This is a genomic window from Mycobacterium botniense (genome assembly GCF_010723305.1).
Classification (GTDB): Bacteria; Actinomycetota; Actinomycetes; order Mycobacteriales; family Mycobacteriaceae; genus Mycobacterium; species Mycobacterium botniense.
Genome location: NZ_BLKW01000004.1, coordinates 573,060 through 688,402, shown reverse-complemented (window position 1 = coordinate 688,402; position 115,343 = coordinate 573,060). Strand labels below are relative to the sequence as shown.

General features: G+C 65.3%; 88 protein-coding genes, 5 tRNA genes and 2 pseudogenes (1 of these 95 only partly in view). 29 read left to right on the top strand and 66 right to left on the bottom strand.

The genetic code is table 11. The features are described 5' to 3' along the window. Positions 1-254: 254 nt before the first annotated feature. Positions 255-1,076, top strand: a complete 822-nt coding sequence (locus G6N08_RS13250) for an enoyl-CoA hydratase/isomerase family protein (RefSeq protein WP_163757981.1) — start codon at positions 255-257, stop codon at positions 1,074-1,076. 95 nt (positions 1,077-1,171) lie between these two features. Here the strand turns inward: G6N08_RS13250 and G6N08_RS13245 are convergent, their stop codons facing one another. Beyond that, positions 1,172-3,214, bottom strand: coding sequence for an NAD(+) synthase (locus G6N08_RS13245; protein WP_163757979.1), 2,043 nt, complete (start codon positions 3,212-3,214; stop codon positions 1,172-1,174). Between the two features lie 189 nt (positions 3,215-3,403). Between G6N08_RS13245 and G6N08_RS13240 the strand changes: the two genes are divergently transcribed. Continuing rightward, entirely contained in the window at positions 3,404-4,252 is an 849-nt protein-coding gene (locus G6N08_RS13240; RefSeq protein ID WP_163757977.1) for an NAD-dependent protein deacetylase, read from the top strand. Positions 4,253-4,273: 21 nt separating this feature from the next. Here G6N08_RS13240 and proB read toward each other — a convergent pair whose 3' ends face one another. The 16 genes from proB to clpX form a co-directional block, all read right to left on the bottom strand. Next, the gene (proB, locus tag G6N08_RS13235) at positions 4,274-5,383 is read right to left on the bottom strand and encodes a glutamate 5-kinase (RefSeq protein ID WP_163760576.1); all 1,110 of its coding nucleotides are present in this window, start codon (positions 5,381-5,383) and stop codon (positions 4,274-4,276) included. 50 nt (positions 5,384-5,433) lie between these two features. After that, complete coding sequence (gene obgE, locus G6N08_RS13230) at positions 5,434-6,882, bottom strand: GTPase ObgE (RefSeq protein ID WP_163757975.1); 1,449 nt, start codon at positions 6,880-6,882, stop codon at positions 5,434-5,436. Positions 6,883-6,984: 102 nt separating this feature from the next. Further along, positions 6,985-7,251 (bottom strand): 50S ribosomal protein L27, encoded by a 267-nt coding sequence (gene rpmA, locus G6N08_RS13225; protein WP_163757973.1) that lies wholly within the window; start codon positions 7,249-7,251, stop codon positions 6,985-6,987. A 15-nt stretch (positions 7,252-7,266) separates the two neighbouring features. After that, positions 7,267-7,578, bottom strand: a complete 312-nt coding sequence (rplU, locus tag G6N08_RS13220; RefSeq protein ID WP_163757970.1) for a 50S ribosomal protein L21 — start codon at positions 7,576-7,578, stop codon at positions 7,267-7,269. Between the two features lie 155 nt (positions 7,579-7,733). Next, the gene (gene rne, locus G6N08_RS13215; protein WP_163757968.1) at positions 7,734-10,526 is read right to left on the bottom strand and encodes a ribonuclease E; all 2,793 of its coding nucleotides are present in this window, start codon (positions 10,524-10,526) and stop codon (positions 7,734-7,736) included. Between the two features lie 478 nt (positions 10,527-11,004). Then, positions 11,005-11,415 (bottom strand): nucleoside-diphosphate kinase, encoded by a 411-nt coding sequence (ndk, locus tag G6N08_RS13210; RefSeq protein WP_163757966.1) that lies wholly within the window; start codon positions 11,413-11,415, stop codon positions 11,005-11,007. A gap of 44 nt (positions 11,416-11,459) precedes the next feature. Then, positions 11,460-11,849: a DUF4233 domain-containing protein gene (locus G6N08_RS13205; RefSeq protein ID WP_163757965.1), complete on the bottom strand. Its 390-nt coding sequence runs from the start codon at positions 11,847-11,849 to the stop codon at positions 11,460-11,462. After that, entirely contained in the window at positions 11,846-13,267 is a 1,422-nt protein-coding gene (folC, locus tag G6N08_RS13200) for a bifunctional tetrahydrofolate synthase/dihydrofolate synthase (protein WP_163757962.1), read from the bottom strand. The genes G6N08_RS13205 and folC overlap by 4 nt, the downstream gene beginning before the upstream one ends. Continuing rightward, complete coding sequence (locus G6N08_RS13195) at positions 13,264-15,969, bottom strand: valine--tRNA ligase (RefSeq protein WP_163757960.1); 2,706 nt, start codon at positions 15,967-15,969, stop codon at positions 13,264-13,266. Before G6N08_RS13195 ends, folC begins: the two co-directional genes overlap by 4 nt. A gap of 132 nt (positions 15,970-16,101) precedes the next feature. Further along, positions 16,102-16,683 (bottom strand): DUF937 domain-containing protein, encoded by a 582-nt coding sequence (locus G6N08_RS13190; RefSeq protein WP_163757958.1) that lies wholly within the window; start codon positions 16,681-16,683, stop codon positions 16,102-16,104. Between the two features lie 145 nt (positions 16,684-16,828). Next, on the bottom strand, positions 16,829-18,082 hold the full coding sequence (locus G6N08_RS13185; protein ID WP_163757957.1) for a saccharopine dehydrogenase family protein: 1,254 nt from the start codon (positions 18,080-18,082) through the stop codon (positions 16,829-16,831). A 96-nt stretch (positions 18,083-18,178) separates the two neighbouring features. After that, entirely contained in the window at positions 18,179-18,721 is a 543-nt protein-coding gene (locus tag G6N08_RS13180; RefSeq protein ID WP_218033378.1) for a transglycosylase family protein, read from the bottom strand. A 1,111-nt stretch (positions 18,722-19,832) separates the two neighbouring features. After that, on the bottom strand, positions 19,833-20,453 hold the full coding sequence (gene mobA / locus G6N08_RS13175; protein WP_281352750.1) for a molybdenum cofactor guanylyltransferase: 621 nt from the start codon (positions 20,451-20,453) through the stop codon (positions 19,833-19,835). Position 20,454: 1 nt separating this feature from the next. Further along, positions 20,455-21,546: a 2-oxoacid:ferredoxin oxidoreductase subunit beta gene (locus G6N08_RS13170; protein ID WP_163757951.1), complete on the bottom strand. Its 1,092-nt coding sequence runs from the start codon at positions 21,544-21,546 to the stop codon at positions 20,455-20,457. Beyond that, positions 21,543-23,495 carry a 2-oxoacid:acceptor oxidoreductase subunit alpha gene (locus G6N08_RS13165; protein ID WP_163757949.1) on the bottom strand — a complete coding sequence of 651 codons (1,953 nt, stop codon included), beginning with the start codon at positions 23,493-23,495 and terminating at the stop codon, positions 21,543-21,545. The genes G6N08_RS13170 and G6N08_RS13165 overlap by 4 nt, the downstream gene beginning before the upstream one ends. Before the next feature lie 471 nt (positions 23,496-23,966). Then, positions 23,967-25,244, bottom strand: coding sequence for an ATP-dependent Clp protease ATP-binding subunit ClpX (gene clpX / locus G6N08_RS13160; protein WP_163757947.1), 1,278 nt, complete (start codon positions 25,242-25,244; stop codon positions 23,967-23,969). 295 nt (positions 25,245-25,539) lie between these two features. Here clpX and mmuM point away from each other — a divergent pair, with 295 nt between their 5' ends. Beyond that, the gene (gene mmuM, locus G6N08_RS13155; protein ID WP_163760574.1) at positions 25,540-26,415 is read left to right on the top strand and encodes a homocysteine S-methyltransferase; all 876 of its coding nucleotides are present in this window, start codon (positions 25,540-25,542) and stop codon (positions 26,413-26,415) included. Here mmuM and G6N08_RS13150 read toward each other — a convergent pair. The 4 genes and pseudogenes from G6N08_RS13150 to G6N08_RS13135 all read right to left on the bottom strand — a co-directional run bounded on the left by G6N08_RS13150 (position 26,412) and on the right by G6N08_RS13135 (position 29,323). Then, positions 26,412-27,053: an ATP-dependent Clp protease proteolytic subunit gene (locus G6N08_RS13150; RefSeq protein WP_163757945.1), complete on the bottom strand. Its 642-nt coding sequence runs from the start codon at positions 27,051-27,053 to the stop codon at positions 26,412-26,414. The genes mmuM and G6N08_RS13150 overlap by 4 nt on opposite strands. Beyond that, positions 27,050-27,634: an ATP-dependent Clp protease proteolytic subunit gene (locus G6N08_RS13145; protein WP_163757943.1), complete on the bottom strand. Its 585-nt coding sequence runs from the start codon at positions 27,632-27,634 to the stop codon at positions 27,050-27,052. Before G6N08_RS13145 ends, G6N08_RS13150 begins: the two co-directional genes overlap by 4 nt. A 200-nt stretch (positions 27,635-27,834) precedes the next feature. Then, a pseudogene (tig, locus tag G6N08_RS13140) lies at positions 27,835-29,190 on the bottom strand (trigger factor); the annotation flags it as partial. A 56-nt stretch (positions 29,191-29,246) separates the two neighbouring features. Beyond that, positions 29,247-29,323, bottom strand: a tRNA-Pro gene (locus tag G6N08_RS13135). Positions 29,324-29,449: 126 nt separating this feature from the next. On the opposite strand from G6N08_RS13135, the gene G6N08_RS13130 reads away from it, so the two are divergent. Continuing rightward, a tRNA-Gly gene (locus tag G6N08_RS13130) sits at positions 29,450-29,520 on the top strand. A gap of 78 nt (positions 29,521-29,598) precedes the next feature. Continuing rightward, positions 29,599-30,783, top strand: coding sequence for a serine hydrolase domain-containing protein (locus tag G6N08_RS13125; RefSeq protein ID WP_163757939.1), 1,185 nt, complete (start codon positions 29,599-29,601; stop codon positions 30,781-30,783). A 57-nt stretch (positions 30,784-30,840) separates the two neighbouring features. Here the strand turns inward: G6N08_RS13125 and G6N08_RS13120 are convergent, their stop codons facing one another. From G6N08_RS13120 to G6N08_RS13110, 3 genes are all read right to left on the bottom strand, one after another. Further along, a complete protein-coding gene (locus tag G6N08_RS13120; protein WP_163757937.1) occupies positions 30,841-31,647 on the bottom strand; it encodes an Fpg/Nei family DNA glycosylase in 807 nt (268 codons plus the stop codon). A gap of 5 nt (positions 31,648-31,652) precedes the next feature. Further along, positions 31,653-32,132: a ribose-5-phosphate isomerase gene (locus G6N08_RS13115; RefSeq protein ID WP_218033377.1), complete on the bottom strand. Its 480-nt coding sequence runs from the start codon at positions 32,130-32,132 to the stop codon at positions 31,653-31,655. A 92-nt stretch (positions 32,133-32,224) separates the two neighbouring features. Beyond that, positions 32,225-32,833 carry a mycothiol-dependent nitroreductase Rv2466c family protein gene (locus G6N08_RS13110; protein ID WP_163757933.1) on the bottom strand — a complete coding sequence of 203 codons (609 nt, stop codon included), beginning with the start codon at positions 32,831-32,833 and terminating at the stop codon, positions 32,225-32,227. A 252-nt stretch (positions 32,834-33,085) separates the two neighbouring features. On the opposite strand from G6N08_RS13110, the gene pepN reads away from it, so the two are divergent. After that, positions 33,086-35,659, top strand: a complete 2,574-nt coding sequence (gene pepN, locus G6N08_RS13105; protein WP_163757931.1) for an aminopeptidase N — start codon at positions 33,086-33,088, stop codon at positions 35,657-35,659. An 89-nt stretch (positions 35,660-35,748) separates the two neighbouring features. Here the strand turns inward: pepN and G6N08_RS13100 are convergent, their stop codons facing one another. The 3 genes from G6N08_RS13100 to G6N08_RS13090 are packed head-to-tail and all read right to left on the bottom strand — an operon-like array spanning position 35,749 to position 37,123. Beyond that, entirely contained in the window at positions 35,749-36,225 is a 477-nt protein-coding gene (locus G6N08_RS13100) for a DUF5130 domain-containing protein (protein WP_163757929.1), read from the bottom strand. Beyond that, positions 36,212-36,439 carry an aa3-type cytochrome oxidase subunit CtaJ gene (ctaJ, locus tag G6N08_RS13095; RefSeq protein ID WP_163760572.1) on the bottom strand — a complete coding sequence of 76 codons (228 nt, stop codon included), beginning with the start codon at positions 36,437-36,439 and terminating at the stop codon, positions 36,212-36,214. Before ctaJ ends, G6N08_RS13100 begins: the two co-directional genes overlap by 14 nt. Positions 36,440-36,475: 36 nt before the next feature. Further along, positions 36,476-37,123, bottom strand: a complete 648-nt coding sequence (locus G6N08_RS13090; RefSeq protein WP_163757927.1) for an HNH endonuclease — start codon at positions 37,121-37,123, stop codon at positions 36,476-36,478. A 425-nt stretch (positions 37,124-37,548) separates the two neighbouring features. On the opposite strand from G6N08_RS13090, the gene G6N08_RS13085 reads away from it, so the two are divergent. The 3 genes from G6N08_RS13085 to G6N08_RS13075 all read left to right on the top strand — a co-directional run bounded on the left by G6N08_RS13085 (position 37,549) and on the right by G6N08_RS13075 (position 39,927). Continuing rightward, positions 37,549-37,956, top strand: a complete 408-nt coding sequence (locus G6N08_RS13085; protein WP_163757926.1) for a globin — start codon at positions 37,549-37,551, stop codon at positions 37,954-37,956. Continuing rightward, entirely contained in the window at positions 37,956-39,524 is a 1,569-nt protein-coding gene (locus G6N08_RS13080) for a glycoside hydrolase family 13 protein (RefSeq protein WP_163757924.1), read from the top strand. The genes G6N08_RS13085 and G6N08_RS13080 overlap by 1 nt, the downstream gene beginning before the upstream one ends. Before the next feature lie 85 nt (positions 39,525-39,609). After that, a complete protein-coding gene (locus G6N08_RS13075) occupies positions 39,610-39,927 on the top strand; it encodes a DUF2563 family protein (protein WP_163757922.1) in 318 nt (105 codons plus the stop codon). Positions 39,928-40,118: 191 nt separating this feature from the next. Here G6N08_RS13075 and G6N08_RS13070 read toward each other — a convergent pair whose 3' ends face one another. From G6N08_RS13070 to lipQ, 10 genes are all read right to left on the bottom strand, one after another. Continuing rightward, positions 40,119-40,781 carry a DUF8010 domain-containing protein gene (locus G6N08_RS13070; RefSeq protein ID WP_163757920.1) on the bottom strand — a complete coding sequence of 221 codons (663 nt, stop codon included), beginning with the start codon at positions 40,779-40,781 and terminating at the stop codon, positions 40,119-40,121. Next, positions 40,769-41,182, bottom strand: coding sequence for an acyl-CoA thioesterase (locus tag G6N08_RS13065; RefSeq protein WP_163757918.1), 414 nt, complete (start codon positions 41,180-41,182; stop codon positions 40,769-40,771). The genes G6N08_RS13070 and G6N08_RS13065 overlap by 13 nt, the downstream gene beginning before the upstream one ends. Further along, positions 41,179-46,011 carry an NAD-glutamate dehydrogenase gene (locus G6N08_RS13060; RefSeq protein WP_163757916.1) on the bottom strand — a complete coding sequence of 1,611 codons (4,833 nt, stop codon included), beginning with the start codon at positions 46,009-46,011 and terminating at the stop codon, positions 41,179-41,181. Before G6N08_RS13060 ends, G6N08_RS13065 begins: the two co-directional genes overlap by 4 nt. A 49-nt stretch (positions 46,012-46,060) precedes the next feature. Next, the gene (gene ettA / locus G6N08_RS13055) at positions 46,061-47,737 is read right to left on the bottom strand and encodes an energy-dependent translational throttle protein EttA (protein WP_163757914.1); all 1,677 of its coding nucleotides are present in this window, start codon (positions 47,735-47,737) and stop codon (positions 46,061-46,063) included. A 161-nt stretch (positions 47,738-47,898) separates the two neighbouring features. Further along, positions 47,899-48,396, bottom strand: a complete 498-nt coding sequence (locus tag G6N08_RS13050; protein ID WP_163757912.1) for a single-stranded DNA-binding protein — start codon at positions 48,394-48,396, stop codon at positions 47,899-47,901. Between the two features lie 189 nt (positions 48,397-48,585). Continuing rightward, on the bottom strand, positions 48,586-50,598 hold the full coding sequence (locus G6N08_RS13045) for a bifunctional copper resistance protein CopD/cytochrome c oxidase assembly protein (protein ID WP_163757910.1): 2,013 nt from the start codon (positions 50,596-50,598) through the stop codon (positions 48,586-48,588). A gap of 271 nt (positions 50,599-50,869) precedes the next feature. Next, on the bottom strand, positions 50,870-53,215 hold the full coding sequence (locus tag G6N08_RS13040) for a glycerol-3-phosphate 1-O-acyltransferase (RefSeq protein WP_163757908.1): 2,346 nt from the start codon (positions 53,213-53,215) through the stop codon (positions 50,870-50,872). Beyond that, a complete protein-coding gene (locus G6N08_RS13035; RefSeq protein WP_163757906.1) occupies positions 53,212-54,825 on the bottom strand; it encodes an HAD-IB family hydrolase/lysophospholipid acyltransferase family protein in 1,614 nt (537 codons plus the stop codon). The genes G6N08_RS13040 and G6N08_RS13035 overlap by 4 nt, the downstream gene beginning before the upstream one ends. Then, positions 54,822-56,291, bottom strand: coding sequence for a wax ester/triacylglycerol synthase family O-acyltransferase (locus G6N08_RS13030; protein ID WP_163757904.1), 1,470 nt, complete (start codon positions 56,289-56,291; stop codon positions 54,822-54,824). Before G6N08_RS13030 ends, G6N08_RS13035 begins: the two co-directional genes overlap by 4 nt. A 239-nt stretch (positions 56,292-56,530) precedes the next feature. Beyond that, entirely contained in the window at positions 56,531-57,787 is a 1,257-nt protein-coding gene (lipQ, locus tag G6N08_RS13025) for an esterase LipQ (protein WP_163757902.1), read from the bottom strand. 200 nt (positions 57,788-57,987) lie between these two features. Here lipQ and G6N08_RS13020 point away from each other — a divergent pair. Next, positions 57,988-58,061: transfer RNA gene (locus G6N08_RS13020), tRNA-Arg, on the top strand. 39 nt (positions 58,062-58,100) lie between these two features. Next, entirely contained in the window at positions 58,101-58,910 is an 810-nt protein-coding gene (locus tag G6N08_RS13015) for an enoyl-CoA hydratase (protein ID WP_163757900.1), read from the top strand. A gap of 65 nt (positions 58,911-58,975) precedes the next feature. Here G6N08_RS13015 and G6N08_RS13010 read toward each other — a convergent pair whose 3' ends face one another. The 8 genes from G6N08_RS13010 to G6N08_RS12975 all read right to left on the bottom strand — a co-directional run bounded on the left by G6N08_RS13010 (position 58,976) and on the right by G6N08_RS12975 (position 68,561). After that, complete coding sequence (locus G6N08_RS13010) at positions 58,976-60,235, bottom strand: dihydrolipoamide acetyltransferase family protein (protein WP_163757898.1); 1,260 nt, start codon at positions 60,233-60,235, stop codon at positions 58,976-58,978. Beyond that, positions 60,232-61,284: a 3-methyl-2-oxobutanoate dehydrogenase subunit beta gene (bkdB, locus tag G6N08_RS13005; protein ID WP_163757896.1), complete on the bottom strand. Its 1,053-nt coding sequence runs from the start codon at positions 61,282-61,284 to the stop codon at positions 60,232-60,234. Before bkdB ends, G6N08_RS13010 begins: the two co-directional genes overlap by 4 nt. Beyond that, entirely contained in the window at positions 61,285-62,376 is a 1,092-nt protein-coding gene (gene pdhA, locus G6N08_RS13000; RefSeq protein WP_163757894.1) for a pyruvate dehydrogenase (acetyl-transferring) E1 component subunit alpha, read from the bottom strand. Positions 62,377-62,508: 132 nt separating this feature from the next. Continuing rightward, positions 62,509-63,330, bottom strand: a complete 822-nt coding sequence (locus G6N08_RS12995) for an HpcH/HpaI aldolase/citrate lyase family protein (protein WP_163757892.1) — start codon at positions 63,328-63,330, stop codon at positions 62,509-62,511. Then, positions 63,330-63,833, bottom strand: coding sequence for a MaoC family dehydratase (locus tag G6N08_RS12990; protein ID WP_163757890.1), 504 nt, complete (start codon positions 63,831-63,833; stop codon positions 63,330-63,332). Before G6N08_RS12990 ends, G6N08_RS12995 begins: the two co-directional genes overlap by 1 nt. Further along, on the bottom strand, positions 63,830-64,990 hold the full coding sequence (locus tag G6N08_RS12985; RefSeq protein WP_163757888.1) for an acyl-CoA dehydrogenase family protein: 1,161 nt from the start codon (positions 64,988-64,990) through the stop codon (positions 63,830-63,832). The genes G6N08_RS12990 and G6N08_RS12985 overlap by 4 nt, the downstream gene beginning before the upstream one ends. After that, on the bottom strand, positions 64,987-66,981 hold the full coding sequence (locus tag G6N08_RS12980; RefSeq protein WP_163757886.1) for an acetyl/propionyl/methylcrotonyl-CoA carboxylase subunit alpha: 1,995 nt from the start codon (positions 66,979-66,981) through the stop codon (positions 64,987-64,989). Before G6N08_RS12980 ends, G6N08_RS12985 begins: the two co-directional genes overlap by 4 nt. 5 nt (positions 66,982-66,986) lie before the next feature. Next, positions 66,987-68,561 carry a carboxyl transferase domain-containing protein gene (locus G6N08_RS12975; protein WP_163757884.1) on the bottom strand — a complete coding sequence of 525 codons (1,575 nt, stop codon included), beginning with the start codon at positions 68,559-68,561 and terminating at the stop codon, positions 66,987-66,989. An 88-nt stretch (positions 68,562-68,649) separates the two neighbouring features. Here G6N08_RS12975 and G6N08_RS12970 point away from each other — a divergent pair, with 88 nt between their 5' ends. Then, positions 68,650-69,288: an SACE_7040 family transcriptional regulator gene (locus G6N08_RS12970; protein WP_163757882.1), complete on the top strand. Its 639-nt coding sequence runs from the start codon at positions 68,650-68,652 to the stop codon at positions 69,286-69,288. A 129-nt stretch (positions 69,289-69,417) separates the two neighbouring features. Beyond that, a complete protein-coding gene (locus tag G6N08_RS12965) occupies positions 69,418-70,158 on the top strand; it encodes an MmpS family transport accessory protein (RefSeq protein WP_163757881.1) in 741 nt (246 codons plus the stop codon). Here G6N08_RS12965 and G6N08_RS12960 read toward each other — a convergent pair. Together G6N08_RS12960 and G6N08_RS12955 are read right to left on the bottom strand one after the other, a co-directional pair. Then, entirely contained in the window at positions 70,155-71,489 is a 1,335-nt protein-coding gene (locus G6N08_RS12960) for an MFS transporter (RefSeq protein ID WP_163757879.1), read from the bottom strand. The two genes, G6N08_RS12965 and G6N08_RS12960, sit on opposite strands and share 4 nt — an antisense overlap. Positions 71,490-71,503: 14 nt before the next feature. Further along, positions 71,504-72,574 (bottom strand): IS110 family RNA-guided transposase, encoded by a 1,071-nt coding sequence (locus tag G6N08_RS12955; protein WP_218033376.1) that lies wholly within the window; start codon positions 72,572-72,574, stop codon positions 71,504-71,506. A gap of 293 nt (positions 72,575-72,867) precedes the next feature. Here G6N08_RS12955 and cmrA point away from each other — a divergent pair, with 293 nt between their 5' ends. Beyond that, complete coding sequence (gene cmrA / locus G6N08_RS12950) at positions 72,868-73,671, top strand: mycolate reductase (protein WP_163757875.1); 804 nt, start codon at positions 72,868-72,870, stop codon at positions 73,669-73,671. A gap of 5 nt (positions 73,672-73,676) precedes the next feature. Here cmrA and G6N08_RS12945 read toward each other — a convergent pair whose 3' ends face one another. Then, a complete protein-coding gene (locus G6N08_RS12945) occupies positions 73,677-75,218 on the bottom strand; it encodes a helicase HerA-like domain-containing protein (protein ID WP_163757873.1) in 1,542 nt (513 codons plus the stop codon). Between the two features lie 103 nt (positions 75,219-75,321). Here G6N08_RS12945 and orn point away from each other — a divergent pair, with 103 nt between their 5' ends. Together orn and G6N08_RS12935 are read left to right on the top strand one after the other, a co-directional pair. Continuing rightward, the gene (gene orn / locus G6N08_RS12940) at positions 75,322-75,969 is read left to right on the top strand and encodes an oligoribonuclease (RefSeq protein WP_163760570.1); all 648 of its coding nucleotides are present in this window, start codon (positions 75,322-75,324) and stop codon (positions 75,967-75,969) included. Between the two features lie 52 nt (positions 75,970-76,021). After that, positions 76,022-76,094 (top strand) — tRNA-His (locus G6N08_RS12935). 539 nt (positions 76,095-76,633) lie between these two features. Here G6N08_RS12935 and G6N08_RS12930 read toward each other — a convergent pair. After that, complete coding sequence (locus G6N08_RS12930; RefSeq protein ID WP_163757871.1) at positions 76,634-77,863, bottom strand: L,D-transpeptidase; 1,230 nt, start codon at positions 77,861-77,863, stop codon at positions 76,634-76,636. A gap of 165 nt (positions 77,864-78,028) precedes the next feature. Between G6N08_RS12930 and G6N08_RS12925 the strand changes: the two genes are divergently transcribed. Beyond that, positions 78,029-78,104 (top strand) — tRNA-Lys (locus G6N08_RS12925). An 18-nt stretch (positions 78,105-78,122) separates the two neighbouring features. Here the strand turns inward: G6N08_RS12925 and G6N08_RS12920 are convergent. After that, positions 78,123-78,350 (bottom strand): DUF3618 domain-containing protein, encoded by a 228-nt coding sequence (locus G6N08_RS12920; RefSeq protein ID WP_163757869.1) that lies wholly within the window; start codon positions 78,348-78,350, stop codon positions 78,123-78,125. A 125-nt stretch (positions 78,351-78,475) separates the two neighbouring features. Here G6N08_RS12920 and bcp point away from each other — a divergent pair, with 125 nt between their 5' ends. Then, a complete protein-coding gene (bcp, locus tag G6N08_RS12915) occupies positions 78,476-78,949 on the top strand; it encodes a thioredoxin-dependent thiol peroxidase (protein ID WP_163757867.1) in 474 nt (157 codons plus the stop codon). A 22-nt stretch (positions 78,950-78,971) separates the two neighbouring features. On the opposite strand, the gene G6N08_RS12910 is transcribed toward bcp, so the two are convergent. From G6N08_RS12910 to G6N08_RS12895, 4 genes are all read right to left on the bottom strand, one after another. Next, positions 78,972-80,309 (bottom strand): dipeptidase, encoded by a 1,338-nt coding sequence (locus tag G6N08_RS12910; protein ID WP_163757866.1) that lies wholly within the window; start codon positions 80,307-80,309, stop codon positions 78,972-78,974. 144 nt (positions 80,310-80,453) lie between these two features. After that, the gene (acpS, locus tag G6N08_RS12905) at positions 80,454-80,846 is read right to left on the bottom strand and encodes a holo-ACP synthase AcpS (RefSeq protein WP_163757864.1); all 393 of its coding nucleotides are present in this window, start codon (positions 80,844-80,846) and stop codon (positions 80,454-80,456) included. 22 nt (positions 80,847-80,868) lie between these two features. After that, positions 80,869-90,093 carry a type I polyketide synthase gene (locus G6N08_RS12900; RefSeq protein ID WP_163757862.1) on the bottom strand — a complete coding sequence of 3,075 codons (9,225 nt, stop codon included), beginning with the start codon at positions 90,091-90,093 and terminating at the stop codon, positions 80,869-80,871. 696 nt (positions 90,094-90,789) lie between these two features. Next, on the bottom strand, positions 90,790-91,512 hold the full coding sequence (locus G6N08_RS12895; protein WP_163757860.1) for a DUF1906 domain-containing protein: 723 nt from the start codon (positions 91,510-91,512) through the stop codon (positions 90,790-90,792). A gap of 219 nt (positions 91,513-91,731) precedes the next feature. Here G6N08_RS12895 and G6N08_RS21450 point away from each other — a divergent pair. Continuing rightward, positions 91,732-93,324, top strand: a pseudogene (locus G6N08_RS21450) (serine/threonine-protein kinase); the annotation flags it as partial. Positions 93,325-93,458: 134 nt separating this feature from the next. Here G6N08_RS21450 and G6N08_RS12885 read toward each other — a convergent pair. After that, positions 93,459-94,343: a MerR family transcriptional regulator gene (locus tag G6N08_RS12885; RefSeq protein WP_163757856.1), complete on the bottom strand. Its 885-nt coding sequence runs from the start codon at positions 94,341-94,343 to the stop codon at positions 93,459-93,461. 63 nt (positions 94,344-94,406) lie between these two features. Here G6N08_RS12885 and G6N08_RS12880 point away from each other — a divergent pair, with 63 nt between their 5' ends. Beyond that, positions 94,407-95,573 (top strand): aromatic ring-hydroxylating oxygenase subunit alpha, encoded by a 1,167-nt coding sequence (locus G6N08_RS12880; protein WP_163757854.1) that lies wholly within the window; start codon positions 94,407-94,409, stop codon positions 95,571-95,573. 1 nt (position 95,574) lies between these two features. Here the strand turns inward: G6N08_RS12880 and G6N08_RS12875 are convergent, their stop codons facing one another. Continuing rightward, positions 95,575-96,927 carry a lipocalin-like domain-containing protein gene (locus tag G6N08_RS12875; RefSeq protein WP_163760569.1) on the bottom strand — a complete coding sequence of 451 codons (1,353 nt, stop codon included), beginning with the start codon at positions 96,925-96,927 and terminating at the stop codon, positions 95,575-95,577. 114 nt (positions 96,928-97,041) lie between these two features. Here G6N08_RS12875 and G6N08_RS12870 point away from each other — a divergent pair, with 114 nt between their 5' ends. Beyond that, entirely contained in the window at positions 97,042-98,514 is a 1,473-nt protein-coding gene (locus G6N08_RS12870) for an aldehyde dehydrogenase (protein WP_163757852.1), read from the top strand. Positions 98,515-98,521: 7 nt separating this feature from the next. Here the strand turns inward: G6N08_RS12870 and G6N08_RS12865 are convergent, their stop codons facing one another. The 8 genes from G6N08_RS12865 to G6N08_RS12830 all read right to left on the bottom strand — a co-directional run bounded on the left by G6N08_RS12865 (position 98,522) and on the right by G6N08_RS12830 (position 104,567). Then, positions 98,522-98,953, bottom strand: coding sequence for a MaoC family dehydratase (locus G6N08_RS12865; protein ID WP_163757849.1), 432 nt, complete (start codon positions 98,951-98,953; stop codon positions 98,522-98,524). Then, the gene (locus G6N08_RS12860; protein ID WP_163757848.1) at positions 98,950-99,474 is read right to left on the bottom strand and encodes an FAS1-like dehydratase domain-containing protein; all 525 of its coding nucleotides are present in this window, start codon (positions 99,472-99,474) and stop codon (positions 98,950-98,952) included. The genes G6N08_RS12865 and G6N08_RS12860 overlap by 4 nt, the downstream gene beginning before the upstream one ends. Then, positions 99,474-99,902 (bottom strand): nuclear transport factor 2 family protein, encoded by a 429-nt coding sequence (locus tag G6N08_RS12855; RefSeq protein ID WP_163757846.1) that lies wholly within the window; start codon positions 99,900-99,902, stop codon positions 99,474-99,476. The genes G6N08_RS12860 and G6N08_RS12855 overlap by 1 nt, the downstream gene beginning before the upstream one ends. 39 nt (positions 99,903-99,941) lie before the next feature. Continuing rightward, positions 99,942-101,531: an AMP-binding protein gene (locus tag G6N08_RS12850; protein ID WP_163757844.1), complete on the bottom strand. Its 1,590-nt coding sequence runs from the start codon at positions 101,529-101,531 to the stop codon at positions 99,942-99,944. Further along, positions 101,531-102,646: an aromatic ring-hydroxylating oxygenase subunit alpha gene (locus tag G6N08_RS12845; RefSeq protein WP_174813295.1), complete on the bottom strand. Its 1,116-nt coding sequence runs from the start codon at positions 102,644-102,646 to the stop codon at positions 101,531-101,533. Before G6N08_RS12845 ends, G6N08_RS12850 begins: the two co-directional genes overlap by 1 nt. Before the next feature lie 149 nt (positions 102,647-102,795). Continuing rightward, positions 102,796-103,599: an SDR family NAD(P)-dependent oxidoreductase gene (locus G6N08_RS12840; RefSeq protein WP_163757842.1), complete on the bottom strand. Its 804-nt coding sequence runs from the start codon at positions 103,597-103,599 to the stop codon at positions 102,796-102,798. 31 nt (positions 103,600-103,630) lie between these two features. After that, the gene (locus tag G6N08_RS12835) at positions 103,631-104,296 is read right to left on the bottom strand and encodes a TetR/AcrR family transcriptional regulator (RefSeq protein ID WP_308494711.1); all 666 of its coding nucleotides are present in this window, start codon (positions 104,294-104,296) and stop codon (positions 103,631-103,633) included. A 1-nt stretch (position 104,297) separates the two neighbouring features. Beyond that, positions 104,298-104,567, bottom strand: coding sequence for a sulfotransferase family protein (locus G6N08_RS12830; protein WP_308494710.1), 270 nt, complete (start codon positions 104,565-104,567; stop codon positions 104,298-104,300). 98 nt (positions 104,568-104,665) lie between these two features. Here G6N08_RS12830 and G6N08_RS12825 point away from each other — a divergent pair, with 98 nt between their 5' ends. After that, positions 104,666-105,904: a cytochrome P450 gene (locus tag G6N08_RS12825; protein WP_163757838.1), complete on the top strand. Its 1,239-nt coding sequence runs from the start codon at positions 104,666-104,668 to the stop codon at positions 105,902-105,904. A 78-nt stretch (positions 105,905-105,982) separates the two neighbouring features. Here the strand turns inward: G6N08_RS12825 and G6N08_RS12820 are convergent, their stop codons facing one another. Next, a complete protein-coding gene (locus tag G6N08_RS12820; RefSeq protein WP_163757836.1) occupies positions 105,983-106,174 on the bottom strand; it encodes a ferredoxin in 192 nt (63 codons plus the stop codon). A 56-nt stretch (positions 106,175-106,230) separates the two neighbouring features. Continuing rightward, complete coding sequence (locus G6N08_RS12815) at positions 106,231-108,621, bottom strand: CaiB/BaiF CoA-transferase family protein (RefSeq protein WP_163757834.1); 2,391 nt, start codon at positions 108,619-108,621, stop codon at positions 106,231-106,233. 203 nt (positions 108,622-108,824) lie between these two features. Between G6N08_RS12815 and G6N08_RS12810 the strand changes: the two genes are divergently transcribed. The 7 genes in view from G6N08_RS12810 to G6N08_RS12780 are tightly spaced (at most 44 nt apart) and all read left to right on the top strand, a layout consistent with a single transcriptional unit that may run on beyond the window. Further along, positions 108,825-109,646, top strand: a complete 822-nt coding sequence (locus G6N08_RS12810) for a FadR/GntR family transcriptional regulator (RefSeq protein ID WP_163757832.1) — start codon at positions 108,825-108,827, stop codon at positions 109,644-109,646. A 22-nt stretch (positions 109,647-109,668) separates the two neighbouring features. Further along, complete coding sequence (locus G6N08_RS12805) at positions 109,669-110,406, top strand: SDR family oxidoreductase (RefSeq protein ID WP_163757830.1); 738 nt, start codon at positions 109,669-109,671, stop codon at positions 110,404-110,406. Positions 110,407-110,450: 44 nt separating this feature from the next. Continuing rightward, a complete protein-coding gene (locus G6N08_RS12800; RefSeq protein WP_163757829.1) occupies positions 110,451-111,518 on the top strand; it encodes an acyl-CoA dehydrogenase family protein in 1,068 nt (355 codons plus the stop codon). Positions 111,519-111,541: 23 nt separating this feature from the next. Further along, the gene (locus G6N08_RS12795) at positions 111,542-112,714 is read left to right on the top strand and encodes an acyl-CoA dehydrogenase family protein (protein ID WP_163760565.1); all 1,173 of its coding nucleotides are present in this window, start codon (positions 111,542-111,544) and stop codon (positions 112,712-112,714) included. Positions 112,715-112,719: 5 nt separating this feature from the next. Then, entirely contained in the window at positions 112,720-113,868 is a 1,149-nt protein-coding gene (locus G6N08_RS12790) for an acyl-CoA dehydrogenase family protein (protein ID WP_163757827.1), read from the top strand. Then, positions 113,865-114,806 (top strand): acyl-CoA dehydrogenase family protein, encoded by a 942-nt coding sequence (locus G6N08_RS12785; protein WP_163757826.1) that lies wholly within the window; start codon positions 113,865-113,867, stop codon positions 114,804-114,806. The genes G6N08_RS12790 and G6N08_RS12785 overlap by 4 nt, the downstream gene beginning before the upstream one ends. Beyond that, positions 114,803-115,343, top strand: the start of a protein-coding gene (locus tag G6N08_RS12780; RefSeq protein ID WP_163757824.1) for a class I adenylate-forming enzyme family protein. Its footprint extends 962 nt past the window's final position; the window shows 541 of its 1,503 coding nt (coding positions 1-541); its start codon is at positions 114,803-114,805; its stop codon lies beyond the right edge, outside the window. The genes G6N08_RS12785 and G6N08_RS12780 overlap by 4 nt, the downstream gene beginning before the upstream one ends.

Here is a 115,343-nt window from a genome sequence, read left to right as displayed (position 1 = left end):
GCCGCTCGGAGCGATCTGCATCGGCAGCAGCCGTTTCCGGCGACTTCAGCGCGATCTACATTTCTTCGGCGACGTTGGGTGTGAAGCTGGCGACCACAGCGGGGTGTCCTACACAGCGGTCGAATCGCATCGCTCAATTAGCGGACACAGACGACAAACGTATGAAAACCACGCCGTCCCCGGCAGTTTGAACCCTATCGTCGGCAAGGACCATCCTGCAAAACGACCACCCTGCGAGAAAGGTCACAATGCGCATGGCGACATCGAAAACCCCGCGTCCTCCGGACGGCGACTGGCTGGGAACGCCCTACCTGAGATTCACCCGCGAGGGCCCTTTCGCGGTCGTCACGATCGATCGTCCGCAGGCGCGTAACGCGCTGACACCGGCGATGTATTTCGGAATCCGGTACGCAGTCAGCCGGGTCAACGGCGATGCAGATCTGGCCGGACTGCTCATCACCGGCACCGGCGACGTGTTCGCGCCGGGAGGCGATCTCGGCGGGGGCGGTGATGACGACTGGATGCACTTCGGGTCGGCGCTGTCGATGGATGTGACACCGTTCGACACGCTGCGCACGTCGGCCAAGCCGGTGGTCGCCGCGGTCAACGGCCTGTGTCAGGGCGGTGGGCTACAGATCGCGATGTGCAGTGACGTTGCGGTGGTCAGTGACCGCGCAACCTTTCGGGTTCCCGAGTTGTACCGCGGCATCGCCGACACCTACTACAGCCAGATGCTGGCTCGCATCGTCGGGCCGATCCGCGCCCGTGATCTCATGTTCACCGGCCGGACCCTGTCTGCGGCGGAAGCCGTCGAGTGGGGCGTCGCGGCGCGGATGGTGCCCCACGACCAGCTGATGGACAGCGCGCGGGAAGTCCTCGCGCAATGTTGTCGCACCGCGCCGCAAGCGCGACGGATCGTCAAGGCGAGCCTGGACAATTACCTGGGTTTGTATGACCGGATCGGAATGCAGGCCAGCATCGAAAGCGGTGAGGCCGTCGAGGGCTTCCGCGCATTTGCCGAAAGACGGTCACCGAACTGGGTGCACCCCAAACTTCGCGTCGATGGCCGCTTGTAGCCGCGGTCGGCCATATCGCAACCAGAAGTTTGCCTTACTGAAACGCCCGGATCACCGCGGCACCCAACGGTCAGACGCACACCAGCCACACAGTCTTAGCATTTGGGGACCTCGCGCTCGATCTCATCGAGCCACGTGCGTGCCGACATGTCTGAGGGCGCGCGCCAGTCGCCGCGCGGAGACAATGCGCCACCATGAGAGACTTTGGGGCCGTTGGGCAATGCTGAGCGCTTGAACTGGCTGAACGAATAGAACCGCTGGACAAAGACCTGCAGCCAATGCCGAATTTCTTTGAGCGAGTAGCACGGCCGCTTATCCTCGGGGAACCCGGGCGGCCAGGCGCCGTGCTCAGGGTCACTCCATGCGTGCCACGCCAGAAACGCGATCTTCGACGGCCGGAACCCGTAACGGAGCACCTGAAACAAAGAGAAGTCCTGCAGCGCATAAGGCCCGACTACGGCTTGGCTGCTCTGTAGTTCTTCTTCCTCACCAGTCGGGACGAGTTCGGGCGTGATTTCGGTGTCAAGCACCGACTGCAGGGTCTCGCAGACTTCCCGGTCGAACTGTCCGGATGAAATCACCCACCGAATGAGATGCTGGATCAAGGTTTTAGGCACGCCGGCGTTGACGTCATAGTGCGACATCTGATCGCCCACACCGTATGTCGACCAACCCAGCGCCAGCTCGGACAGGTCCCCGGTGCCGAGCACGATACCTCCCCGCTGGTTGGCCAGCCGGAACAGATAGTCCGTGCGCAGACCGGCCTGGACGTTTTCGAAGGTGACGTCGAAAACCTGCTCACCACGAGCGAATGGGTGGCCGATCTCACTGAGCATCAGCTGCGCGGTCGGCCTGATGTCGAGTTCTTCGAAGGTCGCGCCCAGCGCCCGTGCCAGCCGCACCGCGTTGCCCCTGGTGCGCTCGCCGGTGGCGAATCCGGGTAGTGTGAACGCGAGAATATCGCGGCGCGGACGGTTTTCGCGATCCATTGCGCGGGCGGCGACTATCAGCGCATGGGTTGAGTCCAGCCCCCCGGACACCCCGATGACCACCTTGGGGTAGTTCAGCGCACGCAGCCGCTGCTCAAGCCCGGCGACCTGGATGTTATAGGCTTCGTAGCAGTCCTGTTGCAGTCGTAGCGGATCGGACGGCACAAACGGGAACCGCTCTACCTGCCGCAGCAGCCCGATATCGCCGACGGGCGGATCGAGCCGGAACTCGATCCGCCGAAACGCCTCCACCAGCCCCCGGTGGTGACGCCGGTTGTCGTCGAAAGTACCCATCCGCAGACGTTCCGCACGCAGCAGCTCAGTGTCGACATCAGCGATGCAGCGGCGTTCACCTTTGGGGAAACGCTCGGATTCGGCGAGCAGGACCCCGTTTTCCCAGATCATGGTCTGGCCGTCCCAAGCCAAGTCGGTCGTCGACTCGCCCTCCCCCGCGGCCGCATACACGTAGGCGGCTAGACAGCGCGCCGACGCAGACCGGGCCAGCAGACGGCGATCCTCGGCGCGACCGATCGTGATCGGGCTGCCGGACAGGTTGGCCAGCACCGTGGCACCCGCCAGGGCCGCCTGTGCACTGGGCGGGATGGGCACGAACATGTCCTCGCAGATCTCGACGTGCAACACAAAACCGGGCAGATCTGCGGCGGCGAACAGCAGATCGGGGCCGAACGGCGCCTCGGTGTCGCCCACGCGGATCGTGCCGCGTTGATCGTCGCCGGCCGCAAGCTGGCGGCGCTCGTAGAACTCCCGGTACGTCGGCAGGTAGGACTTGGGGGCCACCCCCAGCAGAGCGCCGCGGTGGATGACGGCGGCCGTGTTGTAGATGCGGTGCCCATACCGCAGCGGCGCCCCGACCACCAGCACAGGCAGCACGGTGGTAGAAGCCGCGATGATCTCGAGCAGAGCGTCTTCAACGGTGTCGAGCAGGGCGTCCTGCAACAAGATGTCGTCGATGGAATAGCCCGACAGTGTCAGCTCCGGGAAGACCACCAGCGCAGCATTATCGTCGTGGCATTCTCGCGCCATCCGCAGAATCGACTCGGCATTGGCCACCGGGTCGCCGATCGCGCTGCGGTGCGTGCACGCGGCCACGCGCACGAACCCCTGGCGATATGCGCTGTAGAAGTCCATCAGGTTCATTCTCGCCTGGCCGGTGTCACCATGAGCGCACGGGTCGCCGGCTTGGTGAACCCTATCGGCATGCTGACACCGAACTGACCCCACACTGCCGACTTCACGGCCCACGCGTGCCCGCGCAAGCCGGCGCGGCGTGTGGGCCGTACCGCCACGCCCGCCGGCGCCGCGTCTAGGCTCGAGCGGGTGGACGCTGCTGAACTCGTTGCCCTGTTGGCGGGCCGCCGTTTTGCGGTGCTCACGGGCGCAGGGATCTCCACCGACTCGGGCATTCCCGACTATCGCGGCCCCGATTCACCGCCGAGCAATCCGGTAACGCTTCGGCAGTTCACGTCGGATCCGTCGTTTCGTCGACGATATTGGGCGCGCAACCACATCGGCTGGCGATACATGGACGAGGCCCGGCCCAACGCCGGGCATCACGCGCTGGCCCAGCTTGAACGCGGCGGAGTGGTGACGGGGGTGATCACCCAGAACGTCGATCGTCTACACACCAAAGCGGGCAGCCGGACCGTGGTCAATCTGCACGGAACCTATGCGCAGGTGGTATGCCTGAGCTGCGGCTCCGGCATGAGCCGAGCGGCGCTGGCCCAAAAGCTCGAGGAGCTCAATCCCGGTTTCGCCGAGCGCATCCGGGCGCTCGGTGACCGGACGCTCGCGCCGGACGCCGATGCCGCCGTCGCCGACACCGGCTCGTTTCGCTACCTCGACTGTCCTTCCTGCGGTGGCATGCTGAAACCCGATATCGTGTACTTCGGCGAGAATGTTCCCAAAAATCGTGTTGAGCAAGCCTATTCATTAGTCGATCACGCTGAAGCACTGCTGGTCGCCGGCTCGTCACTGATGGTGTTCTCCGGCTACCGCTTCGTACGCCACGCCGCAGCACGCGGCATCCCTATCGCGATCGTGAACCGGGGCCGCACCCGCGGCGACAGCCTGGCCGCTGTGAAGATCGACAGTGGCTGCTCGGAAACACTGACGCTCCTGGCCAACGAATTTTCGTCGCCGGACGCCGCCGCAGTGGCGTGCTCGTGATCGTTTCCCGGCGAGCATTCCTCACCGCACGACTGCCACCAAATCATCAGCGTGCACCGCGGGCCGGCGCAGATCGGCGGGCAGCTCCGAGGTCGATCGTCCCAGCATAGTGAGCAGTTCGGCCGCGTCGTAGGCGACCACACCGCGGGCCACCACCGTGGTATCGGGACCGCGGAGTTCGACGACATCGCCACCGTGAAAACGGCCCGAGACCGCGGTAATACCAGCCGGCAATAGCGAACGGCGTTGGCGCACGACGGCATGCACCGCCCCCTCGTCAAGGATCAGCGAGCCGGCACACTCCGCTGCGTAGCGCACCCAGAATCGGCGCGCGGACATCCGGACCGGCCGGGCGGCAAAAACCGTGCCCACCGACGCATCAGCCAGCGCGGTGGCGGCGTCGGCGGCGGCGGCCAACAGCACCGGTACCCCGGCATCGGCCGCCAAAAGCGCCGACGACACCTTGGAGGCCATCCCCCCGGTGCCCAAGTGGCCGCCGCGACCGGCGACCACACCAGCCAAATCGGCGGGCCCGGATACCTCGGCGATGAACCGTGCAGCCCCCTTGCGCGGATCTGAGTCGTAGAGACCGTCGATGTCGGAGAGCAACACCAGGGCGTCAGCACCGACCAAGTGCGCCACCAACGCGGAAAGGCGATCATTGTCGCCGAACCGAATCTCATTGGTGGCCACCGTGTCGTTCTCGTTGACGATCGCCACCGCTTGTAAGGCCCGGAGCCGGTCCAACGTGCGCTGAGCGTTGGTGTGGGACACTCGCATCGAAATGTCATGAGAAGTCAGCAACACCTGCCCCACGGTCCGCCCGTAGCGGGCGAACGCCGCGCTCCACGCGTTCACCAGCGCGACCTGCCCGACGCTCGCCGCTGCCTGTTTGGTTGCCAGATCCGTTGGGCGACGTGATAAACCGAGCGGCTCGATGCCGGCGGCGATGGCTCCCGAAGACACGATCACCACATCGGAACCGGCTTTCATCCGGGCCTCGATCGCGTCCGCGAGCCCGGCCAGTCGGGCGGTGTCGAACACCCCGCTTCGCGTGGTCAGCGCGGAGGTGCCGACCTTGACCACGACCCGGCGCGCGCTGCGGATGGCTTCCCGCGCGACGTGGGTCATCGAGCGCCGCTCCTCGGCATCGCTTCGCTCCGTATCGTCGCCGGCGCGGGTCATGGTCGGTCACCGCGCTCCCGGCGTCGCCGGCGGGCAGCCTTGCGCTCGGCGGCACCCACCCGCGTGGTGCGCTCCAGGCGTGTGTCGGTGCCCCGAGCCGACATCACGACGTCGCCACCCGCAGGGGTCTGCGGTTCCCAATCGAACGTCACATCGGCGATGGTCACCGCGCAACCGGGCTGCGCACCCAGCCGCAACAGCTCATCTTCGACACCCAGGCGCGCCAACCGGTCGGCGAGGTAGCCGACAGCCTCGTCGTTGTCGAAGTCGGTCTGGTCGATCCAGCGCTCGGGCCGTGCACCGCGCACCACGAAACCACCCGGCTGCTGCGGGTCAGGTTCGACGGTGAAGCCGGTGTCATCGACGGGTATCGGCCGGATGACCGGTCGGCGCAGCACCGGCTTCGGCTGGGCTTCACGGTAGGCGGTAACCATGTCCCTCAGTGCAAAAACCAAGGGCTGCAATCCTTCTCGAGTGACCGTTGAAACAGCGAAAACTGGCCACCCGCGTTCAGCGATGCTGTCGCGGACGAAGTCGGCGAGTTCGCGCGCCTCTGGCACGTCGATCTTGTTGAGCACCACCGCCCGGCGCCGCTCAGCAAGATCACCCAGGCCCGCATCCCCGCGCAGGGTGGGCGTATACGCTGCGAGTTCGGCTTCCAGTGCCTCGATGTCGGAGACCGGATCACGGCCTGGCTCGGCGGTGGCACAGTCAACAACGTGCACCAGCACTGCGCACCTCTCGATGTGCCGCAGGAAGTCCAGACCCAGGCCGCGGCCCCGGGATGCGCCGGGGATCAGACCGGGCACATCGGCGACGGTGAAAGTATCCTCCCCCGCTGACACCACTCCGAGATTGGGCACCAGGGTGGTGAACGGATAGTCGGCGATCTTGGGCTTGGCCGCCGAAATCGCAGATACCAGCGAAGATTTCCCGGCCGACGGAAATCCGATCAGGCCGACGTCGGCAACCGTCTTGAGCTCCAGCGTAAGCTCGCGCGCCTGCCCCTTTTCGCCCCGCAGCGCGAACCCCGGTGCCTTGCGGGTGCGTGATGCCAGCGCAGCATTACCGAGCCCGCCGCGGCCACCGGCGGCGGCCTCGAACCGGGTCCCGGCGCCGACCAGGTCGGCGAGCACCCGACCGTCTGCGTCGAGCACCACGGTGCCGTCGGGCACCTTGACCTCCAGGTCGGCGGCGGCAGCGCCGTCGCGGTTGCCGCCCATACCGTGCTTGCCCGACGGCGCGACGACATGCGGGCGAAAGTGGAAATCGAGCAGGGTGTGCACTTGCGGATCGACGACCAACACCACGCTGCCGCCGCGGCCGCCGTTACCACCGTCGGGCCCGCCGAGCGGCTTGTATTTCTCGCGACGGACCGAGGCGCAGCCGTTACCGCCGGAACCTGCCCGCACGTGGATGACCACGCGATCAACAAATTGAGGCATCGGGTCTTCTCACCTTCAACCCGTGAACGGAAATCGACGTTGTGCGCAAGAAACGGGGGCGTCGGCAAAACGTCGATGTCGCTTCGAGCCCGTGTGGAAAAGCTAGGCTCCGCCCGGCCCGACCGGCACGACACTGACGGTTTTGCGGCCACGCCTGACACCGAACTCCACAGCCCCGGCGGCCTTGGCGAACAGAGTGTCATCGCCGCCGCGGCCGACGTTCACGCCGGGATGGAATTTGGTGCCGCGCTGGCGCACCAAGATCTCACCAGCCTTGACGATCTGGCCACCGAAACGCTTGACGCCGAGGCGCTGTGCGGCGGAATCACGGCCGTTGCGTGAGCTGGAAGCGCCCTTTTTGTGTGCCATGTCTCGTCGCCTCCGCTACTTGATACCGGTGACCTTCAGGACCGTCAGCTGCTGGCGGTGTCCCTGACGCTTGTGGTAGCCGGTCTTGTTCTTGAACTTATGAATACGGATCTTGGGGCCCTTGATGTGCTCGAGCACCTCGCCGGTCACCGAGACTTTGGCTAGCGCCTTGGCATCTGTGGTGACGCTGGAGCCGTCTACCACCAGGGCCGCCGGCAGCGACACCGTCGCGCCCGGCTCTACGTCGAGTTTCTCGACCTTGAGCACATCTCCCGCCGCCACCTTGTACTGTTTACCGCCGGTTTTGACGATTGCGTAGGTCGCCATCGCTGGGTCTGCCTTTTCCTTCGTGGTCGTCGTTTCGCGCGCGTGCTACCGGACGGGGCGAGGGTGGATCTGGGGATGTACCGGCCGAGCGGCAACTGCTCTAGGGTACGTGACCAGCAGCTAAGCGGTCAAACCGGCTCAGGCCCGCCCCCTCCTCAGTCGCGGTGGCTCGGTGGGCCTGCGGGCCGGGCCGCGGCGCGGCGTCGGCGCGGCCCGGGCACAACGACCGGGACAGGGTTTTGGGCTGTCACCGTCTCCTCCTCCCCGGCGTCGGCGATGTCCTCGTCAGCCGGGTCCTCATCGGCATCGTCGTCGACGTCAAGGTCGTCGTCCAATTCGAGGTCGTCATCGAGGTCCTCGTCGTCAAGCTCGACCTCATCGTCCTCATCGCTGTCCTCGAAATCCTCGTCGTCGGTGTCGTCCAGGTCTTCTTCGGCGACCTCCCGCACAACCTCCCGCTCAGTCCGCACGTCCACAGCCTGGCCGCCCGCGGACGCCACGATCTCTTCGCCGAGCTCCTCCTCGGCCTGGTCGGGTTCGCCGTCGCGGCGGCCATTGGCTGCGGCCATCGCTTTAAAGAGCGGATGTTCACCCGGAGTGTGCGCGGGCACCTTCGCCACCACCGGCTCGTCCGGGCGGGCCCGCTTCGACCGCCGGCTGCGCCGGCCGGAGTCGCCCTTGCGCCCAGCCACCTGCGCTGAGTCGACCGGGTCGGCGTGCAACACGATCCCGCGCCCGCCGCAGTGCGGGCAGGGTGTGGAGAACGCCTCGATCAGCCCGGTTCCCAGCCGCTTGCGGGTCAGCTGGACCAGACCCAGCGACGTGACCTCGGAAACCTGGTGGCGGGTGCGGTCACGGGCCAGCGCCTCGGTTAACCGGCGCAGCACCAAGTCGCGGTTGGATTCCAGCACCATGTCGATGAAGTCGATGACCACAATGCCGCCGATATCGCGCAACCGCAGCTGCCGCACGATTTCTTCGGCGGCCTCAAGGTTGTTCTTAGTGACCGTTTGCTCCAGGTTGCCGCCCGAGCCGGTGAACTTACCGGTGTTGACGTCGATCACTGTCATCGCCTCAGTCCGGTCGATGACCAGCGTGCCGCCCGAGGGCAACCACACCTTGCGTTCCATCGCCTTGGCGAGCTGCTCGTCGATGCGATGAACCGCGAAAACGTCCGGCCCGCCCTCCGTGGCAGGTTGGTATTTGGTGAGTTTCGAAACCAGATCGGGGGCAACCGAATTCACATACTCGTTGATGGTGCGCCAGGCCTCGTCACCGGAGACGATGAGCTCGGCGAAGTCCTCGTTGAACAGGTCGCGAATGACCCTGACCAGCACGTCAGGCTCTTCGTAGAGCGCCACCGCAGCGCCCGCGGCTTTCTCTTTGGCCTCGGCGGCCTGGGCCTGGATCTGGTTCCAGCGCTCCTGCAGCCGTGTGATGTCGGCGCGAATGTCCTCTTCTTTGACACCCTCGGACGCGGTGCGGATGATCACTCCGGCATCGTCCGGCACCACCTCTCGCAGAATCTCCTTGAGCCGCTGACGTTCGGTGTCGGGGAGTTTGCGGCTGATCCCGGTCGACGACGCGCCCGGCACATACACCAGGTAACGGCCAGCCAACGACACTTGAGTGGTAAGCCGGGCACCCTTGTGCCCGACCGGGTCTTTGCTGACCTGCACCATCACGTAGTCGCCCGGTTTGAGTGCCTGTTCGATCTTGCGGTTGTCGCCACCCAATCCGGCGGCTTCCCAATTCACTTCACCGGCGTAGAGGACGCCGTTGCGGCCACGACCGATGTCGACGAATGCCGCCTCCATCGAAGGCAGCACATTCTGCACGATTCCCAAATAGATGTTGCCCACCAGGGAAGCAGAGGCTGCCGACGTCACAAAATGCTCGACGACGATACCGTCTTCCAGCACCGCGATCTGGGTGTACCGCTCTCCCTGGTGCGGCGGCTCGGTGCGGACTTTGTCGCGCACCACCATCACCCGTTCCACAGCCTCCCTGCGGGCCAGGAATTCGGCTTCGCTCAACACCGGAGGCCGCCGCCGGCTGGCGTCGCGGCCGTCGCGACGGCGCTGTCGTTTGGCCTCCAGCCGGGTCGAGCCGTCGATGCCCTGGATCTCGACGCCGTCTGCGCCGTTATCCTGCACGTCCGGCTTGTCGGCTGTGCGCGGTACCCGCTCGTGCACCACTGTGTTGGGTGGATCGTCGGGCAGCGGACCGGATGGGCCAGCGTCGTTGTCGTCACCGGAACCGGATTTACGGCGGCGACGCCGACGGCGGCGCCGAGTGCTCACCTCCGGCGCACCGTTGTCATCCTCATCGATCTCATCGGACTCACCACTGTCGGCGTCCTCAGATCCACTCGCCTCGGCATCCCGCGGGTAGGCGTCTTCCTCGCCGATGTCCTCGTCGCCGTCCCGGCTCCGCTCATCGGATCCGCCTTGCTCGCCGCGCCCACGACCACGCCCGCGACGGCCGCGCCGCCGCCGGCGGCTAGCCGGCCGCTGCGCCTGTTCTTCTTCGCCGATTTCGATGTCGTCACTGTCGTCGAAGTCATCGGGCTCGTCGGCCTCGATCGGTTTCGGTGCGACGAACAAAGGCATGTACTCGGGCCGCGGACCCGTGTTCTCCGGCACCGGCCGCGATTCGGGTGCACCGGTCTCGCTGACCTCGTCAGGCCTGGCATCACCGGGAAGATCTGCGCGTTCGGCCACATCGCCAGTGCTGACGAGCAAATCGCGCACCCGGGCCGCTTCGGCGCGATCCAGGCTGGAATGCGCGCTTCGCATCCGCCCGCCGAGCTTGGTCAGCGCGTCGAGCACCCGCTGGCTGGTGGTTCCCAGCTCCCGTGCCAGCGAATGGACCCTCAGGCGATCCGGCAGGTCCTCCTGCTGAGTAGGCTCTTTGGATAGGTCTGAAGATTGAACACCGTCTACCACGTAATCTCCTCAAGCCCTCGGGCGCGTCATGTCGACGCGGCCACGCGAGGGCTTCGCTATGTGTCCGGGTTGTTGCGCCCGGGCTTGTGATCGTCTCGCTCCGAGTAGCTCGGGTAAAAGCCGCCCCCGGCGCCCGTTGAATGATGGCCGGACAGTCCGCGCCGCATCGCAAATCGCGACCGTCGCGCTTGTCTGAGTCTTCATTCGGGTGTCGGACACCAGTCCGGCGACGTTCACCCTCCGCCATTATCCCATATGTGCCCGGCCGGCCTGTGCCTAATGCCCGGCTCTTCGCTGCCGCTGCGCGCGGCTGGGGCTTCACCCCGGCCGTTCCCGGCCCACACCGGCACCGGGGTTACCGGATTGTCAGGTGCGCCAGGCGCGGCTGTCGACGCTGGTCATCACCCCGGGAGCCCGCACCAACGCGCTCGGAGCACCTCTGACGTCCGAAACGCCGCGTCGAACCTCGGCCACTCGGCTAACGACCGGGGAACCAGAGCGCGATCTCACGTTGCGCCGAATCGGTCGAATCCGAGCCGTGCACCAGGTTGAACTGGGTTTCCAAGCCTAAATCGCCTCGGATCGTGCCGGGGGCAGCTTGCTCCACCGGATCGGTCGCGCCGGCGAGCTGGCGAACGGCCGCCACAGCGCGAGGGCCTTCCACGATTGCCGCGATCACCGGTCCGGACGTGATGAACTTCAGTAACGAGTCGAAAAAGACCTTGCCTTCGTGCTCGGCATAATGCTGGCGGGCCAGCTGCTCGTCGATGTGCCGCAGTTCCAGCGCCGTGATGATCAGACCTTTTCGCTCGATACGGCCGACGATCTCACCAACCAGTCGCCGCTGGACGGCGTCCGGCTTGATCAACAGCAAGGTCCGCTCGGTCACGGCGCACAGCGTAACCGAACCGGCCGCTCCCGGCCCGGCGCTGATCAGTCCGGGGGCCGCTGCCCGGGCAGCAGTCCGCGCCGCTGGCGTCGCCGGACTTCCGCACGGAAATAGGCGATCAGAACCCAAACCACGGTGAAGAGCACCCCGACGAAAGCCACACCCGGATAGATCGCCAACCCAGCGAGTAATGGCACCTGCGCCCCGAGGTTCACCCAAATTGCCCAGCTTCTGCGCTGCAGCACGGCCAGCACGATCAATAGCACCGCGAACCCGAGCAGATACCCCAAAGCAGCCGGGGTCAGTCCGCCGCCGACCGCGCTGACCACCGGTATTGCCAGCAGGACCACAATCGCTTCCAGGACCAGGGTGGCTGCCATCACCGCGCGGAAACTGCGCCAGGGGTCGGCCGGCGGCCCGGGCGGCGGGGTCATTCCGGATCACGACCGAACAAGCTGCGCGCGGCTCCTGCGGTGACCATCGAGCCCGTGATCACGATCCCCATCCCGGAAAATGTCTCCCCTCCGGCGGCAGCCTCCTCGAGCAACCCCGTCGCGACATCGATCGCCTCGCGCAGGTTGCCGGCGGTGAGCACGCGGTCAGGCCCGAACCGTTCCTCGGCCGCCAACGCCAGGGTGCTGACGTCTAACGCCCGCGGCGATCCGTTGTGCGTGACCACGACCCTGTCGAACACCGGCTCGAGGGCGGCGAGGATGCCGCCCACATCCTTATCGGCCAGCACACTGATCACTCCGACCAGGAGGCGGAACTCGAACTCGTCAGACAACGCTTGCGCCAGCGCGCCCGCACCGGCCGGGTTGTGCGCAGCGTCGATAAACACCGTCGGCGAACTGCGCATACGCTCCAGCCGGCCCGGGCTGGTGACCGCGGCGAACCCGGCGCACACGGCAGCGGGGTCGAGCTGACGCTCCGCGCCCGCGCCGAAGAAGGCCTCCACCGCCGCCAGCGCCACGGCTGCGTTATGCGCCTGGTGTTCACCGTGCAGCGGTAGATAGATGTCGGGGTAAACCCCACCCAGACCCCGCAGCGTCAGCAGCTGACCGCCGACGGCGACATGCCGGTTCAGGATGGCAAAGTCCACATCCTCGCGGGCAACCGCGGCGTCGGCGCGCCGGGATTGCTCCACCAGCACCTCCAGCGCCTGCGGCGGCTGACGCGAGATCACCGCTACGGTGTTCACCGAAGCGCTGTCGGCCTGGGTAATGATGCCGGCTTTCTCTGCGGCGATGGCCGCGATGTCGTCGCCCAGGTATTCGACGTGGTCGACGCTAATCGGGGTGATGACCGCCACCGGCGCGTTGATCACGTTGGTAGCGTCCCATCGCCCCCCGAGACCCACCTCCACGACGGCGACGTCGACCGGCGCATCCGCGAATGCGGCAAATGCCATCGCGGTGAGGACCTCGAACTTGCTCATCACGGGCCCACCGGCGGACCGGGATTGCTCGTCGACCATCTGCACGTAGGGCTCAATCTCCCGATAGACCTCGACATAGCGCCCGGGGCTGATCGGCCTGCCGTCGATCGCGATGCGTTCGACCGCCGACTGCAGGTGCGGGCTGGTAGTGCGGCCGGTACGCCGGTGCAGCGCGGTCAGCAGCGCATCCACCATCCGCGCCACCGAGGTCTTGCCGTTAGTGCCCGCGATATGAATCGAGGGATAGCTGCGTTGCGGTGACCCCAGCAGGTCCATCAAGGCGCTGATGCGGCTAAGACTCGGGTCGATGCGGGTTTCCGGCCATCGCTTATCCAGCAAGTACTCAACCTGCAGCAGCGACGCGATCTCATCGGCTGTGGGAGTGGCCGGGGTCGGCTCCGGCTCAGAGGTCATTGCAATCCAGCCAACCTGGTTGTTATCCGGTCGGTTTCTTGTTGGGCGAGGCGATGGCGGTCGCGGATTTTGTCGACGACGGACGCCGGTGCCTTGGCGAGGAAGTCTGCATTCGCCAACTTTGCTGCAGTAGAAGCTAATTCCTTTTGGACGTTCGCAAGGTCCTTCTCCAGGCGACGGCGTTCGGCGGCGACATCGATCGTGCCCGACGTGTCCAGTTCGACGACGACGGCGTTCTTAAGATCAGAGCCCAGTCGAACTTCCAGTGACACCGACGGACTGAACTTCGGTCCTGGCGGTGTGAGCCACGCAAGCGAGGTGACGGCGCCGGCCAGTTCACTCAGACCGGCGTCGTCGATACCGGACAGTCGGGCGGGCACTTTCTGGCGGTCGTTGATTCCCTGATCGCTTCGGAACCTCCTGACCTCGGTCACCAGTTTCTGCAAGTCTGTGATCCGTTGTGCCGCGACAGGATCCACAGAAATCCCTGACGGCCCCGGCCAATCTGCGATCACGAGTGACTCTGGTTGAGCTGGCTGTCCGGCTTGGTCCCCGCCCGATCCAGCCGACGGCTGCACGAGCACTTTCCACAACGCTTCGGTGATGAATGGGATCACCGGATGCAGCAGCCGCAACAGCGTGTCCAGGACTGCGGCCAGTACGGTGGTGGTGTGCGTCTGGCCGGCGCCAAGCTGTACTTTGGCCAGTTCCACGTACCAGTCACAGAATTCGTCCCACGTGAAGTGGTAGAGAGCCTCGCAGGCTCTGCTGAACTCGTAGTTATCGAGCGCCGAATCAACTTCAGCACGAACCTCTTCCAGGCGACCCAGGATCCATCGGTCGGCGTCCGTTAACGTAACGATATCCGGCAGCGGCGCTAGTCGAGCGCCGTTGAGCAGTGCGAACCGGGTGGCGTTGAACAGCTTGGTATTGAAGTTGCGTGACGCTCTGACGTGGTCCTCACCGATACTCAGGTCTCCGCCAGGGCTGGCACCGCGGGCAAGCGTGAACCGCAGCGCGTCGGCGCCGAATTTCTCTACCCAGTCCAGCGGATCGACGCCATTGCCGGCGGACTTGCTCATCTTGCGGCCGAACTCGTCGCGGATGAGCCCGTGCAGGAACACGTCCGTGAACGGCACCTGCGGCCCCCGGCGCCCCCCCAGGGTGATGGTATCGTCGCCGCCGACGAAAGTGCCGAACATCATCATCCGTGCGACCCAGAAGAACAAGATGTCGTAGCCGGTAACAAGAACACTTGTCGGGTAAAACTTTTCCAGCTCAGGCGTCCGCTCCGGCCAGCCAAGCGTCGAGAACGGCCACAACGCCGAGGAAAACCAGGTATCAAGCACATCGGGGTCTTGCTCCCACCCTTCAGGAGGGGTTTCATCGGGGCCGACGCATACCTGTTCCCCGTTGGGACCATGCCAGATCGGAATACGATGACCCCACCACAGCTGGCGCGATATGCACCAGTCATGCATATTGTCGACCCAGCCAAACCAGCGTGGCTCAAGACTCTTCGGATGAATCGTGGTGTCGCCATTGCGAACAGCGTCCCCAGCCGCCTTGGCCAGGGGATCCACTTTGACCCACCACTGCATCGACAACCGCGGTTCGATGACTTCCCCGCTGCGCTCGGAGTGGCCCACGCTGTGCACGTACGGACGCTTTTCCTCCACGATGCGGCCCTGTTCGGCCAATGCCTCACGGACCTTGACACGCGCCTCGAAACGGTCCATGCCGTCGAATTCGGTTCCCGTGTTGACGATGACGGCCTTGGTATCCATGATGTTCGGCATCGGCAGGTTGTGCCGCAACCCTATCTCGAAGTCATTCGGGTCGTGAGCGGGAGTGACTTTCACTGCGCCTGTCCCGAATTCAGGGTCGACATGGTCGTCGGCGACGATGATTAACTCGCGATCGATGAACGGATGCGGCAGCCTCGTCCCAACCAGATGCTTGTATCGGTCGTCCTCGGGGTGAACGGCGATCGCCGTATCGCCGAGCATCGTTTCAACGCGTGTGGTGGCCACCACGATATGCGGCTCGTCGTCGTTGAGCGACCCGTAACGGAACGACACCAGCTCGCCTTCGACGTCTTCGTAGCGCACCTCAAGGTCAGAAATCGCGGTCTGCAGCACCGGCGACCAGTTGACCAGCCGTTCAGCCTGATAGATCAGCCCGGCGTCGTAGAGCCGCTTAAAGATCGTCCTGACAGCCCTCGACAGGCCCTCATCCATGGTGAACCGGTCGCGGCTCCAGTCCACGCCGGCGCCGAGCCGACGCATCTGCTCACCGATGGCGCCACCCGAGTCACGTTTCCATTGCCAGACGATTTCAATGAACCGCTCACGGCCTAAATCCTCTTTGGTCTTGCCCTCGGCGGCGAGCTGTTTTTCCACCACGCTTTGGGTGGCGATACCGGCGTGGTCCATACCCGGAAGCCACAGCACCTCGTAGCCCTGCATCCGCTTGCGCCGTGTCAGTGCATCCATCAACGTGTGGTCCAGCGCATGGCCCATGTGCAGATTACCGGTCACATTCGGTGGTGGCAGCACGATCGAATAGCCGGGTTTGGTGCTGGTGGGGTCGGCGGTGAAGTAACCGGCGTCCACCCAACCCTGGTAAATCGTGCTCTCAACTGCGCCCGGATCCCACGACTTGGGCAGCGTATCGACGGCGCGGCTCGGGCTGACAGTCATCACTCGATTCTAAAAACCGCGCTCAGTCGTTGCGAAAGCGCCCGAATTCACGCATGAATGCCGGGATTTTCACACTCGAACACCGGGCGCACCCGGCCCCCTGCTGCCGGGCAGCATCATCGCCGAATGCACTCACCTCCTGCGGCCCAGCAACCCGCTGAGGATGTCTCCGAGTGCCCGGCCCACCCTGCTGCCCAGCGCATCCCCCACGATGCCGCCCACCGATCGGTTTCGGCCGCCGCTTGCGCCACCGAGGATATCGTCCAGCACGTCATTCAGCGCGCCTTTGGCGGGTTTCTGCCCTGTCGATGCGCTTTTCTCAGAGAGCTGCTCGCCGAGGTACTCCAGAACGATCGGCATCAAGATCGGCAGCAACTTCTGGGACAGGTCGCTGTTGTCGGCACCGACACCCCAGAGGGCTGCAGCGACCTGGCCGGTGTCGTTGCCGCCAAAGATTCTGGCGAACGCCGTGTGCGGTGCGGGCTGCTCGGCGTGGTCGATGCTGATGGCGCCATCCGGCAGGACGGCCCGACCAGTGACCGCCGACTCGATCTCCGCAGCGTGGTTGGGATCCTGGACTTTCTGGTGAATCCCGCCGACCAGCATCGGCACCAAGGTGCGGACCGCGCTGTCCACCTCGCCCTCGCCGACGTCGAGTTTCCTGGCGATATCCGCCGTCGGAATCCGGACGAAAAGCTCGTCAAGACCGGCCATGAGTCCGTCCACCTTTATTTATTGTCGGTTTTATTGTCGGTCTGGCTCGGATGTCGGAACGTGTTGACAACACTAGTGCAACACCGTGCCACTGACAGCAGTTCGGCTCGGCCAGTCAATCGGCCCGTCAATAATTTAAGCCCAGCTAATTAAGCCGCGCGGTGTGCAACGACACGCCGGCCACCGGCAGCCGCGCCAGCAACACCTCGCCCATCGCGGCGGCTGATGTGAGCACGCCACGTAGGTGTGAGAGTTTGTCGCGGTCCAGCGCCAATGCCAGACCGCACTCCCCGAGCAACACCGACGTCGCTTGATACCCGGGGTCGCCGCGCTGCGCGATGGTTGTCACATATCGAACGCCGCTGGTCGTGGTGGTATAAGTCTCGGCCCGGTAGTAGCCGCGCTCCCGAACTGCCGCACTCGGACCGGTGCCGGGTTTGGGTGCCAAACGCTCCACTAGCCGACGCGGCAGCAGCCGAAAGTAACGGCTGCCCAGGGCGAATAGCGCGCCGCCAACACCGGTGACGACGGCTGACGCCACGGGAGCGGCCCACGACGGGCCCAGGCTCATGCTCTCGCTGTAACGAAACCGGCGCCCATAAGCCCAGTCTAGTAATGCGTTGCTGCGCCGTACGATTCGTGTGTTGTAAGGCGCCATGACGAATCCCGCCGTCCACGTGCCGGCGAGTTCCGGCGCAATGTCACGACCACGGCGCCACACCAGATCCGGTTGGGGGCCGAGTTCGGGTTCAGCGTCTCGATCGGTGCTCAGCGTGTAGGGGTCAGCCAGCTGACGCCGCGCATCGGGGTTGGTCGAAGCGGTGTGCAACACTTCGACCATCGATGCGATCGTGCCCCCCGATAATCCGCCGGAGAAGCCTCGCAATACGAAATTGGTGTCGACAAGCTCGCCGGTATTGTCCTCAAGCGCCTTGCGGTACAGCGCGTAAACGGTCAGATCTGAAGGGACAGAATCGAATCCACAAGAATGCACGATCCGCGCACCAGTGTCCACGGCCTGCTTGTGATACAGATCGATGCTGTTCCGCACGAACATCGCCTCACCGGTAAGGTCGGCGTAGTCGGTGCCGGCCGCGGCACACGCGGCCACCAGTGGCAGTCCGTAGCGGGTGTAGGGCCCGACCGTGGTGACAACCACTTGGGTGCGGGCAGCCATCTCATCCAATGTCGAGAGCGACCGGGCGTCGGCGTGCACGAGCGGCCATGACTGGGCCGATTCGCCGAGGGTTTCGCGAATCGCCAGCAGGCGCTCGATTGACCGTCCGGCCAGCGCAACTCGCGCACCGGCGCCAGCGCGGGCGAGATATTGGGCTGTCAGCTTGCCCACGAAGCCCGTCGCTCCGTACAAGACGATGTCGAAATCACGCGTCGTCGTCACCGGTGTGACGCTACCCCGCGTGCCTCAGGCAGCTCTGTGGCCCATCGCCGGTGGCGGTACCGGGCCGTTGGCCCGGTACCGCCCCGCGCGCTGGGCTCAGCCGCGCGAGCCACAAACCGGCCATGCGCCGATGCCCTGGGTGCGCAGGACATTTTCGGCCACGCGGATCTGCTCCTCACGACTCGCGTTCGCAGGAGAGCCTGTGCCACCGTTGGCCGACCAAGTGCCCGGGGTGAACTGTAGGCCCCCGGAGTAGCCGTTGCCGGTGTTGATCGACCAGTTGCCGCCGGATTCACACTGCGCGATGGCGTCCCAGTTGACGCTGTAGACCTTCCGCGGAGCAGGAGGCGTCTCAGGAGGCGGGGCGGGAGCTTCCGGAGCCGGACCGGGCTCCTCCACGGCGGGAGCCTCCGGGGCGGGGGCCTCCGGAGCCGGACCGGGCTCCTCCACGGCGGGAGCCTCCGGGGCAGGGGCCTCCGGCGCCTCAGGACCTGCCGCCTCCGGGGCAGTCCCAAGCGCCGCATTCGCGTCCCACGCCTCGCCCTCTGCATACGCGGTCGCGATGAACGGCGCAGTCGGCGCGGCGGCGAGTGCCCCTGCGATCCCGGCTGTGATCAGCGCCTTGCGGACGTTATTCAACATCGCTCCTTTCGCACTGCGCGCGCCGAAGCACCTCCCACTCATCGGAGCTCGCGGCTCCGGTTCAGGCGGCATGGGCGCTTCGAGACGTACCGGCGCTTCCGGCACGACAGCGGGGCATGGTCTGCCCAACGGGGCCCACCCGTGGGCTGCCGAGCGGCTGGTGACCGTCCGCAGCCCCGCTCACACGCGGGTCAGTGGATTCGATTTTGGGTTTGGCCATTTCGGCCGAAAGGCACCGTACGAGACTGGATTGCATTAGTCACACCGGCAGATGTCATATCTCGATCTGATAACGGTCTGATCACACCGGGCCCGGGATAATCGTCATTCCAGGTCAGATACAACTTTTTCGCAAGCGTCAGCAACAAAAAACCACAGCATTTATGTGAGATAAATCACACCACTATTGTGATCTGTGCCACTGGTTTCACTGACGTCGCGCGGGCGCTTTCCGGCTGTGTCGGCTTGCCGCAAATTCACGACGATTGACGACGTTCGCTGAGCTTGCACGCAACAACGCCGTGCAGCACTGACCGCGGGTAACTGCCCACACCTGGATGCGGCAGGTCATCTTAATCCTCGATCTGACAACGTATTTCACCGAGATGGATGGACTTCCCGGTGAGTCCCCGAGCGACGAGGGCTGCGCCGAGCACGTTACCACCGGACCTTGAATATTCTTGCCCCCCAATATATTTCAATCTGAAAGGTTGAGCAGACGCTATGTCCTGGTGTATTCGTCTAAGGGATCAACGGCAGCACCGCAAGACGTAATCCTACTGACCTCCTCAACAGAATTTGCCATGACGACACCGAGCGGCTGGCCGATACACGGCAGTCCGCCGTTCTCCGGTCAAGAATCGCCGGACCGTCCGATGCCCAGATCCGCCCGGCTGCAAGGCCATAGGGCAGTGCTAAAAGTGGTGGTTGGTCAATCCTTTAAGTGATAAGTCAGATCTAATGAAGTGCAAGAAATGAGTTAATAACGTAACTATAACAGATCAGCACTGATTTACTTCGGATGTCACCCTGCATGAATTTTCTTAAGAAGCCATACGCGAGCTGGGACGCGCGCGGTCATAGAAATTCACGCCGGTGAGGTCCAGCATTAGCGGCTCGGCTGGAGTAGCGACCACAGCTCGGTAGGTGAGTTGACATTGGTTAACGGTCGTGAATCGCTTACCACGACCCGCTGGGCATCGACCGAGTTGACCAGTGCGTGCATCGCCCGCTCGCCCGCGGCGAGCACCGTGTCGACCGTGTCGGCCAAACCGGTGCGGTACACCGCGGCCAGGTAGTGGTCGTGACCATCCCACGGCACAACCACATCGGCGCCCAGCGAAACTGCTCTCCTGGCCAGATCGTCAATCAACTCGGGAGTTAAAAAAGGCATGTCCACTGCGCACACAAACGCCCACTCGGCGCCGGCCGCCTCAGCCACCCGCAACCCGCGCCCCAAGGCCACCAGCGGTCCTAGTCCGCGGACCTCGTCGCGCACGATCTGCGCCTGCAGTGCTGGTAACGGTTGCCCCGGTGCGGCCATCACGACAACAGGGCGGCAGCGTTGCCCGACAATACCAACGACGTGCTCGACCATTGTCGCGCCGCGACGGCACGTGATGCCCTCAGGAAGCGGCAAGGTAGCTTTATCCCGGCCCATGCGTCGCGATGCACCGCCTGCCAGCACCACCCCAGCCAGCGAAGCTGGCTCGGCCGCAGGTGAATGCACGTCAGTTGACAGTCCAGGTGTCGCGTCCGCGCAGTAACGATTGCAGCGCGGCAGTATCGTTGGGTGCCACTTCCTGAGCAGCGCTGACCTGGGAACGCGCTGCGTCGTCATAGGTCACACGACTAATTTGGCGTAAAACGCCCAGCACCGTGTGCTCGAGATTTTGATCGGACAGTCGCGACAGGGCGAACGCGTAGGCGGTGTCCTCCACGTGCGCGTCGTGCACCACGATCTCTTGAGCGGCTACGTCGGCGGTTTTAGCTACTTCAAGTCCGAACCCAGAACGCACCACACAGTATTCGCCGTTCGCGCCGAAGACGATCGGCTCGCCGTGGCGGAGGTTGATGACCCGCTCTTCCGCTCCTTCCTTGCGCAGCGCATCGAACGATCCGTCATTGAAAATCGGGCAGTCTTGCAGGATTTCGACCAGGGCGGACCCACGATGCTGTGCGGCAGCGCGCAGCACCTCGGATAGTCCTTGGCGGTCGGAGTCGAGCGCGCGAGCAACGAAAGTCGCCTCGGCGCCCAATGCCAGCGAGGCTGGGTTGAACGGGTGATCCAGCGAACCCATCGGCGTCGATTTGGTCACCTTGCCGATCTCAGACGTCGGCGAATACTGCCCCTTTGTCAGGCCGTAGATCCGGTTGTTGAACAGCAGGATGGTGATGTTAACGTTGCGGCGCAGCGCGTGGATCAGATGATTGCCGCCGATCGACAAGCCATCACCGTCGCCGGTGACCACCCACACCGACAGATCGGGGCGGGCCAACGCCAGCCCGGTCGCGATGGCCGGTGCACGACCGTGGATGGAATGCAGACCGTAGGTCTCCAGGTAGTACGGGAAGCGGCTGGAGCAGCCGATGCCGCTTACGAAAACAATGTTCTCGCGGCGTAACCCGAGTTCCGGCAGGAAATTGCGGATGGTGTTGAGGATGACGTAGTCACCGCATCCGGGGCACCACCGGACTTCCTGGTCACTGGTGTAGTCCTTGGCTTTCTGCGGATGGTCTGTCGTCGGCACGCAGGAGTTCTTAGACGAGGCCGAGGCTATGTCGCGGTCCACGCCCGCCAGGTTGCCGATCAGATCTGTCATGCGTCAGCTCCCGCTCCGACCGTGGCCGCCGCCAATCTGGCGACCATCGTCTTATCTTGCTCGATTTCCGCCAGTGTCCCGCCCAGCGCCGCGCGAATCACGCGTCCCACCTCATCGGCCAAGAACGAGACGCCTTGAACCTTGGTCACCGATTGCACGTCAACCAAATACTTTCCACGCAGCAGCAGCGCCAGCTGACCCAGGTTCATCTCCGGTGCCACCACCTGGGGGTAGCGGCGCAGCACCTCTCCCAGATTGGCTGGGAACGGATTGAGATAGCGCAGGTGGGCGTGCGCGACCTTGATGCCTTTGCGGCGGGCACGGCGACACGCCTCCCCGATCGGACCGTAGGTGCTGCCCCATCCAATCAGCAGTAGCTCGGCGTCACCAGTCGGGTCGTCAACCTCTAGGTCGGGGACCCGAATCCCGTCGATCTTGGCCCGGCGCAATCGGACCATCAGATCGTGGTTGGCCGGTTCGTAGGAGATGTCGCCGGAACCGTTGGCCGCCTCCAGCCCGCCGATACGGTGCTCCAGGCCCGGGGTGCCCGGCACGGCAAATTGGCGAGCCAGGGTGTCCGGGTCGCGAGCGTAGGGCTGGAAGGGTTCGCCGGCCTTAGCGAAGTTGTGCTCGATGGGTGACAAAGCAGCGATGTCCGGGATTCGCCACGGCTCAGAGCCGTTGGCGATGGCACCATCCGACAGCAGCAGCACCGGGGTGCGATACGACACCGCGATCCGCGCCGCCTCCAGTGCGGTGTCGAAGCAATCGCCCGGGGAGCGGGGGGCTAGCACCGCGACCGGTGACTCGCCGTTGCGGCCGAACATCGCCTGCAGCAGGTCGGCCTGCTCGGTCTTGGTGGGCATGCCGGTCGACGGACCCGCACGCTGGACATCAATGACCAGTAATGGCAATTCAGCCATCACCGCGAGGCCGATCGCTTCAGACTTTAGCGACAAACCCGGACCCGAAGTACTGGTAACCCCTAGTGCGCCACCGTATGCGGCGCCCAAAGCAGAGCAGATACCGGCGATCTCGTCTTCGGCCTGGAAGGTGATCACATTGAACTGCTTGTGCTTAGACAGCTCATGCAGAATGTCGGATGCCGGCGTAATTGGGTAACTGCCGAGCACGACCGGAATCCTGGCCAGCTGTCCAGCGACAACGATGCCGTAAGCCAACGCGGTGTTACCCGAGATCTGCCGGTACTCGCCGGGCGGAAGCTTCGCCGGTGAGACGCTGTACGTGGTGGCGAATGCCTCGGTGGTCTCCCCGTAGTTCCAGCCTGCCTTGAGAGCGAGCACATTAGCTTCCGCGACATCGGGCTTGCGTGCGAATTTCTCCCTGAGAAAGGCTTCGCTGGTCTCGACGGGCCGACCGTACATCCATGACAGCAGTCCCAGCGCAAACATGTTTTTGGCCCGCTGGCCGTCTTTTTTCGATGCGCCGATCGCTTCCACCGCGCTCAGCGTCAACGTCGTCATCGGCACGGCGTGGACCACGTACTCAGACAGCTCGCCCGTCTCCAAAGGGTTGGCCTCGTAGCCGACTTTGGCCAGATTGCGCTTGGTGAACTCATCGGAGTTGACGATCAGCATCCCACCGCGCGGCAGATCAGCGATGTTGGCCTTGAGCGCTGCCGGGTTCATCGCCACAAGCACGTCGGGCCGGTCACCGGCGGTCAAGATGTCATAGTCGGCGATCTGGATCTGGAAAGATGACACTCCAGGCAGGGTGCCCGCCGGGGCCCGAATCTCCGCCGGAAAGCTCGGTTGAGTAGCCAGGTCGTTACCGAATAGCGCTGCCTCCGAAGTAAACCGGTCACCGGTGAGCTGCATCCCGTCACCGGAGTCCCCGGCAAAGCGGATGACGACATTCTCCAGCTGCTGCAGCGCCGCTCTATTGGCGATATGAGATTCTGACCCGGCCCCGTTTCCGTTCGGATCCACGTCTCCGCCTTCCATCGCTGCTCTCCGCACAGATGTGGCCACTACCGATGCGCCGTCGGGGTAGCCTCCGCCCGCCTGTTCATGTCACCAGCAGTACCGATTATTGCACTCTTCTTAGAGAAAGCCTGACGCTGCCACACAGGGCAACCGGCTTTGCCCAGCATTAAACGTCAAGGTCACGAACGTGCCGAGTCCGAAACCGCCCAAAGTGTGGCATTCGTCACGTTTTAGGACAGGGCAAGTTTAAGAAAATCCGCGGCCGGGATGACGCCACATCCGCGGCACGACGCGGCCCGCCCGGGTGACGCGAGGGTTGTCCCAGGTCGCACCAGTTGACGAGCGGGCCCACCGCCAGAGCCGCAGCCACACAATCAGACACTGTGCGGATCGGGGAGCCGGTGCGAAATACGCCCGGCAAGCGTGCCGCCAGAGTTGCTCCCCATTGCCGCTACCCGTAACGAGGGGGAACAGCTAGGCGCTTTTGTCGCGGCGCTCGGCGCGCGCCGGCTTGCGCGGCACAATCGTCGGCAGCACGTTGTCCTGCACGGTTTCTTTGGTCACCACCACCTTGGCGACGTCGTCGCGGCTGGGGATGTCATACATCACGGGAAGCAAGACTTCTTCCATGATCGCGCGCAGGCCGCGGGCGCCGGTACCGCGGTGGATCGCTTGCTCAGCGATCGCCTCCAGCGCATCCTGGGTGAACTCGAGCTCCACACCGTCCATCTCGAAAAGCCGGGTGTATTGCTTCACCAGGGCGTTCTTCGGCTCAGAGAGGATTCGCACCAGCGCATCCATGTCGAGATTCGTCACCGACGCAATCACCGGCAGCCGACCAATGAACTCCGGGATCAGCCCGTACTTGATCAGGTCTTCGGGCATTACCTCGGCAAAGTGGTCTGTAGTGTCGATCTCGGCTTTGGAGCGGACCTCGGCGCCGAAGCCCAGCCCGCGCTTGCCGATCCGGTCGTAGATGATCTTCTCTAAGCCGGCGAATGCACCTGCAACGATGAAAAGCACGTTAGTGGTGTCGATTTGAATGAACTCTTGATGCGGATGCTTGCGCCCGCCCTGGGGAGGCACCGACGCCTGGGTGCCTTCCAGGATTTTCAGCAGCGCCTGCTGCACGCCTTCACCGGACACGTCGCGGGTGATTGACGGGTTTTCGCTTTTGCGGGCGATCTTGTCGACCTCGTCGATGTAGATGATGCCGGTTTCGGCGCGCTTGACATCGTAATCGGCGGCTTGGATCAGTTTGAGCAGGATGTTTTCGACATCCTCGCCGACGTAGCCGGCCTCGGTGAGCGCGGTGGCGTCGGCGATAGCGAAGGGCACGTTGAGCATTTTTGCCAGCGTCTGGGCCAGATACGTCTTGCCGCAGCCGGTGGGCCCGAGCATCAATATGTTGGACTTGGTCAGCTCAACCGGTTCGCCTGAGCGCGAGCCCTTGTCTCCGCACTGGATGCGCTTGTAATGGTTGTAGACCGCCACAGCCAGTGTTCGCTTGGCATTTTCCTGCCCGATCACGTAGCCCTCCAGGAATTCCCGGATCTCGGCAGGCTTGGGCAGTTCGTCGAGTTTGACGTCGTCGGCGTCGGCGAGCTCCTCTTCGATGATCTCGTTGCATAGGTCGATGCACTCATCGCAGATGTACACGCCAGGGCCCGCGATGAGCTTCTTGACCTGTTTTTGACTCTTCCCGCAGAAGGAGCACTTCAGCAGGTCACCGCCGTCTCCGATGCGCGCCATGATGCTCAGGGCCTACTTCCTGTTCGCCGTTCGTGGTGGTGTGCCGCCGTGTCGTTCCCGACGCTACCCGCTTGCTCCAGCGCTATGCGACCGATACCGGCGAATCGCGTCGTTGGTATTCACTATTTGTGCGTCTGAACATATCGCCCAAGGCGGCCCACCGCTCGTTGAGTCGCTCCAACTGTGTCCCTGGCGTGTCGCGCCCGTTATGTGAGAGCGCAGCTCAGCCGCAGCCGATGTGGGCCACGCCGCGGGGGTGAGCAGGTCACCGTACAGTGACCCTGTGGCGTTCGCTGTGCCCGACGACGCGATTTTGATCGGTGATGGCGGCCTGGCCACCGAGCTGGAAGCGCGCGGCAACGATCTATGCGACCCGTTGTGGTCGGCGCGGCTGCTGGTGGACGCCCCGGATGAGATCGCGGCCGTGCATATGGCGTTCTTTCGCGCCGGCGCCCTGATCGCCACGACCGCCAGTTACCAGGCGTCCTTCGAGGGGTTTGCCGCCCGAGGGATCGGTCGAGATGATGCTGTGCGGTTGTTGCGCCGCAGCGTGGAGCTCGCCGCGGCCGCGCGCGACGAGGTGGGCGCGACCGGCCGATGGGTGGCCGCCTCGGTCGGGCCGTACGGCGCCGCGCGCGCCGACGGATCGGAATACCGAGGGCGTTACGGGCTTTCCGTCGCCGAGTTGACCAACTGGCATCAACCACGAGCGGAGGTGCTGGCCGAGGCCGGCGCCGACGTGCTCGCCCTGGAAACGGTACCCGATGTCGACGAGGCCGAAGCGCTAGTGAACGTGGTGCGGTCGCTGGGTATGCCCGCCTGGCTCAGCTACACCATCGACGGAACCCGCACCCGCGCCGGTCAACCGTTGGTGGAGGCGTTCGCGGTGGCCGCCGGCGTGCCGGAAATTGTCGCGGTGGGTGTCAATTGCTGTGCACCCGATGACGTACTGCCCGCGATCGAGGTGGCTCGCGCGACCACCGGCAAGCCGGTGGTCGCGTACCCGAACAGCGGCGAGCGCTGGGACGAACGCCGCCATGCCTGGGTCGGCCGGCCCCGGTTTTCGGCACAGCTGGCGCCCCAGTGGGTGACATCCGGCGCACGTATCGTCGGCGGCTGCTGCCGGGTGCGGCCCGACGATATCGCCGAACTTGCAGCCCTGGTGCGCTAGACGGCCCGCGCTTGCGCGGAAAGCTTGCGGTACTCCAGCACCGTGTCGATGATCCCGTAGTCTTTTGCCTCTTCGGCGGTGAGGATCTTGTTGCGGTCGGTGTCTCTGCGGATCACGCCGGGATCCTTGCCGGTGTGGCGCGCCAGCGTGTTTTCCATCAGCTCACGCATCCGCGCGATCTCGGCAGCCTCGATCTCCAGGTCGGAGAACTGGCCCTGGATGACCCCCGCCAGCGACGGCTGGTGAATCAGCACCCGGGCGTTGGGTAACGCCATCCGCTTGCCCGCGGTGCCGGCAGCCAGCAGCACCGCCGCCGCCGACGCGGCCTGACCCAGAACACAGGTGGCGATGTCGGCCCGCACGTATTGCATGGTGTCGTAGATCGCCATCAGCGAGGTGAACGAGCCGCCCGGTGAGTTGATGTACATGGTGATGTCCCGATCGGGGTCCTGCGACTCCAACACCAACAACTGGGCCATGATGTCGTTGGCCGAGGCGTCGTCGACCTGGACGCCCAGGAAGATGATGCGTTCCTCGAACAGTTTGTTGTAGGGGTTGGACTCTTTGACGCCCCAGCTGGAGTGCTCAATGAACGACGGCAAAATATAGCGTGCCTGTGGCGCGACATGTGGGTTCATCGCACTTCTCCATTGACAGGGGCATTGGTGATGATGTGGTCGACGAAGCCGTACTCCAAAGCTTCTTGGGCGGTGAACCAGCGGTCGCGGTCGGAGTCGGCCATGATCCGCTCGATCGGCTGACCGGTGAATTCGGCATTGAGCCGGAACATCTCTTTTTTGATGACGGCGAACTGCTCAGCCTGGATCGCGATATCGGCTGCGCTGCCGGTCACCCCGCCCATCGGCTGGTGCATCAGGATGCGGGCGTGCGGCAGGGAGTAACGCTTACCTTTGGTGCCCGCCGCCAGCAGAAACTGGCCCATCGACGCGGCGAGGCCCATCGCATAAGTAGCGATATCGCAGGGCGCCAACACCATGGTGTCGTAGATCGCCATACCGGCGCTGATCGACCCGCCCGGGGAGTTGATGTACAGGGAGATGTCCTTGGTCGGGTCTTCCGCGGCCAGCAGCAAAATCTGCGCGCAGAGCCGGTTGGCGATCTCATCGTTCACCTCCGAGCCCAGGAAGATGATGCGCTCGGCAAGCAACCGCTCATAGACCGAATCGGTGAGGTTGAGGCCCTGCGTGTTCGAACGCATGTCTGTCACGGCGGGATACCTGCTTTCTCGAGTTCCTTATCCACCGACACTAACCAACCAGCGGCGTCGCGTACCTCTGGAAGTACGCACGTTCGCTGACAGCTTCACTCCGTGTCCTCGGGCGCCTTCGGCGGCGGGCTGGGGGCAGCGTCGGCGTCGACCCGGCCGGCCTCCGAACCCGGCCCGCCGGCCTGCTCCACCTCATCCGCCGGCTCGGCCTGGTCGGCTTTCGGAGTGCGGTTGCCGAAGAACTCGCTGGTGTCGATTGTGTTTCCGTCGGTGTCAGTGACCGTGGCCGCGTCGACTACCGCCGCGATGGCCAATCCACGCCGCACATCGACGAACACGGCGGGCAACTGGTTCTGCTCCTGCAGATAAGACAGCAACCGTTGCGGTTCGATGCCGGATTGCTGTGACATCAACACCAGCCGTTCCGTCAAGTCGTCTTGACCCACCTGAATCTGGAGCTCATCGGCCAGTGCATCCAGCAGCAGCTGCGTCTTGACGGTCTTCTCCGCGGCAGCGCGGGTGTCGGCATCGAACTGCTCGCGAGACGAGCCCTGCCTGGCGAGGAGCTCGGCGAATCTGGCTTCGTCGTGGTCGACGCGGTGCAGCGCGCTGCGCAGGGTGTTATCGACATGCGCTTGCACGATCGCCTCCGGCAGCGGGATGTCGACCTGCTCCAGCAGAGCATCCAGTGCGGCATTGCGGATCTTTTCCGCTTGCCGGATGCGCTTGACGCGGCGGACCTGCTCAGCCAGATTGGTCCGCAGTTCGTCGATAGTGTCGAACTCGCTGGCCAACTGGGCGAATTCGTCATCAGGCTCGGGCAGTTCGCGCTGCTTGACGGAATTGACGGTGACGGTGACTTCAGCCTCCTGCCCCGCATGCGGGCCGGCGACAAACGTGCTGGTGAAACTTCGGGACTCGCCCGCCGACAAGCCGACCAGTGCGTCGTCAAGCCCCGCAATGAGCCGGCCCGAACCCACCTCGTGTGACAGTCCTTCGGCACTGGCATCGGGCACCTCGTCGCCGTCGATCGTGGCCGAGAGGTCGATCGACACGACGTCGCCGGAGGCTGCGGGCCGCTCGACTGTGGTCAGCGTGCCGAAGCGGGCGCGCAGCGACTGCAATTCGGCATCGACATCCTCATCGCTGACTTCGACTGGATCCACCGTGATCTTCAGGGTGTTCAGGTCTGGCAGCGTTATCTTCGGACGGACGTCGACTTCTGCGGTGAAGACCAGGTCTTGGCCGTACTCCTTCCTGGTCACCTCGATCTCGGGTTGACCCAGCGGTCGCACGTCTGACTCGGTCACCGCTTGGCCATAGCGACTCGGTAACGCGTCGTTGACGACTTGGTCGAGCATCGCCTCCCGGCCGATACGCGCCTCGATGAGCCGCGGCGGTGCCTTGCCCGGACGAAAGCCCGGCAGCCGCACCTGCTTGGCCAACTCCTTGTAGACCCGCTCGAAGTCGGGCTCGAGCTCACTGAAGGGCACCTCCACATTGATGCGAACCCGGGTGGGGCTCAACTGTTCGACGGTGCTCTTCACGGGTGTTCTCCTCGGTGTCGTGGTGCCGTTGCTGACATGGGGTGCGCCATGCTGGCTGGTCGGGGTGACAGGATTTGAACCTGCGACCTTCCGCTCCCAAAGCGGATGCGCTACCAAGCTGCGCTACACCCCGCGCTGACCTCGCGATACTACGGTCCGATCCCGCCGTCCCCGCAGCGACCTCACGAACAAGTCACAAATCGACGTCATTTGGATTTGATGTCTGTCGCGACGTACTCTCGCGCACGAGAAAATGTCTGCGGGCGTAGCTCAATGGTAGAGCCCTAGTCTTCCAAACTAGCGACGCGGGTTCGATTCCCGTCGCCCGCTCAAAGTCAGGTCCCCCGGACCAGAGGCCGAGCCGGCTGGCGGAGCTGAGGAGGTCGACACATCCAACAGCGAGGCGCCATGGGCGACGTCGATATTCAGGGCTCGTATGCGCCGGGCTTCGAAAGGGTGCGCGACGAGTTCGAGCAGAACTTTGCGGTCCGCGGCGAGGTCGGCGCCGCCGTCGCAGCCTGGGTCGACGGGGAACTCGTGGTCAATTTGTGGGGTGGTTTTGCTGACGCCGCCCGGACCCGACCGTGGCGGGAGGACACGCTGGCCACCGTGCTCTCCGGCACCAAGGGATTGACGGCGACGTGTGTGCACCAGCTCGCCGACCGCGGTGAGATCGACCTGTTCGCGCCGGTGGCGCGTTATTGGCCCGAGTTCGGGCAGGCAGGCAAAGAGGCGGTCACGATCGCCATGGTGATGAGCCACCGCTCCGGGGTGATCGGGCCGCGCCGCCCAATACCCTGGCAGCAAGTCGCTGATTGGGAACTGGTCTGCGAACGATTGGCCGCCGCTGAGCCCTGGTGGGAGCCGGGCACCGCCCAGGGCTATCACATGTTCACATTCGGTTTCATCCTCGGCGAGGTGGTCCGCAGGGTCACCGGCCGTACGGTCGGTCAATATCTGCGCAGCGAGATCGCCGAACCGCTGGGTATCGATGTTCACATCGGCCTGCCCACCAGTGAACATCATCGATGCGCCGAGCCGGTGAATAAACCCCACGTCCGCGAGGTGCTGGCCTCGGTGCAGGCGCCCGCGTGTCCCGCCACACTCGCTGAACACCCGAAAGCGGGCCTGGCCGTCGCCATGGGATTTGTTCCCGACGACGAACTCGGCTCCTACAACCGCACGTTGTGGCTGGAGCTTGAATTCCCCGCCAACAACGGACAAGTGTCGGCTCTGGGCATGGCGACCTTCTACAATGCTCTCGCCCAGGAGAAGCTACTGACGCGCCGCCACATGGAACTGGTACGGGTATCACAGGGCGGCTTGGACACCGATCTCGTGTTAGGCCCCCGGGTGGCCGACCACGCGTGGGGGCTCGGATACATGCTCAATCAGCGGTGCCTCAACGGCCCCAACCCACGGATCTTCGGCCACGGCGGCTTGGGCGGTTCGTTTGCGTTCGTCGACCTGGAGCACCGGATCGGCTACGCGTACGTCATGAACCGCTTCGATGCCACCAAAGCCAACGCAGACCCGCGCAGTATGGCACTGAGCAACGAAATCTACGCCGCGCTGGGCGTGACCACACCTTGACGGCCCGCTGGCGAGCACTCCGACGGTAATCGAGCGCTCGGCCAGCCCAGACAGCCCTTACGCCTGACAGCCCGGACACCAGAACACGTGCCGGCCCTCCAGGTCTGCGGTGCGAATCGATGTCGTGCAGACCCGGCATGGTTCACCGGCGCGGCGGTACACGTAGGTGCGCGGCCGCCCCGGTGCATAGGAGGGCAGGCCATGGTCGTGTTCGGGGCGGACCACGATGATCATGCCGCGGCGCAGACCGACCCTCATCAGTCCCACCAGATCAGACCACGTCGCGGCGAATTCTGCTTCGCTGATCGCACGGCCGGCGCGATACGGGTCGATCCCCTGGCGAAACAGCACCTCACTGCGGTACACATTGCCCACCCCGGCGATGACCGCCTGGTCCATCAAGAGCGCGCCGATAGGTCTGCGCGATCTGGTGATCCGCGCCCACACCGCCGCGGGGTCAGCACCGCGGCGCAGCGGGTCAGGGCCCAGCCGGGAAACCACCTCGGCAGCCTCGGCGGCCTCAAGCAGTTCGCAGACTGCCGGCCCGCGCAGGTCGGTGCCGTATTCGGCACCCACCATGCGCATCCGCACCTGCCCCACCGCTGCCGGTAGGCCCGCTGCCCTGTCCACGGGCCATTCGGTAAAGGTGCCGTACAGGCCGAGATGCACGTGCACGGTCAACTCGCCGTCATAGCGGTGGAAAAGGTGCTTGCCCCAGGCGCTGGCATTCTGCAGCACCCGGCCGTCGACCGCCGCGGCCGACGAGGTGAAACGGCCCTGCGGACTGGTTACCGCGACCGGCCTCCCGGCGAACCTGCGCTGGTGCAGCCGGGCCAGGCGGTGCAGTGTGTGCCCCTCGGGCACGCGCGTCAGGTGTCAGCGCCGGGCACCGGCGGAGGTTCGTGGGTGCGTTCGTATTCGGTCAGCATGTCAATGCGCCGTTGGTGACGTTCGGCTTTCGACCAGGGTGTGCGCACGAAAGCGTCGACGATGGCCAATGCCTCGGCTACGGTGTGCATCCGTCCGCCGATGCCGATCAACTGGGCGTTGTTGTGTTGGCGAGCCAAAGCGGCGGTCTCGACACTCCACGCCAGTGCGCAGCGCACGCCCGGCACCTTGTTGGCGGCGATCTGCTCACCGTTGCCCGATCCGCCGACCACGATGCCGAGGCTGCCCGGGTCGGCCACGGTCCGCGACGCGGCCGCGATGCAATACGGGGGGTAGTCGTCGTCGGACCGGTAGCTGAACGCACCGCAGTCGATCGGCTGGTGTCCGGACTTCGTCAGGTGCTCGATGATCTGCTGCTTGAGTTCGTAACCGGCATGGTCAGCACCGAGGTAGACACGCATGCCCGCCATTCTGCCCGACGCCCATGTGCGCCCAGTGTGAACGAGGCGACGGATGCACGGCGCGTCGCGTCGTAGAGTTCACACCCGCTCCCCTAGTCGAACTGCGGCGGCTCGGTCCGGGTCCGCTTGAGCTCCCAGAAATGGGGGTAGGACGCGAAAATCACCGACGCATCCCACAGCTTGCCGGCGTCTTCGCCGCGCGGGATCTTCGACAGCACCGGCCCGAAGAATGCCACCCCGTTGACGTGAATGGTCGGCGTGCCGACGTCCGCTCCGACCGCATCCATCCCGGCGTGGTGGCTTTTCCGCAGCGCCTCGTCATAGGCATCGGTGTCGGCGGCGTCGGCCAGAGCCGCCGGGAGGCCCACCTCGGCAAGCGACTGCTTGATCACGTCAGCCAGATCCTTGTTGCCCTCGTTATGAATGCGGGTGCCCATCGCGGTGTACAGCGGGGCCAAGACCTGGGAGCCGTGCAGCTGTTCGGCGGCGATCGCGACCCGCACCGGTCCCCAGGCCTTCGCCATCCCTTCGCGGTATTTTTCGGGCAGTTCGCGGCCCTCGTTGAGCACCGCCAGGCTCATGACATGGAAGTGGGTCTCGATATCGCGAACCTTCTCCACCTCGAGGATCCAGCGCGACGTGATCCAGGCCCAGGGGCACAGCGGGTCGAACCAGAAATCGGCCACGGACTTCTCAGCCATGCAGCGTCCTTTCCTCGACGGTGGAATTCCCGCCGAGCACAACCGTAGCCGCAGCGGGACTGTTCCCGCCAAGCTGCCCGGATCGCCCACCCCGGCTCAGCCGGGCCGCAGGCGCACCTGTCGACCATCCATCGACCGGGGGTCGCCGTCCGGGTGCAGGAGCCCCGACGTAGGGGCTGTCCGGGCACAAGTGTCCGTCGGGGTCGTGCGGTCCCGGACAGTTCCACCGCGCACCATGCCTAAGTTGGAGACGTGGCACTTCCCAATCTGACCCGAGACCAGGCGGTCGAACGCGCTGCCCTGATCACCGTCGATAGCTACCGGATCACCCTCGATCTGACCGACGGCCACGGCCGGCCCGGCGAGCACACCTTCCGGTCCGCGACGACCGTCACGTTCCGTGCCCTCGCGGGTGCTGACACCGTCATCGACATCGCTGCCGATACCGTGCACCACGCCACCCTCAACGGCCACGAACTGGACATCTCCGGTTATGACGAATCCCGCGGCATTGCGCTCACCGGCTTGGCCGAGCACAACGTCGTCGTCGTCGAGGCGGATTGCCGCTACTCCAATAGCGGTGAAGGGCTGCACCGCTTCGTCGACCCGGTCGATGACGAGGTCTACGTGTACTCACAGTTCGAAACCGCCGACGCCAAACGGATGTTCGCCTGCTTCGACCAACCCGATCTCAAGGCCACGTTCGACATCACGGTCAAAGCCCCTGATCACTGGCAGGTGATCTCCAACGCACCCACGGCGAGCATCGACAACGGGGTGCACACGTTTGCCACCACCCCGCGGTTGAGCACCTACCTGGTGGCGCTGATCGCCGGCCCGTACGCGCGCTGGGATGATATCTACACCGATGAGTACGGCACCATTCCGTTGCGGCTGTTTTGCCGGGCATCACTCGCCCAGCACATGGACCCCGATCGGCTGTTCATTCAGACCAAACAAGGATTTAACTTCTACCACAAACACTTTCGCGTTCCCTATGCGTTCAGCAAGTACGACCAATTGTTTGTACCCGAATTCAACGCTGGCGCAATGGAAAATGCCGGCGCGGTAACGTTTGTGGAGGATTACGTCTTTCGTAGCAAGGTGACCCGGGCTTCCTATGAGCGGCGCGCGGAGACGCTGCTGCACGAGATGGCACACATGTGGTTCGGCGACCTGGTCACCATGCGGTGGTGGGATGACCTGTGGCTCAATGAATCCTTCGCCACCTTCGCCGCTGTGCTATGCCAAAGCGAGGCCACCGAATTCACTCATGCCTGGACCACATTCGCTAACGCCGAGAAGGCGTGGGCGTACCGGCAGGATCAGCTTCCGTCGACGCACCCGATCGCCGCCGATATCCCCGACCTGGCCGCAGTCGAGGTCAACTTCGACGGCATCACCTACGCCAAAGGCGCTAGCGTGCTCAAGCAGCTGGTGGCCTATGTCGGCCTGGAAAACTTTTTGGCCGGGTTGCACGACTATTTCCGCGCCCATGCCTTCGACAACGCCACATTCGACGACCTGATCAGCGCCCTGGAGAATGCGTCGGGCCGTGACCTCTCCGACTGGGGACGCCAATGGCTCAAGACGACGGGGCTGAACACGCTGCGCGCCGACTTCGACGTCGACGCCGACGGCCGGTTCACCCGCTTCGCGGTGACCCAGAGCGGCGCCACGCCGGGCGCCGGTGAGACACGGGTGCACCGGCTGGCGGTCGGAATCTACGACGACGACAGCACCGGCAAGCTGGTGCGGGTACACCGCGAGGAACTCGACGTCGCTGGCCCAGTCACGGAAATCCCTGCGCTGCAAGGTATTTCACGTGGAAAATTGGTTTTAGTCAACGACGACGATCTCACCTATTGCGCGTTGCGGCTCGACCCCGAGTCGCTGCGCACCGCGCTGGAGCGTATCGCCGACATCGCCGAGCCGCTGCCGCGCACGCTGGTGTGGTCAGCGGCGTGGGAGATGACCCGCGAAGCCGAGCTTAAGGCCCGCGATTTCGTGTCACTGGTCTGCCGCGCTGTCCACGCTGAATCCGATGTCGGGGTGGCCCAGCGGCTGCTGGCGCAGGCGCAGACCGCGCTGAACTCCTACGCCGAGCCGGGCTGGGCCCGATCGCAGGGATGGCCGGCATTCGCTGACCGGCTGCTGGAGCTGGCCCGCGGCGCCGAGCACGGGTCGGATCACCAGCTGGCGTTCGTCAACGCGCTCTGCTCGTCGGTGCTCTCGGCACGGCATACCGAGGTGCTGTCGGCGTTGCTGGAGGCCGACCCGGTCCGGCAGGGATTGGCCGGCCTGGTGGTGGACACCGACCTGCGGTGGCGCATCGTGACGGCACTGGCCAGGGCAGGGTACATCGATGCGGACGGCCCGGACACGCCCTTCATTGACGCCGAGGTGCAACGCGACCCGACCGCGGCCGGTAAGCGGCACGGCGCCCAGGCCGCGGCGGCGCGGCCGCAGTTCGAGGTCAAGGACAAAGCGTGGACCCGAGTGGTCGAAGACGACACGTTGCCCAACGTCGTGGCGCGGTCGATCATCGCGGGCATCGTCGCACCCGGGCAGAGTGATCTGCTCGCGCCGTTCACCGCTCGCTACTTCCAGGCGATTCCCGGAGTCTGGCAGCGGCGATCCAGCGAAGTGGCGCAGACGGTGGTGGTCGGCCTGTACCCCTCCTGGGATATCAGCGACGACGGTATCGCCGCCGCTGACGAGTTTCTGGCCAGCCCGGACGTACCGCCGGCGCTACGCCGGCTGGTAGTGGAGGGCAAAGCCGGGGTCGAGCGCGCACTGAAGGCCCGCACGTTCGATGCCGCCTGACCGCGCGTATTGCGCGAGCGTGCACACGTGTACACCGGTCCGCGGCGTGTCGCGCACAAACACGCACGCTCGCGGCCAAAAGCGCACATTCAGTGCGGGGGACCCGGCGAAATTCCCGCGCTCATCACCCGGATCGCGCTGATCAGCCCGTCGATCAGATTGCCCTGCTGAAACGCCGACGCGGCGGCGGCTACAGCCACCGGGGCCACCGACTCGGCGCCCCGTCCTCGCACACCGGCGCCGTAGACCACCTCGATCGCGCGCTGGTTGGGTGAAACAGCGAGCAGCACAGCGTCATTCGGTGTCGGCACCTTGGCGAGGATCTCGCGGGCCCGCGCAGCGGTGTCGCTGCCCAGGTCGCCGATGTAGACGGCGAATCGCGCTTTGGACGCCCGCGATCCGTAGGTCAGCGCGTCGTCTAAGGCGACGAGATCCTTGATGGGGAACGGATAGTGCAGCGACACATCGCCGGGCTGGGTGACTCCGGAGATCCGGCCACTCGAAGTGACCACCCAGCCCTCGGGCAAGGCGGTGGTGTCGAGCGTCGCGACGTCACCAGGTACCACTGGCCCCACCTCCTACGCTGAACTCCGATGTGCCGTGCCCCTGGTGACCGCCGCCGATATCCTCGTCGACTGCCGCCCACAGGATCGGCGGGTGCGTCCAGGGCTCTGACAGCCGATACGTCGGCGGGTGGGGGCCTTTACGCGACCAGATCAGCGGCACCAGCACAGCCACCAACGCCAACGGGATGCCCACGAAGTAGAGGTGGATCTCCAGCATGCTCACGACGCAAACCGTATCCCACCGCGAAAGCTACGCGGCGCCCTCACCCAGATACCGCATCCACGCGGGGTCGAGTTCTTTGACCGTCGACAGCAAGCGCCAATGCTGTCCATTCGGTGGCGTGGGGGTGCGGCGCAGTGTCCAGCCCAGTTCCGCCAGCAGCCGGTCGCCTTTGCGGTGATTGCACGTCGAGCAGGACGCAACGCAGTTCTCCCAGGAATGGTCACCCCCACGGCTGCGCGGAATCACGTGGTCAACGGTGTCGGCCTTCGCCCCGCAGTACACGCACGAGAAGCGGTCACGGTGCATCAGCGCGGCCCGTGTCAGCGGGACCCGTGCCCGATAGGGCACACGGACGTACGAACGCAGCCGGATGACCGAGGGCACCACGATCGACCTAGTCGCGGAGTGGATCACCAGACCGGACGGATCGTCGTGGACAACCTCGGCTTTAGCGCAGATCAGCATGATGATCGCCCGGCGTACGGGCAACGCGGTCAGCGGCTCGTACGTCGAGTTCAGCAACAGCACCCGGCGGCGATTCCAGAGCGAACCGCTTTCCCGGCGGGCCGGCGCATGGATATCGACACTATGTAGACATGACGCGGCCGCGGGCCCGGTTACGGCTGTGGCAGCACCGGAGCTCCGGTGACTGCGGCGGTTCTTGCGCTGCGCCATAGGTCCTCCGCGGAACAGTCCACCATGATTCGCCACCGATCGCACGCCAATTTGAGGTGTGGGCAGCCTGTCAGCCCGGTGAACAGGGCGCCAGAAGCCCGGGCGACCGGGCAGCATCGCGGTCCCCGAGCACCTGAGTGGTCGGCCTCGCCCGGCACCGTTGTGAGCTGCCGCTGGTGGATGATAGCTAGCCCAAAGCTAGCCATGGCCGAGACGAACGGCGCAGCGGCAGGGTTGTTGCCCCGGGATCGCAGCGCGCAGCGGCGGCGACGGACCAGTGACTGACGGTATGCCGGGTCCGCCGGCCGTCGCCCGCGGCGCGATCGGATGACCGCCGAGAAGACGCGCCTGAAACCGACCACCCGGCGTGCGGCCCGCCGGGGTAGTGCACTGCCGGCGGGCGGCCTCGACCCCGATGGCCCACAATGGAGGCGATGGAACAGCTACGAGACCAGTCCTTCTACGATGCCGTCGGCGGCGCCGAGACGTTTCGGGCGATCGTGGCACGCTTTTACCAGTTGGTCGCCGAGGACGAGATCCTGCGCCGGGTGTATCCCGAGGATGACTTGGCGGGCGCCGAGGAACGGCTGCGGATGTTCCTCGAGCAATACTGGGGCGGTCCGCGCACCTACTCTGAGCAGCGCGGGCATCCGCGGCTGCGGATGCGTCACGCCCCGTTCCGGATCTCCCCGATCGAACGTGACGCCTGGCTGCGGTGCATGCACATCGCGGTGGGCTCCATCGACTCGCACACTCTCGACGACGCGCACCGTAAGGAGCTGCTCGACTATCTGGAAATGGCGGCCCACTCCCTGGTCAACGCGCCGTTCTGATGTCGCGGGTGCCTGGCGCATGGTGGTCGCACGCCGTGTTCTATCAGGTCTATCCGCGCTCGTTTGCTGACGGCAACGGCGACGGTGTCGGCGATCTGGACGGGGTCGTGGCCCGGCTGGATTACCTGGAAATGCTCGGTATCGACGCCATCTGGCTCAACCCCGTCACCGTCTCGCCGATGGCCGATCACGGCTACGACGTCGCTGATCCCCGCGACGTCGACCCGCTGTTCGGCGGGATGGCCGCGCTGGAGCAATTAATCGCCGCGGCTCACCGGCGGGGCATCAAGATCGTCATGGATGTGGTTCCCAACCACACCAGCTCGGCGCACCCGTGGTTTCAGGCGGCGCTTGCCGCCGGACCGGGCAGCGCCGCGCGGGAGCGTTATATCTTCCGCGACGGCCGCGGCCCTGGGGGGCACCAGCCACCCAACAACTGGGTGTCGGTGTTCGGCGGGCCGGCTTGGAGCCGGGTCGTCGAGCCGGACGGCGCACCGGGCCAGTGGTATCTGCACCTGTTCGATATCGAGCAGCCCGACCTGAACTGGGACAACCCCGAGGTGTTCGCCGATTTCGAGAAAACCTTGCGGTTTTGGCTGGATCGCGGCGTGGACGGCTTTCGTATCGACGTGGCGCACGGAATGGCCAAACCTCCCGGGCTGCCGGACATGACGTCGCTGGACAACCGGTTGCTGCGCGACAAGGACGACGACCCCCGGTTCAACCAGCCCCACGTGCACGCGATCCACCGGGAGATCCGCAGGGTCATCGACGACTATCCCGGTGCGGTCACCATCGGCGAAGTGTGGGTGCACGACAACGCGCGCTGGGCGGAGTATCTGCGGCCCGACGAGCTGCACCTGGCTTTCAACTTCCGGCTGGCGCAGGCCGGGTTCGACGCCGCCGAGATCGGTGAGGCGATCGAGAACACGCTGGCGGCCGCGGCGATCGTCGGGGCCCCGCCGACCTGGGCGCTGGCCAACCACGATGTGGGCCGCGAGGTGACCCGTTACGGCGACGGAGAGGTAGGGCTGGCGCGGGCGCGGGCGATGGCGCTGGTGATGCTGGCCCTGCCCGGCGCGGCGTTCGTCTACAACGGCCAGGAACTGGGTTTGCCCGACGTGCAGCTACCCGACGAGGTGCTGCAGGACCCGACCTGGGAACGCTCCGGACACACCGAACGCGGCCGCGACGGCTGCCGAGTTCCGCTGCCGTGGAGCGGTGCAGCTGCCCCGTTCGGATTCTCGTCATCCGCTGACACCTGGCTGCCAATGCCCCCGCAGTGGGCGGCGCTGACCGTCGAGCGGCAACTGTCCGATCCCGGCTCGACATTGTCATTTTTCCGCCGCGCCCTCCAATTACGCAGAGCGCGTGCTGAATTCGCCGGTGAGCGTGTGGAGTGGCTGGCGGCGCCGGGTGATGCGTTGATCTTTCGGCGGGGTGGGCTGGTATGTGCGCTCAACACCGGTGAACCTGCGCTGAGGCTGCCCGACAGACAGCTGCTGCTAGCCAGCGCACCAGTGGTGGACGGGCGCTTACCGGGGAATGCCGCGGCCTGGCTGGTGTGATCCGCGGGGCCGGTCCGGCAAAACGTGAGTTGAACTGCGCGCATCCGGTAGTAGCGTTACCGGCAGCCCGGGGAAGGAGAGAGCGATGTTCGTCAACCCCGTATCGCTGCATATCGGGGCGGGCGCCTCCGAGCGGGCCGGGGACCATGCCGGCGCCGGCGCGGATCGGCTCTCGCTGGCCGGTGTGGTCGGGGGCATGTTCGGTGACTTCGATGCGGCGCACGATTTTCACCAGGTGCTTCGGGCCGCCAAAGACCACCACACCCAACGCCTGCACAAGCACCACGACAACCTCACCGGGATCGCCGCCACCGCCCGCAGCATTGCCGCCGCGTTCACCGAGATGGACCGCCACAATGCCAAGCGGTTATGCGATGTTGTCGTCGACGACGACAGCCGATGAGCCGCCCCAAGCGCAAATACCTGCCGGTCGGGGACGGTCGAGGACTTCGTGCAGAACCCCACCCACCATGCGCGGGCCGACAATGGCCAAGCGGGGGCTCGCGGTCCAGCTGTATGTGGGACATCACACGGATCATCTGCTGCGCCCGCCGGGAAACCACGCGCTCGGTCAGCTCGACCCCGAACTAACGCTCACCGCAACACCACCGCCGGATCACCGCGGCGGCGGTACACCGACCCGAAGCGGGCATCGATTCGCAACCACGCCGGTAAAACCCGCACCCGCACAATCTCGTCCGTCGACACATCCTGCGATGACTGCGGCAGGAAGCCCATTGCCGTCAAAGCGAATACGCAACGCATCGGCACGCCCACAGTGTCGTCACCGGAGCTGACGCGAATCACCTCCTGATCCAGCAGTGACACCGGGGGACCGTGAGCGCTGGCATGCTCCCTGGCAAGGTCGGCGCCGCGCTGGGCCAGGTCAAGCATCACCCGCGCGGGTACATCATCGACATGCCGAAAGCCGGCTGGCGGCGGCAGCGCGCCCCGCCACGCGGAATCCATCGGCAAGCCGGGGTCGACATAACCCGACGTGTCCATCGCGACCAGGCCGCGCGCCAGTTCGTCGGCGCCGACGGACATGTCGGCGGGCCGCACAGTGCCGGCCACAACCCGACTGGCCAGTACACCGAAACCGGTGGTCACCCAGGCCGTCAGCAATCCATTGCCGCGGGCGCGCAGCCGGATCACGGCGGCCTCATCGAGCCGCAGCGCACGGTCGACGAACGCGGCCAGGTCGTGACGATGAGCGGCACCGCCCAGCCACAGTCCCCGCTCGGCTACCTCAGCCACCGCTGCAAATACTCCCGATGCTGAGGCGAAAGCCGCACCAACCGCTGCTCGCCGATATGGACAGCGGCCAGCTGGGTTTCGGCGATCACCGCGGGCTTGGAATCGGCCGCCGCGTTGACCGAGCGCACTTCGTAGCCGAGCGTGAAATCCACCGCGCGCAGCCGTTTCACCCAGATGGTGACCTGCAGCGGCGAATCAGCCAGTCGCAGTTGGCCTTTGTACGACACCTGGACCTGAGCGATCAACAGCCCGATGGTGGTGATGTCCGCGCCGAACGGTTCCCGCAGGAACGGCACACGGGCCTCCTCGAGTATGGTGACCATGGTCGCGTGGTTGATGTGCTGGTACACGTCGATGTCTGACCAGCGCACCGGCACCGACGCGATGAATCCGGTGGTCACCCGGCAGATCCCCGCCCACTCGTTCGCGTCATGCGCCGGATCTGACGCGCCGCGACCGACAGGGTCGCCAGATCCTTCTGACCGCTCTGGTAGATCTCGGTGAGGGTACGGCGCGCCCGTTCCACTCGCGAAGCGCTGAGGTGCTCCCATTCGGCGATCTTTTCTTCGCCGCTTTCGTCCGGCTCCCCGACCGCTAGCACGTCAAAGCACAGCGCCCGCAGCGAAGCATAAATGTCATCACGAATCGCCAAGCGCGCCAACGAATGCCAGCGGTCATCACGCGGCAGCTGGGACACCGCGGTCAACAGGCCGTCGGTGCCCAGGCGGTCCATCAACGCGAAATAGGTGTCGGCGACCTCGGCGAGGTCGATGTCGGCGATGTCGGCAATATCGATGATGTCGAGGAGGCTGAACCGGTACAAGCCGGTGGCGACCAGATACGCCAAGTCTTTCGGTGCGCCCTGCGCCACGAATTCGGCCGCTTCTTTTTCGACGATGGCTTTATCGTCACCGCGCAACCACTCCGGCATGCGCGGTGTCAAGGACTGGACTTTGGCAGCGAACCGGTTGATCTCCGCCCCCACGGCCAACGGCTGGGGGCGGTAGTTGAGCAGCCAGCGTCCGGCCCGGTCGATCAGCCGGCGGGTATCCAGGGTCATCCGGTCCGACACGGCGACCGGCATCGCGTTTTGTTCACTGGCCGCGCGGATACGGCGCCACAGCTCGCCCACCCCGAAGATCGCGTCAGTGGCCACGTAGGTGCGCACCGCGTCCACCGGCTTGACCCCGATGTCTTCGACGATCCGGAAGGCATAGGTGATGCCGCAGGTGTTCACCAAATCGTTGACCAGCATGGTGGTGACGATCTCGCGGCGCAGTTGGTGCGAGCGGATCTCGCCGGTGAACCGGTCGCGCAGCGCCGACGGGAAATACCGCGGCAACCGCGACATGAAGACATCCTGATCCGGCAGGTCGGTGGCCAGCAGCTCGTCTTTGAGGGCCAGCTTCACATGCGCCATCAACGTCGCCAGCTCTGGTGACGTCAGCCCGATACGGGCCTCGGCCCGGCGGCGGAGCTCCTTTTCCGACGGCAAACCCTCGAGTTCTCGGTTGAGCCCGCGTTCGGCCACCAGTTCCCTGATCTGACGCTCGTGCACATTGAGCAGGCTGGCCGCGTTGGCGCGGCTGGTGCCCATCAAGTCGTTCTGGTCGGCGTTGTCGGCCAGTACCAGCTCAGCCACCTCGTCGGTCATCGACTCCAGCAGGGGTTTGCGCTCCTCGGGTTTCACCTTGCCGGCGGTGATCAGCGAGTCGATCAGGATCTTGATGTTGACCTCGTGGTCTGAGCAGTCCACACCGGCGGAGTTGTCCAGCGCGTCGGTGTTGATCCGGCCGCCGCACAGGTCGAACTCGACGCGGCCCAGCGCCGTCACACCGAGGTTGCCGCCTTCGGCGATCACCTTGGCGCGCACCTGATTTGCGTTGACCCGCACGTTATCGTTGGCCCTGTCACCGACGTCGGCGTCGGACTCGGCTTCCGCCTTGATGTAGGTGCCGATGCCGCCGTTGTAGAGCAGGTCCACCGGTGCTTGCAGGATCGCCCGGATCAGGTTGGGTGGTGCCATTTCGGTGACCTCATCCTCGATGCCGAGGGCGGCGCGCACCTGCGGGCTCACCGGAATCGCCTTGTGCTCACGGCTGTACACTCCGCCGCCCTCGCTGATCACCGACCTGTCGTAATCATCCCAGCTGGAGCGGGGCAGCTCGAAAAGCCGCCGACGTTCCTGCCAGGCCGCCGCGGGATCGGGATTCGGGTCTAGGAAGACGTGCCGATGATCGAAGGCGGCGAGCAACCGGATGTGCTTGGACAGCAGCATGCCGTTGCCGAACACATCGCCGCTCATATCTCCGATGCCCACCACGGTGAAATCTTCGGTCTGGGTGTCGACACCCATCTCCCGGAAGTGCCGTTTCACGGCCTCCCACACACCGCGTGCGGTGATACCCATCGCCTTGTGGTCATAGCCGACCGATCCACCGGAGGCGAACGCGTCGCCCAGCCAGAATCCATAGGACTTGGCCACATCGTTGGCGATGTCGGAGAACGTGGCCGTGCCCTTGTCGGCCGCCACCACCAGGTAGGCGTCATCACCGTCGCGGCGCACGACTTCCGGCGGCGCGCTGACCTTCCCCGTAACGTGGTCGACGTTATCGGTGACGTCCAGCAGACCGGAGATGAAAAGCCGGTAGCACGCGATGCCCTCGTTGCGGGTCGCGTCGCGGTCGGCTTCCGGGTCGCCGGTGGGCAGCGGAGGCCGTTTGACGACGAAACCGCCTTTGGCGCCCACCGGCACGATGACGGCGTTCTTGACCGCCTGCGCCTTGACCAGACCCAGGATCTCGGTGCGGAAATCCTCCCGGCGGTCCGACCACCGCAAACCGCCGCGGGCCACCGGCCCGAACCGCAGGTGCACGCCTTCGACACGGGGAGAGTACACGAAGATCTCGTACTTGGGTCGCGGCAGCGGAAGCTCGTCGATTAGCTGCGCATCAAGCTTCAACGCCAGCACATTCTGCGCACGTGCTGAATTATCACGTTTTACAAAATAATTCGTTCTCAACGTGGCCTGAATCAGCGAAGCGAACGCCCGCAGGACGCGATCGGTGTCCAGGCTCACCAAGGCGTCGATGTCTGCTGCCACTGCGGCGGCGGCCGCTTGCGCGTCATGGCGCTTCGGCGAACCCGACGGGCTGGGATCGAACATCGCCTCAAACAACACGACCAGTGACTTTGCGGTGTGCGGGTTTTCGTTGAGTACCGATTCGATGTGCGCTTGGCTGTACGGGAAACCAGCTTGTCGTAGATATTTCGCGTATGCGCGTAGCAGCGCCACCTGCTGCCAGGTCAGACCCGCTCGCAGCACCAGCTCATTAAACCGGTCGATCTCGACGCGGCCTTCCCAAATGGCGGTGATCGCGTCGGCGAATCGTTGCGCCGTCGCTTCCCGTTCCGGGCCCGGCGGCGCCATCGGGACGGTGGGCTGAGGTGTGATCTTGAACTGATAGATCCACACCGGAAGTCCGTCGGGCCGGGTCACGCTGAACGGCCGCTCTTCCAGCACAACCACCCCCATCGATTGCAGCATCGGGAGAAGTTGGCTCAGCGACGCCGTCCGCCCCCCCAGATACCAGGTAAGCCTCGCCGTCTCGTCATAGTCGTGTTCGGACAGAACCAGTTTGACCGAGTCGTCGGTTAGCTCTTCGATGATGGCGATATCGTGGATGGCATCGGTCGGGGTGACGGCCTGTTTGTACACCTCGGGGAAGGCGGCCGCATAGTGCTCGGCTTGGAGCTGCCCGATGGAGCTCGTCGCGGCCGCCCCGATCAGCCGGTCGGCCCACGTCCGTGCGGCTTCGGTCAGCAGCGCCTGGATGCGGAGCCGGTTGGCTTCCGAGGTGTCCACCCGGCCCGCTCCCCCGGGGGGCAGCGAAACCATGAAATGCATAAGAGCCCAGGGTGATTCGGTGACACGGGCAGTGAATTCCAGACTACTGCCGCCCAACTCGCGGACCAGAATGTCCTCAATCTGCAACCGTACGGCTGTGGTGTAGCGATCGCGGGGCAGATACACCAGACACGACACGAAGTGCTCGAGTTGGTCGGCGCGCAAAAACAGCAGCGCCCGGCGCTGTGATCCCAGATCCACCACGGCTTTGGCCATCGCCAGCAGCTGCTCGGCGCTCAGCGTGAAAAGCTCGAAGCGCGGGACGGTTTGGATGACGTCGAGCAGCAACTGCCCGGGATGGCTGGGATCGCGGTTGGCGAGCACGAGAGCGTCTCGAACCCGGCGCGAGATGATGGGGATTTCCAAGACGTCGGCGTTCATCGCGGCGACCGTGAAAAGCCCAAGGAACCGATGCTCGAAGACGCCGTCCGGAAGGCTTTCCCGCACGGCAACCACATACGGGTATGCGCCGTAGCGCAAATAGCTCGAGGCGGTGGTCTGCGCCAAACCCAGCAGCTTGGTGTCGTCGGTCAGCCGCGGCCGAGAACCCCTGCGCCGACGCAGCACACCCAGACTGGTGCTGGCTTCCTCACCCGACACGAGTCCGTCGCGCACCGGGCAGCGCTGGTAGCCCAGCAGCATGAAATGCCCGTTGCTCAGCCAACGCAGTAGTGCGGCCACGTCCTGGCGGTCCGGGCTGCGATAGCGGCCGTCGGGATCGGTTTCGAGGTCTGCGGTCAGTTTGTCAAGGGCGCTGATCATCGCTGCCGCATCGGCCGCGACCCGGCGCACATCGGCGAGAACGCCGGGCAGCAGGCGGTCGATCTCCGCGAGAACCCTGTGGTCGACCGACGGGGCAAGTTGGATGTGGATCCAGGCTTCGTCAAGGGAATCGGCGGCGTGATCGGTTTTCGGTTCGACGCTCAGCAAGTCCCCGGCCGGGTCGCGGCGTACCGCAAACACCGGATTCATGATGGCCGTATAGCCGATGCCAAGCCGGTGCAGCAGTACGGTGATGGAATCCATCAGCATGCCACCCTGGTCGGTGATCACCTGCAGGGCGGGGCCTAAACCGGCGGGATCGTCAGCCGGGTAGACCGCAGCGCAGCTTTCCCCGGCCGGACGGTGCTGACCGAGCCGGTAGTGTGCCTGCACCAGGGCCGGCGTGAACAGGGTGGCGAGGTCGACCGGCGCGGTGCCGGGCTCGTCGCCGTGCGGACCGCGGTAACTCTCGATATAAGCCTTGACGATCCAGTCGGGGATGTCCTCGGTCCGGGTGAACGTGGTCCACTGCAGGCCGGTAGCCCGTCGATCGACCGTCATGCCGACTGCTCCTGACTCAGCACAGATCCCCGCGCTGCCACCGCAGACCTTAGTCGCGGGTGAGCTTGCGGTGGGTCACCCGGTGCGGGCGCGCGGCTTCGACGCCAAGCCGCTCGACTTTATTCGCCTCATACGCGTCGAAGTTCCCCTCGAACCAGAACCACCGAGCCTCGTTGTCGTCGTCACCTTCCCACGCCAGGATGTGCGTGCATATGCGGTCGAGGAACCAGCGGTCGTGTGAGGTGATCACCGCGCAGCCGGGGAAGTTCACCAGCGCGTTTTCCAGGGAGCCGAGGGTCTCGACGTCGAGGTCATTGGTGGGCTCGTCCAGCAGGATCAGATTGCCCCCCTGTTTGAGCGTCAGCGCGAGGTTAAGCCGGTTGCGTTCCCCCCCGGAGAGCAGACCGGCCGGCTTCTGCTGGTCGGGCCCCTTAAACCCGAATGCCGCCACGTAGGCCCGCGACGGAATCTCATTGTGCCCGACCTGGATGTGGTCCAGCCCGTCGGAGACAACCTCCCACACCGTCTTGTTGGGGTCGATACCGGATCGATCCTGGTCGACATAGCTGATCTTGACGGTTTCGCCGACCTTGATGGTGCCGCTGTCGGGCTTCTCCTGCCCGACGATGATCTTGAACAGGGTCGTCTTGCCGACCCCGTTGGGCCCGATGACGCCGACAATGCCGTTACGGGGCAAGCTGAAAGACAGATCCTTGATCAGGGTGCGGCCGTCATAGCCCTTGTCGAGGTGGTCGACCTCGACGACGACGTTGCCCAGCCGCGGACCGGCCGGGATCTGAATCTCCTCGAAATCAAGCTTGCGGGTCTTCTCCGCCTCAGCGGCCATTTCCTCGTAGCGCTGCAGTCGGGCCTTACCCTTGGCCTGCTGAGCTTTGGCTCCCGAGCGGATCCAGGCTAATTCTTCTTGCAGCCGCTTTTGCAGCTTGGCGTCCTTGCGGCCCTGCACCGCCAGGCGCTCGGCCTTCTTCTCCAGGTAGGTCGAGTAGTTGCCCTCATACGGGTAGGCGCGGCCGCGGTCCAGTTCAAGGATCCACTGCGCGACATTGTCGAGGAAATAACGGTCGTGGGTGACCGCCAGGACAGCTCCCGGGTAGGAGGCCAGGTGCTGTTCGAGCCATTGCACGCTTTCGGCGTCGAGGTGGTTGGTCGGCTCGTCGAGCAGCAGCAGATCGGGTTTGGAGAGCAGCAACTTGCATAATGCAACCCGGCGCCGCTCGCCGCCGGACAGCTGGGTGACCGGATCATCCGGAGGCGGGCAGCGCAGCGCGTCCATGGCCTGTTCGAGCTGCGAGTCCAGATCCCATGCGTCGGCGTGATCCAGCTGCTCCTGCAGCCGGCCCATCTCTTCCATCAATTCGTCGGAGTAGTCGGTGGCCATCAGCTCGGCGACCTCGTTGAACCGGTCGAGCTTGGCCTTGATGTCACCCAGCCCCTCTTCCACGTTGCCGCGGACGGTCTTCGCCTCGTTCAGCGGAGGCTCCTGCAACAGGATCCCCACAGTGGCGCCCGGGGTCAGGAAGGCCTCACCGTTATTGGGCTGGTCCAAGCCGGCCATGATGCGCAAAAGGCTGGATTTACCTGCGCCGTTGGGGCCGACGACGCCGATTTTGGCTCCCGGATAGAAGCTCAGCGTGACGTCGTCGAGGATGACTTTGTCGCCATGCGCCTTGCGGACTTTCTTCATCGTGTAGATGAACTCAGCCATTGCGCGGTGTTACCTCTCTGATCTCTGCGCGCTTACCCGCACCATCCTAGGTGCGGCATGCGCGCGGACAGCCCGGCAGCACACTGGCACGGTCCCGGGGGCGCTGGCCACCCGGGAGCGGGGTGCCCCTAGTGCGGGCGCCCCACTCCGCGGACATGCTCCTAGGCTGAGAGGGACAGTCGCGCGCCATCGGGGCCGCCCGGGGCGTCGGCGCTGCCGGCCGGGTCACCCACGTCGGCGGCCCCGACGGCCGCCGACCCCGTAGGCTCCGCCGCTTCGGTCCGGGCGGCACCTGTGGTCGAGTGCCCGATTTTCTCGACGCGCACGATCGCGCGTGACACGTCGGGTCCGACCGCGCTGGCCCGCATCTCCAGACTCGATCGGCGCACACCGTCACGATCCTCGTACTCGCTGGTGTAGACGGTGCCCACGACGATCACCGGTGATCCCCGGCCCAGGGCGGCACCCACACCGGTGACCAGCCGGCCCCAGCAATTGACGGTGATGTACAGCGAATTGCCGGGTTCCCAAGCGCCGTCAACCCTGCGTCGGCGGGAATTGCTGGCGAGCCGGAACTTCATGACCTCCTGTTGCCCGACCATGCGGCGCGTGGGATCGGTGACGATGGTGCCGACAACGGCCAATGGCGTCTCGAACATTGCTGTTTCCTTCCGTCAGTGTGGCGACGCCGCGCTGTCGCCCCGGCGCCCGTGACGGCTCCATTGACCTCCCTGTCACCGACACCGCCGGACTCTGGGCGGCCGGTGTTGTTCCACGCTGTGGATGAATGTGCGTATGTGGACAGCCGGGAGCCGGCGTCGATTGCGGCGATGGTTTCCCGCCCGCGGCTAGCGTTGCCCGGAAACATCGCGGCGCGCCAGTTCGGCCAGCATCGCGTTGTAGGCGGCCAGCTCGGCGTCGTCATCGCGCTCGGCGGCGCGGTCCAACCGTCGCGCCGTGCGCCGATCACTGCGTGACCATTGCACCAACAGTGCGATCATGACGATCACCAACGGGAACTCCCCTGCAGCCCAAGCGATTCCACCGCCCAGCCGTTGATCTCCCAGCAGGTCGGTGTGCCAGTTCAACTGCAGCGATCGGTAGAAGTGTTCGCCGAGTATGCGCTGGGTGCCCATCATCACCACACCGAAGAACGCGTGCAGCGGTAGCGACACGAAAACCACGGCAACCTTGGCTACCGGGGGGATCGGCCGCGGCGTGGGGTCGACACCGATCACCACCCAGTAGAACAGGTAGCCACTGAGCAGGAAGTGCACGTTCATCATGACATGGCCTAGGTGACTGCCCGCCGCAGCGTCGAACAGACCGCCGAGGTACAGCCCGTAAAACCCGGCGACGAACAGCACGGTAGCCACGACGGGGTGGGTCAGAAACCGGGAGAGCCGACTGTGCAGAGCGGCCAGCAGCCATTCCCGCAGACCGGGTGGATCATCACGCCCGGCAGCCGGCAGTGCGCGCAACGCCAGGCTCACCGGTCCGCCCAGCACCAGCAGCACCGGAACCAGCATCGAGAGCATCATGTGAACGGCCATGTGCATGCTGAACATCGCCGGCATATAGCGGCCCGCACCCGACGAGGTGGTAAACAGCAACAGCGCGCAGCCGAGCAGCCAGGCCAGCGTTCTGCCGCGCGGCCAGCTGTCGCCGCGGCGGCGCAGCCGCAGCACTGCGGCCCCATATAGAGCGGCGAAAACGATTGCCACTGTGCCGAAGATCAGGTCGAAGCGCCAGTCGAGGAGCACACGCGCGGCGGTGGGTGGTCCGTTGAAGTCGTAGCCGATCGCGATTTCGGGGATCGAAGGAATCCCGATCGGCGGTGGCGGCGGCGGTGTGCGGCTCAGCCCGACGGCGATACCGAAGGTCAGGGCGAATACGGCGGATTCGATCAGTCCCAGCCGCATCAGGGCGCCCCGTGAGCTCGGATCCGCTTGTAGCGCAGCGACTCCAGAGCGCCGCTGGCGCCAGCCGAGCACACCCAAAACGCACAGCGCAACGAACTTGGCGATGATCAACCGCCCATATGAGGTGGTCAGCAACTCGGCGGGCCGCACCCGCACCAGCGCGTTGACGACACCGCTCAGCCCCATCGCGACAAAGCACCACAAGGCAATCGCGGAGAACCGCCGCGCCGCAAGGTCGGCATGCTCCCCGCGATGCAGCGCGTGCACCAACAGGGCCAGCAGACCGCCGGCCCACAGGCCGGCCGCGACAAGGTGGATGAGCAAGCTGTTGGTGGCCAGGTCATGCGAACCGCCGGCTGATGAATGGCCAGTCAGCCCGAGTGGGACAAGGGTGATCAACGACCCGATCAGCAGCGGTGGTGTCCATGACCAGCGCAGCACCGGTAGGCTTGCCACCGCCACCGCAGCGGCCAACAGTGCCGTCCAGCGCCACGCCGCCGCGATGTTGATCAGGCTCGCCAGCGACCAGATCCTCGCCGGGTTCAGGTGGTTCGCCAGCGGTTGACCGGAGACATCAGAAATCGTCAGCGGCACCAGCAGCGCGGCGCACACAGCCCATACCCCCGACGCCACCGTGCCCAGCCGGACGGCGCGGTAGCCGGCGACGTCGAGCACCCCGCTGCGCTGGGGGGGTGTCAAAAACGCCGCGTACAGGAATGATCCGACCGCGAGCACCGCGGCGATCTCACCGGCTGCCTGGAAGAACGGTAGCCCCAGCGTGGTCACCGGCCCCGGATCGGGTAAGCCGGTGGCGGTCAGCGCATCCGCCAACGACAGCGCCGCGATGCCGGCCGCGGTAGCGCCGGCCAGCACGGCGACGCCACCGAGTAACAGCCACACCACCGCGAGGCGCGTCGCAATGGGCGGGGCAACGGTCATGTACTCAGCCTAGGGCGGCTCCCCGGAACACTACCGCTGCGTCGGCCGAGCCGACGCCGCTCGTCGCCCGGCAACGAACTCCCTGGGATCGAACACCAGTCCCGCGGCAATTCGACAGGTTGCGACCGGGCAACGGCCGGAAGCCCCGTCGGCCGTTGCCCGGCCCTGTGCCGGGGCTGCACAGCGCTCCGCGTCATTCGCGACAGTGTGCCGTGGGCGCAACCGATGTGCATCCCAGGGCCGCCGCCGGGGCGAAAAGCAGTGAACCCCGCTAACCGCGCAGCATGTGGCGCGATTCGAGTTCGCGGGCCACGAACTGCTTGCGCGCGATCTGCGCGACATGGTCGAAATCACGCAGTACATCGCGCAATTCCCGTCGAAACGCGATACGCCGCTCCGCGAGGCCGGCTCCCGGCTCCAGCAGATGCTGGTCGGCGACGACCTGGCGGGCGGTCGCAAAAAGCAGCGTCGACACCGGCTCACTGCTGCGCACCCTGCCCTGCGCGACGTACTGACGGCCCACACCGAGCGCCAACTGAGTCAGTTCCTTCTCGCCGATTTCCGCCGGCGCATCACGTAACACGTCAGCGACAATCTCGTAGGCCTCGAAGAATACCCGGAGCATCGCGTCCGACATCAACGGACGCTTGGCGTACAGTATCGCGTCGATCTGCTCCCCTCCGGCGGCGACATGGGCTTCCCAAGCGGTGTGCCAGGCCATCTCTTCGGCGATGTTGGCTCGGAAAGTCGCCGAATCGGCGAAGTAGAAATCAAATTTCAACAGATCACGCAACCGCATCGCCTGCGCCCAGAACGCCGCCAGCCGGTCGCCGTCGACATGTCTGGCGTGCGCTAACGCGAGTTCGACGATAGAGGTCTCCAAAAACGCATGGATCACCGAATTGCGGTAGAACGCTGCGGCGTGCTCATGTTCGGGCGCAATGCGCCACACCGGTTCCCGCCCGCCGTCGACTCGGGTGACCGGATGCCCGTTCGACAGTGCATCCACTGCGGCGCGGACTCCTTCTGGTGTGCGCAGCCGCAACGCGCTGGTGGACATCGGTGTCTGCTTGCGTTCCAGGTAATCCAACGAGTCCTGCAGTGTGTGGTGCAGCTGATCGAGCGTCAACGCCACCCCATGGGTGGCCAGCAACAGCGCCGACACCAACCCAGTCGCCGTCATCGGCGTCGACTGCAGGATCCGCCACGCGACTTCGAAGGACATCTTCTGCAGCGCAAGGCGTTTTGCGGCTTCGTCATGCATCATCGGACCGTGCGGCACGCCCAGATATTCCCGCATCGAAACGGCTTCGGGGAAGCGCACATAGATCTTGCCGTAGTTGCGTTCGCCCTGCGCCTTGATGAAGTTGTACAACCAGCTGAAGCCTTCCGGCTTTTTCTCGGCACCGCGGGCGTAGGCGGCGTACTCGGCGATCTCGTGCAGCTGGTCGAAAGTGATCGACACCGGCTGCAGCAGGATGTCGTCGCAGCGGCCTTCCAGATAGGCATCGGCTACGAAACTCAGCAGACCGAGCTTGGGCGGCAACATCTTTCCAGTGCGTGACCGAGTACCCTCGATGGACCAGCTCAGGTTGAACCGCTTCTCGACCAGATAGCCGACGTATTCCTTGAGCACGTACTTGTAGAGCGGGTCACCGCCGATGCTGCGGCGGATGAAGATGACCCCGGAACGACGCATCAACGGCCCCATCAAGCCGAAGGCCATGTTGATACCGCCGAATACATGGGTCTTGGGCAGCCCGTTTTCGGCCAGCGCGACGGTCAGCACAGCGCTGTCCAGATTGGACCGATGCGACCATAACAACACTGCGGGATAGGTTTCCAGCGCCGCACGCATGGCAGCCACCTGATATTGGTCATAGTCGATCTGTGGATCGAATCCGCGGCTGAACAGCGCTTTGGCAAGGGCGGGAATGAGATCGACGGACAGCCGGCTCCACCCAGTGGCCATCTCGTCGAGAATCTTACCGGCTTCCTCCACCGTGGCGCCTGGGATTTCCTGCAAGCCAGCGCGGAATCGGGCCGATGCCAGCATTTCCGGTTTCACCAGTCGTGGCGACTTGTACTCTGGGCCGAGCAGCCGGTAGGCGACGCGTTCCATGGCCAGGATCGCCCGGCGGGTGACGAAGTGGGCGAAATCACGCGGGTTCTCGGCGACGGTGGTATCGCGCCACTGTTGGCGAAGTTCAGACACCTTGGCCGCTTCGCCGGCCACGACCCGCGCACGCCGGGGATCGCTGCGCAGAATACGGCGCTGCTGGCGTTCGCTGGGGTGGTAAGGGTCCCAGCCGGGAACCAACCCGGCTAACTTGCTGAGCCGCCCGCCGGCGGCGGGCGGCAACCAGAACACCCGCACCGGCACGATCGAACGATCCTCGCCGGACTCAAGCTGTTCGACAAGCTGTGCCAGCGCTGCCGGCGGCGCATTCCGGGGCGGCAGCCGCACCACGTCGATCGTCGCCTCCGGATACCGGGTTCGCTGCTGATCGAGCCATGTGGAGAGCAACTCCGCTTCCACCGGCGAGGACACCGACGCCAACACCAGTGTGTCATCGGTGGTGGTGAACGTGCCGGTATCGGCGGCAGGTTTGGTCATGATCGTTCCTTCGGCGACGATGACGCGACATGCTGACCGGCCGCGGCTGATTTCGGGTTGGCCCCGGCGGTGTTTTTGGCGGCGGTCTTTGGCCGCGCCTTGTGGGTCGTCGCCCGGGAATAGACGCTGACCTCGGGCAGCCGGTCGAGTGGCCAGTCAGCCAGCGTGCTCACATACAGTTGACGCACCGCGGCGATACGCTGCGGCAGCTCATCAAGGGTCCAGTCATCAACGGGGATCGGTGGGAAAACCGCGACGTCGACCGTGCCGGGGTTCATCGTGGTGGAGTTTCGAGCGGCGATGAGCTCCGCGTTGCGGATCACGATCGGGACGATCGGGACACCTGCCGCCATCGCGATCCGAAAAGGACCCTTTTTAAACGGCCCCACCTCCGTGGTGTCCACCCGGGTGCCCTCCGGAGCGATCACGATCGACAGCCCGGCTCGCGCCCGTTCTTCGACCTGCCGCAGCGTCTCGACCGCGGCGGTCGGGTCGTCACGGTCGATGAATACGGCGTCGAGCACCTTGCCCAGTGTGCCCACAATCGGGTCGCTTTCCAGTTCTTTTTTGCCGACGGCGGTCCAGTTGTCGCGGACCAACGCCGCGACGATGATCGGGTCGACCTGGTTGCGGTGGTTGAAGATGAACACCGCCGGGCGTGCGGCGGTCAGGTTCTCCTGGCCGATGACGTTGAGACGCACACCCGCGGAAGCCAACAGCAGCTGCGACCATGCCGAGGTGAAGAAGTTCACGCCGCGCCGCCGACTGCGGGTCAGCAGGCCCCACCCGACCGCACCGGCGGCGACAGGCACCAGTGAGCCAATGCCAACCAGGGTGCGCAACTGCGCACGGATGCCTATTCCGGCGCGGCTGGTGAACCGCAGGATCGGCCAACCCCGGCGGCGGGCGACGGCGGCCATCTTGCCTTCCGGGTTGGTCGGGCGCGGATTGCCGACCAGATACATCAACGCGACGTCCTCATCGCCGTCGGCGTAGAAATAGCTCTGACCCAAGTCGATGTCATGCTCGGCCGCGAACTGCTGCACCGCCGCCGCTTTGCCCTGCCCCCACAGGATCGGCTTGACCACACTCCCGGTGAGCACCCCGTTCTCGTCGGTCTCGAACTTGTTGGTGAGCGTGTTGGGGATACCGAGGTAACGGGCGACCGGCTCAGCCTGGATGGTCAGGGCCGACGAGCTGAGCACGACGGTGTGGCCGCGGGCGAGGTGGGCGCGCACCAGCTCACGCATCTCTGGGTAGATGCGGGACTCGATCTTTTGGACGAACAACCGCTCACCGATCTCCTCCAGATCACTGAGTGAGCGTCCGCGCAGCGCTGATGCCGCTTTGGTGATGAGCTCTTCGAACTCAATGCGCCCCAACTGATGATTGAGACCAGCTTGGATCATGCCGATCAGCTCACCCACCCCCATATCCCGGCGCCGGAAGCGCTCCTGGGTGAGGATGACACCGGTGAACCCCGCGACCAGCGTGCCGTCCAGGTCGAAGAACGCGCCAATCCCGGGCCCCTCGGGGCTGGCGAGAATCTCGGCAACCGAACCCGGTAACCGCAGATCCGGCGGCGGCTTTCGATTGTCGCCGGCGGTCATGAGCCCAGCTCCGATCGTGACGTCGGTGGTTCAGCGCTGAACGATGCCGGCACCGGGTGCGGTGCCGGTTCACCGGCCAGCGCGAGAATCTCGTCGAAACCCTCGAGCAGACATTGAGCGAATAACGACTCGTGCCGGACCGCTGCCCGGTCATAGCGCACCGTGACGGTGCACCAGCCGCCGCGTGAGATCAGCACCGCCATCATTGCAACACCGGGCAGCGGACCCAGCCCGTACTGCCGCAGTATTTTCGCGCCGGCCAGGTAGGTGTCACCGGGGTAGACGGACACATTGCTGGCCTGGACATCGGCGGCGACGACCGCACCGGTGATGGTCTCTAGCGCAGGTGCCGGCAGAATGCTCAGCACCGGGGCGATGGACCCGATGATGTCCATCGCGGGCTCTTCACGGCGTTGAGTCATCTGGGCGCGGATTTTTCTCATCCGGGCCACCGGATCGGCCACGCCGATGGGCGCCGCCAGGTTCACCCCGGTGAATCGATTGCCGCCGGCCGGATCGGCGTCGGCGCGCAGGTTCACCGGCACCGCCATCGGCAGGGTGGCGATCGGTACACCCAGCGCCCCGTGGTAGCGGCCCAATGCACCGCACAGACCGGCCAGGTAGGCGTCGTTGATTGAGCCGCCACCAGCTTTCGCGGCTTTGTGCAGGTCAGAAAGGCGGATGTCGAGGGCTTCGCTACGGCTGGCCAGGCTGCGTCGGCGCAATAACGGGGACGGCTCGGCAGCGCGGCTGATCACGCGCACCCCGGAGCGGGCGTATTCGACCACTCCTGCCACCGCCGACACCGGGTCACGGAGCGCGCGAACGGCCGCCGACACCGTGTCTGACAAGGCGCCGCGCACTCCGCCGAGTAGTGCGCTGGGCAAGTGGTTGAGACCTTCGCGCATCAGGTCATTGGCGGACAAGTCCTGCGGTATCGGTTGCGGAGGCATCGGCTCAGCGGGCGGGTCGCGCTCCAGGTCATAGATCTGGGCGAACATTTCTACACTGCCGACCCCGTCGGTCACCGCGTGGCTGATGTGCAACAGTGTCGCCGCCTGCCCGTCGGCGAGTCCCTCGACCAGGGTGGCAGTCCACAATGGCCGGGAGATGTCCAGCGGCGACTGCAGGATCACCTCCGCCAAGTCGAGCACTTCGCGCAAAGTACCTGGTTCTGGCACCCGTAAACGGCGCACATGAAAATCCAGGTTGAAGTCGGGATCCACTACCCAGCGCGGGGCGGCGGTCGGCAGGGTCGGCACGACGACCTTCTGCCGCAGCCGTAACACCCGCCGGGAGGCAATTTCGAAACGCGTCCGGAAACGCTGCCAATCCGGAGCGGTGTCGAGGATTTCCACTCCCATGATGCCCGATCGGGTGCGCGGGTTGGCTTCTCCGCGATGCAGAAGATAATCGACCGCACCCAGCTCGGTGCGCAAGCCGACGGCGTCGACGGGCTTATTCATCGCCGGTCCCCCCACAACCATTGTCCGTAGCGTGCCTGACCGTCAGTTCAGACATCGTCAACACAAGGCCTCCTGTTTCAGACGCCGACCCTCGCGCCACCACCACGCTAACCCGCTCGAAGCGAGGGCGGGGCTAATTTGTGAGGATCCGGCTGAGCGACCGTCTTCCAGCCAGCTGCATAACGAAATATCCTGGTATTCGGTGTAATTGGATATTTCAGATGTGGCGGTGCGACCGCTCAGCTGGCTGGGGATATCCGCGTAGGCAACCACCCCGCCCGGGAGCGTACATACCGCCCGTAGGCGACACCCAGAAATTCCGCGACCGCATCCGCGGTGAGTCGGGACCGCACCGTGGCGACCGTGTCGAAAGCGTGGTGCGCGTTGGGCAGCTCCGCATAGCACACCGTCGAGGCCCCGGCCCGGCGAAGCGCGGCGCAAAAGGCCTGAGCTTGCGCGCTTGGAATCACCGCATCGTTCTGTCCGTGCAGTATGAAGAACGGCGGAGATGCACAGTGGGCGTGCGAAATCGGTGATGCCGATGCGAATAGCTCAGGATTGTCGGCGTAACCCTTTTGCATGACGACATACTCCAGAAAAGGCAGCATCATCGCGTGCATGCTGGTGGCGTTGGTGAGGTCGTAGACGCCGTAAAAGGGGACCGCCGCTTGTACGGCCGTGTCAGCGGCTTCGAAACCGGGCTGAAAGCGGGGATCGCCCGCGGTCAGCGCGGCCAGCGACGCCAGGTGCGCACCGGCAGAACCGCCGGTGATCGCGACGAAGTCAGGGTCTCCCCCATAGTCGGCGATGTTGTCACGCACCCATGCGATCGCCCGCTTCACGTCGATGATGTGCGCTGGCCACGCGTGGCGCGGGCTCTTGCGGTAGTCGATGGACACGCAGATCCAGCCGAGTTCGACCATGCGGCTCATCAGCGGATATGCCTGACCGCGTTTGCCGTTGATCGACCATCCCCCACCAGGCACCTGAATCAGCACGGGCGCGGGCGCGCCCCGCTGGCCGGGATGGCGCCAAATGTCCAGCGAATTGTCGCGGCCCTCTGGCCCGTAGCCGATGTCGGACGTCTGCGCTGCATAACGACGGCGGTGCCCGGCCATGTGCAGCAAACCATCGCGTCGTGCGCACCCGTGATGGTCGCCGAGGGGGTGGCAGACCATATCGCGATAGGTCGGGCCGAGGCCTTCCTCGAGCGCGGCGGTAAGAATCTGGTCCGCCCGCTGCCCGGCCCAGCCCGCGGCGACACGGGCCACCGGTAACGGGCCTAATCCCGACAATGCGTGACCGGTGAGCACGTGCGGGGGGAACTCCGCCGAGAGCCAGCCCGCCAGCCATCCCATCACCGATGGCCAACCGCGTAAAAGCAGCGCACTGGTGCGGCACACGCCGATCGGTCCGGCGGCAAGCCGCAGTCCGTGTTGCAGGACCTGAACACCGGTTCGCGAGCACCGGTGAGACACGTCGGTGGCTATGCTCATGGTGATGCCGCTCCTTGACGTCTGGGCACGAACGCCGTTGTCGCCCTCCCGTCGGCGGCTAACCGTGGCCACACTGTCACCCATGGTTATGTCGCCGGTCACACACTAGCCGAATCGCTCTCACCGTCAATGCATTTCGTCCGGTGTTGCGCTGCCGGGTCTGAACGTGAGGTGCCGTTGGGTAAACTGACCTGCGCATTGCCTCCGTAGCTCAGTTGGATAGAGCAAGGGCCTTCTAATCCCTAGGTCGCAGGTTCGATTCCTGCCGGGGGCACGTTCTGCGCGGGGGCTTGTGACCGGATCGGAGGTACCGTTGACCCAGGCCGATCTCGTTCTCTACCACGTCGACAACCGCATCGCGCTCATCACCGTCAATGATCCGGGTCGACGCAATGCCGTCACCGCGGAGATGTCCACCGCGCTGCGCACCGCGGTGGAGCGCGCCGAGACTGACCCCGACGTGCATGCCGTCGTCGTCACCGGCGCCGGCACGGCGTTCTGCGCCGGCGCCGACCTCAGCGCCCTGGGCGATGCGGCCGCCCGGCGACGATGGGCTCCCCGGTGGGCAGGACGGCGGAGCCGGGCAGTCGACGAGGAACTGCTGCGGATCTACGAGGGATTCATGGCGGTCGGCAAATGCAGGCTGCCGACCATCGCTGCGGTCAACGGGCCGGCCGTCGGGGCCGGCCTGAACCTGGCGCTCGCCGCCGATGTGCGTATCGCCGGACCGGGCGCAGTTTTCGATGCGCGCTTCCTCAAGCTGGGACTGCATCCCGGCGGGGGCGCGACCTGGATGATGCAGCGGGCGGTGGGACCGCAGCTCGCGCGGGCGGCCATGTTGTTTGGCCTGTGCCTGGACGCCGAATCCGCGGTACGGCACGGGTTGGCGCTGAACCTTGCCGACGACCCGGTCGCCGCCGCGCTGGAGCTGGCCGCGCCGGCCGCGGCCGCGCCTCGCGAGATTGTGCTTGCGACCAAGGCCACCATGCGCGCCACCGCGAGCCCGGGGTGGGTTGACAGTGAGCTGCACGAACGGGCCAAGCGTGCCGAGCTTGGTCCGCAGGCGAAATCGATCCAGTCACCGGAATTCGCGGCCCGGCTGGCCGCTGCTCGCCGCAAGTGACGGCTTGGTGTTGGGGCGCCCGGACGTTTCGACCCCGTTGCGCGAGCACCCGACCGGAAACGCGGTTACAGGTCGAGCAGCGCCGTCTCCGGTGATTCGATGAGCTGGCGCAGCTCTCCGAGGAACTGGGCGGCCTGTGCTCCGTCGGCGATGCGGTGGTCGAAGGCGCACGTCAACGTCATCTGTGGTCGGATGACGATCGCGTCGTCGACGGCCGCCGGGCGGGGTTTGAGCGACCCCATCCCCAAGATCGCGGCCTCCGGATAGTTGATCACCGGCACAGCGTCATCGAGCCCGAGCGCACCGTAGTTGGACACCGTGAACGTCGAGCCTTGCAGTTCGGCGGGTTTCAGTGTGCCGGCGCGGGCCTCACGGATAAGCCGTGCGACACATTCGGCGAGTTGGCGCGTGGTCTTGTGCTGTGCGTCGGCGACCACCGGGACGAGTAGACCGCGAGACGTCGCGACGGCGAAACCGAGATGCACCGAGCGATGGCAGTGCACCTGCGGGCCATTGGCACTGTCCACCCAGGTGGAGTTGAAAATCTTGTGATGCGTCAACGCGATGACCAGCAGCCGCACCGTGAGGACAAACGGCGTGATCAACTCGTTTCCGGTCAGCCCATCCAGCTTTTCACGAAGCTGTAACAGATTGGTGCAGTCGACCACGACGCTAGCGTGGGCGTCGGGAATTCGAGTTCTCGACAACACCATCCGTTCTGCCATCTGGGCGTGCACGCCGCGCAGCGGCAGTACGTCATAGTTCGCGCCGGCTGGCTCAGCCCCGAGTCCGGCCGCCGCCAACACGGCTTCCCGGCTGATGATGCCGTCCGGCCCGGGAGGCACCGAGTTGAGGTCAACGAGCAGATCGGCAGCAAGTTTGCGGACGGCCGGTTTGGCTTTCGGACGGGCGGCGAGGGTTGGGCGCGAGGGTTCGGCTGTGCGGCTCACGCCCGTCTCATCATCTGCCCCGTAACCCACGAGAACTGTTCTGCGACTGACAGATTCACCATTCGAGCCGACGGTTGTCGTTGATGCGGCTGACGCTGCGGATGCTGCGTCGGGTGCGGTGTCGATCCGCATGAGCGGCGCACCGACCTTGAGCACATCGCCTTCCGCGCCGTGTATTTCAACGACCCGGCCGGCGTAGGGGCTGGGGATTTCCACCTCAGCCTTGGCGGTCTCGACCGTGCACAGAGGTTGGTTGAGCTCGACGTCGTCGCCGACGGCGACGTGCCAGCGCGACACCGTCACCTCTTGCAGTCCCTCACCGAGGTCGGGTACCCGGAAAACCTTGACGTGCTCGCTGTCTCCGCTGGCGCTCATGGCATCTCCAGCGCACGCTGAACACAGTCCAGCAGCCGGCGCGGTCCCGGTAACCACAACTTCTCCAACCGCGCCGGCGGATAGGGGGTGTCGAACCCGCAGGCCCGCAATACCGGTGCCTCGAGTTCGTAGAACATCTCCTCCTGGATACGCGCGGCCAAACCCGCCCCGTAGCCGAGGCTGCGCGGCCCCTCGTGCATCACCACGCAGCGCCCGGTCTTGCGGATCGACGCGGCGACGGTGTCGAAGTCCAGCGGTACCAGCGACCGCAAATCGACGACCTCCAGACTCCAACCCTGTTGTTGCTCAGCGATGTCCGCAGTAGACAAAGCCGTAGCGACCATGCTGCCGTAGGTCAGCACGGTGACATCGGTGCCGGCCCGGCGCACCGTTGCCTGCCCGATCGGCGGCTCCGGCCGGGTGGTGTCGACGACATCACGACCCCAGTAGCGCCGCTTGGGTTCCAGGAACATCACCGGGTCCCGACACGCGATGGCGTGGCGCAGCAGCCAGTACGCGTCGGCCGGTGTCGACGGAACCACCACCTTCAGCCCGGCGGTGTGCGCCCAGTAGGACTCGGTGGAGTCCGAATGGTGTTCGACCGCACCGATTCCGCCGAATGACGGTATACGCACCGTGACCGGCATGTCGATTTCGCCGCGGGTACGGGTGCGGTACTTCGCCAGGTGGCTGACCATCTGATCGAAGGCCGGGTAAGTAAACCCGTCGAACTGGATCTCGGGCACCGGGACGAAGCCGCGCAACGCCAGCCCCACCGAAATCCCGATCACCGCGGACTCGGCCAGCGGTGTGTCGAAGCAGCGGTGTTCACCGAATGTCTCGGCGAGCCCGTCGGTCACCCGGAAGACGCCGCCCTGGGCAGCCACATCCAACCCGAAAACGAGCACCCGGTCGTCGGCGGCCATCGCGTCGCGCAACGCGCGGTTGAGCGCTTCGACCATGGTCAACGGTTGGGCGGGTACGGGCGGGGCAACCGGCACGGCGACTGCGATGTCCGGACGGGCCGGGGAATCGGCGATCTGGGTCATTCACGCCTCCCTGGCCAGTTCGGCCCGCAACTGGCGGCGTTGGGCTTCCAGCCCGGGCGTGATTTCCGCGTACACCGTGGTGAATACCTCGTCGATGTCGACATCGGCCGCGTTGACCACCGCCTCGCGCAGTTCGGCCCGCATCCGCTTCGCGCGGGCATTGACCCGTTCCTCCAGCCGCTGCGACCACAGGCCCTGCCCCTGCAGATAGGCCCGGTAGCGCGGTATCGGGTCCAGGGCGGCCCACCGGTCCTCTTCTTCCCGGGACCGGTACCGGGTGGGATCATCCGACGTGGTGTGCGGGCCGAGCCGGTAGGTGACCGCTTCGATCAGCGTCGGCCCGCCGCCGGTCCTGGCCCGGGATGCGGCCCGGGCCATCACGGTGTAGCAGGCCAGCACATCGTTGCCGTCCACCCGGATGCCCGGCATCCCGTATCCCATCGCCTTGTGCGCGATCGAGGGTGCCGCGGTCTGCTTGCGCACCGGCACCGAGATCGCCCACTGATTGTTCTGCACGTAGAACACGCAGGGGGCACCGAACACGGCCGCGAAGTTCAGCGCCTCGTGGACGTCTCCCTCACTGGTGGCGCCGTCACCCAGAAACGCCACGGTCATCGAGCCCTCGCCGAGGCGTTGGGCAGCCATCGCCGCCCCGACGGCGTGTAAGGCCTGGGTGCCGACCGGAACCGATATCGGGGCGCAGCATTTTTTCGTGAATTCCAGCCCGCCATGCCAGGTTCCGCGCCACACCGCCCCCACATGCCACGGCGGGATGCCGCGCACGAGAAACACACCCAGTTCACGGTATTGCGGAAACAGCCAGTCAGTCTTCCGCAGGCAGGCCGCCGCCCCGACCTGAGCGGCCTCCTGGCCGCGGCAGGGGGTGAACAGCACCAGTTCACCCTGGCGCTGCAAGTTGACGAACTCGGTATCCAAGTCGCGGGTGACCACCATCATCTCGTAGAGCCAGCACAACGTCTCGGCGGGAAGGTCACGGCTGTAGCGGTCTTCTGCCGTCGGGGATCCATCCGGACCGACCAGCTGCACCGGCTCGAGCTCGACGGCCAGCGGCGCCTGGGACATCTCACCCATACCGACCTCCCTCGATCAGGCGGTCACACCGTCTGCGGATGTCGTCCCAAGACCTGCCGTCGACAAGCCACGCTCACGTCCGCCCTGTCGGCGCGGGTGGTGCGGCGGGCCACAGCAAAACCCAGACCGCGACTAGTACGAGCCCGAGTCGGCCGCCAGCTGCACGATCCGCTCGGCTCGCCGCAACACTGGCGCATCTACCATTATGCCTTCGAATGCGAAGACTCCGCGCTGATCGGAGGCCGCGGCCAGGACGTGTCGCGCCCACCGCACCTGATCGGGTGAGGGGGCGTAGCCGGCCCGTATCACCGGCAGCTGGCCGGGATGGATGGCGACCTTCGCGTCGAAACCGACCGCCACGGCGTCGTCCACCTCGGCACGCAGCCCGTCGAGGTCTTTGATGTCGAGATAGACCGAATCCAGCGCTAAGCGGCCATGCGCTTTGGCCGCCAGCAACGACTGCGAACGCACGTGGCGGGCCACATCCCGGTAGGACCCATCGGGGTGACGGTTGGCGGTGCCGCCAAGCACGGCGAACAGATCCTCAGCGCCCCACATCACCGCGACGGCGTTGGCCGCACCGGCGCTTTCAGCGACGGTGAGCGCACCCATGGGTGATTCGATCAGCACCACAACCTCCAGCGGTGCCAATGCGCTGACATGCTCAGCCGCTTCACATTTGGGCAACATGACGGTGTCGTACCCTGCCTGAGCCACGGCGGCCAGGTCGAGCTGTTGATCGGCGCTGCCGGACGGGTTGATTCGGACCACGGTGCGGGCCGGGTCTAAAGGAACCTCGAGCAGCGCTTTGCGGGCGGCGGGCCGGTCCGCAGCGGCCACTCCGTCTTCAAGGTCGAGGATCACGATATCGGCTGCAGTGGAAGCTTTTTCGAAGCGATCCGGGCGATCAGCCGGGCAGAACAGCCAAGCCGGGCCGGGATTGTGTAGTCCCATCAGCCGCCGTCCCGGTCCGGCCGCATACGCACCAGCGTCTTACGGATCGCGGTAGCGACGATGTCCCCGTGTTGGTTACGCCCGGTGTGCGCGAAAGTCACGATACCCTCGCCCGGACGGCTCCTGGATTCCCGTTTTTCGGTGACGACGGTCTCGGCGTACAGCGTGTCACCATGAAAAAGCGGTTTGGGAAAAGCGATCTCGGAAAAGCCGAGGTTTGCGACGATGGTGCCCTGGGTCAATTGCGCCACAGACAGACCGACGAGGGTCGACAGCGTGAACATCGAATTCACCAGCCGCTGATGAAACGGCGGCAGGGCGTCGGCGAACGCGGCGTCGAGGTGCAGCGCCTGGGTGTTCATCGTGAGCGTGGTGAACAGCACATTGTCTGCCTCGGTGATGGTCCGGCCGGGCCGATGCAGATATCGCACACCGATGTCGAACTCCTCGTACCACAGTCCGCGCTGGACGATGTCGCGCGGCTCGCCACCCGTGCCGCTCACAGGCCCACCTCGCGGGCGATCAGCATCAGCTGCACTTCGCTGGTACCCTCACCGATCTCCAAAATCTTGCTGTCCCGGTAGTGGCGGGCGACCGGGAACTCGTTGATGAAACCGTAGCCGCCGTGAATCTGAGTGGCATCACGGGCATTGTCCATGGCCGCCTCGCTGGCCACCAGCTTGGCGATCGCCGCCTGCTTCTTGAACGGCTTGCCGGCCAGCATCAACGCCGCGGCGTCGTAATAAGCGGTGCGGGCGGTGTGGGCACGGGCCTCCATGCGGGCGATAGTGAACTCGATGTGCTGGTGACGACCGAGAGGCCGGCCGAACGCCTCACGCTGGCGCGCGTACTTGACACTTTCGTCCACGCAGCCTTGCGCAGCGCCGGTGGACAGCGCGGCAATCGCGATGCGGCCCTCGTCGAGAATGCGCAGGAAATTGGCATAGCCGCGACCGCGTTCGCCGAGCAGATTCTCTTCGGGCACCCGCACGTCGACAAATGTCAGCGGATGGGTATCCGAAGCGCGCCATCCGACTTTGTCATAGGCCGGTTCGACGGTGAAGCCGGCCGTGGGCACCGGCACCACAATCGAGGAGATCTCCTTCTTGCCGCCCTGCTCACCGGTGACCGCGGTGACGGTGACCAGTTTGGTGATCTCCGTGCCCGAGTTGGTGATGAATTGCTTGGACCCGTTGATCACCCACTGCCCGTTCTCGAGCCGCGCGGTGGTCTTAGTGGCCCCCGCATCCGAACCGCCGCCGGGTTCGGTCAACCCGAACGCGCCCAGAGCACGACCACTGGCCAGCTGCGGCAGCCACTCTCGCTTCTGTTTCTCGGTTCCGAACCGATACACCGGCATGGCGCCCAACGAGACAGCGGCCTCGAGCGTGATGGCCACGCTTTGATCCACCTTGCCCAGTTCCTCCAGCGCCAGGCATAGCGCGAAATAGTCGCCGCCCATGCCGCCCCACTCCTCCGGAAAGGGCAGACCGAACAGGCCCATATCCGCCATGCCCGATACCACTTCGTACGGGAACGAATGCTCCGCGTCATGACGGGCCGCGGCAGCAGCGACCACGCTTTGCGCGAAGTCGCGCACCGTCTTGGCCAGCTGCTGATAGTCGTCGGGAAGGGCCCCGGTGGCCAGAAAATCGGTCATGATGAGCTGTCCTCTGCTGCTACCTTCGTCTTGGCGGTGATGCGCGCCAACAGTTGGCCCACCTTCACCTGATCGCCGACCGCGACCGCAAGATCGACCACACCGTCGACGGGTGCGGCAAGTGCATGTTCCATCTTCATCGCCTCCACCGTGACCACGACCGTTCCGGCCCGCACCCACGCCCCATCTTCGACCCCGACCGCCACCACAGCTCCGGGCATCGGGCTGGTCAGCTCGGCGTCGCCCCTGTGCTCGTCCTCGGGCCGCACCGGCGCTTCACGCACCTCCTGCAGAACGGCGACGGCACCGCCCCCGGCCAGCCAGATCCGGTCGTCCGCGGCGGCGACGGTGTATTCGGTGCGCACTCCGTCCAACGTCAGTACCAGCTGTCGGCCATCGAGATGAGCCTGCAGCGAACGGTTTTCGCCGTTTTCGACGCGGACTACGGCAGCTGTGGGGGTTCCGGTGATATGCACGTGGTCGGTGCGATCCCCGGCACGCAACCGGATGCTCACCGGCGCTGGGGCGCCCAGGCGCCACCCCGACGGTATCTCCCACAGTTGGGCTCCCGGCGGCGGCCAGAGCCGCAGCCACCGATAGACCGCCGCGGCGATGAACTGTTCGTCTGTTGGTGTGGCCGCGGCGAAGTCGCCCGCTCGCCGATCCAACAGCCCGGTGTCCAGCCGCCCGGCGACCACCTCGGGGTCGGCCAGCAAGAACCGCACGAACTCGACGTTGGTCACCACGCCGAGCACCGCGGTGTCTGCCAGCGCCGTATCGAGTGCCCGCAGCGCAGCCAGCCGATCCGGGCCGTGGGCAATGACCTTGGCCAGCATCGGGTCATACTCGGTGCCGATGACCATTCCGGCGCGCAGGCCCGAATCGACTCGCACCCCCGGGCCCTTGGGCTCCACCAGCTCCAGCACGCTACCGCCGGTGGGCAGGAAACCGCGGGCAGGGTCTTCGGCGTAGATTCGTGCCTCGACCGCGTGTCCGTGGTGCGCGATGTCGGCCGCCGTCAGCTTCTCCCCCGCCGCGATACGGATCTGCCACTCAACCAGATCCCATCCGGTCACCATCTCGGTGACCGGGTGCTCCACCTGCAGCCGGGTGTTCATCTCCATGAAAAAGAACTCATCCGGGCAGTCAGCGGAAACGATGAACTCCACCGTGCCGGCGCCGACGTAGTCCACACTGCGGGCGGTGTCGCAGGCGGCCGCACCGATCCGGGCGCGGGTGCCGGTGTCGAGCAATGGTGAGGGCGCCTCTTCGATGACCTTCTGGTGCCGGCGTTGCAGACTGCACTCCCGTTCGCCGAGGTGGATGACATTGCCGTAGCTGTCCGCCAGCACCTGCACCTCGATGTGCCTGGGGCGCAGCACGAAGCGTTCCAGAAACAGGGTGTCGTCGCCGAATGCGGCAGCCGATTCGCGCCGGGCCGCGGCCAGGGCGGCGGCCAGGTCGCCGGGTCGTTCCACCAGGCGCATTCCCTTGCCGCCACCCCCGGCGGACGGCTTGACCAACACGGGATAGCCGATCTCGTCGGCGGCAGCGGCCAGTTCGGCATCGGTCAGCCCGGGCCGTGCGATACCGGGAACCACGGGAACGCCGAACGCCGATACCGTGGCCTTGGCGGTGATCTTGTCACCCATGGTACGGATAGCCGCGACCGGCGGACCGATGAATATCACGCCAGCAGATGCCAGCGCTGTCGCGAAATCAGCGTTTTCCGAAAGAAATCCGTACCCGGGATGTACTGCCTGCGCGCCGGTGCGCACAGCTGCCTCCACCACCGCGGCGATGTTCAAGTAGCTCTCACGGGCCGGCGCCGGCCCGATCCGCACAGCAACGTCGGCTTCCGCGACATGGCGTGCGTCAGCGTCGGCGTCACTGTAAACCGCCACCGAGCGGAGGCCCATCTTCTTGCAGGTCCGGATCACCCGGACAGCGATCTCCCCCCGGTTGGCGATCAGCACGGTGCCGAAGTTCATCGTGATCACATCCGGAAGACGCCGTAGGAGACCGGCTCAACAGGTGCATTCGCGGTTATCGCAAGCGCCAGTCCCACAACTGTTCTGGTATCAGCAGGGTCGATCACACCGTCATCCCAGAGTCGAGCTGTCGAATAGTAGGGATTGCCCTGGTGCTCGTATTGTGCGCGGATGGGCGCTTTGAACTGCTCCTGCTCCTGCTCAGACCACGGTGTACCGGCGGCCTCCAACGCCTCCGCGCGCACCGTCGCCAGCACCGAAGCGGCCTGCTCGCCGCCCATGACCGAGATCCGGGCATTGGGCCACATCCACAGGAAACGCGGCGAATACGCACGCCCGCACATCGAGTAGTTGCCGGCTCCGTAGGACCCCCCAATGACGACGGTCAGCTTGGGCACCCGCGCGCAGGCTACCGCGGTCACCATCTTGGCCCCGTGTTTGGCGATCCCACCAGCCTCGTAGTCGCGGCCCACCATGAAGCCCGAAATGTTCTGCAAGAACAGCAGCGGCACCATGCGCTTGTCGCACAACTCGATGAAATGTGCGCCCTTTAAAGCGGATTCGGAAAACAAAACGCCATTGTTGGCGACGATTCCCACCGGGTGTCCATGGATCCGGGCGAACCCGGTGACCAGCGTGCTGCCGTAATCGGCTTTGAATTCGGCGAAATCGCCGCTGTCGACGATGCGGATGATTACCTCGTGGACGTCGTAGGGAGTCCGGGCGTCGACGGGCACCACATCATAGAGCTCGGTCTGCTCAGCGATCGGGTCGGCACTCGGCACCACATCCCACAGCCGCGGTTCCCGCGGGCCCAGCGTCGCGACGATCCGCCGGATAATGCGCAGTGCGTCGCGGTCGTCATGGGCCAGATGATCGGTGACCCCGGAGATCTTCGAGTGCAGCTCCCCGCCGCCAAGCTCCTCGGCGGTAACCACCTCACCGGTGGCGGCCTTCACCAGCGGGGGCCCGCCCAGAAAGATCGTGCCCTGATCGCGGACGATCACCGCCTCATCGCTCATCGCCGGCACGTAAGCGCCGCCCGCCGTGCACGATCCGAGCACAGCGGCAATCTGCGGAATGCCCTCGGCGCTGAGCTTGGCCTGGTTGTAGAAGATCCGGCCGAAATGATCCCGGTCAGGAAACACCTCGTCTTGCCGCGGCAGGAACGCGCCGCCCGAGTCGACGAGATAGATACACGGCAACCGGTTCTGCCCAGCGATCTCCTGGGCCCGCAGATGCTTTTTGACCGTGATCGGATAATAGGTGCCGCCTTTGACCGTGGCGTCGTTGGCCACGATCATGCATTCCCGACCGGAGACCCGGCCAATCCCGGTGATGATGCCGGCAGCGGGACACTCGTCGTCATACATGCCATCGGCGGCCAGCGGTGCCACTTCCAGAAACGGGCTGCCCGGGTCGAGCAGGCCGTCCACCCGATCGCGGGGCAGCAGTTTGCCTCGCCCCACATGCCGGGCGCGAGCGCGTTCCGGCCCGCCCAGTGCGGCGGCGGCGAGCTTGTCGCGCAGCTGCGACACCAGCGCCAAGTGCGCGTCGCGGTTTGCCGACGACAAGCCCATCCGATGACCCAAAGCCGAGTTAATGACGACTAACTCGTGTTATGTTAGTGGGGATTAACCGACGTGTCCAGAAATGACGGAGAGCGTGATGCGAGCACCCGCCCCAGCGGGCCACGATGAGCAGTCTGGGGCCGCTAATCGTCGCAGCCAGTTGAAGTCCGGCCGCCGTTTGCAGCTGCTCTCGGCCGCTGAGCGGTTATTCGCCGAACGCGGATTCCTGGCGGTGCGGCTTGAGGATATTGGCGCCGCCGCCGGTGTCAGTGGCCCTGCCATCTACCGGCACTTCCCCAACAAAGAGTCGCTGCTGGTGGAGTTGCTGGTGGGTATCAGCACCCGGCTGCTCGCGGGCGCCCGCGAAGTGACCGGCCGAGCGCCGGACCCGGGCACTGCGCTGGACGGGCTCATCGATTTTCATCTCGACTTCGCCCTGGGCGAGCCGGACCTTATCCGCATCCAGGACCGCGACCTCGCGCATCTGCCGACGGCAGCCCAACGGCAGGTGCGCAGAGCTCAGCGGCAATATGTCGAGATCTGGGTGGGTGTGCTGAAGCAGCTCAACCCCGAACTTTGCGAAGCCGACGTGCGGCTGATGGCACACGCCGTCTTCGGTCTGTTGAACTCCACACCGCACAGCGTCAAACCCGCCGAGAGTAAGCCGGCGCGGTCACGCGCCATCATGCGGGCGATGACTCTCGCGGCGCTGCAAATCGGCAACCCGTGCCGCTGACGTGGCCTTCCCACCCCGTGACGCACCAACCGCGCGGTGCACCACACGAAGTCCCGGCCCGGCGGGAACCCCGGTACGCCGAAGAATCGTCGCTCTCACCGCGGGTACCCTGCAACCCATGAGGTGGGCATGACCGATCCGCGTCGACCAGCGCAGTCCGATCGGGGCAGTCACGGACCCGAACCAACCGATCGGCTCTACCGGCCTTATCCGCTGGACGACCCGGCCTATGCCGGTCAAGCGCGCTATTGGCCGGGTCCCACTCACCTTTCGGCACCCGGACCCGACCTGGGCGGACCGAACCCGACCGAGCAGCTGCCGCACTACTGGCAACAGGGTCAACCGGGGGAGCCCCCACAACAGGCGGGACCGCCGCGACGTCCTCACTCGCCGCGATGGTTGTGGATCGCAGCAGGCGCAGCGTTGCTGTTGGTTGTCGCTCTGGTCATCGCGCTGGTGATCACCAATGGCTCAGCGAAAAACCAGACCGCAGTTCCGCCTTGGCCCGCTCTGTCCGGGACGCCGTCGACAGCCCCGCTGCCTACGACGACCAACCCTACGACGGCCGCGCCGACGAACACGTCACCCACCGAATCGACCAGCGCCGCGGCAATGCAGACCGTTGTCTACACCGTGACGGGCGAAGGCCGGGCGATCAGTGTCACTTATGCCGACAGCGGAGGTGTTAAACAAACCGAATTCAACGTCGCGCTGCCGTGGAGCAAAGAAGTGAGCCTGCCAAGCCACGATGTCGCCAGCGTCACGATCATCAACATCGGTCACGATGTCACGTGTTCTCTGACGGTCAACGGTGTCCAGGTTCGTCAGCACACCGGCGTTGGCTTGACGATCTGCAGCGCCGGCGGCTAACCGGCGACGCGGCCTGGTGCACCACTTTCCCGCGGGGCCCGCACGCCCAGCATCGCCAGCAGCCCAAGGCCCAGCACCAGGCAGAGCCCCGCCATACCGGCGCGCACTGCGCCGCACACATCGACGAAGACCGAGAACAGCCATGGCGCCAGGAACGACACCGCCCTGCCCGTCATGGTGTACAGACCGAACGCCACCCCTTCTTTGCCGTCCCGCGCCATCCTCAACAGCAAGGTGCGAGCCGAGGATTGCGAGGGGCCGATAAACAGACACAGCAGCAGCCCGCACACCCAGAACGCGCGCGCTCCGGAAAGCGTCATCAGGGTCAGCCCTAATGCGATGATCGCGCCCAGAGACGCCACGATGACCCGTTTGGATCCGAGCCGGTCGTCGACCAAACCACCCAATACCGCACCCAGCGCGGCCACCACGCTCGCCATCACCCCGAATATGAGCACATCGGCTTGTGAGAGGCCGTATACGTTAACCCCGAGCACCGCGCCGAAGGTGAACACCCCGGCCAGACCGTCGCGGAAGACCGCGCTGGCCAGCAAGAAATAGACCAGGTTGCGGTCACGCCGCCATTCCGCGGTGATCTCATGCCACAACTTGCGGTAGCCGCCCAGTATCCCCGATGCCGGGTGGGAGACCTCGTCGAGCACCGGCAGCCGGTGTGCGGTCAACAGTAGTGGCAGCGCAAACACCGCCAACCACGCGGCCGCCATCAACATCGCTGCCCGAACGTTAAGGCCGTCGCGGACGGGCACGTGCAGCAACCCGCGCGACGCGCCAGTCCCAGAGATGAACCCCAGATAGACCACCAGCAGCAGCAGAACGCTTCCGACGTAGCCGGACGCCCATCCGAACCCAGAAATGCGGCCCGAGGTCTGCGGCGTCGACAATTGGCGCAGCATCGCGTTATAGGGGACGCTGGCCAAGTCACCGCATGCCGCCGTGCCCGCGAGCAGCGCCAGGCCCGCCCACAGGTAACTCGGGTTAGCTCGGATGAGGCTCATCGCGCACGTCAGTAGCACCGCGAGAGCGGTCAGAACCGCCAGCGCTGTCCGCCGTCGTTGCGGTGCCTCCACCCACACCCCGATCACGGGCGCCGCCAGTGCGATGGTCAGTCCGGCGATGGTTAATGCGCGGCCCAACCAACTGGCCGGTGTGGCACCTCCCGGAGCGCCCTCGCCCACGCTGCCAGTCAGGTAGACCGAGAAGACAAACGTCACCACGATCGCGGTCAGACCGGTAGAACCGCAGTCCCATGACGCCCACGCCAGCACCCACGTTCGCTCAGGCGTTCGTAAATCTGGCCAGGGGGTGGTCATGGGTTTCTCCTATGTCAAGCCGCTGCCGGTTGGCAAGACTGTTGACGGTTCTGTTCGTCGGTCTGGAGGTGGCCGAAGACGACGCGGGCCAAGCGGCGTTTGAGGCAGCGCAGGGCTTCGGTGGTGGAATCGCTGTCGGCTAGCCGCTTCCGGTAGTAAACCTGCCCAAGGCCGTTGAGACGGATCTGGGTTACGGCGATGCGATGCAGGGCGGCGTTGAGTTGGCGGTTGCCCGAGCGGGTCATGCGCACGCGACCGGCAGTGTTTCCCGACCACACCGGGACAGGCGCCACCCCGGCATGGCGCGCGAAGGCGGCCGCGCTTTTGAACCGGGTCACCCCGGCGGTTTCTCCGACGAGTTTGGCCGCGGTCAGCTCCCCGCAGCCTGGAAGAGCAAGCAGCACCGGGGCGACGTGGCGAACTCGCTGTCCGATGCGCTTGGTCAAGGCGTTGATGGTCTCGGTGAGTCGGATGATGTCGGCTAGCTCGTCGCGCGCCAACTCAGCGACCAGGCCAGGCACCGTGGCAAGCCAATCGCCGAGAATCCGGCGGTGCTTGGCCAGATCCAGCGAACGGGCTTTGGGCGCGTGGTCGGGGTCGAGCTCGTGCACCCGCCACAACAGCCGGTTGATGGTGGCAGTGCGTTGCGCCACAAGGACTTCCCGGCGATCCACCAACAACTTCAACTCCCGCGACACCTCATCATGGGAGGCGACCGGCAGATCGGGTTCACGCAGAAAACCGCGCGCGACTGCTAAGGCGTCGATTGGATCAGACTTGCCCCGGGTGCGTGCGCTAGCCCGCGTTTGGGCCATCAACTTCGGCGGCACCCGCACCACCGACTGACCAAAGCCCATCAGATCACGCTCTAACCGGGCCGACAGATGCCGGCAATCCTCGATCGCCCACACCACCTCTGGCCCGAAGCTTTCTCGGGCCCACATCACCGCCTCGGCATGACCTGCAGTAGTGGCCTTGACAACCTTCTCGGCCAGCTTGCGCCCGGCCTCATCGACCGCGACGAACGTGTGCGTGCGCTTGTGTACATCGGCTCCAACAACAACCATGGTGGTTGCCTCCTTCACTGTGAGGTGACGGTTGGGCCGGTCGGCGGACACATCTCAGTCGGGGCGGATGCCACGCTCCTATCAAGTCACGCCGGCCGGTCCTTCACACCTGATGCCGACAAAACCCATGCACGCCAGCCCGAAGGCGGCAGACACTCTACGAGCCAGACACCAGGTGATCAGGATCCAACCACCGCAACATGCGGCATCTCACCCTGACACTGATCGGCACTCTAACGTCTGAGGGTCGCCGGCCCCTCGGCGCCACATGTCGCCGCGCTCACGTCGACAGGCTTGTCTACCATTGCCGCATGCCGGTCCCTGCTCCCAGCCCCGACGCCCGGGCCCTGGTCACCGGGGCTTCGCAGAATATCGGTGCAGCACTGGCCACTGAACTGGCCGCCCGGGGCCATAGCCTGATCGTCACGGCGCGGCGCGAGGACGTACTCAACGCCCTGGCCGCCCGCTTGACCGAAACGTATCGGGTGACGGTCGAGGTGCGCCCGGCCGACCTCACCGACGCCGCGGACCGCGCGAAACTGGCCGAGGAACTGGCGGCCCGGCCCATTTCGATCCTGTGCGCCAACGCCGGGACCGCGACCTTCGGTCCGGTCGCCGCTCTTGACCCGGCAGCCGAAAAGGTACAGGTTCAGCTCAATGTTCTCGGGGTGCACGATCTGGTGTTGGCGGTGTTGCCGGGCATGGTCGAGCGCGGCGCCGGCGGTATTTTGATCTCCGGCTCGGCGGCGGGCAATTCGCCGATCCCCTACAACGCGACCTATGCCGCCACCAAGGCGTTCGTGAACACGTTCAGCGAATCGCTGCGCGGTGAGCTGCGCGGCTCCGGTGTGCACGTCACCTTGCTGGCACCCGGGCCGGTGCGCACCGAGCCGCCGGATCCGGTTGACACGTCGCTGGTCGACAAGCTGGTGCCGGATTTCCTGTGGATCTCCACCGAACACACCGCGCGGGTCGCGCTGGATGCGCTGACACGCAACAAGATGCGCGTCGTGCCGGGGTTGACGTCGAAGGCCATGTCGGTGGCCAGTCAGTACGCGCCACGCGCCATCGTGGCACCGATCGTGGGGAGCTTCTACAAGAGGCTGGGCGGATAAACGCGTTATCGCCTCCGCATGCCGCGGATGAATTCGCGCCCGAGCGCGGTCGCAAGCGCGCGTAAGAAAGTCTGAAAACCGCGGCTATTGACGAACCGCTTAAACCAGCCCGGCCGCTTGGGCGCGGGTTTTTTCGACGCCTTCGACGGCTGGTCAGGCGGGGCGGCTTGGGCTGTTTTGGCCCTCAGCATCTCGTAGGCCGCTTGCCGGGTCACGGTCTGACCGTATGTGGCGTGCAGCGGGCTGGTCTTGGCCGCCGCGGCGATCGCGTCATCGCCAATGGCGGCCATCAGCGAGCGTGGGGAGCGCAGCCTGGTCCACGCGACCGGGGTCGGGGCACCCCGCTCGGACAGCACGGTGACGATGGCTTCGCCGATGCCCAGCGATGTCAGCGCCGAAGCCAACTCGTAGACACCGGTTTTCGGGTAGGTGCGGACGGTTTTGGTCAACGCCTTCTGATCGTCGGGAGTGAACGCCCGCAGGGCGTGCTGGATGCGCGCCCCCAGCTGCGACAGCACCTCGTTGGGTACGTCGGTAGGCAACTGGGTGCAGAAAAACACGCCAACACCCCGGGAGCGGATCAGCTTGACGGTCTGCTCGACCTGCTCCAGGAACGCCTTGGACGCGTCGCTGAACAGCAGATGCGCCTCGTCGAAAAAGAAGACCAGCTTGGGTTTGTCCACGTCGCCGACCTCAGGCAAAAACCTGAAAAGTGCGGCCAGCAGCCACATCAGGAAGGTCGAGAACAGCATCGGGCGAGTTGCCTGGTCGCCCAGTTCGAGGAGCGAGATGACGCCGCGGCCCTGGCTATCCACGCGCAACAGGTCCTCCGGCTTGAGTTCGGGCTCGCCGAAAAAGGTGTCGGCGCCCTCGGCTTCCAGGTTGACCAGGGCCCGCAGGATGACGCCGGCTGTAGCCGGGGAAACTCCCCCCAGCGCCTGCAATTCGGGCTTGCCCGCCTCGCTGGTGAGGTAGCTGATCACGGCACGAAGATCCTTCAGGCCCAGCAGCGGCAGCTTCTGCTGTTCGGCCCAGTGAAAGATCAGCCCGAGCGTGGACTCCTGGGTAGCGTTGAGTCCCAACACCTTTGACAGCAGAATAGGACCGAAGCTGGCGATCGTGGCCCGGACCGGGACACCGATTCCGTTGGTCCCCAGCGACAGGAACTCCACCGGAAAAGCTGCCGGCGCCCAGCTGTCTCCGGTATCCTTTGCGCGCCCGGTGATCCTGTCGCTGGCCGCACCCGGGCGGGCCAGTCCGGACAGGTCACCTTTGATGTCGGCCATCAGCACCGGAACTCCGGCTGCCGACAGCTGCTCGGCGATCAGCTGCAGGGTCTTCGTCTTGCCGGTGCCGGTGGCGCCGGCTACCAGCCCGTGCCTGTTGATGGTGGCCAGCGGGATACGGACCGGTGCGCCCGGCTCGGCGGTACCATCGACGACGACCGTGCCCAGCTCCAGGGCCTGGCCGTCGACGCGGTAGCCGGCCGCGATCTGCCGCGCAGAGGTTGCTGCCGATCCAGCGTCTGGTTTCGACTCGGAGCTCATGGTGCCGCGTCCTTTCGCCAAGTGTGCGGGCAGACCCTGACACTACTTGGCGGGCGCCCGTCCCGGCAGCTGCGAAGGCTAACGTTTGCCTACTGTGAACGCTGTGCATGACGAACTGGTGTGGATCGACTGCGAGATGACCGGGCTGAACCTGCGCTCAGACCGGTTGATCGAGATCGCGGCCCTGGTCACCGATGGTGAGCTGAACATCCTTGGCGAGGGGGTCGACGTGGTGATCCACGTGGAGGACGCTGCGCTGGCGTCGATGATCGACGTCGTCGCCGACATGCACGCCCGCTCGGGCCTGATCGACGAGGTGAAGGCCTCCACCGTCGACCTGGCCACGGCCGAGACGATGGTGCTCGCCTATATCCGCGAGCACGTCAAGCAACCCAAGACCGCCCCGCTGGCGGGCAATTCGATCGCCACCGACCGCGCCTTCATCGCCCGCGATATGCCCGCACTGGACTCGTTTCTGCACTACCGCATGATCGACGTGAGCACGATCAAGGAACTCTGCCGGCGCTGGTATCCGCGGATCTACTATGGGCAGCCGGCGAAGGGACTCGCGCATCGGGCGCTCGCCGACATTCACGAATCCATCCGCGAACTGCAGTTCTACCGGCGCACCGCATTCGTGCCCCCGCCCGGGCCTTCTACCAGCGACATCGCCGCGATCGCCGCCGAACTGGGGGGTGTGGCGGCCACGCCGGACGGGACTGATTCTGCCGCTGAGCGCCCAAGCGGTTAATATCGACGTCGCCGCCCATCGGTACCGGCGAACCGGCCGACCGGCGACCATGGTGAGTGTAGTTCAGTTGGTAGAGCACCAGGTTGTGATCCTGGGTGTCGCGGGTTCGAGTCCCGTCACTCACCCCGACAGGTCGGGGGATTTATACCCTCTGGCCCTTTCCTTTTCCCTCCTTTTCTTCCCTCCTTTTCTTCCTTCCTTTTCCGACGGCTTAGTTGGGGCAAAACCCCTGTTGGTAGGCGCAAACGAACACGTTAGCGTTGCGCTAACCTGGACTTTTCGTTAAGCCTGCGCGTGGCGTTGCGCCAAGCCCGCCTGGATGCCGGGAGCGGGTGATCCCTCACCGAGTGGCCGTAGCGTCGACGCCACGCTGTCCAGGGCTCGCGACTGAGGAATACTGTTTGCCACAGTGGGGAGCGTCGCAGGTATCAGGAAGCGCGGGCGATCCGGACCGGGGCAACCTCTACCCCGGCACAGTTGACCAACAATGGCCACCATCAGGTGCAACGGTTCACCGATCGTGTTGCCAGCGTTGGATAGGTCCACCGCGCGCGCCGGCTGCTTATGCAGTTCGTCGAGGGTGGGCACTGGCGGCGGGTTGATCGTCCAGGACGCGTCCAGATACCAGCGCCCCCCACGCCCGTGGGGATCATCCGGCGCGCGCCTAGTGCACGGCACCGCCCGTATTGGCATTGCCGGCGCGCCACTGTTCCCACGGGATGTTCCAGTCGCCGAGACCCTCGGTTCCGGACAGCGTCGGCCCGACCGTGTTGATGATCTCGACGACGTCACCGCGCTTGGTGTGCTCGTAGAACCACTGCGCGTTGCTGGGGCTGACGTTCAGGCAGCCATGGCTGGTGTTGGTATGGCCCTGGGCGCCCACCGACCATGGCGCCGAGTGCACAAAGACCCCGCCGTAGGAGATCTGGGTGGCCCAGTCGACCTCGGTGCGATACCCGTCGGGCGAGTTGACCGGTACCCCGTAGGTCGACGAATCCATGATCACGTGCTTAAACCGCTCCCCCACAACATAGATGCCGTTGGCGGTAGGAGTCTTGTCCTTGCCCATCGACGTCGGCATCACCTTGACGACCTCACCGTTGATGCGCACGGTGAGCATCTTGGTGGTGTCGTCAGCGGTCGCGATGAACTCGTCCCCGATGGTGAAGTGCGTCTTCACGCTGTCCTCGCCGAACACCCCGTCGCCCAGGTCGACACCATAGGTGTTGACCGCCACGTCCACCGCGGTTCCGGGCTTCCAGAAATGCTCAGGGCGCCAACGCACTTCACGGTTGTTCAGCCAGTAGAACGCGCCCTCCACCGGCGGATTGGCGGTGATGGTGATGGCTTTCTCGGCGGCGGCGCGGTTAGCGATGTTCTCGTCGAACCGGATCGCCACCGACTGGCCGACACCCACCACTTCGCCGTCCTGCGGTATCACGTAGGGCATGGCCAGGTTCTGCGGGGAATGGGTCTGGAAGGTGATCTGGCGGGTGGCCACACCACCTAGCCCGAGCGCCTTCGCGTTCAGCGTGTAGCGCCTGTTGTATCCCAGTGGCTCGGTGGTCGACCAGTGCACGCCATCGGGGCTGAGTTGACCGCTGACCGACCGGCCGTTTTCGTTCACCATGGTCACCGACGCCAAGACACCGTCTTCCGCACTCACCGTCACCGGCGCGTCCACGGCAACACCGACCGCACCGTCAGTGACCGAGGCGGTCAGCTTGGGGACCAGCAGATCAGCAAACGGCGTGGCCTTGTCGGTGATGACCTTCGCCGGTGCGGGGCCGCCGCCGCTGCTGCAGCCGCCCCCACCGAACGCCGCAAACAGCATCAGCGCTGCTAACCAGGCACGACGCTGACGCGGACGGCCCATGAAACCGACCTGCCACATAGTCTTCTTCCACCTCGCGCCTGGGCTGAACCGGTAGACTTGCCGTTAGTGTAGGGGCAAATTGGCAACTGTGCTGTGACGCTCCCCACGGGTGTCGGGTGCGGGGAATTTCGCCCCACCGTGCACCGCCTGTTATTGTCGCAAGCACACCCCAGAAGCATTCAGGCGCCGTTAGCTCAGTTGGTAGAGCAGCTGACTCTTAATCAGCGGGTCCGGGGTTCGAAACCCTGACGGCGCACCACTAGCCCGGCTCAGTGGGTTATCGATTTCTGATCCTGCGGATCACCAGCAACACGGCGACGCCCCCCAGACCGACCAGAGAAATCGCCACCGCGGGCTTCTTGACGAACTCAATCACCCGGGCCTTGACGTCGTCCGCGATCCGGCGGGGATTAGCCCGCTCAGCAAGCAAATCCACGGTCGTCGCCAACTGTTCGCGGGCCTGATCGATCTCCTGTTTGATGGTGTCGGGATCCCGGTCCGCCACTCTTGTCCTCCATGTCCACCGGTACCGGCCTTCGGCGGGGCCGGGTCCGAAGTTGGTGCCTGCCGCACTACCCTAGATCAGCCGGCACCGGTCCAGACGTTCCGGTGAACAGAAAGGGGCCCTCGTTGACCGACACCACACGCCTGCGGCCTGGCGACGCAGCGCCCGGTTTCCGCCTTCCCGACGCCGACGGCAACATGGTCTCACTCGCCGATTACCGGGGTCGTCGGGTGATTGTGTACTTCTACCCGGCAGCCATGACACCGGGATGCACCAAAGAGGCATGCGATTTCCGCGACAATCTGCACGAACTCAACGAGGCCGGCCTCGACGTGATCGGAATATCTCCCGATCCGCCGGCGAAGCTGGCCAAATTCCGTGACGCCGAAGCGTTGACGTTCCCGCTGCTGTCCGATCCTGACCGCAAGGTGCTGACCGCGTGGGGTGCCTACGGGCCTAAACAGATGTACGGCAAAACCGTGCAGGGCGTGATTCGCTCGACGTTCGTGGTCGATGAAAAAGGGAAAATCGCTGTCGCGCAATACAACGTCAAAGCCACCGGCCATGTGGCGAAGCTGCGAAACGAGCTGGCGGTCTAGCGTCGAGCGCGGATTTGCCGGCCTAGCGGCTCGGCGCGGCCAGGTTGGCCAGCAGCAACGCCTCGGCGACGGCCGCGCGTTCCCAAACGCCCAGGTGCAGGCTCTCGTCGACGCTGTGCGCTTGCGTTGCAGGATCCTCGACCCCGGTGATCAGAATCGTCGCCTGCGGAAACGCCGCGACGAACTCGGCGATGAACGGGATCGAGCCGCCCATCCCGATGTCGACCGGCTCAGTTCCCCAAGCTTGGCGCAATGCCGCCCGCGCGGCGTCGTAGACCCGGCCGCCGGCCTCGACGGCGTATGGCTGAGCGATGTCGCCAGGGATGACTTTGACCTGTGCACCCCAGGGCGCATGCTGTTCCAGGTGCGCGCGCAACGCGTCTAGGTGTGCTTTGGCATCCCCGCCGGGCGCGACCCGCATGCTGACCTTGGCCCGCGCCCGCGGTATCAGCGTATTCGACGCCTGAGCAACGGGTGTGGTGTCGAGGCCGATCACCGTAATCGCCGGCTTGGCCCACAGCCGCCGCGTCACCGATCCCGACCCGATTTCTGAAACACCATCCAGCAGACCGGATTCCGCGCGTACCTGCTCGGGTGAGTAATCGACTGCCGGAGCGGTGCTTTCGTGCAAGCCTGGTATCGCCACATTACCGTCGTCGTCGTGCAGGCTGGCCAGCATCCGTACCAGTGCGCTTAGCGCGTCGGGCGCCACGCCGCCCCACAAGCCCGAGTGCAACCCATGGTCGAGGGTGGCGACCTCGACCACACAGTCGGCCAGCCCGCGCAGCGACACCGTCAGCGCCGGGGTCTCGGTGCTCCAGTTGACGGAGTCGGCGATGACGATCACATCGGCCGCCAGCGCCTCGCGGTGAGCGGTCAACAGCCGTCCCAGCGACGGAGACCCCGACTCTTCCTCACCCTCGACGAATACCGTCACTCCTACCGGGGGCCGGCCATCGTGCGCCCGAAACGCCGCCAAATGTGTTGCGATGCCGGCCTTGTCGTCAGCGCTGCCCCGACCGTAAAGTCGGCCGTCGCGTTCCGTCGGCTCGAACGGCGCCGATGTCCATTGCCTCCGGTCACCCTCCGGTTGGACGTCGTGATGGGCGTATAGCAGCACCGTGGGCGCGCCGGGCGGCGCTAAATAGCGGGCGATCACCGCCGGCGCACCTTTCTCACTGACGATGCGCACGTCGGGAAAACCAGCCTGCGACAACAGATCCGCCACCACCCGTGCGCTCCGATCGACCTCGGACCGGCGAGCGGGGTCCGCCGACACCGACTCGATGCGGATCAGGCTGTCCAGGTCCCGCCGCACCGACGGGAGCACCTCGCGGACGCGTGCCACCAGATCGCTCATGGCCTCGAGGTTAGTTAGGCCCCAACCAGGCGCGAGCGTGCACACGTGCGCACGCATCTGCGGCGTGTCGTGTGCAAACACGCACGCTCGCGCTGAGGAGGGGGTTGCAGCTGAGGGGGCGTGCAGCTGAGGGGGTAGTGCAGCCTAGGGAGTTTCCAGAATGGCAACGGCCGCCGCGGTGTCACCCTCATGTGTGAGCGACACGTGGATGGTCACGCCGGCAAGATGCTGAGCGATGGCTCCGGTTAACCGCACGCGGGGCCGGCCCCACATATCGGTGACCACCTCGATGTCGCGGTGGATTCCCTCCGGAAGGACCGGTCGTTGCGCAAATCGCGAGCTCGACCAGGCTTTGATCACCGCCTCTTTCGCGGCCCACCGGGCCGCCAGGTGCCGCGCCGCCGACGAGCTTTTATCGGAGGCGTCGCGCCGCTCACCGGGGGTGAAGGTTTCGGAGAAAACCGTCCCGGGCTGGTCGACCTGTTCGGCGAAATCGGGGATGGAGACCAGGTCGAGCCCCACACCGACAATGCTCATGGGCCGAGACGCCAGCCGAGGCTCACCGGAGGTAGACGCCGCTATCGCCCAGTCGGGCCTGCGGATTCAGCAGCATCGCTGCCTCCTGTTGCTTTTCAGGGACCTGGTGGTCGAAACGACGGTCGGGGGGCCGCTGGTAAAGCGGCGGGCCCCCGGCGATCGCCGACGCCAGTCGGCGTTGTCCGGCCAGCAACCGCGCTTCGGCGCGCCGCTGGTACTGCTCGCGCTGCTGCCGATCCAGACATGCCAAAAACGCCTGTGGGTGCACCAGCGCGATCAACCCGGAGACGTGGCCGAACCCGAGGCTGGTCACCAGCCCGGCCTTGAGCGGAAACTTCCCGCCGAGCCGCAAGGTGTCGCGCACCCATACAAAGTGTGCGGAGGAGGCGAGTTCATCATCGACGCAGTCCAGACTGCGGTTGGGCGGGATGACCCCGTCGCGCAGCATCTGGCACATGCCCATCAGCTGAAACACCGCGGCGCCGCCCTTGGCGTGCCCGGTCAGGCTCTTCTGCGACACCACGAACAGCGGAGCGCCAGGCGAGCGGCCCAGCGCGTCAGCGAGCCGCTCGTGCAGCTCGGTCTCGTTGGGGTCGTTGGCCAGTGTGGAGGTGTCGTGCTTGGAGATCACCGCAATATCGTCAGCGCCCACGCCGAGCCTGGCCAGCGACCGGGCCAGCGGCGAATCCTTACCCCCGCGGGCGGCGCCCAGCGCGCCCAGCCCGGGTGCAGGGATCGAGGTGTGCACCCCGTCACCGAAGGACTGCGCGTAGGCCACCACCGCCAGCACCGGCAGCCCCATCTTGAGCGCGAGATCGCCGCGGGCCAGCAGGATGGTGCCCCCGCCCTGGGCTTCGACGAAGCCCAACCGCCGGCGGTCGTTGGGCCGCGAGAACCGGGCGTCGCTGATGCCCTTGGCGCGCATCATCTCGGTGTCGGCGGTCGCCGCCATATCGCCGAAGCCGATGATGCCCTCCAGCGTCAGGTCGTCCAGCCCGCCGGCCACCACCAGCTCGGCTTTACCAAGCCGGATCTTGTCCACGCCTTCCTCGACTGACACCGCAGCGGTGGCGCACGCGGCGACCGGGTGGATCATCGCGCCGTAGCTGCCGATGTAGGACTGAACCACATGCGCGGCAATGATATTCGGCAACACTTCCTGGAAGATGTCGTTGGGCTTGGCGCGGCCCAGCAAGTTACCGTGATACATGGTCTGCATCGAGGTCCCGCCGCCCATGCCGGTGCCCTGGGTGTTGGCCACCAGCGTCGGGTGCACATAGCGCATCACCTCGGCGGGGGTGAAACCCGCGGACAGGAACGCGTCGACGGTCACCACGATGTTCCACACCGCCAGCCGGTCGATGGAGCTGGCGAGGTCTGCCGGGATTCCCCACACCGTCGGGTCGAACCCGGTCGGGATCTGGCCGCCGACGGTGCGCGACAGCTTGTTCTTGCGCGGAACCCGGATTTCGGTGCCGGCCTTGCGGGTCACCTGCCATTCGGTCGAGTCGGGCACCGCCCGGATGACCGTATGCTCGGGGTCGAAGTGGACGAAAGCCCGCGCCTCGGCCTCGCTGGAGACCTGGAACGTGAAGTCCTTGTCCAAAAAGACGCTCACCAAAAGCGGCGAGGCGTGATCCGGGTCGATCGAGCCGTCGTCGACCCACTCACGGATCCCGACACGCTCCACCACGGTGTCGTGGTAGCGCTCGACGAGCTCGGATTCGTCGACCAGCTCACCGGATTCGGTGTCATACCAACCCGGTTGAGGATCGTCGTGCCAGCGGATCAACCCTGTTGTCCAGGCCAGCTCCAGCACACCGGCAGCCGACAGCTGGTTTTCGACCTCCATTTCGAAACGGGTGCGCGACGAGCCGTAGGGGCCCAGTTCGGCCCCGCCGACGATGACCACCAGGTCGGCCGGGTCGACATCGAGGTCGTCCCATTCCGGAGGCGGCGCGGGGGTGTAGCCGCGCGGCGGGCTGGGCAGCGCCGCAATGGTGCCCGCCGGTGTGCTCTGGTCAGCTAGCGCCTCAGCCGCGACCTGCTCGCGCGCCTTGGCCGCCAGTTCGGCCATGTCCAGCTCGACATCGGCCAGCCCGCCGGTCAAATCAACGGTCATCGGCGCGGCGGCTGCCGCAGCTTTGGATTCCACATCACAAAGCCGCAGCAGCATGGCTGCCATCTCGTCGGTGGAATATGTTGTCACCCCTGCATCCTCGACGGCACTGACGATCGCGTCGTTGTGACCCATCAGCCCGGTTCCCCGTGTCCAGCCGATCAACGCGTGCACCAGGCTGACCCGCTGCGCCCACGACGACTCGGCATGCCAGCGCCCCACCACGGCGTCCAGTGCCGACTTCGCCTCCCCGTAAGCACCGTCGCCGCCGAACATGCCACGGTTGGGTGAACCGGGCAGCACCACATGCAGCCGCGAAGCGATGTCGCGTTCAGCACCGATCTTGGACAGCCCGCCGATGAGCCGCTGCACCGCCCACAGCAGCACTTTCATCTCCATCTCCGAACGCGATCCGGCCTCGGAAAGGTCGCCGGCAACCCGCGGCGCCGCGAAGGGAAACAGCAGTGTGGGAGTCTGCGCGTCTTTGATGTAGATCGATTGCGGCCCAAGGCTTTCAGTTTGCTCGTTTCCGATCCATTCGATCAGGGCGTCGACGTCCGAGTACGAGGCCATATTGGCCGGCACCACCCACAGCGTCGCGCCGAAACGGGCATGATCGCGATATAGCGTGCGGTAGAAAGCGAGCCGCTCGTCGTCGAGCTTGGACGTGGTGGCGATGACGGTGGCGCCGCCGCCGAGAAGCCGCGCCACGACGGAGGCTGCGATCGACCCTCTCGACGCCCCGGTCACCACCGCGACTTCGTCGCCGTAGCAACCTTTGTCGGGGTTTTCTGCACCGCCGGCGATCCGGGCATACAGTGCCGCGTGGACAGTGCGGCCGGCAGCCAGGGACTTGCCCTGCCACCAGGTGGCCTGGGTGGCGACGACATGGCCGGCGCCCTCAAATCGCTCGGACAGCCGCGCCCATTCCGCGTCGATCTCGTCCTCGTCGGCCAACCACAGCTTGACCAAATCCTCGCGGGCACTGGCCCACCGATCGTCGAAGAGCACCGCTTTTCTGGCATCGAACACCGGCGCCACCAACCGTGGCCAGTCCGCGCCGAGTTCAGCGGTGACCAAGTCGATCAGCTCGGAGTCGGCGGCCGCCGGCGGTGTGGTGACTGGATCGTCCAGCCCCAGCTGGTTCAGCACCAGGCGCGCAGCCGATGCGAGCACGCCGTCGCGGCCGGTAATTTGTTGGGTGAACTCGTTCAGCGCGGCCACGTCGACGGTAGCGCCGCCGCCAGCGGACGGCAGCGTCACCGAAACGCCGCGCCGCGCGGCCACTGAGGTCACCGCGGCGTCGATGACCTGATCCACCGCGGCCGCGTCGGCCAGCGCCCCCTCATGCAAGTGACCCAGCGCTCCGCCGCGAACGCTGGCGCCCTCACGGGTGCCCAGCGCGACCTCGGCGATGACGTGTTTGGCCCACCCGTCACCGAGCTGCCAAACCTTCTTGACCCGCTCGCCGATAGCGGTGGGGCGCTTTCCCGACGGTCCGAAAACTGTCCGCAGCTGATCGTTGATCGCTTCGGAAAGCACTGGGCCGTAAGGCTTGTACGTGCGCGCCAATTTGGTGACCTGCGACCTCAGCGACGCCAGGTCGGCCTCAGCCGCCCCGTCGATGGCGCCCAGACCCAGCTCAGACCCCAGATCCACTAACAACTGGTTGCGCCGCGACGACGCGCCGTCGGTGATCGATTCGATAGAGTCCAGCGGTTCGATCTGGTCGACGCGCATCTTGGCCGACAGTGCGATCAGCGCCAGTGTGGCGTCGGCGGCGTCGAAGGGGATGTCGTCGGGACGGGGGCCAGTGGGCGCCGCCGCCGGCGCCGGTCCGGCAGAGGTGGCGGCCGCCGCGTCAGGGGCAGCCGGTTCAGCGGGTGTCGCCTCGGCGTCGACTTCGGGCTCCGGTTCGGGATCGGTGTCCCTCGCGAACAGCACGTCGGCGTCACGCTCGGCGTTGAGCACTTCGACGGTGCTGTGGGCGTATTCGGGAAGTTTGAGGGTGTTGGCGGCCAATCCGGCAACGGTAGGCGAGGACTTCACCCCGACCTCGACGAACCGTTCCACACCCAGCCCGCCGGCCGCCTCTTCGGTGAACAGCAGATCCTGAGTCTCGATCCAGCGCACCGGGCTGGCGAACTGCCAGGCCAGCAATTCGATAAAGACGGTGCGCGCCATCTCACGCGGCCGCTCACGGCGCCAGGTGTCGTAGTCGGCCAGGATCGGGTCCAGCGGCTCAGCGGGCACCAGATCCCGGATTTCCTGGATGAACTCACGGTCGAGGGAGAACGGCCGTGGCACCAAGTTGGGGATGTAGCGCCCGATGATCAAGTCGGGATCCTTGTCCCGCGGCATGACCCGGTCCAGTGAGCGGCGGAATTCGGCGACGCCGACCCGCAGTACCCGCGAGTGGAAAGGCACGTCGATGCCAGGCACAAAAATGAAAGATCTTCTGCCGCCGGTAATTTCACGACGACGCTCCACCTCGGCCTCGAGCGCTTCCAGGCCGCGGACCGTGCCGGCGACTGCGTACTGCGAGCCGCGCAGGTTATAGTTGACGATCTCCAGGAATTCCCCAGTGCGCTCGGCGATCTCGGCGACAAATGCGGGAACGTCTGCGTCGGCCACGTCGATCTGCGACGGCCGGATCGCAGCCAGCCGGTAGTTGGACCGGCCCAGCTCGTCGCGAGGCACGATGTCGTGCATCTTCGACCCGCGCTGAAACACCATTTCCAACAGTGTTTCCAGCTCGTAGATACCGGTGACGCAGGCCAGCGCGGTGTACTCCCCGACCGAGTGGCCGCACGCGATCGCACCTTCGACAAAGGCACCTTGTTCACGCATCTCGGCGACCTGGGCCGCCGCGACGGTAGCCATCGCCACCTGGGTGAACTGTGTCAGGTAGAGCACCCCGTCGGGATGGTGATAGTGCACGCCGGAGGCGATGATGCTGGTGGGGTTGTCGCGCACCACATGCAGCACCGAGAAGCCCAGCGTTTCGCGGGTGAACTTGTCTGCCGAGTCCCACACCTTGCGGGCCGCCTTGGACCGCGCCCGCACCTCCATACCCATGCCCTTGTGCTGGATGCCCTGGCCGGGGAACGCGTAGACCGTCTTCGGCGCGGCCAGTCTCGCGGTCGCCGACATCACCAGATCCGACCCCACGCGCGCGGTCACTTCCACAATTTCGGCGCCCTGGTCGATTCCCACGCGGTCGACGCGGAAGTCCACCTGATCGCCAGGGCGCACCATGCCGAGAAACCGGGCGGTCCAGCCGATGAGCCGCGCCGGTGGCCGGGCTTGACCGTCGGTGGCGGTCACCACATGCTGGGCTGCGGCCGATAACCACATGCCGTGCACGATCGGCGAGTCCAGACCGGCGAGCAGGGCCGCCGCGCGGTCGGTGTGGATCGGGTTGTGGTCGCCGGACACCATTGCGAACGGGCGCATGTCGACCGGCGCGGTGAGTGTGACATCGCGGCGGCGGCGCCGCGGGGTCTCGGTGGCATTGGCAGAGATCGCGCCCCCGGCGCGAACCGGATCGGTGGCCTCGGCGGTGCCGGTGCGTCCCAGGATCGCGAAGCGCTCTTCCAGGTTGGCCACGACCGCACCGTCTGGCTGCGCCACCGTGACCAAGACCGGCACGATCCGGCCCAACTCGGTGTCGGTCGCGGTAGAAACCGTTGCTTCGACAATTAATTCGGTTGGAACGCGCGGTAGCGGGTCGATCAGGCGCGCAGCGTGGTCGAGGTGCACCAGGTTCAGCAGGCCCTCGATCACCGGGACGCCGGCGGGGGTGACCGCGGAGCCGATGGCCGCGAACACCGCGGGCCAGCACAGGCCGACGACTGCGTCGGGCACGGTGGATAGCCCGGGGGCCAGTGGTTCGCCGAAGGTGGCGGTCACCCCGGTGTGGTCGGCGACCCGTTCGGGGTTCCACTGCACGGTCACGGTAGCGGTCCCCTCATGCACCTCCGGCAGCGCCGCTGGGTTGTCGACACCGGCGGCGATGGCCAGCACAGAACGCATGGCGGTTGCGGCATCCGGTGTGCTGACAACCGGAATACCACCGTCAATAGTGTTGGCGGGCAGTGTAATCGGGATTTCTACCCAGGTGCCTGACACCGGAACGCTCAGCAGAACCTGCTCGGCAGATCTGACCTGCAGGCGGGCCCCGGTGGAGGAGTGTGTGGCTGTGCGGTTTTCGTGAACCTGCCAGTCGCCGGGATCAGCGATGCGGTGCACAGGGTTGGTCGTGGTACGGCCCGCCCACAGCACATCGGGAGCGTCGAGCACGATGGCCAGCGGACCGGTCACATCAGCGCGGCCCAGCCGGCGCGAGGTCACCGGCTCGGGTTCGGCTCCGGCCGCGAGCAGTTCGTCGATGGCGGCCTGTTCGAAGCGGTCCAGCAGTTCGCCGACCGGCTCGTCGACGCGGGTGATACCGGCGACCGACGCCGGGCCCGGGATGATGCACACCTGGTCGGCGTCGTAGCGAGCGTCGTGCGCCTGCCACAGGGAATCGCTACGCCACCAACGCCGGACGTCTTTGTCGATGACCGGTACGAAGTTGACCGGCTTGCCCGGCGTCTGGCACAGCGTGACAAAAAACGACACATCGGCGGGGTGCAGCTGCACGGTCTCGGCGTCGGGATAGTGCTGCACCAACGCGGCAATGGCTGCGTCGGGGTTCTCCAGGAGCCGCACACCAGCCTCGTCGGACCTGGAGAACAACGTGGTGATCCGGCCGTGATCCTGTGGGTGCAGCCGGGCTTCGGCGCGCTGCAGCATCTTTTCGAAGCGGTCGCGCCAGGTGTCGGCCAGCCACGGGCTGTGCGGTGAGACCGTATCGGCGGTGGAATTACCCTCGCCGACGGTCAACTCAACGTAGCGGCGCAACCACTGCGCGTAGGTCATTTCGCCGGCATCGCCGAAGTACGGTTTGGCGGTGGCGGCCATCGCGGCGATGATCTCGTCGCGGCGGGCCGCGACTGCCTCGGCGTCACCGGCCACCTCGTCGAGCAGCCGACCGCACCGGGAGGCGGCGTTGTCGATCTCGTGAATGTCGGCACCGAGCTGGCTGCGGCTGGAGGCCATGCCGCCCTGGGCTTTTCCGGCACTGATCCACTGGTCGGTGCCGCGGGTCTCCACCAGCATCCGCTTGACCGACGGTGACGTGGTGGATTCCTTGGTCGCCATCGCTGCGGTACCGACCAAAATGCCGTCGACAGGCATCAGCGGGAAGCCGTGCCGCTCAGCCCAGCGCCCGGACAGGTATTCGGCGGCCCGCTCGGGTGTACCGATGCCGCCGCCGACACAGACGGTGATGTTGGGCCGCGACCGCAGCTCGGAGTAGGTCGCCAGCAGCAGATCGTCGAGATCTTCCCAGGAATGGTGGCCGCCGGCGCGTCCGCCCTCGATATGCATGATCACCGGTTTGGTGGGCACCTCGGTGGCGATGCGGATCACCGAGCGGATCTGTTCAACCGTGCCGGGTTTGAAAACCACGTGGCTGATCCCGACGCCGTTGAGCTCGTCGATCAACTCCACGGCCTCTTCCAGCTCCGGGATGCCGGCGCTGATAACCACGCCGTCGATCGGCGCACCGGACTGGCGGGCCTTCTGCACCAACCGTTTTCCGCCGACCTGCAGCTTCCACAGGTACGGGTCGAGGAATAGCGCGTTGAACTCGAAGGTGCGCCCGGGCTCGAGGAGCCCCCTCAGCTCCTCGAGCCGATTCGTGAAGATTTCTTCGGTGACCTGCCCGCCGCCGGCCAGCTCAGCCCAGTGGCCGGCGTTGGCGGCGGCGGCGACGATCTTGGCGTCGACGGTGGTGGGCGTCATACCGGCCAGCAAAATCGGCGACCGCCCGGTCAACCGAGAGAATTTCGTCGAGAGTTTGATCCTGCCGTCCGGCAGCCGCACCACCGCGGGGGCATAACTCGACCACGGCCGGGCCACCTCGGGGATGGCGCCGGCGGTAAACAGATTGCGCTGCCCGCCGCGGGTGGCCGCGGCCACAATACCCACACCCAGCCCTCGAATCACCGGCGCGGTCAACCGGGTCAAGATATCGCCGGGCCCCAGATCGAGAATCCAGCGCGCCCCTGCTTCGTGCAGCCTGCTGACTTCGTCCACCCAGTCGACCTGCCGCACCAGGATGGCTTCGGTCATGGCCCGAGCCAACCCGACGTCGAGGCCGACCTTTTCGGCCCACCCACCGACGAGGTCGACCCCGTCGGCAAGACGCGGGGTGTGGAAACCAACTTCGACTTGAACAGGTTCGAAAACCGGGGCGAACACGGCGCCACCGCGCACCTTGTTCTTGCGATCGGCCTCTTCCTGCTCCGAAATCTGCTTGCAGTACAGCGCGAAACGCGACAGTTGCTCAGGTGTTCCGGTGATGACCACCGCGCGCCGACCGTTGCGGATGGACAGCACCGGCGGCAGGACGGTACGGACATCCCGGGCGAACTCGTCGAGTAGCCCGCGGATGCGCTCCGGATCGGCGTTGGTGACCGACACCATCGGCGGGCGGTCACCGAGGATCGATATTCCTCGCCGGCGGGCCACCAGCGTGCCGGCCGCGCCGATCAGTTGCGCCAGGGCCAGCAGCTCGACATCGCGGGTGCCTGCGGCGTGCAGGGACTCGACTGCGAGCACACCCTGCGAATGGCCGGCAACCGCCACCGGCGGTACAGCCACCAGATCCATACCCTGGCGCGCCAACGCCCGCATGGCCGCGATCTGGGTGAGCAGCACGCCCGGGACTGACACCGCCGCCGAGGTCAGCTGCTTGGACGACGGAACGGCATCCTCCGCCGCCAGCGCGCGCACCCACTGGAGCGGCTCAAAACCGATCGGGCGCACGACGACCAATTCTTTGGCGACCGGCTCGAGCAGCAGATCCGCCTCACCGACCAAGGTGGTCAGCTCGGCTTCGATGCCCGCGGAAGACACCAGTTCTTCCAGGGTTTCCAGCCAGGCGCTGCCTTGCCCCCCGAACGCGACGGCATAGGGCTCGCCGCCGGACAGGCGATCGACCAGAGCCTGGGTATGCCTGACCTCGGGGGGAGTCCCGTCGCGGTCAGCGGACACCCTGTCGTGCTCGTTGATCGTCACCGTGCGTATCTCCCTGTAGTGCTTCTGCTGTGTCTCGCTTCGCTCCGCGTGTCAGACCTTCGCTGCCCAGCGGGTGTGCTCACATGCCCACCCACTCCCCGTCGAGTCGGCCGAATCCGGACCGATCCCGTTTCGAGGAAGGTCCGAGAGGCCGGGCGCGGGTTGGTCGGCTGCAATAAGACTGGCATAAGAACCAGCAGGGTTTTTGTGTGCTGATCGGTTACTGGCGGGTTCTACGCGCGGGTAACAGTGCCCTGGGTAACACAGCACTGAACTGCAGCCGGAGACCTCCGGAACAAACGTCCTGCATGCAGGTGGTTACGGTCGAGTAGCCACAACAGCGCAGATCAAAGCAGTATTGTTATCAAATCGTTATGTTCTAAATTCGGCGTGCGGCGCGGATCCGGCGCCGCGTGTGCTGATGCATGACGCCACGGGCGCTAGCCACTGCGCTGCGCGACACGGTCTGGGGAGTTTGCTGGGAACGGCTGCATGCCGCTCCACGGTCGGGTTAACCGGCCCGCTCTGTCATGGCGCCCAGATCCTGCCGGCCTGCCAGCGATGCGACGGGCCGGTGGCGTCAGCTCTTTTTCGCGCTCGCGTGTGTTGTGGGTGATCAGCTACCCCATCACGCCCCCGCGGCACAACGTCGTCTGCAGTGGCGTAGCTGGCCGGCCGGTCTTCTGGTGGTCAACGTTATTCCCACTGCCCGAATTGGGGTTTGAGGATGTGGTTGACGTCGACGCCGACACCCGCAACAGTGCGTTTGTCGATCTCGACTTGGTGGAGATGGGCGGCGGGGTGCGTGAAGCCTTTGGGGGATCCCCAGTTGTGCTGCCAGAAGTAGGAGCCCAAACCATCTTGCAGCGCCCAATCGATCGTCCTGGCGTTGGCATACACCCCGACGCGTTGGTGTCCAAGCACCGACTCCCAGCCCCGTAAATAGGGAGCGACCTGCTGTTTGTACTGCTCGTATGACGGGTTGTCGTCAATCGAGGCGTAGATCGGGGCACTGGCCGGACCACCCGCGGCGGTATGCAACTGCCAGCCGCGTTGGGCATGTGTGACTCCGGCGCTCTGCCCGCCCAGCCAGTCGGCCGTGTCCTGCTTGCCGTATTGATAACAGGAGACGATCTTGAGCCCATTACTGTGCAAATCACGAGCTTCCGCCAGCTGGATGGGCTTGCCCAGCATCCACGCACCGCCCGGTCGTCGATCGGAAACATACCGGATTGCTCCCACAGCACCGGCGGCCTTGATGTCGCTGGCGGGGATAACACCGGCTGAGTAGTCCAACAAGATCCCAAGCGGGCTCGCCGAGGCCAAGGCGGGACTCAGCAATGATGCCGCGGCGCCGGCACCGAGCCAGGCGGGGGTAGCGCCCACGAATTTGAGCGCCGTGCGGCGGGAGACTAACACATGTCACAGAGTAGGGTAACAGCACCAATGGTCGCACTAACTCCACCAGTCACTCCTGTCATAAAAGGCCCCGAGGATCACTGGTCACTGCGCACCCGCGCAAACTGGGGACGCCACCGGGCGGACGCGCGCCGGCCTGGCACTGCTATCACGACAGCCTGGCGCAAAACGCCGGGGTAATGCATGCACCGCAGCGAATCACATCGGTAGGATTCGCACATGCCGTTGCCCAACGACACAATTTGTGCTGGATTCCGAATACTTCGGCATCTGGGGTCGGGGGCGATGGGTGAGGTCTACCTGGCGGAGCACCCACGCCTGCCGCGGCGCGAGGCGCTCAAGGTCCTCCCAGCCGACGTGTCGGCTGACCCGGAATTTCGTGAACGGTTCAACCGCGAAGCCGACCTCGCGGCGATGTTATGGCACCCGCACATCGTCGGAATCCACGACCGTGGCGAGTTCGACGGCCAGCTGTGGATTTCAATGGACTACGTCGACGGTCTCGATGCGGGCAAGTTACTGCACGACAAGTATCCCGGGGGGATGCCGCCCGACGACGTCCTCGAGATCATCACGGCGATCGCCGAAGCGCTCGACTACGCCCATGACAGTGGGCTGCTGCACCGCGATGTGAAGCCGAGCAATATTCTTGTCGCACAAGCCCCGTCTGGCGTGCGGCGCATATTGCTGGCGGACTTCGGTATCGCACGCCACATCGATGACATCAGCGGTTTGACGGCCACCAACATGGCTGTCGGCACAGTCGCCTATGCTGCGCCCGAGCAGCTCATGGACGCTCCGATCGACGGGCGAGCCGACCAGTATTCCTTGGCCGCCACCGCATTTCATCTTCTGACCGGATCACCGCCGTTCAAACATGCGAACCCCACCGTAGTCATCAGCCAGCATCTCAACGGCACACCACCCCGGATAGGCGACATCAGGCCGGAACTGGCCCGCTTCGACGCGCCGCTGGCCCGCGCATTGGCCAAGGACCCCGCCGATCGATTCGCGCGATGCGGAGAATTCGCCTCAGCGCTGAACGCCGGTCGTGACAGAAAGTTCCGACTCAGAGTCACAAAGCTCAGGTGCGCGAAGTCCGGCGCACCGGGCTCACCGGCACCGCCCTGGAGAGCGTCCGGGCAGCCGCGATCGCCGGTTCGTCATGCCCTTGCAACCGCCGCGGCGGTCATCCCTATGACCGTCGCCCTGATGATGACGGGATCGGTCGCCACCCTTGGCAGTCATTCGACCGGCCCCTACAAGCCTGCCGCCGCAAGCGCCCGGTCCGCCGGTATCGCCGCCGTTTCGCCGACGGAAAGCACTGATTCGTCACCGCGCAGCGATGGCACCGATGCCGCTCCGGCCGCGTTCGCCGTGGGCTCACCATGTACTCGCGACCAAATGAATACCACCACGACATCGACGGCTAACACACCGATTCGGTGCGTGCGCGTGCACGGCGGGTACGCATGGCAGCCCAACGCCGAAGTAGAGCGGATGTATCCCCTCATCGCAGGCGAATCGGGTTGGCGTAACTGCCTCAAGGAATTCCCGCGCCACAAATGCGAAGACGCCGCAGCGGTATTGGCGGGCACCCCGGGCTCGCCCGGCCCGTTCATCCCACCGGGGACGTACGCTGTCCCCGCGGAGATGGAGCCGGGACTCTACTCGGCAACGAGCGGTGTTACCGGAGCGGGCTGTTCCTGGTACACCTACGACGAGGCGGGTAATCTGCTGGCCGCCGGCACCGACGCTGACGATGTCAGGATCGGGCCCTACGTCGCGCGCTTCACCACCGCCGGGTGCACACCATGGGTCCGCAACCCTGCACCGCGAAACTCCGAGAGCCAATTAGCTTGGGAGCGTTGACTACCTGCCCGGTTCATGCGTGCAGACGTCCGTCGTTGGTCACTGCACCCGGACCGGGCCCGACCGCCGCGCTGTTATGGCGGTAGCACGATGACGCTGACGGCCTGCACCCCGCGGCGAGCGGTCTCGCGGGCCATCTCGTCGAGAAAGTGCGCCGCCGCCGGGGCTATCGACGCTGCCCAGGTCCGAAAGCCCTGCACAATGACCGGATCGTGTTCCAGCAGCGGTCGCACACGTTTCAGTACGGCGACCACGTCGTCGGGTAGCGGATCGGCCATCTGTTCATCGATCCAGGTGCGGACGAGCTGGGTTGCGGCGTCGTAATTTTCGCCGAGCCCGACAACTTCACTGGCGAGTCGGCGCAGTCGGTCGAATAGCACTGTACGCCCTGGCATCTCAGCGATTTCCTCGAGCAGCGTACTGGCCGCTTCGGGCAGAACCATCTGGCCGAACAGCGCCGGCACGGGTAGCTGCCACTCGTCGAACAACGCGGCGTACATCGCGGCCGCCGGCGGCGACAGCGGGGTACTGAGCCTGCCGATCACACCGATGCTGTCGCGGTGCGACGTCGCCAGCCGCCGCAGGATCCGCTCGTTGTCGTTGCCGTCGGCATCTGCACACCGGATCGCCAACCCGCTGTCGGTGGCGGCGTCGATCGCGGCGATTAATCGGTCCAACCGGTCCCGCTGTCGTACCAGCATCGCACGGTGCTGGGCCAAGACATCCCCGAGACTGCTCTGCTGACTTTCCAGTAACCGGCGAATGTCCTTGATGCTGATGCCGAGGCTTCGCAACAAATCGATCCGCAACAGGTCGAGAACCTGGGCGATGCCGAAGACCCGATAACCGTTGCTGAGGTGCTCTGCACGCAGCAGCCCGAGTTTTTCATAGTGGCGGATGCGGCCTGACGCAATCCCGGTCAGGGCGGTGACCTCGCCGATCAGCAATTGCTCAGCCACGCCTTGACCTTACAACCGTGACAAGGTGTACAAACTCACCTGGATTTTTGCGGAGGGATGCTGATGGACCGTGAGCAGCTTATCGATTTGACCCGGCGTGCCGTGAAGCTTGCCCGCGACAAGACCACCGACCTGGCGCCCAGCCAGTACACGGTCAACGCGCGTGAGTACACCTCGGTCGAGCGGCACGAACGCGATAAAACCATGTTGCTGACCAGTCCCCAGCTGGTGGGGTATGCCTCCGAGCTACCCAAGCCGGGGGCGTATTGCACCAAGATGGTGATGGAGCGATCGATCCTGCTGACCAGAACGGCCGACGGATCGGTCAAGGCGTTCAACAATGTGTGCCTGCACCGGCAATCGCAGGTAGCGACAGGGTGCGGCACCGCAAAACGGTTCAGCTGCCCCTACCACGCCTGGACCTACGACAACACCGGACGGTTGGTCTCAGTTCCCGGCGCCGAGGGCTTTCCCGGCGTGACCCTTGATGCCGATGGCCTGACGGAGTTGCCGGCCGCCGAGTTCGCCGGGTTCCTTTGGGTGGCACTCAATCCCGAAGCCACGCTGGACATCGTCGCGCACTTGGGCCCACTGGCCGATGAACTCGCCTCTTGGGGCATCGGAAATTGGTCTCCGCTGGGCGAGAAGGTTCTCGATGTCCCGATCAACTGGAAGCTGGCTGTAGACACCTTCGCGGAGAATTACCATTTCGCCACCGTGCACCGACGGACCTTCGCGCTGATTGCGCGCAGCAACTGCGCGGTGTTCGACTCGCTCGGCCCACATCACCGGCTGGTCTTTCCGCTCAATTCGATTCTCGAGTTGAACAATGTTCCCGAAGAGCAATGGGATCCATTCCAGCACATGGTGGTCATCTACGCATTGTTCCCCAACATCGTACTGTCAGTGACGATCGCCAACGGTGAGCTGTTTCGGATTTACCCCGGCGACACCCCGGGCAGGTCCATCACCGTTCACCAGAACTCGACACCGTTGGATCTCTCCGACGAAACCGTGGCCGCCGGGGCCCAGAAGGTGTTCGACTACGCGCACACCACGGTTCGAGACGAGGACTATCGGCTGGCTGAGACGTTGCAAGCTAACTTGGCGTCCGGGGCGCGCGATCAGCTGGTGTTCGGCCGCAACGAACCCGGGCTGCAGCATCGCCACCGGGCCTGGTCGCAGGCGCTGGACGCACTGGATGCCGCCGGATCGAGCGATCGCCGATGACTCACGCCGACAGAGCGGCGATCAGGTCGTCGAGAACCTGGGTGCAGGCCGAACGAGCCTGCGGGGCCGCCAGTATCGGCCGGATCGCGGTCTGCAAAATCTGCAATGCTTCACCGCGGCGACCGGAAGACACCAGCGACCGCATCTGGCCGATTAGCGTGTTCAGTTGCGGTTCAGAGGTTTTTCGATCGGCGACCGTGGCGTTGAGCACGTCGATCAGCTCCCAGTCCCGGTAAAGCGCCAGTGACCTTTCATAAAAGGCGAATCCGCTCACCGGTTCGCCGCGCAGGGTTCCGCGGTAGTGATACGGGCCTTCCATGTACTCGATCGGCAGCGCATGCGCCGGCGCGGCCACCAGCGGCTCGCCGGCGAGGTCCAGTCGCAGCGTGGCGCTGCTGATCAGATGCCGGTCGGGCATGTACCGGGCACTGGCGGGTGGCGGAATGAGCGGCCGCACCGAATCCGGCCATCGGACATAGCTAGTGACGGTGACCTCAACGTCTTCAACACACTCTGCTGGTGTCTGTGGATTGGGGTAGCTCGTCGTGATTCCCGAAAAAGGCTGCCGCCCATTGCGGCTGGTACGGTCGAACTGTTGCCAAATGCTCAAGTCGACACCGTTGTCCAAACTGATGGTGCGCCACTCGTGAGACCGGGCCCGCGGATCCCCTCCGGTTCCCCCACCGCCCGCGTATTTGGGAAACCACTGCCGGTCCACATGCCCGCTGGTCCCGGCGACCCGCTCACGCGTCTCGCCCCAGCGGAGGGTTCCGGTCATCGCCATGCTGCTCTGGAAGTACGAATAGGTCTCGTTTTGACCGAAGCAGGCGATTTTGCCGTTATACGCCGATGCCCCAACGGGAACCGGCGCCCGTGTCGGCGTCACCGTGAGCTCGAGGTTCATCGGTTGCCCTGTCTGGTCCACACCGGTCAGGCTGACGCGATAGGTGAAGGGCCGCAATTCGCCGTCACCGCCGCGGCAGGTCGTCCACGACGCCGTGCCCGCAGTGCCCTCGTATCGCAGGTCCAGGTGCCCCGCGGCGGCGCGCAACTTGGGTCGCGCACCCGGCTGCACGCTGAGGGGTGGCATGTCGTAGTCGGTGTAGGTGCCGTACCCGCCGGTATCGAGATCGAATAGTGCCATCGTGTAAAAGTCCGCGACCACCGATCCGCCGGGACGATTCTTGTTGACGATAGCCAGGAAAGCAAACGACCGACCACTGGCAGCATCGAGTGGCCCGGCGAGAAACCATGTATCGGACTCGTAGCCGGCGTGCTCACCTTCGGCAGCGGGAAACTCCAGCAAGCTGTCGCCGGGTACCAGCTGAAAAGGGTAACGCCACCGGCCCGTTATCTTCGCGTCAGACATTGTGTGGTGAGTCGTCTCCGGTAGCGGCTGAGCCGATCTGCTATTTTTTGCTATGTTAGCATTAATAGCGTTTCTCGCCTTTCCTCGAGGTGATGCGCGATGACAGCAGGGTCTGGCCACCGCTGGTATGACGAACTCTTCATCGGAGGGCGTTGGCGCAGACCCGCTACCCCGGCGAGGCTTACCGTTATCTGTCCGCACTCCGAAGAGCCTTTCGGTGAAGCGGCGGTGGCCGACCGCCGCGATGTTGACGAGGCCGTCACCCTCGCCAGGCACGCCTTCGACCACGGACCGTGGCCGCGGCTTGATCCCAGTGAGCGCATGGCGAAAATCGAGCAGCTGGCCGCTGTCTATGCCGGCCATATTGACGAGATGGCTGACCTCATTACCGCTGAAATGGGTTCGCCCCGCAGCTTCAGCAGATTAGGTCAGGCCGCGGGCGCGGCATCGATGATGCATCTCGCGCTGGCTACCGCCCGAGAATTCCCCTGGACGGAGCGCCGCCGGGGGGTACTCGGCGAAGCACAGCTGCGCCGGACCCCGGTGGGCGTGGTCGGCGCGATCGTGCCATGGAATGTCCCGCAGTGTCTGATCATGCCCAAGCTGATTCCGGCACTCATCGCCGGATGTGCTGTCATCCTGAAACCGGCACCCGAAACCCCTTTGGATGCTTTGTGGTTAGCCGAAATGATCGAGGAGGTCGGCCTGCCTGAAGGGGTGGTCTCGGTGCTCACTGGCGGACCAGAAATCGGCGAGGCACTGGTCTGCCATCCCGGCGTGGACAAGATCGCGTTTACCGGATCCAGCGCTACCGGCCGCCGGATCGCTGCGCTGTGCGGTCAACAGCTCAAACGGGTGAGCCTCGAGCTGGGCGGCAAGTCGGCCGCGATCATCCTCGATGACGCCGATGTCGACAAGACCGTGGCCGGCCTGAAAACCGCGGGCCTGATGAACAACGGACAAGCCTGCGTCGCGCAAACCCGCATTCTAGTCGGCCGGCGACGCCACGACGAACTCGTCGATGCGCTGGCCGAGATGATGTCGGGGCTGCGTGTCGGCGATCCCACCGACGACACGACCGACATCGGGCCGCTTGTCTCGCAACGCCAGCAGCAGCGCGTGCAGGACTACATCCGCTGCGGAGTGCGGGAGGGCGCGCGTATCGTGGTCGGCGGCGATAGCGCACCAGCCCCGCGCGGGTGGTATGTGCAACCGACGTTATTCACTGATGCTGCCAACGACATGCGCATCGCGCGGGAAGAGATATTCGGCCCGGTCTTGACCGTGCTCACCTACTCCGATGAGGACGAAGCAGTTCGCATCGCCAACGACAGCGACTATGGCCTGGCGGGTTCGGTGTGGACCGCCGATGTCGCCCACGGCCTAGAGATCGCTGCCCAGGTGCGCACCGGCACCTACGGGATCAACATGTACATGCTCGATATCGGTATCCCGTTCGGGGGTTTCAAACACTCTGGTATTGGGCGCGAGTTCGGCCCCGAAGGCCTCAATGAATACGTCGAGCTACAGACAATCATGTGCAGCGGCGCGCGCCCACCAGCTGCCCGCTGAGCCGGTGTCACTGCGGCAGCTGCAGCGTGAGCTCGGCCGGGCAGCACAGCTCACCCCGCTGGTTGGTCACCGCGACCTGCAGGTCGACGAGGTAGCGGGGCGGGTCGACTGAGGTGTCGCAGCGCTTGGCTACCACTCGTCCCCGGCCCACCATGGTGTCACCGGCGTAAATCGACCCCGCCAGCCTCATTTTGCGACGTATGACCCGACTGCTCGGGCCGGCCCAGTCGGTGGCGACGCGGTCGACGAATCCAGCCACATGCATCGTGTTGACAAAGATCGTCGGGTGGCCGTGGCTTTGGGCGTACGCCGGGTCGTAGTGACCCGGAAAGTAGTCCCATGTCGCGCCGCTGTTCATCACTACCCGTTGGTAATCGATCTCATCGACCACCTCGGGCAGGTCGGTCGGGACACTTAGCTTTCCCCACTCCACAGTCACAGCGACGCACCGGGGGTGAAGCGGAACAACGTGTTTCGATTCCTCGCCACCACCACACCATCTTGGCGAGTGTACGTTTCGATGGTTTCGACGAAATGCCCGACGCCCAGCCGGGTCTGCTTCGCCGGTGACACTGAGACCACCTGCTCGACTACGGTGAGGCGATCACCTTCGACGATGGGCAGCAGAAATTCGGCGTCATTCGCGGCGTTGATGAAAGCAGTGCCGGGCAGCGGGACCTGCAGCGCGATCGAGGTTACCCGGGGACAATCTGTCGGCACCCACGGCGGAGGTATCAGCCAGCCCATGAGAAGAGCAGGGGGAGCGAGCAGGCCGCCCCACGTCTTCCGGGCGAATTCGGTATCCCAATACGATGGATTACCGTCGCGAACCATCGCGGCGAACAGCTGGATGCGCGCCGCACTGACCACTGTTCCCGCAGTCCGGGGTTCCCGGGACACACCGACCATCCGCAGCGCATCCTCATAGCTGCCATAAGCAAGTTCGGTTCCCTCAGCCATCACATCATGAGCGGATGGCCGGTGGGCACCGAATCCCACCGGAGCTCGCGGGAAGCGAAGTACCAGCTGCCGCGTTCGTAGACAAGCTGGTCTCGATACACGCCAGTGGCTCGCAGAGTTGTGAGGCCAGCGTCGTCGACGGCGAACAGTAGGCCGATGCATCGCTGACTCGCGTTGATGCCGTCGACGCTGATCTCGTGATCGACGGTGACCAGCCGTTGCTGAGCACCACCGTCGAAAGCAGCCCGCAGATCGGTAAACACCTTGCCGTCACGCACGAAACGCGCGCCCGAGTGACGGAATGTCGCGACCCAGCCGTCGCGGTCGCCGTCGGAATAGCACCGGTTGTGCCGCGCCGTCAGATCGAGGATGGCAGCGCGTCCGCGTACAGCATCGAGCATGTATTGCTGCTGGTATGTCATTGACATATCTGGTGCCTCCCGTCGAACCGACTCGCCAAACGCCTCTTACCGAACGACGACGTATCCATGGCTCTCGCGGTCCCACGCGGTCGGCGCCACACCCCGGGCACGAAGAAGGTCCTTGCGCACCCGACCGATAACGTTTTTCGGCAGTTCACTCATGATCTCGACATAGCGTGGTACGCAAAAGTACGGCATGTGTGCGGCACAGAAGTCCAGTAAATCGGCGTAATCCACGCGGCAGTTCGGCCGCAGCGTCACGACCAACAGGATGTCATCTTCGCCCAGCTCACTGGGGACCCCGACCGCTGCGGCCTCGGCCACCGCTGGGTGGCGCATGACGGTGTTTTCCACCTCCACTGAGGAGATATTTTCTCCGCGCCGGCGCAGCGAGTCCTTGACACGGTCGACGAACGTCAAATTGCCCTCGTCGTCGAGCATCCCCAGATCACCGGTGCGGAACCATTGCGGATGTGGATCGACCTGCAGGCCAGGAGATCCCGTGTCTGCGACGTATCCTTCGCTCATGACGTGAGGGTATCGGGCCCGGCAGACGATCTCCCCGACCGCCCCCGTCGGCAGCGAATTGCCCTCCGTGTCGACGACGTGCACATCGAAGTTCGGATTCGTTCGGCCCGACGTTCCGGGCACCCCTTGGTCGCTGACTGCTTTCACGGCGATGGGAAAGGCCTCGGTCAGACCATACATCGTGACAATACGGCACTTGTAACGCTTTTCGATGTCGCGATAGATCGCAGCGTCAATAGGAGCTGCCGAGATGAAACGCAGCGGCAGCTGCGCGTCGCGGGAATCCGGCGGTAGGTTCCACAACATCGTCACCATCGCACCGGCACCTACGAAGCCGATGGCGCCGCAGCCGCGCACCTCGTCCCATACTGCCCCGGGATGAAAGGCACCAGCCAGCACGGTTGTCCCTCCCACCAGCATCGGAGCCAGAACGCTCGGCGCTGCGCTGAGGTGAAACAGCGGCATGGCGGTCCACAACACCTCCCCCGCTCTGAATTGCCAGGCCGCCGCGGCGGTGGCAGCGACTGAAAAGAGGTAGTGCCACGATGTGGCAACCGCTTTCGACGGACCCGTGGTGCCGGAGGTGAAGAACAGCGACCCCACCTGCCCGGGTTGGGCGGGGTTGTCGACCAGTGCATGCGCCGCCCCGCGGCTCAGCGTTACGTCGAGCCAATCTCCTTGTCCCACAACGGCGGTTTCCACGCTCAGCCGGTCGGCGAGCTCTGCTACCCGGGGGCGGCGTTCGGCGTCGGTGATGACCACCTTCGCCCGCGACAATCGCAATGCGTGCAGCAGGAAGTCACCCTTGTTCGCCGCGTTGACGGCCGCGCTTAGCGCGCCGATGCGCGCGGCTCCCAACCAGAAGTAAACCCATTCCGGGCACGTCGCGGTGAACAGTGCGACGCAGTCGCCCCGGTTGATACCCAGTTCGAGCAGCACATTGGCCGCTGCGCAGGACCGCTGCCGCATCTGCTCGAACGTCACCGGGGTGCCGGCAACCGACATCATCACCCTCCCGGGGTGCTGCTCGGCGCGGCGGTCCAGCACAGCCGGCACGCTGAATTCGGCCACATCGAAATCAGCGGGTCCGAGGGGCCCGGGGCACATCAGGCGTGCGCGGCAGCCGGGTCGGGCTGACCGTCGGGGGTGTAGCCGAAATCTGTGGGCGACGGTTGCTCACCCGGGTAGAAACGGTGCGCCCAGCGGCGCAGGGCCGCATAGTCGCGGGCCTCTTCGGGCGCGAGGTTGGGCTTCTCCAGGTATTTCATGTTTTCCCAGGTGAAGAAGTCCTGTTTGACAACCTCTTGCTGCAGCGCCAAGAACCTTGCCGCGCGTCCGGTGGGCATGTCTCCGGTGTCGCCGGGCTCACGAACCGAGGCCTGGGTGTAGAAGTAGTCGGTGTAGTCCTCGTCGACAGGGGTCTGTCCGGTGACCTGGATGGTGGCCACCAGCTCACTGGGGAATCGGACGATCCCCAGCCCCAACGAGTAGTTGTCGTAGATGATCTTGGCGTCCACCGGCCCGTTCGGGGTCAGCCAGGTTCGCTCACGACCGCCTCCGAAATTCGCGTTGACCGTGGCGTGCAGGTGATAACCGGAAACCTCGAACGAGGCAGTAGTAGCCGGGTTGGCGGCCTTGTGCACGTACTGGACATGGTAGGGATCGGCCGCATTCTCGATGATCATCTGGGCGTGTACCTTGACCCGGTTGAGCATGCGGCTATGCGGGTGCAGCGGGTAGTACTCACCGGTCTCGAGTTCGGGCAGCACCGGTGGTTGCCAATACGGCAGTCGGCCGTGGCGTTCGTGCCAGACCAGGATAAAGCCGTACCACTCCATACTGGGGTAGCTGCGAATGCGGACATTCTGCTTACAGCCGATCTTGCTGTACGGGATCAGGGCGTTGGTCCCGTCGCCGCGCCAGTGCCAGCCGTGCCAGGGGCAGACGATCTGCTCACCTTCTACCCTGCCGCCCACACCCAAGTTGGCGCCCAAATGCTGACAATAGGCATCCAACGCGTGCACCCGGCCCGACTCGGTGCGGAACAGCACCAATTCCTCACCGAAGTAATGCACCCGCTTGACCTCGCCAGCGCCAAGATCCGAGGCGAAGGCGACGATGAACCATCCCGTCGGGAAGCGGTACTTCGGCAGCGCGATGCCGGCCGGACCGAACTCGCGGTCGGACGGATCGATGGTCGGATCCGGAACCGTCTGCGTCACTATCTCTCCGTTTCCCCGCGGGCCAGCGGCGGGAGTGCATCTTGCCAGTCCACAGCAGACTTACGCTTATTTTTACTATTTTAAAAATTCAACGTCAACTCACGACGTCGGCCACCCGCCTGCACAGCGGATCAGTGCCGGGCATTGGGTCAGACAAAGTCCGACCCGCCGTCGACATTCACCGTCGCACCCGTGACGTACCCATTGCGCCGCGAGGCCAGATAGGCGGTGATGGATGCGACTTCCTCAGGCAGACCGGCACGGCCGAGATCGCACGGCTGATGGAAATTGCTGTCGATCCAGCTCATCACGTCGTAGGGGTTTTCAGCGTCGAGTCCGTCAGCGGCGAGCACATCTTTGAGGACCTCGGTGAAACTTGCTGTGACGATGGTTCCCGGGCACACGCAGTTCACCAGGATGCCGTCTTGGGCCAGGCTCTTCGACAAGTTCTTGGTGATGCTGGCAAGAGCCGCTTTCGAGGCGGTGTAGGCGACGATACGCGGATTCTGTCGTTGTATTGAGTGTGCCGAAAATGTCACGATTCGACCCCATTCGGCGGCTCGCAGCAGCGGCAGAGCGGCGCGGATCGACCGCACCGCTGACATCGTGCCGAGAGTGAAGGCCGCATCCCAATCCGAGTCGGTCATCTCCTCGAAATAGCCGTCCGCCGGGCCGATCGTGTGGACCAGGCTGTTGAGTTCGCCCCAGCGCTCTGCGACCATCGCAAACCCGGCGGCGATTGACGCGGCATCGCACATATCCGCGCTGATACCCAGCGCGTCGGGCGCCCCCGCCGCTTTCAAAGATTCCACCGCCGCATCCAGCGCAGAGTGGTTCCTTGCCATCACGGCGACGCTGGCGCCCTCCGCGGCAAGGGTCTCGGCTACGGCCAGACCCATCCCTTTGCTCCCGCCTGTGACAACGGCTTTCGAGCCGGCGAACCCCAAATCCATCGTTGCTCCTCTAGCTGACGACGTGGCCGTATCAGCGATGTGTGATGACCGCCGCGATCATGTGCTCCGGGGCGCCTAGCCCACTCAGGCAGAAACGCAACACTGCATCCCGGGCTTTGGCCCGGTCGCAGTTTCCGGTAGCCCATTGCTGCTCGACAACCGCCCAGACTGCTCCGTGCAACAACTCGGCGACGGTTGGTGGATCGATCTCTGCGAAGATTCCTTGCTTATTGCCGAGTTCCAGCTGCTGAAGAAGCGGATTGAGCAGCTCACGGTATGCCGGGCCCACCACCTCAGGTGCCGCAAACATCTGGGACTGGGCTTCCAGCGACAGGTTCCGTAGATCAGACCGGACGGACGCGTCGAAGGCAAGGTCGAGCCGCCCGTCGATCCATGCCGCGACCGCTTCGACCGGATTCGACGCGCGGGCCAGTTTCCGGCGCAACCGCCGCACCTCGGCCCGTGCCATCTCCAGGAAAACCGATTGAACCAGTTGATCTTTCGAGTCAAAGTGTCGATAGAAGGCGCGGGTGCCCAGTTTTGTGCGGCTTAGCACATCGGCCACCGTCAACGCGCCGACCCCCTGCTCCCGGACGATACTGGACGCCGCGGACACCAATACGGCACGCGTGACCGGGTCGGGCCGATGCTTGGCTCGTCGTCGTGTCACCGCCGGCCTGGTCACAGACTGAGTCACGTCAACCCGTGGCATCGTAGGCGGCAAGATAGTCGCTGAACTGTTCCCGGACACTGTCTGGTGTCAGCCCATAATCGGATAACGAATATTCGTGTGCTCCGCGTGACCCCGGCTGATGACCACTTGCCCAGTGCTGCACCGAGCGGCGTGTCTCGTCGGTGAAGGTCAGGCCAAGCCGCTCATAACTTGTTCCGAGGGTGATGACCGGATCGATTTGCAGCTCTGCGAAAGAAACATCGGCGAACCGTTCGTCACCAAAGCGCACCCTCACGGGTGCCCCAACCCGATCTATCATGCTTAAATAGCAAAGATAGCGGCTTTGGCACGTTAGGCCTGGATGGTCGCTACGCACGAACCGAAGGCGGGCGCATGACGACTGCGGCAGTAGACCTTTCCGATTTCTCTCTGTGGCGCAAAGGTTTTCCGGATGAACTGTTTGCGCAACTGCGGCGCACCAGGCCACTGTTCCGGCACGACCGCACTCCTGGGGTCGCAAAGACCGGCGTGCAGCGCGATTTCTGGATCACTACCAAGCACCGGTACGCAGTGCGCCTGCACCGCGACGCCGATTCGTTCACGGCGGTCGACGGCCCACTGATCCAGCCCATCGACACGGTTTTGTCCTACCCGACGATTATTGACATGGATCCGCCGGAGCTGAACAGGCGCCGCAAACTGATCTCGAGTGCGTTTACGCCGCGAGCGATCGCCAAGCTGCAAGACGGTATCCGGGCACGGGCCGCGCGAATGATCGACCGGCTGATCAGCCAAGGCGGCGGAGACTGGATCGGAGATGTGGCCGACCAGCTGCCCATGAGCGTTATCGGCGACATCATCGGAATGCCGGAGGAACACCGGCCGCGAATCTTTAGCGTCTTCGACCGAATCCTGACCGCGCGCTCGCCGCATGCGCGCCTGCGCCGACAGGAGGAAGCCGAGCTCTACGCCACCATCTTCAGCTACGCACTCGAGCTCACCGAAGCCAAACGACGCAACCCCGCCGACGACATCTGGAGCACGTTGGCCACCGCCGAAATCACGGGCGACGACGGTGAGCCGTTCAGGCTGCCGGCCAACGAACTGGAGATCTTCTTTTTCGTGCTGGCCTTCGCCGGCAGCGATACCACCAAGAACGCCCTGGCGATCGGATTGCAGGCGTTCGTGGGAAACCCCGAGCAAATCGAGCGGTATCGCGAGGAGGAAGCGCTGCGAGCCAGCGCCGTCGAAGAAGTGCTGCGCTGGGCGACTCCGGTGGCCTACTGGACCCGCACCGCCAAGGTCGACGTCGAAATGGACGGGCAGCACATCCCCAGGGGGGACCGAGTGGTATCCATGCTGCGCTCGGCCAATCGCGACGAGGAGGTCTTCGACGATCCGTTCACTTTCGACATCAGCCGCCAACCCAACCCGCACGTCGCGTTTGGCGGTGGCGGACCGCACCACTGCCTGGGCGCCATGCTGGCGCGCGCGGAGATTCGGGCCGTTTTCGACGAATTGCTGCTGCGCTGCGACGATATCAGGATCGGGCCGGCCAAGGTGGCCCATCCCAGCCTGATCACCAACATGTCGATCTATGACACGATGGCGATCTCGCTGAGGGCGCGCTGATCCCGGCGGGGCCGCTGCCGCTTGTGCTCCCGGGCCAGCCGCGGCCGGAATCTCCTGTCCGGCCCGGCTGGGCACCGCTCAATCAACGATTCGCAACGCGGCCTTCGGACACTGGTCGACCGCGGTGCGGACATCGATCTCCAGCCGGGCCGGGATCGGGCCGTCGGCGATTCGCACCACATCGGCGTCGCCCAGGCTGAATACGTCTGGAGCCAGCGATTCACAAATCCCGTTGGCCTCACATAGCGTTTCGTCAACGATCACCCGCATATCGAGATGCTCCCTTCGCGTCTCTGCGTTCCTCGGTGGCCGCGGCGCCGGGCTTTTTACAGGCCACTGGGGCGGGTCCCGATCACACCGCTTTCGGCCAGCCGGGCGATATCAGTGTCGGTCAACCCACACAGGTCCGCCAATATCTCTTCGTTGTGCTCACCGAGGGTGGGCGGTGGGCGGACGAGCCATCTGCGCTGCCCGGCGAGCGGAGCGAACGGCGGCCGCGGGTACAGGCCAGCACCCGTCCGCGGATGCTCCAGCGGCTCGAAGAACCCGCGAGCCAGCAGCTGGGGGTTCTCGGTTACCAAAGACGGCGACACCACCGGCGCGGCGGGAACATGCGCCTCGGCGAGGCGCTGCACAGCGGTGTCGAGCTGCTGGGCGGCAAACCACTCCTGTAGTCGGCGATCGATCTCGTCGGCCCGCTGGCGCCGTCCTGCCGCCGTGGACAAACCCTCATCGCCGGTCCACGCCGGTCGACCCATGAGCTCCACCAGGGCACACCACTGGTCGTCGCTGGCTACCGTGACCGCGATCCAGTCGTCCTGGCCCGCGCAGCGATAAAGATTCTGCACCGCCAGGCCGTGACCACGGTTGCCTTGGCGGGTCAGCGTCACCCCGAACACCTCGAATTCCATCGGCTGGATCGCGGTGGCGTTGAGCACCGCCTCGATCATCGGTAATTCAACGAGTTGTCCCAGCCCCGTGCGTGCGGCGAAGTGCAACGCGGCCAGCACCGCGAACGCGGCGTGCACACCGGCCAAGGGGTCACACGCTCCGCGCGGAGCGACAGGCGGACCGTCCGGCAATCCGGTCATCCAGGCCAGACCAGCGATCTGCTCCATGGTCGGGGCGAAACCGACGCGGTCGCGCCACGAGCCGTCCAGACCGAAGGCGGGCATCCGGGCGACGACAAGTTTGGGGTTTATCGCCAGCAGCGCCTCGGCGGTCAGCCCGAAATGATCCATCACCCGCGGCGAGAAATTCTCGATGACGACGTCGGCGTCGGCTGCGAGAACGCTGAACAGTCGGCGACCTTCGGCAGATCCCAGATCGAGAGTGACCGACCGTTTGTTGGTGTTCATGGCGTGAAACAACCAGCCGTACTCCCACCAGTCGTCGACATCGGTGCGCATTCCGCCCGAGTAGCGGATGCCATCAGGCCGCTGAATCGACTCCACCTTGATGACGTCGGCGCCGAACGCCGCCAGCAGGTGAGTCGCCGCCGGCCCGGCCCAAAAGGCGGTCAAGTCGATCACGCGCACACCTTCGAGCGGTAGCCGCCGTAGCCCGGATGGCGATGCCGATTCCCTCCGCCGCCAAGGAGGTTCGCTGTTGGCTTCGCCGATCCTGGGCGCCGCGCGCAGTGGTGCGGGAAGGCACTTTGACATCAGCCAGGGCGGGCGGGGCTGATGGAAGCCAGCCGGATTGCGGACGAACACACCACGCTCGCGCATGTAAGGCATCTCGCGGATCGTTGCTCCAGTGCCCACGGGTGCGATCGGCAAGCGGAAGAGTTGCCCGAGTTCGACGATCTCGTCAACGGTGCGTTCGGCCAACCAGGGCCCGATCAGTTCACGGATCAGGTCGCGATATTCCCAGCGGCCGATCTGAAAACGCAGCTGGGGAATCTCGGTCAGCTCAGGCCGCTCGACCATGGCAGCGAAGTCAAGCCATTGCTGACCGGTGACCATGGTGATCCCGACATAACCGTCTTTGGCCCGCTCAATCGAGGGGACCTCGAGGGTGCGGCTGATCGGCGGGACCCGCAACAGTTGCGAATGCAGCCACTCACTGCTCTGCATCAGCGTGATCGCTTCGAGCATCGACAGATCCAAATGCTCTCCCGGGCCGCCCTGTTCGATGCGGCGGCGCACCGCCAGCACCCCGAAGGCGGCGAACGCACCCCCCATGTACTCCCCCAGATCGCCGCCGATGGCGATGGGCGGTCCCGCGGGATCTCCGCGAAAGCCGGTGCACCCGGACCACGCCTGCAGGGTGAACTCGCTGGCGGCGCGGTCGGTGTAGGGGCCGCTCCAACCGAAATCGGAAATTGTCACCACCACTGCCTGGGGTGACGACGCTAACAGCCGCTGCGGATCGACCCCGAGGCCGGATGCCTGGGACCGGGTTGCGGTGACGACCACGATGTCGGCAGCTTCCAGCTCCGCGCGGTAGCGCTCGTCAGCCGGAGTTGCCATCACGCTGCGTTTGCCGGCGTTGAGGTAGCTGAACAGCGGCGCATCCGCGCCGTTCGGCAGCGGCGAACAGCTGGCGGTGAATCGGCGCAGCGGATCTCCTTGCGGCGGCTCAATTTTGCGCACATCAGCACCCGCGTCGACCAACAGTTTGCCGCAGTAACTGCCGGCTATCCGGTCGCTGATCTCCACGACACGCAACGTGTCAAGCAGCGGGGTGCGGCAATCCTGGTTCACTGTATCCATCCGGATGTCCTTATTCGGCGGCAACCCATAGCGCACACCGGCAGCACAGCTATTATCACAATTACTGCTAAGATAGCTAAGCAGGTGAGCTCGTGGGTCAGTGCCCGCGGGCGCTTTCCTGTTTAGTTGGTGGTTTAGTTGGTGGCTTAGTTGGTGGCTTGGTTGGTGGCTTGGTTCGTGGTGTAGGTCGTGGTGAGGATCGGATGACGACGCTGGGAATCGGCCCGGATGCGCGCCGCCGGTTATCGGCGCCGCGCATCGCCGAGATCGTCGCCGACGAGTTACGCCGTCAGATCATCGACGGAGAACTCGCCGACGGCGACCTGTTGCCGCGTCAGGAAGTTCTCGTCGAGCAGTTCAACGTCAGCCTGGTTTCCCTGCGCGAAGCGCTACGGATTTTGGAAACCGAGGGGCTGGTGTCGGTGCGGCGTGGCAACCAGGGCGGTGCTGTCGTCCATGCCCCGGCGAAGACCAGCGCGGCCTATATGCTCGGCCTGCTGCTACAGAGCGAGAACGTCGGTCTCGCCGATCTGGGCGTGGCGCTGCGTGAACTCGAGCCGGTGTGCGCGGCATTGGGCGCGCAAAGACCCGACCGGGACGACACATTGGTGTCTGAGCTCAAGCGGATTAACAAAGCCATGGCCCAACACCTCGACGACGGTCGGCAATTCACCGAAATCGGCCGCCAGTTCCACAATCTACTCGTCCGTGGCTGCGGGAACCACACGATGATCGCGGTCGTCGGCAGCCTGGAGACGCTGTGGAGCAGCCACGAGCAGCAGTGGGCCAACGAGAGCGCCGCACAGGGCACCTATCCCTCACTGGCCAAACGCCGCGCTGTGCTCAATACGCACATCAAATTGACCGAATCGATCGAAGCGGGGGACGTGGACCGGGCTCGCCGCATTGCCGCCCGCCATGTCGCCGACACTCAGACGTATGTGCTGTCGGGCCGGCGCGACCAACGGATCTATGCGCTGTCACCGCAGGCGCTGGCACGTCCGCGTGACAGCCGCCATCTGTAAACTCTGACACCCCGGACCTGCGGTGAAACAACAGCAGCACGCGAGAACCGCGTTGGTCACCGGCGGCAGCGGTGGAATCGGGAAAGCGTGCGGGCGCAAGCTGTGCGAGCGGGGCTACGATGTGGTGCTTGCGGCGCGCCGCGAGGGCCCGCTGCGCGCTGCCGCCGAGGAGATCGGCGCCCGCCATATCGTGGCCGACGCCTCCGATCCGATCGGCTTTGCCCGCGCGATAGCCCCATTGGAGACAATCGATTTCGTCGTGCACGCGGCCGGCGTACTTGGTGGAACTTACGCACGCAAGCAGACATTCGAGCAGTGGCGCGAGATCATGTCCGCCAATTTGGACTCCTGCTTCGTGGTTACTTCCGCGGTCCTGCCGCGGATGCACGCGGGTTCGCGGCTGGTGTTCATCTCCTCCTCGGCGGCGCACGAGCCCATGATGGCCCGGACCGCCTATTCGGCAACCAAGGCTGGCATGAACGCGTTCGCCCGGGCGTTGGCGCTGGAGGTGGACCGGGACGGGATCAGCGTACACATCGTCACCCCGGGTCCCGTGGAAACGGAGATGCTGCAGGATGTTCCGTTCGAAATGTACGCAATCCAGGTGGCCGATGTCGCCGACGCGGTAGCCTGGCTGGACACCGTGGACCCGTCGGTAGATCTGCCCGAGATCCGGCTCAATGCCGTGCGCCGTGGTCCGTTCGCACGTCCCCCGGTCGTGCCCACCGAAGCTCGGCGACGGGCTGAGCAGCGCCGGTAATCAGGTCCGCGCTTGATTACTATTTTTGCTATGTTAGGTGCCTTATGGATGTCGGGCTGAATTCCGGGCAACTTGCGCTGCGTGAGACCGTGCACGGGGTCCTGTGCACCGAGTGCCCACCGGATGTCGCACGTCAGGCGCTGACCGACCCGGAACGCTGGCGCACCCTGTGGAAGACCGTCGTCGACCTCGGCTGGACCGAACTCGCTGCCCCCGCAGACGACTACGGGACGCTTGACCTGGCGGTGGTACTGGAAGAATGCGGAGCCGCCATCGCCCCTATCCCGCTGCTCAGCAGCGTCGGTCTGGCCGCAGGCGTGCTACGGGCCGCCGGTGTGGGGGTAGACGCATTGCTGCGCGACCTCACCCGCGGCGTGGTCGCCACCCTCGCCGCTCATCCGCCCGGCTGCCGGCTTCCGGGTATTGCCATGACACTGCAGCACGGCCGTGTGCGTGGACGCGCCGTCGCGGTTCCGGGGGTGACTCGTGCGGAACTCATCGTCACCCTTGCCACATCAGCCGATGGACCCGTGGCAACGGTGGTGCGCAGCGGCGACGGTGTCGTCGTCCAGCCGGGCGAGAGCATCGACCCCGCACAGCCCGTAGCTGACATCGAAGTCGATGCCGAACCGGTGATCGGCGTACCGGTCGACCTCGACTCAGCCTTGGCCGCGTCGCTGGTCGCCGCCGCTGCTGACCTGGTCGGGGTGGCGGGAGCCGTGCTCTCCCGCTCGGTGGAGCACGCCAAATCCCGGCAGCAGTTCGGCAAGCCGATCGGCGCCTTCCAGGGGGTCAAACACGCCCTGGCTGACAACTACGTCTGTCTGGAACGCGCGCGCAGTCTCACCTACGCAGCCGCGGCCCGTCTCGACGATCCCGCGACCACGCCCACCGACGCGTGGATGGTCGCGGCCATGGCCAAAGCCGCGGCCAGCGACGCGGCGGTCGGCTGCGCGCGCACCGCGGTGCAGGTGCACGGCGCCATCGCCCAGACCTGGGAACACGACATGCACCTCTATCTGCGCCACGCCTGGCAGGGTGCCGCGCTGCTGGGAGACAGCCGCGCGCTTTACTACGCGGTGGGCCGCCGCTTCGCGGGAGGCGCATCGTGACGCCAGCCGACACCCGTTCGGAGGTGGCGGCTGAGTTTGCCGCCTGGCTGACCGCATTCCTGCCCGCCGACTACTACGGGGAACGCTATCGCCACTACCGCTGGGATCTGGGGCTGCGGCGCGATTATCAACGAGCCGCCTTCGAGGCCGGCTGGCTGCAGCCCACCTGGCCTCCTGAGCACGGCGGCCGGTCGCTGGGTCTGCGAGAGGCGATGGAAATCCGGCTGGAGGCAGCGCTGCGGTCGGCACCCAAACTGCCCAATATCGCCGGTCCCAACGTCGTTGCGCCCGCGATCCGGCAGTTCGGCACACCTGAGCAGATCGACCGGCTGCTGGTGCCCTTGCTGCGCGGCGACGAGTGGTGGGCACTGGGCATGTCCGAACCGGAAGCCGGATCGGATTTCGCCGGCTTGCGCACCCGCGCCGAGCTGGACGCCCCGGATAGCACAGTGTTCCGGGTCAACGGCCACAAGATCTGGACCACGCAGGCCCACCTGTCACGGTGGTGCACCCTGTATGCCCGGACTGATCCCGCCGCGCCCAAACACCGCGGCATCTCCTGCCTTATCCTCGACCTGAATTCGCCTGGGGTGACAATCACACCCATTCGCATGGCATCGATTTCCGACGAGACCTTCTGCGAGATCTTCCTTGACGACGTGGAGATCCCGGTGACCAACCTGCTGGGCCCATACCACGGTGGCTGGCAGGTCGCGTTGTCGTCGCTGCGGCATGAACGCCAGATGATCTGGATCATGAACTGGGTCGAAATCCACCGCGGTCTCGACTCGATCCGGCGCATGCGCGAGCGTGCGTGTTTGCACGCCAACACGCCGAGCGGTGCGGTACAAATGCGCACTCTCGCCGACGAAGTGACTACCGGCGAGGACATCTTCGCTGAGCTGGGTTCGCTGCTGGCAGACGCCGAAGCTTTGCGGGCCACCGGTTACCGCGCGCTGCACAACGAGCTCGCCGGCCGGCCCGCACCAGAAGCCGACATCCTCAAATTGCTCGGATCAGTGACTCTGCAGCGAGTTTGGGAGTTGAGCGCTGTGGCAGCGGGACCGGATTCGGTCGCCGATCCGGATCTTTTGTTCGAACGTCAGGACGCACTGGCCGCAACCATCTACGGCGGCACATCGGAAATCCAGCGCAACATCATCGGTGAGCGGGTGCTCGGGCTGCCGAAAGGGTGACGACGATGGACTATGACCTCGGCGCTGATGCCGGTCAACTGCGCAAACGTTTACGACAGTTGATTACCGCTCACATCCCCGCAGGCTTCCTGGGCGCATGCACCGACGATCCGCAGGATCTGGCGACCACCGAGTCGTTTTGCAAGCTGTTGGCATCCGAAGGTCTGCTCGCGCTGGCGTGGCCCAAAGAATATGGCGGCGGTGGTGGTTCGATCTGGCAGCAGACCGTGCTGCGCGAGGAAATGTGGGCACACCATGAGCCCCGCGGCCCACAGTACATGGGGATCAACTGGGTGGGGCCGGCGGTGATGCGTTACGGCACCCCCGAGCAGAAGGCCCAGCACCTCTCAGCTATTGCCGCCGGCGAAGTCATTTGGTGTCAGGGGTTTTCCGAGCCGGAAGCCGGAACGGACCTGGCGTCGTTACGTACCCGCGCGGTCCCCGACGGTGACGGCTGGCGGATCACCGGCCAGAAGGTCTGGACGTCCTACGCACAAATGGCATCGTGGTGTGTGCTGGCGGCCTGTACGGACCCGGATGCCCCGAAACCGCGACGGCTCACCCTTTTCCTGATTCCGATGGACCGGCCTGGCATCACTGTCCGCCCTATTCGGTCGATGTTGGGACCGCACCATCTCAACGAGGTCTTCCTCGACGGCGTGCAGGCATTTCCCGGCGAAGTGCTCGGCGAGGTCGGCGACGGGTGGCGGGTGATGCGGGAAGCGCTCGCTTTCGAGCGTGTCGGTATCGCGCGCTATGCGCGCTGCGAATCGCTGCTCGAGCGTGTACGCGCCGAACTCGGCACCAGCTGGGACAGCCTGCCCGAGTCGATCCGCACTCGGTGGGTGCGGGCATTGGCCGACCTAAGGGTGGCGCGGCTGCTGGCCTATCGCTCCGTGTCGCTGTTAGACGATCCGTCGGCGGGGGCAGCGGCCAGCGCCGCCCGCATCGCCGCCACCACCTGTGATCAGCAGGTCGCCGAGCTGCTATTCGATGTGCTGGGTCCGACGGCGCTGGACAGCGGCGTCTCGGCCCCGCTGGACGGGGCGATCGAAGACCATTGGCGCTACGCGCAAGCGGCCACGGTCGCGTCGGGCACCATCGAAGTGCAAAAGATGTTGGTGGCACGTGACGTCTTGGGAGAACACAGGTGAATACCGCGCTGCCTGAAGACACCGCTGAATTCGCCGCCGTCGCCGCTAAACGGCTGGCCCGGGTGGGTGGGCCGCAGGCAGCTTTGCGGGCTGAAACCGAGGAGGCGCCGCGTGCCGAGGCGCGGGCTGCGCTGGCCGAGATCGGCGCATTCGATCTCGACGTGCGATCTGGCCCCGACGACCTGCTGGCAGCCGCGGTGCTCTGCCAGGCTGCCGGAGCCACGGCGCTGCCTTATCCGCTGGTCGAAGAACTGCTGAGGATCGACGGCGAGCGCCTTACCCTGGTCAACCCCCGAGCCGCGCGAGTCGACCACGGAGACCTGAGCGGTGGCTGGGTCGCCGCCGACCTCGACGGCACCCGCTACCATCCGCGCATGGGCACGCGAACGCACGCCAAGCTGGGCCCGTTTCTGGTGCCCGCCACCCTGAGTGAACCTGACGGCACCGTGCCCTCAGCCGACGTCGACGTGCATCTGGTGCTGGGCTCGTGGCGGATTCTGGGTGCGATGCAACGCGCCCTGGAGATCGTCACCGAGCATGTGCGCTCGCGGATCCAATTCGGCAGGCCGCTCGCGGACTTTCAGGCCGTCAAGTTCGCCACCGCCGACGCATCGGTGGCGGTGCGCGGTCTTCACGAACTTGCCAAGTACACCGTGTGGCGGTTGGGAACCGCACCGGCGCAGGCACGTTCAGCCGATGCGCTGGTGCTGCGGCTCAAAGCCGCTGACACGGCCCGACAGGTGCTGCGGACTTCGCACCAGTTGCTGGGTGCACTGGGTTTTTGCGACGAATCCGATATCAGTGTTCTGGACCGGCACACCCAACCGCTGATCCGGCTGCCAGCGAGCAGCGAAGAACTCGCCCAGCGCCTGATACCTGCCGTGCGCAATGGGTGCTTGGAGACCCTGTTCACCGAATTCGCCGCAGAACCCGCATGAGCGCCGGGCCAATTGCCGCCGGAGTGCCGCTCGGCCAGGCAGGCGGCGGAATCCCCTTCGGGGCCAGGCTCACCGACCTCGCCGCCGAACGTCGCGACGAGCTGGCCGTCGTCACGGTGGCCCGCGACGGCACGGCTCGTGCGCTGACATTCAGCGAGCTCGACACCCGCGCCAACCAGTGGGGGCGGGCGCTCGCCGAAGCCGGTGCCCAGACCGGTTCGCTGGTCGCCCTTGCGATTCCCAACTCACAGCACCTGGTGCTGGCCGCGCTGGGCTGCTGGAAAATCGGTGCCGTTCCGATCCCCATGCACTGGGATCTGCCCGACTGGGAGCGCTCCCGGGTGCTCGAGGTGATCAACCCCGTCGTCACCGTTGACGAACACCACGTGCAGACGTTTGCCGCGCACGCGGCACGTCAGTCCGGAGCCCCGCTGCCCGTCGCCGTGTCACCTATGGTCAACGGGATATGCAGCAGCGGTTCGACTGGGCTGCCCAAAGTGATCCTCAACCTGGCGCAAGCGTTGTGGACACCCGAGC

Coding starts and splice junctions, on each gene's coding strand:
- G6N08_RS12970 (WP_163757882.1), top strand. CDS start 68,650: ATGCGAGCACCCGCCCCAGCGGGCCACGATGAGCAGTCTGGGGCCGCT.
- acpS (WP_163757864.1), bottom strand. CDS start 80,846: ATGAGCATTGTCGGTGTGGGGCTCGACCTGGTCTCCATCCCCGATTTC.
- G6N08_RS12810 (WP_163757832.1), top strand. CDS start 108,825: ATGACGACGCTGGGAATCGGCCCGGATGCGCGCCGCCGGTTATCGGCG.
- pdhA (WP_163757894.1), bottom strand. CDS start 62,376: ATGGGTGAGATGTCCCAGGCGCCGCTGGCCGTCGAGCTCGAGCCGGTG.
- G6N08_RS13030 (WP_163757904.1), bottom strand. CDS start 56,291: ATGAATAAGCCCGTCGACGCCGTCGGCTTGCGCACCGAGCTGGGTGCG.
- cmrA (WP_163757875.1), top strand. CDS start 72,868: ATGCCGGTCCCTGCTCCCAGCCCCGACGCCCGGGCCCTGGTCACCGGG.
- G6N08_RS12975 (WP_163757884.1), bottom strand. CDS start 68,561: ATGGGCTTGTCGTCGGCAAACCGCGACGCGCACTTGGCGCTGGTGTCG.
- G6N08_RS13040 (WP_163757908.1), bottom strand. CDS start 53,215: ATGACCAAACCTGCCGCCGATACCGGCACGTTCACCACCACCGATGAC.
- G6N08_RS12800 (WP_163757829.1), top strand. CDS start 110,451: ATGGATGTCGGGCTGAATTCCGGGCAACTTGCGCTGCGTGAGACCGTG.
- G6N08_RS13145 (WP_163757943.1), bottom strand. CDS start 27,634: ATGCGTTCGAACACGCAGGGCCTCAACCTCACCGATTCGGTCTATGAG.
- G6N08_RS13195 (WP_163757960.1), bottom strand. CDS start 15,969: ATGACTGTCAGCCCGAGCCGCGCCGTCGATACGCTGCCCAAGTCGTGG.
- G6N08_RS12870 (WP_163757852.1), top strand. CDS start 97,042: ATGACAGCAGGGTCTGGCCACCGCTGGTATGACGAACTCTTCATCGGA.
- G6N08_RS13090 (WP_163757927.1), bottom strand. CDS start 37,123: ATGGCGCAGCGCAAGAACCGCCGCAGTCACCGGAGCTCCGGTGCTGCC.
- G6N08_RS12930 (WP_163757871.1), bottom strand. CDS start 77,863: ATGTGGCAGGTCGGTTTCATGGGCCGTCCGCGTCAGCGTCGTGCCTGG.
- G6N08_RS13190 (WP_163757958.1), bottom strand. CDS start 16,683: ATGGCCGGTCTTGACGAGCTTTTCGTCCGGATTCCGACGGCGGATATC.
- G6N08_RS13110 (WP_163757933.1), bottom strand. CDS start 32,833: ATGGCTGAGAAGTCCGTGGCCGATTTCTGGTTCGACCCGCTGTGCCCC.
- folC (WP_163757962.1), bottom strand. CDS start 13,267: ATGACCTCTGAGCCGGAGCCGACCCCGGCCACTCCCACAGCCGATGAG.
- G6N08_RS13170 (WP_163757951.1), bottom strand. CDS start 21,546: ATGACAGATCTGATCGGCAACCTGGCGGGCGTGGACCGCGACATAGCC.
- G6N08_RS12880 (WP_163757854.1), top strand. CDS start 94,407: ATGGACCGTGAGCAGCTTATCGATTTGACCCGGCGTGCCGTGAAGCTT.
- G6N08_RS12995 (WP_163757892.1), bottom strand. CDS start 63,330: ATGGGACTACACAATCCCGGCCCGGCTTGGCTGTTCTGCCCGGCTGAT.
- G6N08_RS12980 (WP_163757886.1), bottom strand. CDS start 66,981: ATGAACTTCGGCACCGTGCTGATCGCCAACCGGGGGGAGATCGCTGTC.
- G6N08_RS12960 (WP_163757879.1), bottom strand. CDS start 71,489: ATGACCACCCCCTGGCCAGATTTACGAACGCCTGAGCGAACGTGGGTG.
- G6N08_RS13045 (WP_163757910.1), bottom strand. CDS start 50,598: ATGACCGTTGCCCCGCCCATTGCGACGCGCCTCGCGGTGGTGTGGCTG.
- G6N08_RS13205 (WP_163757965.1), bottom strand. CDS start 11,849: ATGACCCCGCCGCCCGGGCCGCCGGCCGACCCCTGGCGCAGTTTCCGC.
- G6N08_RS13085 (WP_163757926.1), top strand. CDS start 37,549: ATGGAGGCGATGGAACAGCTACGAGACCAGTCCTTCTACGATGCCGTC.
- G6N08_RS12790 (WP_163757827.1), top strand. CDS start 112,720: ATGGACTATGACCTCGGCGCTGATGCCGGTCAACTGCGCAAACGTTTA.
- rpmA (WP_163757973.1), bottom strand. CDS start 7,251: ATGGCACACAAAAAGGGCGCTTCCAGCTCACGCAACGGCCGTGATTCC.
- G6N08_RS12840 (WP_163757842.1), bottom strand. CDS start 103,599: ATGGATTTGGGGTTCGCCGGCTCGAAAGCCGTTGTCACAGGCGGGAGC.
- obgE (WP_163757975.1), bottom strand. CDS start 6,882: ATGCCTCAATTTGTTGATCGCGTGGTCATCCACGTGCGGGCAGGTTCC.
- G6N08_RS12820 (WP_163757836.1), bottom strand. CDS start 106,174: ATGCGGGTGATCGTTGACGAAACGCTATGTGAGGCCAACGGGATTTGT.
- G6N08_RS12910 (WP_163757866.1), bottom strand. CDS start 80,309: ATGAGCGATCTGGTGGCACGCGTCCGCGAGGTGCTCCCGTCGGTGCGG.
- G6N08_RS12985 (WP_163757888.1), bottom strand. CDS start 64,990: ATGACCGATTTTCTGGCCACCGGGGCCCTTCCCGACGACTATCAGCAG.
- G6N08_RS13245 (WP_163757979.1), bottom strand. CDS start 3,214: ATGGACTTCTACAGCGCATATCGCCAGGGGTTCGTGCGCGTGGCCGCG.
- G6N08_RS13050 (WP_163757912.1), bottom strand. CDS start 48,396: ATGTTCGAGACGCCATTGGCCGTTGTCGGCACCATCGTCACCGATCCC.
- G6N08_RS12825 (WP_163757838.1), top strand. CDS start 104,666: ATGACGACTGCGGCAGTAGACCTTTCCGATTTCTCTCTGTGGCGCAAA.
- G6N08_RS13150 (WP_163757945.1), bottom strand. CDS start 27,053: ATGAACCCACATGTCGCGCCACAGGCACGCTATATTTTGCCGTCGTTC.
- G6N08_RS12965 (WP_163757881.1), top strand. CDS start 69,418: ATGACCGATCCGCGTCGACCAGCGCAGTCCGATCGGGGCAGTCACGGA.
- G6N08_RS12945 (WP_163757873.1), bottom strand. CDS start 75,218: ATGAGCTCCGAGTCGAAACCAGACGCTGGATCGGCAGCAACCTCTGCG.
- proB (WP_163760576.1), bottom strand. CDS start 5,383: ATGACCCACGTCGCGCGGGAAGCCATCCGCAGCGCGCGCCGGGTCGTG.
- G6N08_RS12850 (WP_163757844.1), bottom strand. CDS start 101,531: ATGTGCCCCGGGCCCCTCGGACCCGCTGATTTCGATGTGGCCGAATTC.
- G6N08_RS13060 (WP_163757916.1), bottom strand. CDS start 46,011: ATGACGGTCGATCGACGGGCTACCGGCCTGCAGTGGACCACGTTCACC.
- G6N08_RS12815 (WP_163757834.1), bottom strand. CDS start 108,621: ATGGATACAGTGAACCAGGATTGCCGCACCCCGCTGCTTGACACGTTG.
- G6N08_RS13115 (WP_218033377.1), bottom strand. CDS start 32,132: ATGCGTGTCTACCTCGGTGCTGACCATGCCGGTTACGAACTCAAGCAG.
- G6N08_RS13125 (WP_163757939.1), top strand. CDS start 29,599: ATGGGCGACGTCGATATTCAGGGCTCGTATGCGCCGGGCTTCGAAAGG.
- G6N08_RS13080 (WP_163757924.1), top strand. CDS start 37,956: ATGTCGCGGGTGCCTGGCGCATGGTGGTCGCACGCCGTGTTCTATCAG.
- lipQ (WP_163757902.1), bottom strand. CDS start 57,787: ATGAGCATAGCCACCGACGTGTCTCACCGGTGCTCGCGAACCGGTGTT.
- G6N08_RS13035 (WP_163757906.1), bottom strand. CDS start 54,825: ATGACCGCCGGCGACAATCGAAAGCCGCCGCCGGATCTGCGGTTACCG.
- G6N08_RS13075 (WP_163757922.1), top strand. CDS start 39,610: ATGTTCGTCAACCCCGTATCGCTGCATATCGGGGCGGGCGCCTCCGAG.
- G6N08_RS12855 (WP_163757846.1), bottom strand. CDS start 99,902: ATGTCAATGACATACCAGCAGCAATACATGCTCGATGCTGTACGCGGA.
- G6N08_RS12860 (WP_163757848.1), bottom strand. CDS start 99,474: ATGGCTGAGGGAACCGAACTTGCTTATGGCAGCTATGAGGATGCGCTG.
- G6N08_RS13250 (WP_163757981.1), top strand. CDS start 255: ATGGCGACATCGAAAACCCCGCGTCCTCCGGACGGCGACTGGCTGGGA.
- ettA (WP_163757914.1), bottom strand. CDS start 47,737: ATGGCTGAGTTCATCTACACGATGAAGAAAGTCCGCAAGGCGCATGGC.
- rplU (WP_163757970.1), bottom strand. CDS start 7,578: ATGGCGACCTACGCAATCGTCAAAACCGGCGGTAAACAGTACAAGGTG.
- G6N08_RS13010 (WP_163757898.1), bottom strand. CDS start 60,235: ATGAGCGCCAGCGGAGACAGCGAGCACGTCAAGGTTTTCCGGGTACCC.
- bkdB (WP_163757896.1), bottom strand. CDS start 61,284: ATGACCCAGATCGCCGATTCCCCGGCCCGTCCGGACATCGCAGTCGCC.
- clpX (WP_163757947.1), bottom strand. CDS start 25,244: ATGGCGCGCATCGGAGACGGCGGTGACCTGCTGAAGTGCTCCTTCTGC.